This window comes from Haloferax prahovense, assembly GCF_000723845.1.
Classification (GTDB): domain Archaea; phylum Halobacteriota; class Halobacteria; order Halobacteriales; family Haloferacaceae; genus Haloferax; species Haloferax prahovense.
The window spans coordinates 1,105,927-1,215,223 of record NZ_LK053000.1 but is presented as its reverse complement, the minus strand read 5'-3'; the positions used below and the strand labels follow the sequence as shown (position 1 = coordinate 1,215,223).

Sequence of the window (109,297 nt, the reverse complement as noted above, 5' to 3'; positions counted from 1 at the left end):
ACCCGAGCCCCTCCAGTTCGAAGACGCGCGTGACGCTCTCGGCGGCGACTTCGCGGTTCGCACCGACGCGGTCGAGGTGTCTGGCGGCCTCGCCGGAGGTCGTCACGTCGAGTTCCTCGACCGACACGTCGCCGGGTTCGCGGATGCGGCGGCGCTTGAACTCGTGGCCGATGAGGGCGGCGTCGCGGGTCTCTCTGACGTCGTGAGTCCGGACGACGTGCGCGCCGCGTTCGACCGCCATCGACGTGGCCGCGAGGCTGACGGGCAGCGCCTCCTCGGTCGAGCGGCCGGCCACGTCGCGGAGGAAGTTCTTGCGGTTGATGGAGACCAAGATGGGGTGTCCGTAGCCGCGGAACTCCCGCAGTCGGTCGAACGTCTCGCGGTCGTGTTCGAGCGTCTTCGCCTCCGACCAGCCGCCGAAGGCGGGGTCCACGATGGTCTTGTCGGTGAAGCCGTTCAGTTCGAGGGCGTCGTAGATGTCGTCGACCTCCGCTATCGCGCCGGGGCGGGTGAGGTCCGGCGGGCTCGCCATCTTGGCGACGGCGGCGTCGTGCGCCTCGCAGACGCGGGGCATCTCCGGGTCGGCGAAGCCGCAGATGTCGTTGACCATGTCGAAGCCGCCGTCGAGCGCCGCCTCGGCGACCTCGTGGTAGCGCGTCTCGATGGAGAAGACGGCGTCGCCGGAGACGCTGTCGAGGACCGAAAGCGCCGTGTCGAGCCTGTCGAGTTCGTCTTCGGCCGACAGCACGTCGAGGCGCTTGTTCGCCGATTCGAGGCCGACGTCGACGATGTCGGCCCCCTCGTCGATGAGTTCGCGGTCGACGTACTCGGCGGCCTCGCTCGGGTCGTTGAACACGCTCGGCTTGTACGGGGACTCCTTGGAGACGTTCAGCACACCCATGATTCGCGGCGGGTGGTCGTCGCCGATTTCGAGTCCTGCCGCATCGACGGTTCGCATACCCGCCGGTTGGACCACACGAACATATGCCGACCGGTCGCGGAAGACGCGTCGAGTCGCCCCCGCGGTGGCGGCTCGCCGTCTCTGGCGGACGGCTGACCGGCATCACGCCATTTTTATCCGCCGCTCGGCTACCTCGGATCATGGCGAAGGTCAGCGTCGGACTCCGCGGATGGCGGTTCGAAGAGTCCGAGATATTCACCGACGAGGGCGAGTTCAAACCGCTCGACGAGATTCCCGAGGACCCGCGGGAGCGACTCATGCGCCTCGTCTCGCTCGTCGAGGAACCGTGCGACGCCTGCTATCTGGTCCACGGCGACGAGGGGATACAGCAGTGCCGACAGGCGTCTATCGTCTACGGCGAGCCCCGCGAGGAGGTGCTCCTCTGCGAGCGCCACGAGCCGGACTTCCTCTACTGGTTCCGCGAGGAGGACGGCCGCGACCTCGTCGGCGACGCGGTGTTCGCCGACGCCTTCCACGAGTGGTTCGCGGACGGCGGTCGCGCCCCCGACGGCTACGGCGGACTGGACTACGTCGACACCGACCCCGACGAACTCCCGTCGCCGCCGGACGCCAACGAAATTCAGCGCCGGCTGGAGGAGAACTTCGTCGAGGGCGAGCGCATCAACCTCCGCGACTACGGTCCCGGCGCGGACGACGACGAGGACGTGACGCCCCTGACCGAAGACGACCTCGACGCCGTCGACCTCGACACGGACTACCCGACCAAATGAGCGGCGACCGAGACGCCGGTGCGGGCGGGAACCGCGAGTTCGTCGTCGTCGTCGTCGAACCCGAGACGCCCGGAAACGTCGGCACCATCGCGCGGGCGATGAAGAACTTCGGCATCTACGACCTCCGTCTCGTCGACCCGCCGGAGCTGGACCCCGACGGCGAGGCGTACGGCTTCGCCGGCCACGCTCGCGAGGACGTGCTCCCGAACGCCACCGAGACGACCCTGAAGGAGGTCGTCGAGGAGTTCCACACCATCGGGACGACCGCGGTCTCCCACGAGGACTCCACCCGGCACATCCGCTACCCGTTCAAGACGCCGGTCGAAATCGCCGACTCGCTCGAGTCGGTGGAGACGAAGACCGCGCTCGTCTTCGGCCGCGAGGGGACCGGCCTCGACAACGAGGAGTTGGCGATGCTCGACGAGGTCTGTTGCATCCCCGCCGACGACCGCTACCCCGTGCTCAACCTCGGGCAGGCGGCGACGATTCTCATGTACGAGCTTCGCCGCTTCACCGTCGAGGAGACGCAGCTTCCCGACGTGGAGCGCGAGCGCGCCTCCGAGGCCGAAATCGAGGTCGTCTACCGCTTCTTCGACGAGTTGCTCGACGCCGTGGACTACCGCGAGCACAAGCGGACCAAGACCTCGCGGATGATGCGGCGACTGCTCGGCCGCGCCCACCCGACCGAGCGCGAGGCCGCGACGCTCACGGGCGTGTTCCGCCGCGCCGCCGAGGCCGTCCGCGACCCGGACCGCTTCCGCGACGACGAGAACTGACGCGCCCCGCGCTATTCGCCGCCGTCTCGCCGGGCGAACATCACGTAGCTCACGAACGAACAGACGTCCTCGACTTCTCCGGACTCGCGCTCGGCGCGGGTCGTCGTCCGAATCTCCACGAGCCCTCGGTCGTCGGTCTCGGCGGTCGTCTCCAGCACTTCGGTTTCCACGACGAGCGTGTCGCCCGGGTACACCGGTTTCCACCAGCGGAGTTCGTCGACGCCCTTCGCGCCGAGGGACGCCGAGTCGGCCAGGAAGCCGTCCACGAGCAGGCGCATCGTCATCGCCGTGGTGTGCCAGCCGCTGGCGATGACGCCGCCGTACATCGACTCTGATTCGGCGCGCTCGGGGTCGGTGTGGAACCACTGCGGGTCGTACCGCCCGGCGAACTCCAGAATCTCCGATTCGGTCACGTCGTACTCGCCGAACTCGTGGGTGTCGCCGACCGCGAAATCCTCGAAGAACTGCATGACTCCTCTTCGGCCGCCCCCGTGGAGAAACTAGCGGTGCCGGCGGTCCGGGCGGCGCGGTCGCTCGGCCGCGTTCGACGACTCCGCTCCGCCGGCGCGCCAGACAGCTTTTGCGACCCGACGCCCTAACGTCACGCGAGATGGCATCGCCCCCGCGCCGCTCTCGCCTCCCGATGGTCGTCGTCGGCGTCGTCGTCCTCGCGTTCTACCTCTCGCTCAGCGCGCTCAGCGCGTTCGCGGTGGTGACGCTGTGGCGGCTCCGTCCGGACCCCCTGACCGCCGCCGTGGTCGGCGTCGTCGTCGCCGTCGTCCTCGGCTACCTGAGCTTCCGCTTCGGCACGGTGCGACTGCTCAGCCAACTCGACGCACGCGACATGTCACCCGCAGAGTCGCCGTCGGTCCACCGCCTGCGCGACCGCCTCGCCGAGCGGATGGACCTCGACCCGCCGACGCTGAAGCTCGCGCGTTTCTCCGCGCCGAACGCGATGGCGCTCGACCCGATGGGGCGCGACGTGGTCGTCCTCGACGCCGCGCTGTTTCGCCTCCTCGACGCCGACGAGTTCGAGGCGCTGCTCGCGCACGAACTCGCGCACCTCGAACGGAAAGACGGGTTGGTCCAGTCGCTCGTGGCGAGCGTCCTCCAGACGGTCGTCGGCGTCGGCTACCTGTTCGTCTCGCCGGTGACGTTCCTGACGACGGGCGTCGCCCTCGGCTCGGCGTGGATTCGCGGCCAACCGGGGTCGTGGCACGAGACGCTCGCCGGGCGGCTTCGCCTCCGACTGGACGAGTTCGTCGGCCTGTTCGGCTTCGGACTCACCGTGTTCGTTCGGTCGCAGTCGAGAAAGCGGGAGTTCGCGGCCGACGCGCGGGCCGCCGAGGTGACGGGTAAGCCGATGGCGCTCGCGTCGGCCCTGCGAAAGTTAGAGCGGGCCGCCCGGCCGCAGTTCGGCCTGTCGCCGCTGTGGGTGTACGGCGAGGTCGAGGTCGAAGACCCGGTTTCGGACCTGCTTTCGACCCACCCCTCGACCGACGAGCGCGTCGAGCGACTGGCCACGATAGCCGAGGAGTCGATGACGCGAATCGAGGTGCGGTGAGATGCCCGGTTCGCCCGACCCGGTGCTCGGCGACTGGCTTCTCACCCACGTCGTCGCCGTCGCCGCCGCGCTCGGCACCGTCGGCGTCGTCTACGCGACTCGCGCCCGGAGCGCCCGTGGCTTCCTGATACCCGCGCTCCTCGGCGGCGGCTACGCCGTCGCCACGCTCGCCGTCTGGACCGCGGCGCGACTCGCCACCGACGCGTTCCCCTCGGGCTTCGTCGAGGACTCGCTGGCCGCGGCGGGCTTCTTCGGGTTCTCGTTCCTCCTGCTCGCCGGGTTCGTCGTCGTCGCGGCCCTGCTGTTCGCTCGCCGGGGACTGGTCGCGCCGCTCGTCGGCCTGTTCGGCGTGACGGAACTCGTCTGGTGGGCGTTCCTCCACGTCCGCGGCGAGACGGACGCACTCGGGATGTTCCTCATCGTCGGGCCGGCGCTGTTGGTCCTCCTCTTCGTCGCGGCCGGCGTCGAGTACGCGGGTCGATGGGTCTGGCGGCGGTTCGTCCGCGGTGGCGGGCGCTCGGCGTCGTGAGAACGGAGAGAAAATTGGATGCGGTCCGAAGCCTCGGCGTTCAGGCCCGCTTTTGAATCTCCTCGCGGAGCACGTCGCTGACGACGCCGCCGTCGGCCTTGCCGCGGAGCGCGCCCATCGCCTCGCCCATGAGCGCGGAGAACGCGCCCATGCCCTGTTCTTCGACCTGGTCGGCGTTGCGCTCGACGACCTCCGCGATGGCCTCGCGGACCTCGTCCTCGGAGACGCCGGAGAGGCCGGCCTCCTCGACGGCTTCCTCGGCCGTGAGGCTCGGGTCCTCGGCGATGGTGGCGAGCACGTCGTTGACGCCCTCTTTGGCGAGGTCGCCGTCCTCGACGAGGTGCATGACCGCGAGCAGGTGGTCGTCGGTGAGTTCCGAGACGGCCACGTCGTCGCGGCGGAGTTCGGTCAGCGTCGATTCGAGCAGGCCCGCCGCGAACGTCGCGTCGATGCCGGCGTCCACCGCTTCTTCGAACAGCGGCATCTTCCGGCCGTAGGCGACCTGTTCCGCGAGGCCGGCGTCGAGGCCGAACTCGTCTTGGTAGCGGTCGACCTTCTCGGTCAGGAGTTCGGGCGTCTCCACGTCGCTCGGGTCGAGGTCGACGGTGAGCACGTCCGTCTCGGGGTACATCCGGGCCGCGCCGGGGAGCGGGCGGAGGTAGCGCGTCGTCCCGTCGTCGTTAGCGCCGCGGGTCTCCTCGGGGACCTCCTCGATGGCGACGGCGGCGCGCTCGGCGACCGCGTCGATGGCGAGGTCGGCCGTCTCGGGGTCGTCGGCGACGATGGCGACCGCGTCTTCGGGACCGGCGTCGACCGCCTCGCGGAGCGCTTCGACCTCGGTCTCGGTGACGCCGTACGCCGGGAGTTCGTCGGTGTGGAAGATGCCGCCCGCGCCGTGGCGCTTGGCGTGGTCGGAGAGTTCGGTACCGAGGCGGCGGTCCGGCTGCAGCTCGCGGCCGACGAGGCCGTCGAAGCCGTACAGGGGGACGGCCGTGACCTTTCCGCCCGCGTCCAGCGCGCCGCGGATGACGCCCGAATCGCTGTCCTCGAACACGTCGGTCACGTCGGCCACGTCGCCGACCGAGGCGTCCCGCGACTGGAGTTCGTCGCGAATCTCGACCAGTTCGGCCTGTCGGCCGACCTCGAAGCGGACGATTTCGTCGATTTGGTCGAGCGCCTGCACGCCCTTGATTTCGACGCGCGCGCCGTCGGCGATGGAGACGTTCACGTCCTGCCGGATGGTGCCGAGGCCGCGTTTGACCGTGCCCGTCGAGCGCAGGAGCATGCCGATGGTCTGGGCCGCCTCGCGCGCCTGCTCGGGCGAGGAGATGTCCGGCCCGGTACCGATTTCGACGAGCGGGATGCCGAGGCGGTCGAGGCTGTAGAGGACGCCGTCGTCGCGCTCTTCGACCCGCTGGGCGGACTCCTCTTCGAGCATGAGGTCGACGACGGAGACGGGGCCCTCGCTGGTCTGAATTTCGCCTTCCTGCGCGATGAGCGACGAGCGCTGGAACCCCGAGGTGTTCGAGCCGTCGATGACGAGCTTGCGCATGACGTGCGCCTCGTCGACGACGTTCATGTCGAGCAGTTCGGCGATCTGCATGGCGACCGTGCGCGCCTCGTGGTCGAGTTCGTGCGGCGGCTCGTCGTCCTCTTCGACCAGACAGGTCGAGTCGTAGGCGAGGTACTCGAACTCGCGTTCGACGCGGCTCTCTTCGAGCGCGGCGTCGTCCAGTTCGCCCAGTTCGCTCTTGGTCGGGTGGAGGAAGCGCGTGAACGTGCGCGCCGCCTCGTCGGGCTCGCGGAGGTCGGTCGGACACCCGCAGAACAGCTTCGTCTCGGTGTCGAGTTGCTGGTGAATCTCCAGCCCAGCCACGAGGCCGAGGTCCTCGTAGTCGTAGTCGTAGTCGGTCATTGCTACTCCCTGCGTTCGGGGGGAGTAAAAAAGGATTCAGTCTGCCGTCAGAGGCGACGAAGCCCCTCGCCGATACCTTCGACCTGTTCACACTCGGGACAGACGTACGTCCACCCGTCGTTCGTCGCTCGTCCCTCCGGGAATACGGCCCCACAACCTCGACACTCCAACATGTCTCGCCCGCGGGCCCGCTGCTCTTGCAGTCCGGCCATACTGGTATAATCGTCAAAATCAGGCTTCAAAATACCGATTTTCGAGATTTCGTGACAGTTCTTCACTCGGGGGTGACTGTCACGGCGGTGCCGGTGTGCGATTGCTACCGCGAGCCGAGTAAATATAACGGTCTCTACGACTGAACCGACTGAAATCGTCGAGCGCGCGCCTCGAATCGGGGCGTCCACCCGCCCGCCCCGACGTATCAAAAAGTGGACTGCTTTTTCTCGGCCGGACTCAGTCGTCGCCGAGGATGCCGCGGTGGGTCATCTTCTCGGGGTCGAGCACCTCGTCGGCTTCCGCCTCGGTGAGGTAGCCTTCGTCGACGGCGACCTGCCGGACGCTCTTGCCGTCCGCGAGCGCCTTCTTGGCGACCTTCGAGGCCTTGTCGTAGCCGATTGCGGGGTTGAGCGCCGTCGCCAGCGCCATCGACTGTTCGACCCGCGTCTCGCAGTGTTCCTCGTTGGCTTCGAGCTTGGCGACGAACCGCTCGGCGAACACCTCGGAGGAGTTCGCCAGCAGCTTCGCCGATTCGAGGAAGTTGTGCGCGAGGACGGGCTTATAGAGGTTGAGGTCGATTTGGCCCTCGGCGGCACCGGCGGAGACGGCGGCGTCGTTGCCGACGACCTGCTTGTGGACCTGATTGACGGCCTCCGCGACGACCGGGTTGATTTTGCCGGGCATGATGGAGGAGCCGGGCTGGTTCTCCGGCTGTTCGAGTTCGCCGAGCCCGTTGCGCGGGCCGGACGCGAGCAGGCGGAGGTCGTTGGCGATTTTGTTGAGGGAGCCGGCGACCGTGCGGAGCGCGCCGTGGGCCTCGCTCATCGCGTCGTGGGCCGCCTGCGCCTCGAAGTGGTTGTCGGCCTCGCGGAACTCGACGCCGGTCTCCTCGGACATGTACTCTGCGGCCTTCGCCGGGAACTCGGGGTGCGTGTTCAGCCCCGTGCCGACCGCGGTGCCGCCGAGCGCGAGTTCGCCGAGGTGTTCACGGACGTTCTCGACGCGGCGGATGCCCTTTTCGACCTGCGTGCGGTAGCCGCCGAACTCCTGTCCGAGGCGGACGGGCGTGGCGTCCTGCAGGTGGGTGCGACCGGTCTTGACGACGCCGTCGAACTCGTCTTCCTTGTCGCCGAGCGCCTCGGCCAGCGTCTCCAGCGCGGGGAGGAGGTCCTTCTCGACGGCTTCGAGGGACGCGACGTGCATGGCCGTCGGAATCACGTCGTTCGAGGACTGTCCGAAGTTGACGTGGTCGTTCGGGTGGACGACGCGGTCGCCGATGCCCTCGCCCATAATCTCCGCGGCGCGGTTGGCGATGACCTCGTTGGCGTTCATGTTCGAGGAGGTCCCGGAGCCGGTCTGGAACACGTCCACGGGGAACTGGTCGTCGAGTTCGCCGGCGATGACCTCGTCGGCGGCCTCGACGATGGCGGCCGCGACGTCCTCGTCTATCATGCCGAGGTCGCGGTTAGCCTGCGCGGCGGCCTTCTTCACCACGCCGAGCGCGCGGACGAAGCGCCGCCCGAAGGTGATACCGGAGATAGGGAAGTTCTCGACCGCCCGCTGGGTCTGTGCGCCCCAGTAGGCGTCGACAGGAACTTCCATCTCGCCGAGACTGTCCCGCTCGATTCGATAATCATCGTCGCCCATGGTTCGGGGGTCGTTTTGGCAGGGGGTAAAATCCATTGGTCCGTGTGTCTGCCCCTCGTTCATGAAAATTTACTCATGTTTAAATACTTATTAATTGGTCTCGTGACTGGGTGCAGTCTTCCGATTCTAACCAGACAGTTCCTTGATGACAAAAAAATTTACTCGATTTCGAATTGTTGATTTGGAAAGTCTTAAGTAAATCGTGTAAAATTCATTGTCTGGACTTGTCACGGACCAACAATCATGACTGACACACCTGATTCGGACGACGTTTCCCGACGCACGTATCTCAAACTCGCCGGCGGTGCCGGAACCGCGACGTTCCTCGCGGGCTGTACCGGCGGCGGCGGAGAGTCGACGACGGAGTCCACGGAGAGTTCCGGCGACTCCGAGAGCACCGAGGAGACGAGCGGTGACGACTCCGACTCTTCGACGGAGTACAACGCGCTCGAAGTGCAGCACTGGTGGACCGGCGGCGACGGCGGCGCGGCGGTTCAGGCGCTGTTCGAGGGCTTCGAAGAGCAGCACCCCGACATCGAACTCACGGAGAACCCCGTCGCGGGCGGCGCGGGACAGAACCTCCGCGCGGTCATCAAAAAGCGCATCCTGAACAACGACCCGCCGAGCTCGTGGCAGGCGTGGCCCGGCGCGAACCTCCAGCCCTTCACGGACGCCGACAAACTGGAGGATATCGAGGAGTCCGTCTGGGGACACAACGACATGAAGAACGCCTACCTCGACGGCCCCCAGGAGGCGGCGCAACCGGCGGGCAACTACGTTTCGGTCCCGCTGAACATCCACCGCCTCAACAACCTCTTTTACAACGTCGAGGTCGTCGAGGACGCGGGCGTCGACCCCGCGAGCATCGACTCGCCGAGCGCCCTCGTGGACGCGATGGCGACCGTCGACGAGGCGGGCTACGTCGGGATGGCCCAGCAGACGAACTCCGCGTGGTCGACCGGCCAGCTCTGGGCGCAGGTGCTCCTCGGCGAGTACGGCGCGGACGTGTACGCCGACGTGACCGCGGGTAACGTCGAGGCCAACGCGGACGCCGTCCGCGACTCGCTCGACATCGTCAAGCAGTACTCCGAGTACTACCCGAACGACGCCGGCTCCATCTCGTGGCAGGACGCCAACTCGAAGATTATCGAGGGCGACGCGGCGTTCTTCCACCAGGGCGACTGGGCTGCGGGCATGTACCGCGGGCAGGACGGCTTCGAGTACGAGTCCAACTGGGACCACGTCCCGTTCCCGGGTACCGAGGGACTCTACTCGCTCAACATGGACTCGTTCCCGATGCCGACGAACAACCCGTCGCCCGAGGCGACGAAGGCGTTCCTCCGCTACGTCGGCTCGGTCGACGCCCAAGAGCGGTTCAACCCCAAGAAGGGCTCCATCCCGCCGCGCACCGACGTGCCGCAGGACGCCTTCGGACCGTTCCTCCAGAACCAGATGGACGACTTCTCCAACTCCGAGGCCCAGCCGCTTTCGATTCAGCACGGCCTCGCGGTCGCCCCCGACGCGCTCACCGCGTTCGAGGACGCGATGGCCTCGTTCATCTCCAACTACGACGTGGAGGCGGCCTACAGCGCCGTGCAGTCGGCGTTCCAGTAAGGGAGCACTCCCCCATTTCCGATTATGTCAACTCACATCCTCAAGCGACTCCTGGACCGTCTGCGAGACGGCGGTCCGCCGGTTCGAACCGACGGCGGGACGGCCGCCGCGGGGAGCGAAACGGCCGGGGGCGACTCCGACGTCGGGTCGGCGCTGTCGTCGCTCCGCGAGAGCGACGCGGTCCGCTCCGCGCCGTTTTGGCTCCCGCCGTTCCTGCTGATGGGCTTTTTCGTCTACGGCGCTATCAGCTGGAACATCGTCATCTCCCTCACCGACTTCGGCGGGCTCACACTGCCGACGTACGACCCCTCGACGTTCGACCTGGAGATGTACCGGCGGGCCTTCTCGGACGGCCAGTTCTGGATCGCCACCCGGAACACGTTCGTGCTCCTCATCTCGTTTACCGGCCTCTCGCTGGCCGGGGGGCTCGGCCTCGCCATCCTCGTCGACCGCGGCATCCGGTTCGAAAACTGGTTCCGCACCGTCTACCTCCTGCCGTTCAGCCTGTCGTTCGTCGTGACGGCGGTGTTCTGGCGGTGGATGTACAACTTCGACTCGGGGCTCATCAACGCGTTCCTGCGGGGAATCGGCCTCGACTTCGTCGCGTCGAAGTGGCTCACCGGCAGCATCGACACGGGCGCACTCGGGGCGATACCGCTCGTCCCCGACACGTTCTACTTCAAGCTGTTCGCCGTCATCTTCGCGCTGCTCTGGCAGTTCAGCGGCTACGCGATGGTCGTCTACCTCGCCGGTCTACGCGCGATTCCGAACGACCAGTACGAGGCCGCGCGGGTCGACGGGGCCTCCATCCTCCGGATGTACCGGCGGGTCATCCTGCCGCAACTCCGCGCCTCGACGGTGAGCGCCGCGGTCGTCCTCATGGTGTTCGCGCTCAAGGCGTTCGACTTCCTGTACGTCCTGTTCGGGAGCAACCCGGGCCCGACAGCGGACATCCTCTCGACGATGATGTACCGACAGGCCTTCTCGGCCAACGAGTGGGCCTACGGCTCCGCAATCGCCGTGGTGCTCTTCGTCGTCGCGCTGACCGTGGTCGCGCCGTACCTCTACGGCGAGTACCGGCGGGGTGAACTATGAGCGTCCGCGACGACCTCGCAGAGCGAGTCGGCGTCGACCTCGAAGCCATCGACCCGCTGCGCGTCGCCCTCTACGCGACGCTCGTCGGACTGGTGGTGTTCTACCTGTCGCCCCTCGAATCGGGGCTGATGACCGCGCTGAAGACCGAAGCCGAGTTCGCCACGTCGCCGCCGTTCGTGCCGCCGACGGTCGAGGGCTTCACGCTCGAACCGTTCGGCGTCGCCATCGACACGCTGTCGTCGGCTATCCTCAACAGCATCATGCTGGCCGTGCCGGCGACGGTGCTGTCGGCGCTGTTCGGCAGCTTCGCGGCGTACGGCCTCACGAACTTCGAGTGGCGCGGCCAACTCGGCGTCGTCGCGCTGTTCATCGCGGGTATCTTCATCCCGTACCAGGCGGTGCTCATCCCGCTGTCGCGGCTCTGGGCCATCGTGGACACACAGGAGTTGCTCGCGCCGCTTCTCGACATCACGGTGTTCTCGGCGCAGGTGCCCGTCCTCGGGACGGTCGAACTCGCCACCCACCCGCACTACGCGAGCATCATCAACCTCATCATCACCCACACGGCGTACGGGATTCCCATCACGACGCTGCTGTTCCGAGGCTACTACAAGAAGCTCTCGACGGAGATGCTGGAGGCCGCTCGCCTCGACGGCGCGGGCGCGTTCACCGTCTACCGCCGCATCGTGCTCCCGCTTTCGATGCCGATGTTCGCGGTGACGCTCATCTACCAGTTCACGCAGGTCTGGAACGACCTGCTGTTCGCGCTCATCATCATCCCCTCGGGGTCCGGCCCCGCGGCGGTGGCGACCATCGCGCTCAACGAACTGACCGGCGGCATCATCCAGACGTTCAACACGCAGATGGCCGGCGCGTTCGTCGCCGCCCTGCCGACGTTGCTCGTCTACGTCCTGTTCGGGGACAAGTTCGCGAAGGGGGTCGCGGGCGGCACATGAGCCGACTCGCACGCGGCGCGGTCGGCTTCCGCCGCTCCCGTCGCACCTCCCTCGTCGCATCGCAGACGACCACCACGACACGCACACAGACCCATGGCTGACCTCACGCTCGACCACGTATCGAAGTTCTTCGACGACGGCGGCTCCAAAGTCGTCGCCGTCGACGACGCCTCCGTGACCATCGAGGACGGCGAGTTCCTCGTCCTCGTCGGTCCCTCGGGGTGCGGGAAATCGACCACGCTCCGCATGATTGCGGGGCTGGAAACCGTCTCCGAGGGCGAGATTCGACTCGGCGACGACCGGATGGACAACCGCCCGCCGCGCGACCGGGACATCGCGATGGTGTTCCAGTCGTACGCGCTGTACCCGCACATGACCGTCCGCGGGAACATGCGCTTCGGGCTGGAGGAGTCGACTGACATGGGCGACGCCGACATCGACGAACTCGTCGAGGAGACGTCGTCCATGCTCGGCATCGCCGACCTGCTCGACCGCAAGCCCGGCGAACTCTCCGGCGGCCAGCAACAGCGGGTCGCCCTCGGGCGCGCCATCGTGCGCGACCCCGAGGTGTTCCTGATGGACGAGCCGCTGTCCAACCTGGACGCCAAACTTCGCTCGCAGATGCGGACGGAGCTCCAGCGCCTGCAGGAGGACCTCGGCGTCACCACCGTCTACGTCACTCACGACCAGACGGAGGCGATGACGATGGGCGACCGAATCGCCATCCTCAACGACGGCGAACTCCAGCAGGTCGCCACGCCGCTGGAGGCGTACCACCGTCCGGCGAACCGCTTCGTCGCGGGCTTCATCGGCGAGCCGTCGATGAACTTCTTCGAGATGGACGTCCAGGGCGACGAACTCGTCGGCGACGCCTTTTCGTACGAACTCTCGGCGAAGTCCGCGGAGGCGGTCGAGGGCTCGGAGCGCGTCACCCTCGGTATCCGCCCCGAGGACGTCGAAGTCATCGACGACGCGGCCGCGGACCACGCCTACGAGACGACCGTCGACGTGGTCGAACCGATGGGTAACGAGAACGCTGTCTACCTCGAACTCGGCGGCGAGCGCCGCTTCGTCGCCACCGTCGGCGGCATGCGCCGAGTCGAAGCCGGCGAGTCGGTCGTCGCCCGCATCCCCGAGGACGCGGTTCACCTGTTCGACGCGACCACCGGCGAGACGCTCCAGAACCGGTCGTTAGAATCGGCCGACCTCGACGCGCCGGAAGCGAACCTCTGAGCGGGCCGTTCGGGTTCAGTCGGGTTCAGGCGGGTCGGTCTCTTTTCGGTCCGTTCGCCGTTCTCAGTACGTCGGTCGCGGTGGTTCGTTCACTCCTCCAGCGCTGCGTACTCCTCGGGCGTGTACGTCTTCAGTTCCATCGCGTGGATGTCCGTCGTCATGTGGTCGCCGAGGGCGTCGTAGACGAGTTGGTGCTGCTTGACCAACGACTTCCCCTCGAAGGCGGGCGAGACGACGACGGCGGCGTAGTGGTCGTCCTCGTGGTTCTCGTCGACCGTTCGCGGCCGCGAGACTGTCGCGTCGGCGTCCTCGATGTTCGATTCGATGAGTTCCTCGATGGCGGCGAGTTCCATGTGCGTACTGGCGGCCCGCGCCGGCAAAAAGCGTCCGGGAAGTGACGGGCGTACTCGCGGAGGTTTTTATACGGCGACGACCCACCTCGGTTCGTGACTGACGCGACATCTCACGACGGACTCGCCGAGGAGGCCGCTCGCGTGCTCCGCGACGAACACGAGCGACTGTTGACCGTCGTCGGCCAGTGCGCCACCGCCGTCGCCGCCGAGTGGGACGGCGATTCGGTGGCGGACCGCGAGCGCGTCATGCCGCCGTTCAGGCGCGCGCTCGACGGCTCCGGCGCGCTCTCTCGACTGCCGCGAGCCCTCGCCGACGCGGTGACGGCCACCGGCAGACCGATGGCCGCGCCGCCCGTCGCGGCCCCGCCGTACGTGGTCGTCACCGGCGAGGGCGTCGTCCTCCGCGCCAACCTCGGCGAGGAGCGACTGGTGGTGCTCCTCCGGGCGTTCGAAGTCGTCCGCGACGGCGACGACGGCTCCCACCGCTACCGCCGCATCGACGGCGTCGAAATCGAGGCCGAAATCGTCTGAGTCGAGCCGTCCCGTCTCGACCGCGGTTACATCTGGTAGCGGCGCACGTCGTCCCGCGGCGGGGCCTGCGACTGTCCGGTCATCTCCTCGTAGGTCATCCCCGCGAGGTACTCGTCGTAGGTCACGTCGTAGCCCTGCCGGAGGTGGAAGTCGAGTTGGCCGCGGTCGAGTTCCGACTGGAACAGCGCGTGGACCGCCCGGCGGACGAGTTCGTCGGCGTCGTCGGGGTCGAACAGGGCGACGAGCATGGCGAGTTCGTGTCGCGTCTCGCGGTCGAGCGACACGTCGAGGCTGTCGCCGAGGTCTCCGTAGGCCGCGTCAACGTCGTCTGTGAGTTCGTCGAGCGTCATCGCCCGGCGATGGGGTCGTCACGGGGATACGCGTTTCGACCGCGGAGAGGAGAGTCGACTTCTCGTCCTCGCGGCGTGACGACGCTCCGGCATCGCCACGGCTAAACGCGGGCCGTCCCAAGCCGGGGCGATGAGCGACGCGCCGTCCGAACTCCCCGCCGACCTCGACCGCGAAGCAGTCCAGTCCGCGCTCACCGAGTGGTACGAGGCCGACCACCGGGACTTCCCGTGGCGGCGCACCGACGACCCCTACGAGATTCTCGTCTCCGAGGTGATGAGCCAGCAGACCCAACTCGGCCGCGTGGTCGAGGCGTGGGAGGCGTTCCTCGACGAGTGGCCGACGACGGCCGACCTCGCGGCGGCCGACCGCGCCGACGTGGTGGGCTTCTGGACGAACCACCGACTGGGGTACAACAACCGCGCGAAGTACCTCCACGAGGCCGCCCGGCAGGTCGAAGAAGACCGCGGCGGCGAGTTCCCACGGACGCCCGACGGCCTCTCGGAGCTGATGGGCGTCGGCCCCTACACCGCCAACGCGGTCGCCTCCTTCGCGTTCAACAACGGCGACGCGGTGGTCGACACCAACGTCAAGCGGGTGCTGCACCGCGCCTTCGCGGTCCCCGACGACGACGCGGCCTTCGAGGCCGCCGCCTCGGAACTCATGCCCGACGGCGAGTCCCGCGTCTGGAACAACGCCATCATGGAACTCGGCGGAGTCGCCTGCGGGAAGACGCCGACGTGCGACGAGTCCGGCTGTCCGTGGCGGCGGTTCTGTCACGCCTACGAGACGGGCGACTTCACCGCCCCCGACGTGCCGACCCAGCCGAGTTTCGAAGGGAGTCGGCGGCAGTTCCGCGGTCGGGTCGTCAGAGTTCTCGGCGAGTACGACGAACTCGGCCTCTCGGAGTTGGGGCCGCGGGTCCGCGTCGACTACGGCGGCGACACGGGTACGGAGTGGCTCCGCGGCCTCGTGGACGACCTCGAATCCGACGGGTTAGTCGATGTCGCGGAGAGCGACGACGGCGTCCGCGTCTCGCTGGCGAAGTAGTTCGCGCTCCGCCGGTGGTTCTCGCCGCGCTTGTTTCGCCGCTCGTAGTTATCCCACCGCACTAGTCCGGCACCAGTCGCACTCCTCGTCTCCGACTACGTACAGTCGATGGCAACACGCGACGCGTCGTCGTTCGACCCTCGCGAAGCCGCGGAGTCCGCCGAAGCAAAGACCCTCACGCTGGACGGCGGGCGGCGACTCGCCTACGCCGAGTACGGCGATTCCGACGGCATCCCGGTCGTGTTTCTCCACGGCGCGCCGGGGTCGCGCCTGCTCGGGGCACTGTTCGACGCGTCGGCCGAGGAACGCGGAATCAGAGTCCTCGCGCCCGATAGACCCGGCTACGGCCGTTCGTCGCCGCGCCCGACACCCGAGGAATCGGGCAGGCCGAGCCAGCGACCCTCGACACCTGCACCCGCGGAGTTCTTCGACGCGCTTCTCGACGACATCGGCGCGCAGTCGGCGGGGCTGGTCGCGTTCTCCGGCGGGAGCCGCGACGCGCTGGCTGTCGCGGCGGCGCGGCCGGACAGGGTTCGGCACGTAAGCGTCGTCGCGGGGGCGGTTCCACCGGCAGCGAGCGAGGAAACGCCCCGAACGCAACGGCTCCTGTCGTGGCTGGCGACGAACGCGCCGGCGCTCCTCAGCTATCTCTTCCGCGGGCAGGCGTGGCTCGCCGGGAGGCTCGACCCCTCGCTCGTCGTCGCGCAGTACACGGCCGACGACGCGACCGGAGCAGTTCCAGACGGGGTCGCCGCGGTGGTTCGAGACGACTTCGCGGCGTCGGTCAGTCGCTCGCGGCGGGGCGTACTCTGCGACTTCCGGGCCGCGGCCGCGCCGTGGGGGATTCCCTTCGACGACATCGAGGCCGGCGTGTCTCTGTGGCACGGCGACGCCGACACGAACGTCCCGATAGCCGGCGCGAGACGCCTCGAACCGGAGGTACCAGGCGCGCGGCTTCGAGAGGTGCGCGGCGCAGACCACCTCCGGACGCTCCTCCGGAGCGCCCCCGGCGTGCTGGACGAACAACGCCGCGCCGCGGGGTCGCTCGACCCGGACGCTTCGGACGGCTCGTCGGAGCCGACCGCCGCCGCCGAATCGCACCACTGCGTTTGATATACCGGACCGAAAAACGGTCGTTCGAAACGGAATGAAACACGCCCAGTTCTCGGTCGACTACCCGGACCGGCTGGTCCACCCGCTCCAGCGCGGGATGATGCGCGACTCGCCGGTCGACCGGGCGGAGCTGTTGATGTGGAGTCCGACGGCCGACGCGACGACGCTGTTCTGGTTCGACGGCGACCGAGACGCGGCCGACGCGCTCGTTTCGGACGTCGATTCGCTCGTTCGGGCGCACTTCGTCGAGGGAGCTGAGGGGACCTACGGCTTCCTCCACCAGCGCGACTACGAGTTCGCGGACCCGCTTCTCGGGGTCATCGCCGACGCTCGAGTGATATTCCTCCCGCCGGTGGTGTTCCACGCCACCGGCTCCGTCCGGTTCGAGGCTGTCGGCGAGGTGTCGGCGCTCAGCGCGTTTTACGACGACATCGCGGCGCTCGGCGACCTCACGGTCGAGCGCGTGAAGCCCTTCGACCGGCGGCGGGCCCCCTCGCAGCTCACCGACCGACAGCGGGCCGCGCTGGAGACCGCGGTGTCGGCCGGCTACTACGAAATCCCTCGCGAGGGGTCGGTCGCGGACGTGGCGAACGCGCTCGACTGCTCGACGAGCACGGCCGGCGAGCTACTCCGAAAGGCCGAGGCGACGGTGCTCCGGGAGTTCGTCGGTTCGGGGTGACGCGCGCCGACGCCTACGGTACCTTCAGGTAGGCGTCGCCCGCCGCCTGTCGCGCCACGAGCTCGCCGACGCCCGAGGGAACGACCTCGACGCCGTCGGCCAGTTGGTCGGCGTCAAACCCGCGGCCGTCGAGCGAGTTTCGACAGGCGCAACAGCGAACGCCGGCCTCGAACAGCGGGTCGAGGCGGTCGCGGACGGGCGAGTCGGCGAGGAACAACAGCGCCGCGTCGCCGTTTGCGAGAAGCGTGACCTCGTCTGTCTCGACCGTCTCGTCGTCGAGCAGGTTTCGGACGTTGCGGATGGCGTGCCGCCAGTCGCCGAGGTCGGCGCTGGAGACGTGGAAGACGACGTTCACGGTTGGTTTTCGCGGTCCGGGTTCCTGTGTGTTGTGCCCGTCCGACACGCTCGACTGCGGCCGACGAGATTTTCACGGCGCTCTCGGAGATACAGGGTATGACGCAGCCACACGTGGTCGCCATCTGCGGCAGTCTCCGCGACCACAGCTACACCCGATTGGCGCTCGAACATGCCCTCGCCGGCGCGTCGGCCGCCGGCGGTACGACGGAACTCGTGGACCTCCGCGAGTACGACCTCCCGCCGCTCGACGCCGATTACGACGAGCAGGGCGATTCGGCCGAACTCGTCCGCGTCGTCGACGGCGCGGACGCGGTCATCCTCGGCACGCCGGTCTACCACGGCTCGTACTCCGGCGTCCTCAAGAACGCCCTCGACTACTGCGGCTTCGACGAGTTCGGCGAGAAGACCGTGGGCCTCCTCGCCGTCGCCGGCGGGTCGTTTCCCGTGACCGCCCTCGAACACCTCCGGTCGGTCTGCCGGTCGCTGAACTCGTGGGTGCTCCCCCATCAGGTCGCCATCCCTCGCGTCTCCTCGTCGTTCGACGGCGACGACCTCGTGAGCGAGGACCTGCGCGAGCGGGTCGAGCGACTCGGCCGCGACGCGGTCGTCTACGCCAACATCGAGCCCGAGCCGCCGACGTTCGAAAGCGGCGAGAACGTCGGCGCGGACGACTGAGCAGTCGCCACGCGCTGTTTCGAACGCGGCGTGGGTTCGGTCGACCGACCCGTCTCGACTCCCGACCGTCGCGGCAGATGAACAATCGTTTTGACCCTCCTCGTCCCCCAGTCAGGATATGCACGCCATCACGCAGAGCGGATGGATAGAGGTCATCTCCGGCTCTATGTTCTCGGGGAAGACGGAGGAGCTCCTCCGACGCCTCCGCCGGGCCGAAATCGCGGGTCAGGAGATTTCGGTGTTCAAACCCCAGCTCGACGACCGCTACGGCGAGACGACGGTCGGCTCTCACGCCGGTCGTTCGTGGGAGGCGAGCGTCGTCCCCTCCGAGGGCGAGGGCGTCTGGCAAATCGCCGAGGAACTCAACGGCGAGGACGTGGTGGCCATCGACGAGGCCAACTTCTTCTCGGCCGAACTGGTCGACGTGTGCGAGGCGCTGGCCGCCGACGGCAAGCGCGTCGTCGTCTCCGGGACCGACCAGACGTTCCGCGCCGAACCGTTCGACCCGCTTCCCCAACTGATGGCGCTCGCCGAGTACGTCGACAAGCTGCAGGCCATCTGCACCGTCTGCGGCGAGCCGGCCACACGGAACCAGCGACTCATCGACGGCGAGCCCGCGCACGTAGACGACCCCACTATCCTCGTCGGCGCGGAGGAGTCCTACGAGGCGCGGTGCCGGAACTGTCATACCCTCCGGCGGGACTAGAGGCTAGCGTGACTACTTGGGTCGAAACCCCACGCGAGGGCCGCGACCGCGGGCTGACCGGCATCCTCCGCGCGTGGGTCGCTGTGGTCGTTCGCCCCCGCCAGTTCTTCCGCGACGGCGTCGCCCCCGGCGACCAAGCGCCCGGCCTCGTGTTCGCCATCGCGGTGGCACTCGCCTATCAGGGCCTCGGGTTCGCCTTCGAGCCGGCGACGATTCCGGCCATCGAGGGCGGCCCGCTCGTCTCGGCGCTCGTCGCCCTGCTCGTCGTCGCGCTGTTCGTCGCGCCGGCGCTCCTCCACCTGACGGCGGCCATCCAGACGGCCCTTCTCATCCCGCTTTTGTCCCGCCGCGCGGGGGTGAGCGAGACGGTGCAGGTCATCGCCTACGCCGCCGCGCCGTGCGCCTTCGCCAGCCTCCCGATTCCCGGCGTCCGCGCGCTGTGCGCCGTCTACGGCGCGGTGCTCCTCGTCGTCGGCATCAGCGAGGTCCATCAGACGACGGTTCCGAAGGCGGCGCTCGCCGCGGCCGTCCCCGCCGGCGTGGTCTTCGGCTACGCCTTCGGCGGCTTCCGCGCCCTCTCGGAACTCGCCGCGGCGCTCGCGCTCGTCTGAGCCGAACCTCGCCTCGAATCCCCGCGTTTCGACCGACGGAGCGGCGGTTTCCCGCCCGCACACGCGCCACTCTCCCCTGAGCGTTTTTCGACAATCGTTTTAGTTAGGGGTTGTTTGCTCAACGCAATGGATTGGATTACGCACGAGGAGGACGTCTGGTTCGAATTCCGGGGCAATAGCCCCCACCAGCTCGTCCCCGGCCGATTTTACAAAGGCACCGTCGACGGGTACGCCGACTTCGGTGTCTTCGTCGACCTCGCTTCGAACGTGACCGGATTACTGCACCGCAGCGAACTCGACCGCCGCCTCGAATCCCTCGAATGGGAGCCGGGCGACGAGGTGTTCGTTCAGGTGAAGAACGTCCGTGACAACGGCAACATCGACCTCGGCTGGTCGATTCGCCAGTCCGACTCGGAGTTCCGCGGCGCTCGCATCCACGACCCCGACGGCGACGCCGACGGCCAGCCCGTCGAGCAGGAAGCCGAAAGCGACGGCCCGACGGCCGTCAAGACGCGCCCGAAGACGGGCAAGACCGCGAAGCCAGCCGGCGCGAGCACGTCGTCCGAGACGGTCGAAACCGAATCGGAGCCAGAACAGGAAGCCGAACCCGAGCCCGAGCCCGAGCCCGAGCCCGAACAGGACGCCGCGTCCGAGTCCGAGTCCGACGCCGGAGACGAGGACCGCGCGCCGACCGCCGGGGACGTCGTCGACGACATCGCCGCCAACGGCGAGTCCGAGCAGGACGTCGAAGCGGAACCGGAGAGCGAACCCGAGTCCGAGTCGGAGCCCGAGCAGGACGACACCGACGCCGAGCAGGAAGCCGAGACCGAGGTTGACGCCGACGCCGACGAGGCGGAGCGCGTGACCCTCGGCAGCATCGACGACCGCGTCGGCGACGTGATTCGCGTCGAGGGCGAAATCGCCAGCGTCCGCCAGACCGGCGGCCCGACGGTGTTCGAACTCCGCGACGAGACGGCTATCGCCGACTGCGCGGCCTTCGTCGAGGCCGGCGTCCGCGCGTACCCCGAAGTCGAAGTGGGCGACTACGTCCGCATCGACGGCGAGGTCGAGCGCCGCCGCGGCGAACTGCAGATAGAGACCGAGGAGCTGACGATTCTCGACGGCGACGAGGCCGACACCGTCGCCCAGCGCCTCGCGGACGCCCTCTCGGACGAGGCCCGACCGGACGCCGTCGCGCCGCTCGCGGCCCACGAGCCGGTCGCCGCCGTCGGCAAGTCGCTGCTCGACGCCGCGGAGGCCATCCGCCGCGCCGTCCTCGAATCGCGCCCCATCGTCGTCCGCCACACGGCCACCGCCGACGGCTACGTCGCCGGCGCCGCCGTCGAGCGCGCCGTGCTCCCGCTCATCCGCGACGAGCACCCCCGTGACGACGCCGAGTACCACTACTTCACCCGTCGCCCGCTCGAGGAGGCCGTCTACGGCATGGACGCCGCCACGAACGACGTGACGCGGATGCTCGAAGACCGCGACCGCCACGACGAGAAGCTCCCGCTCGTGCTTCTCCTCGGTGCCGGCTCGACCGCCGAGTCCCTCGACGGCCTCGGCCTGCTCGGCGTCTACGGCTCCGAGCGCGTCGTCGTCGACGCCGCGCCCGCCGACGACGAGGTCGCCGAGGAAGTCGACGTGCTCGTCAACCCCGCCCGCGAGGGAGCCGACGCCCGCGACCTCTCGGTCGGCGCGCTCGCGTCGACGCTTTCTGTCGCCGTCAACGAGGACATCCGCGACGACGTGTCGCACCTCCCCGCCGTCAGCTACTGGGAGAACTGCCCGCAGCAGTACCTCGACCTCGCCGAGTCCCACGGCTTCGACGCCGACCGCGTCCGCGAACTCCGCGAGGCCGTCGCGCTGGAAGCCTACTACCAGTCCTATCAGGACAAACGCGAACTCATCGCCGACCTGCTGTTCGACGCCGACGAGGGCCTCGCCGGCCACGTCTCCGAGCAGTTCCGCATCAAGCTCGAAGACGAAATCGAGACGGCGCAGGCGAACCTCGAACGCCGCGACGTCGGCGCAATCTCCGTGGCCGTCCTCGATTCCGACGCCTACAGTCACCGCTTCGACTTCCCGCCGACGGGCCTGCTCGTGGACGAACTCCACCGCCGCACCCGCGAGGGTGACGCCTTCGTGACCGTCGCGCTCGGCATGGACGAACTCTACCTGCGCTCGACGGGCGACCTCGACCTCCGCGCGGTCGTCGAGTCGGCCGCCGAGAAAGCGCCCGCCGCCGGCCTCGCCGCCGCGGGCATCCGCGAAGGTCGCATCGAGTTCCTGACCGGCGCGCGCGACGAGGCGCTCGAAGCCGTCCTCGACGCCGCCGCCGAGCAGTTCTAAGCCGCAATCCAGACTCCTCCTCGCGCGGTTCGACGGAGGGCTGTATTCCAGCCTCCCGAGCGACACGCTTATCCACGAAACGACCCGATTCGCGCCCATGAACCGCCACCACGTCGCCGAACGGGAGGTGTGTCCGTGAGCGCCGAGACCGAGACGGAGTCCGAGGCGTTCGAGCGGACCTGCGAGGCGCTCGTCGACCGCATCCTCGCGGGCGACGTCGACCGCGACGACCTCGAATCGGCAAAGCTCGACGCCTGTTCGGAACACTCCTCGCCGAAAGTTCCGAAGAACGCCGAGATTCTGCAGTACGCGCCCGAGGACCGACGCGAGGAGGTCAAAGAGGTCGTCCAGCGCAAGCCCGTCCGCACCGCCTCCGGCGTCTCGCCGGTCGCCATCATGACCTCGCCGCACATGTGCCCCCACGGGAAGTGTCTCTACTGTCCCGGCGGGCCCGCCAGCGAGTTCTCCTCGTCGCAGTCGTACACGGGCCACGAGCCCGCGGCCGCCCGCGGCGTCCAGAACGACTACGACCCCTACGGGCAGGTCACGCTCCGCCTCGAACAGCTTCGACACATCGGCCACCCCGTGGACAAGGTCGAACTCATCTTGATGGGCGGGACGATGACCGCCCGGAGCCACGACTACCAGGAGTGGTTCGTCAAGCGGGCGCTCGAAGCCATGAACGACTACGACCTCGACAAGGAGCCCGAACCGGCGGAAGACCGGTCGTTCAAGCCCGACCCCGAGGATGTCGAGTTCGAGTACATCGAGGACGTCATCGCCGAGAACGAGACGAACGACATCCGTAACATCGGGACGACCTTCGAGACGAAGCCGGATTGGTGCGACCCCGAGCAGATAGACCGGATGCTCGATTTGGGCGCGACGAAGGTCGAAGTCGGCGTCCAGACGACCTACGAGCGAATCAACCGCGAGATGCACCGCGGTCACGGCGTGCAGGCCTCCATCGACGCCAACCGCCGCCTCCGCGACTCGGCGTTCAAGGTCGGCTTCCACATGATGCCCGGCCAGCCGGGCATGACCAAGGAGATGTGTCTGGAGGACTTCCGCCAGCTGTTCGAAAACAGCGACTGGCGGCCCGACTACCTCAAAATCTACCCGACGCTCATCGTCCGCGACACCATCACCTACGACATGTGGCGTCGCGACGAGTACGAGCCGCTGAACAACGAGGAGGCGGCCGACATCGTCGCGGAGGTCATGGGCATGATTCCGAAGTACACCCGCCTCCAGCGCGTCCAGCGGGACATCCCCGCGGACTTCATCGACGCCGGCGTCTGGAAGTCGAACCTCCGACAACTGGCCGCCCAGCGCGCCGAGGAACGAGGTATCGTCCAGCGGGACATCCGCGCCCGCGAGGTCGGCATGAACGAGGCCGACCCGGACCCAGAGCGCATCGAACTCGACGTGATGACCTACGAGGTCGCCGGCGGCACGGAGCACTTCATCTCGTTCGAGGACCCCGTCGAGGACCTGCTCGTCGGCTTCTGTCGCCTCCGGTTCCCCGGCAACCCGGTCCGCCGCGAACTGCAGGACGCGGCGCTCGTCCGCGAACTCCACGTCTACGGCTCCGAGGCGGGCATCGGTGCCGACGGCGACTGGCAGCACAAGGGCTACGGGAAGAAGCTCCTCGCGCACGCCGAGGAACTGTCCCGCGACGCCGGCTACGACAAGATTTCGGTCATTTCGGGCATCGGCGTCCGGCAGTACTACAAGGAGAAACTCGGCTACCACCAGGACGGTCCGTACGTGTCGAAGCGGCTGTAGGGAATAGTCGGATTTTTGGTCCACCGTGAGGCCGTGCCTCACGAGCCTTCGGTCGCAGTCGCTCCCGAAGACAGATTTTTGCGAGACGAGCGTAGCGAGTCCCGGAAAAAGTGGGCGCTACGTGTCGAAGCGGCTGTAGACTGAGCACCAGTTTTTTTTGGTCCAGATTTTTGCGAGACGAGCGCAGCGAGTCTCGGAAAAAGGTGGGCGCTACGTGTCGAAGCGGCTGTAGCCGACGAAAACACCAACCTCGGTCGATTCTCACCACTGATTGTCGCTCCGCCACGTTTTTACTTTTCGGCCGACCGCACTCGGTAGAATGGCACCACAGGGGGGTGCGGCGGTTCAGGGGCAGGCGACGACGTGGCTTCAGGACCTCCGCTCGGCGCTCGCACAGTTCGTTTCGACCGAAGAACGACTCGGTATCTCGGCGGCGCTCGTGGCGCTCGCGCTCGGAGTCGCGGTCTTCCTCGCGCCACGACTCGTCTCGCGGGCGACCGCCGAGTTCCGAACGCGAGTGTTGGCCCACCCGCGGGTTCCCGACGCCGTCACCGACGCGGCGTGGCTGTTCCCCGCGACGGTCGTCGTCCGGACGCTCCAACTCGCGGTCTTCGTCGGCGTGGCGCTGTCGCTGTTGCTTCTCTGGGGATACACCGGCCTCGCCGCGGATTTCGCCGAGGTACTCGCCGTCGCTATCCCGAACGCCGCCAAACTCGGGGCCACGGTCGCGCTGTTCGCCGGGGCGCTCGTCGGGACGAACGTCCTCGAAGAGAAACTGGACTCGTACGCGACCGCCTCGGACAACATCAACGCCCACCAGCAGGGCATCGTCTTCCGCGTCCTCCAACTGGTCGTCCTCCTCGCGGTCGGGATGGCGGCGCTCACGGTCTGGCAGGTCAGAATCGGCGGCCTGCTCGTCGGCGCTGGCTTCCTCGGCATCGTGGTCGGGATGGCCGCGCGACAGACCCTCGGGTCGCTCATCGCGGGCTTCGTGCTGATGTTCTCCCGGCCGTTCGAACTCGGCGACTGGGTGGAGATAGACGACGCCGAGGGCATCGTCACCGACATCACCATCATCAACACCCGGCTGAGCAACGCCGACGGCGAGACGGTCGTCTTCCCCAACGACCGCGTGACGAACGCGAAAATAACCAACCGGACGAAGCGCAACCGACTCCGACTTCGCCTCGATGTGGGCATCGACTACGAGGCCGATATCGAACACGCCGAGTCGGTGGCCGAGGAGGCGCTCACCGACCTCAAGTTCGTCGAGGACGTGCCGAAACCGCAGGTGATGCCGACGACGTTCGGCGACTCGTCAATCGGGCTCCAACTCCGCTTTTGGATTACGAACCCCTCGGCCCCGCGTCGGGCGCAGGCGAAAGCCGAGGTGCTTCGGAGCGTGAAACTCGCGTTCGACCGCGAGGGAATCAAGATACCCTACCCGCAGCGCGAACTGCTCGCCCGCGAGGAGGCCGACGGCTTCCAGCTCCGAGAGGCCCGTCGCAGTCGGCCGGTGGAGAAGTCGGTCTCGAAGGAGTAGGTGTCCCGGCTACAGCGATTTTCGCATCTCGACGTGCGGGATGCTGGCCTCGTCGAACTCGTCGCTCGTCGTCTCGTAGTCGAGGCCGTGGTAGAATCCCTCCGCGGTCGTCTGGCCGTGGAGCAGAAGCGAGTCGAACCCGCGCTCGCGCGCCTCGGCTTCGAGCGCGTCCATGAGTCGTCGCCCCCAGCCCTCGCCGCGAGCCGATTCGAGGACGGCGACGCGTTCGACCTTACCGACGCCGGGTTCGTACTCGCGCAGGCGGGCCGCGCCCACCGGGTCGCCGCCGCGGTAGGCGACGAAGTGGACCGCCTCGGCGACGGGGTCGTCGTGTTCGTCCCACTCCAGTTCCTCGTCGACGCCCTGTTCGTCCACGAAGACGGCCTTTCGGACGGCGAAGGCGTCGTCGCGCTCGCCTTCGCTGACCGCCACGCGGACCTCGGTTTCGCTCATGGAAGCAGTTCCGCGGGCGGCCACCTGACGGTTGCGGAGCGGGTTTTATCATGTCGTTCCACTGACTACCGTCCGTGAGTACGCTCGACAGGTTCTTCCTCGGACGCGAGGACGCGCCCGTCCGACAGCATCAACTGGGCGGCGTCGTCCTCTTCGCGCTCGTCTTCGCCACGCACCTCCCGCCGGACGCGGTCGGTCCGCTTTCGTACCCGTTCGGGCTCCGGCTGTGGCCCGTGGTCGCGCTCGGCCTCGGTGGCGGCGCGGTCGGTGCGCTCCGCGGCGACGGTGTCTTCGGGGCGCTCCCGCTCGGCGTCGGTCCGGTACTCGGGTTCTTCGCGGCGCTCGGCGCGGCCGAGTTGACGACGCCGAGCATGGGGCTCTGGCAGGGAGTCGCGACCGGCCTCGTCGCCGGTGGGGTCCTCGCGATCCTCGGGTTCGCGCTCGGTTTCGGCGGGCGCTACGCCGTCGCTCGCGTACTGTCGTCGGCGTGACCCCGCGCCGACTCGCCGCCGAGCGCCCAGCCGAGCCGGTAGACGAGCGACCCGGTCGCGAGCGTCACTAGCACCCAGACGACGAGCAGTATCCCGACGAACAGGACGCCGTAGCCGCCGAAGGGAACCAGCGGAAGTGCGAAGGTCACGGGTGCGGCGACGATGGCGAGCGACAGCGGGCGCGTGCTCCCGCCGCGCCGGGCCGCGTAGCCGAGGGGGAGAAACAGCACGACGGCGGCCTCTAACGCGAGCGCGCTGAGCGAGAACCACGGATTCGGTCCCGGCATCGCGACCGCGGTGGCGACCGCGAGCGCGACCTGCGGCCCGACGGTCGCGGCGACGAGACGACGGAATCCGAGCGCTTTGGGGCGAACCGCCGAGACGACGCCGAGCGCGACGAGTTGGAGTGCGAGGAGCCACGCCATCGCGGCGACGCTCCCGGAGAACGCCCGGACGACGAGGAGGCAGAGGCCCCACAGGACGCCGAGTCCCGCGACGACGGGGCCGAACCGCCGCGCCCCCCGGTCGCCGTCGAACCGGCGGTCGAAGTGCCGGATGAGGAGGACGCCGATGGTGAGCACGAGCGTCGGGACGAACGCGACCCACGCGACGTTCGTGAGGACGCCGGGGCCCGAGTCAGCGGCGAGGCTCGCGTAGGCCGCGGCCGTGGTCGCCAGCCCCGCGTCGGGGCCGAACGTGAGGTACGTCTGGCTTCCGACGCTGGACGGATCCCCGTCGTCGGCGCTCCAGACGGCGGCCGTCTCGTTGGTCCGCGTCCCGGGGGGCGCGGTGAGGAGCGCCGACTCCTCGGGGCCGGTGACGACGAATCGGTCAGCATCGACGTAGACGGTTCCGCTGACCTCGTCGTCGTGGAAGTAATCCACGACCAGCACGTCCCCGTAGCCGCGATACGCCATCCCGGGCACCTCGAAGGTCACGACCGCGGTGTCGCCGTCCATCCGGGTTTCGAGGCGTCTGCGGTCGTCGGTGAACACGCGGTGTTCTTCGAAGGTTCGGCGGACGACGCGGTCGAGTCGGTCGGGGCGCTCACGGAACGTCGCGGCCGACTCGTCGTCGAGTTCGACGCGGGCGGTCCACGCACCGACGCCGTCGTCGCCGACGCGGACCCGGAGCGCGCTCGATTCGACGGTGAGCGGGACGCCGACGTCGTCGCCCGCCTCCTCGAACGTCTCGCCGCAGACGCCGCAGACGGCTTCGGGCGGCGGTCGCGCCTCGGCGGGGACGCTCCCGACGGGGAGCGCGGCCAGCGCGACGAGGAGGGCGAGGGCGGCGAGAGCGAGGGTGCGGGGACGCATTCACCGAATACATTCTGGCTGGCTGATAAGTATCTTCTCCCCGATTCGGGCGGTCGCAGAACCCGCGGAAACGACACCCCTTTTCGTTCGCCGCCAAAAAGCGAGTCCATGGACCCGAAGCGGGAACTCACGAGCGTCGACCTCGCGGCCCTCGTCACCGAGTTGAACCGGTACGAGGGCGCGAAGGTCGACAAGGCGTACCTCTACGGCGACGACCTGCTTCGCCTCAAGATGCGGGACTTCGACCGCGGTCGGCTCGAACTCCTCCTCGAAGTGGGCGAGATAAAGCGCGCGCACCTCGCCGCACAGGAGCACGTGCCGGACGCTCCCGGTCGGCCGCCGAACTTCGCGATGATGCTCAGAAACCGGCTCAACGGGGCCGACTTCGCGGGCGTCGAGCAGTACGAGTTCGACCGCATCCTCACGTTCACGTTCGAGCGCGGCGACGAGAACACGAAAATCGTCGTCGAGCTGTTCGGACAGGGCAACATCGCGGTGCTCGACGAGACGGGCGAAGTCGTCCGCAGTCTGGAGACGGTGCGGCTCAAGTCGCGGACGGTCGCTCCGGGGTCGCAGTACGAGTACCCCGCCTCGCGGCTCGACCCCCTCACCGTCAGCCGCGACGCCCTCGGCCGGAATATGGAGCAGTCCGATACCGACGTGGTGCGGACGCTCGCCACCCAGTTGAACCTCGGCGGCCTCTACGCCGAAGAGCTGTGTACCCGCGCCGGCGTGGAGAAGACGCTCGATATCGCCGACGCGACCGCCGACGACTACGACGCCGTCTACGATGCCATCGTCGACCTCCGCCAGCAGGTGCGCTCCGGGGAGTTCGACCCGCGGCTCTATCTCGACGAGGACGGCGAGGTCGTGGACGTGACGCCCTTCCCCCTGCGCGAACACCAGAACGCCGGGCTCGACGAGGAGGCCTACGACACGTTCAACGACGCACTCGACGAGTACTTCTTCCGGCTCGATTTGACCGCCGACGAGCAGGAGGCGACCTCTGACCGCCCGGACTTCGAGGAGCAAATCGCCAAGCAACAGCGCATCATCGACCAGCAGGAGGGCGCAATCGAGGGCTTCGAACAGCAGGCCCAAGACGAGCGCGAGCGCGCCGAACTGCTGTACGCCAACTACGACCTCGTCGACGACGTGCTGTCGACCGTCCGCGGCGCGCGCGAGGAGGGCGTCCCGTGGGACGACATCGGCGAGACGCTTGCGGAGGGAGCCGAACAGGGTATCCCCGAGGCCGAGGCCGTCACGAACGTCGACGGCGCGAACGGCACGGTCACCGTCGACCTCGACGACGCGACCGTCACCCTCGAGGTGTCGATGGGCGTCGAGAAGAACGCCGACCGCCTCTACACCGAGGCCAAGCGTATCGAGGAGAAAAAGGAGGGCGCGCTGGCCGCCATCGAGGACACTCGCGAGGAGCTCGCGGCCGTGAAGAAGCGCCGCGACGAGTGGGAGGCCGACGACGACGAGGACGACGAGGACGACGAGGACGAAGAGCCGGAGGAGACAGACTGGCTCGCGCTCGATTCGGTCCCCGTCAAGTCCACGGAACACTGGTTCGAGCGGTTCCGTTGGTTCCACACCTCCAGCGGCTACCTCGTCGTCGGCGGCCGCAACGCCGACCAAAACGAGGAGTTGGTGAAGAAGTACATGAGCAAGCACGACCGCTTTTTCCACACGCAGGCCCACGGCGGGCCGGTGACGCTCCTGAAGGCGACGGGGCCCAGCGAGCCCGCGCAGGCGGTCGATTTCTCCGAGGAGACGCTCCGCGAGGCCGCGCAGTTCGCCGTCTCGTACTCCTCCATCTGGAAGGAGGGCCGCTTCGCCGACGACGCCTACATGGTCGAGCCCTCGCAGGTGTCGAAGACGCCCGAGTCGGGCGAGTACATCGAGAAGGGGAGCTTCGTCATCCGCGGCGACCGCGAGTACTTCGAGGACGTGGCCGCGAAAGTCGCGGTCGGCATCCAGTGCGAGGACGAGACGCGCGTCATCGGCGGTCCGCCGTCGGCAATCGAGGCGCGCGCGGAGACGACGCTGACGCTCACGCCGGGGCAGTACGCCCAGAACGACGCCGCGAAACTGTGTTATCGCCGGCTCCGCGAGCGCTTCGCCGACAAGTCGTTCGTCAGAAAAATCGCATCACCCGACCAGATTCAGGAGTTCCTCCCGCCGGGCGGCAGCGACATCGTCGACGAGTGAACGTCGACGCCGTCCCCCGGTAATCAGACGCTAGACGGCTTAATATTCAATTATTCGGTTGCGTCGGGTACAAGATTATATACTTTCTCGTCGTAATGTTGCTTCGAGCGCGCGTGTCAACCCGCGAATCTCACATTCGGCCGAACGGCCGGTGGGTGGGTGGGTGGTGGCGCTCGGTGAATCCCAATGCTTTCAGAATCACTCAATTACCTTCGAAACGGCGAGGACTGGGTAAAGACGGTCCTCATCGGCGGCGTCCTCGGCCTGTTGAGCTTCCTCATCGTCCCGACGTTCCTCGTCATCGGCTATCTCCTTCGGGTCGTTCGCGCGACCATGAAGGGCGACGAGGTTCCCCCGGTGTTCGACGACTGGGGCGACATGGCGATAGACGGCGTGAAAGGCTTCGCTATCGTGTTCGTCTACGCGCTCGTCCCGGCCATCATCGCGGGCGTGTTCGGCTTCGCCGGCATCGTCGGCGCGGCGGCCGGCGGCTCCGACGCCGCGGGCGCGCTGGGCGGCATCGTGGCGCTCGTGGGCCTCCTGCTCGCGTTCGTCCTCGGCCTGCTCGCCGCGTACCTCATCCCGGCGGCGCTGTCGAACTACGCCGAGACCGACCGCATGGGCGCGGCGTTCGACTTCGGCACGCTCCGGCCCATCCTGACCTCGGGCAAGTACGCCACCGCGTGGCTTACGGCCTTCGCGGTGCTGTTCGCGTCGTCCATCGTGGTCGGCGTCCTGAACGTCATCCCGCTTCTCGGCTTCGTCGTCGGGGCGTTCGTGACGTTCTACGCGGCCGTCGCAGCCTACTACATCATCGGCAAGACGTGGGGCGAACTCCACGACATCGAGATGATGGACGAGGGCGAGACGCCGGGCGAACAGCCCGCCGTCTGAACTGTCAGCGAAAAACCGAATTTTCGACGGAATATCTAAGCCGCTAGCGGCGCGACACCCCAACGGTATGCTCTCCGACGCGCTGTGGTTTCTCAAGCGAAGCGACGACTGGGTTGCGACGACGATTATCGGCGGGGTTCTCTCGCTGCTTTCTGTACTGATACTCCCGGGGATTATCCTGCAGGGCTACTTCGTCAGGGCGATGCAGGCGGCCGCGAACGGCGAGCGGGCCGCGCCCTCGTTCACCGACTGGGGCGGCCTGTTCGTCGACGGCCTGAAGCTGTTCGTGGTGACGTTCGTCTGGGCGTTAGTGGCCATCGTCCCGTCGATGCTGCTCTCGGTCATCATCGGCATCGGCACCTTCACCGTCTCCGAGGCGGCGACGGGGAGCGCGGCGGCGTCCTCCGCGGGCGGTGTCGGGCTCGGTATCGTCTCGGTCGTCCTCGGCCTCCTCGTGTTCGTGCTCAGCCTGCTCGCGGCCTACCTCGGGCCGGCCGCAGGGGCGAACTTCGCCATCGAGGGGAATCTCGCTGCCGGCTTCGACGTGCGTACTATCCTCTCGGGCGCGTTCACCGGCGAGTACGCCGTCGCGTGGTTGCTCGCGCTCGTCGTCGCGGTCGTGCTCGGCTTCATCGGGGGTCTCCTTTCGGTCATCGTCGTCGGGCTCTTCGTCCTGTTCTACGTGCAGGTGATTACGTACTACCTGTGGGCTCGCGGCTTCGCCGACGCCACCGGCAAGGGCCAGCAGCCGACGCAGTCGACTGGCTGGTGAGCGGCGCAGGGCGGCAGGCGGCGGCCGGGTTGGCGTCCGCGACGCCGACTCGCGACGGGTGACCGCGATAGCAGGACTCTTTTCCGTTCCCCGACGACCGGACGTGTATGCGCATTTCGAGCCGCGGTCGCGGCGAGGAGGGGCGCGAGCGAATCACGCTCGTCCCCGAGAACGTCGACGACCTCTGGCACCTCTCGTACGTCCTCGAACCGGGTGACCTCGTCTCCGGCGACACCACCCGCCGCATCCAGCGCGACGACGAGCAGATGCGGGACACCGGCGGCGAGCGCGAGCACCTCAACGTCACCATCGAGGTCGACGACGTGGAGTTCGCGCGCTTCGCCAACCGCCTCCGCGTCGGCGGCGTCATCGTCTCCTGTTCCCGCGAGGACCAACTCGGCCACCACCACACGCTCAACGTCGAGGAGCGCGCCGAGATAACCATCGAGAAGCACTTCAAGGCCGACCAGATAGACCGCATCGAGACGGCCGAACAGGCCGCCGAGAACCCCGACGTGGCCATCGCGACCGTCGAGGAGGGCGCGGCCTACATCCACACCGTCGCCCAGTACGGCACCGACGAGTACGCCTCGCTCACGAAGCCGACGGGGAAAGGCGAGTACGCCCGCCCGCGGTCCGAACTGTTCGACGAACTCGGGTCCGCGCTGTCACATCTCGACGTGGACGCCATCATCCTCGCCGGACCGGGCTTCACGAAGAACGACGCGATGGACTACTTCGAGAACAACTTCCCCGAGGTCGCAGAGACAATCGTCACGACCGTCGACACCGCCGGCGTCGGCGACCGCGGCGTCCACGAGGTGCTCAAGCGCGGCGCGGTCGACGACGTGCAGAAACAGACCCGCATCGCCGAGGAGGCTAACCTCATCGACGAACTGATGGAGAACATCTCGACGGGCGCGAAGGCGGCCTACGGCGTCGAACAGGTCGCGGAGGCCGCGGAGTTCGGCGCGGTCGAACACCTGCTTCTCCTCGACTCTCGACTCCGAGCCGAGCGACAGGGCGACGGCGACTGGGACGTGGACGTGAACGACATCATCGACTCGGTCGAACAGAAAGGTGGCGAGGTCACCGTGTTCTCGGCGGAGTTCCAGCCCGGCGAGCAGTTGAAGAATCTCGGCGGCATCGCCGCGGTCCTCCGGTACCGGCTCCAGTAGACCGCCTTCGCCGCCATCGCCGGAGAAACCGTTTAGCCGCCGGAAACCAACGTCTAGTCGTGATTCGGAGGGGGCTCTCGGAGGCGACGAGGCGGGTCGACCGCTGGCTCGACCAGGTGTTTTTCGCCGCGTGGGAGGTGTCGGTACTGGCGATTCCGACGCTCTGGCTCCTGCTTTTCGCGACCCCGAGAGCCGCGGTATCGCTGTCCGGTCTCACCGCCCTCGCAGCGAGCGCCGTCGCCGTCGGCACCTTCCGCGGCGGCTACGTCGGAACCGGGTCGTGGCCGCGGCCCGGCCACCTGCCGACGCTCCCGATTCGCTCGGCGTACTACAGCCTCGTCGTCGGTGGCACGGCCCTGCTCGGCGCGTTCGCGCAGACCGAACTGGGGGCGTTCTGGCCGGGCATCGTCGTCCCGGCGGTCGTCGGGGTCAGCGCGCTGGCGCTCGTTCCGGTCGTCCTCGTCGGGACCGAGCGGGTCGCGCGACTGACGATTTGACCGGCCGGCGGACGCTTACTGGCCGGTGAGTGACTCGCTCGCCGGCGAGAAGTCGATGGTCGTTCCGAGTCCCTCGTCGCGTGCCTTCTCGTAGAGCATGTGCGCCGCGGCGACCGTCTCGATGCCCGTGCCGCCGCTGTCGAAGACGGTTATCTCCTCGTCGTCCTCGCGCCCGGCGGCGACGCCCGCAACGACCTCGCCGAGTTCGGCGTGGATGTGGTCCTCGTCGACGACGCCGGCCTCGACGGCGGCGAGGAACGACCCGGCGTCCATCGTGGCGCGCTCGCGGAGGTCGGGGACGTACGTCGCGCGCTCGATGGTCGTCTCGTCGAGTTCGCGCTTTTCGGGGTGGTACTGACCCATCGCGGTGACGTGCGTGCCGGGTTCGAGCAGGTCGCCGTCGAACACCGGCTCCGCGGCGGTCGTGGCGGTGACGACGATGTCGGCACCCTCGACGGCCGCGGCGCTGGAGGCGACGGCGGCGACGCTGGCGTCGAGGGTGCGGTCCAGCTCGCCCGCGAACGACTCGCGGCTCTCCTTCGTCGGCGAGTAGACCCAGACGGTGTCGAGGTCGCGGACGGTCGCGGCGGCCCGGAGCTGTCCGCGGGCCTGCGCGCCGCTCCCGATGAGCGCGAGCGTCGAGGCGTCGTCGCGGGCGAGGGCGTCGATGGCGACTCCGCCCGCCGCCCCGGTCTTGAAGGGATTCATACTCGCGCCGTCGAGGAGCGCCAGCGGCTCGCCGCTCTCGGCGTCGAAAAGCGGCGTCATGAACCACGCGTCCTCCGCGCCGAAGCCGGCGGAGTACATGTAGCCGCCCATCGCGCCCGTCTCGGGGAGCACGGCCGCGTAGGAGGTGAGCATGCCCGGCGGCTCGCGGTTGAACAGTTTCGTCCGCGGCTCGGCCGGCGCGCCCTCGCCGCGCTGTCTGTAGCCCTCGCGGACGGCCTCGACGTACTCGGAAGGGGTCGCCAATCCGCTAACCTCGTCGCTCGTGAGGAACAAGGTCGCTGTCATGGTCGGAAAAACGAGACCTGCGGTCAAAACCCTGCGGGCCGGCGAACCGACCGGACGGGCGCGGGTTGGGGGTTAGTCTGCGTCGAGGACCGAAGGAGAGGGTGCGTCAGCGGCGTTGGGACCGGCGTGTTCGTCGAGGCGGGCGGGGGACGGCGACGAGGGCCCGTTCACGAAGAGCGCGTGGCCGGTGAGGAGCGCGGCCATGCCCGCTGCCATCGGCACTGCCGTGGTCAACTGCAACCCGGCGACGGTAAGCGTGCCAGTGATGCCGAGGAGTGTGAGCGGAATGAGCCCAAGAATGTAGTCGTAATATCCGGTCATAATATATAGCATACTACGGACGTAAGTGGTATAATTCTTTCCCATAGATGACCGATACTGTTTTTGTGACCTTCTGATACCTTTCTCATAACTTATGGCGAGATAATCGCAAGACGACGGAGGGTTTGTAGCCCCACGAGAACATCACAAATTCGATACTGTGGATTGTGCCTCTCGCCCGAACAGTCGGGCCGTGGCTCGCGTCGTCTGCCGGAACTCCACACGATTATGGGAGTCGGTGCCGTGGCCGGAGACGTGAACCGCAACGACCGCTCAATCGTCGCGTTGGTGATGCTCGCCCACGGGATGGTCCACACGTACGAACTGTCCATCCCCATCTTCGTGGCCATCTGGCTCGGGGAGTTCGCGAGTATCGACCTCGGCCTCGCGACGGTTCCCGTCACGACCGCCTCGCTGGGCGTGATGACCGGCCTCGGATTCGCGCTGTTCGGCCTCGGGGCGCTGCCCGGCGGCATCCTCGTCGACCGCGTTGGTTCCAAGCGTCTCATCGTCGCCTGTCTCCTCGGCATGGCCGGGTCGTTCGTCCTGCTCGCGCTGTCGCCGAACCTCGTCGTCGTCGCCCTCGCGCTCGTCGTCTGGGGTGCGGCGGCCAGCGTCTACCACCCCGCCGGACTCCGGCTCATCAGCACCGGCGTCGAGGAACGCGGAACCGGTTTCGCCTACCACGGCATCGCCGGGAACCTCGGCATCGGCTTCGGCCCCTTCCTCACCGCGCTCCTCTTATTGTTCTTCGACTGGCACCTCGTCGCCGGCGTGCTCGCGCTCCCGGCGCTCGTGGCCGCCGCGCTCGCTACCCGCGCCAACTTCGAAGAGCAGGCCGCGGTCGCCGCGACCGACGGCGGTGAGACGGGCGACACCGACGACGACAGCGACACCGGCGGCGACGGTAAAGCCGGCGCGGGCGTCTCCTCGTTCGCGGAACTGGTCTCGCAGTCGAAGCACCTCTTCGCCGGCGGGTTCGCGCTCGTCTTCGCGCTCGTGATGTTCTCGGGGCTCTACTACCGCGGCGTCACGACGTTCCTGCCGGACCTCCTCGGTTCGGTCATCGGCATCGAGCCGATACCCGTCTCCGAACTCCTCCCCGCCGCCCTCGCGTCCGGGTCGGCCGGTGGTGCGCCGACGCTCGACGTGGAACTGTTCGTCTACGCCGGTCTCCTGACGGTCGGCGTCTTCGGGCAGTACGTCGGTGGGAAGCTCACCGACCGCATCAGGACCGAACGCGGTATCGTCGCCGGCTTCGGCGCGCTCGCCGTCATCGCCGTCGCCTTTCTCCCCGTGGCGAGCCTCGGCGTCGGCCCGCTCCTCGCAATCTGTGCGCTCCTCGGCTTCTTCCTGTTCATGGTCCAGCCGTTCTATCAGGCGACCGTCGCGGAGTACACGCCCGCCGGGCTCCGCGGGCTCTCGTACGGGTTCACCTACCTCGGCGTGTTCGGCGTCGGCGCGCTCGGCGGTGCCATCGCCGGCTACATCCTCACCGTCGCCGACTCGACGGCGCTGTTCGTGGTCCTCGCCGGGTTCGCGACGGCCGCGACGCTCCTCGGCGTGACGTTGTTGCGACGACGGCCGACGCCCGCCTGAGGGCGGTCGATCGGCCGAAAAACAGTTTTTGACGGACGGATTCGGTCCGGTCTCCGCGCCTCAGACGAGTTTGAAGTACAGCGTCCGCCAGACGCCGAGCGCGACGGAGCCGAGCACCAGCATGACCGCGACGAACGTGAGTTCGACGCCGCCTTCGAAAAGCGGCGTCCAGCGAATCGCCATGCCGATGACGGTCGCCGCGAGCCAGGAGCGAATGCCGAGCGGGACGGCCGACTTCGCCGACTCGGCCGCGCCCGGCGAGTACGCGCCCAACAGCGGGGCGGTGACGAGCCATCCGATGAGGAACGGGACCGAGGTGAGTACCCAGCCGACCGGGTCGGCCGAGAGGTACGACACCCCGTTGTGCTGAACCACGCCGACGGTGACGAGGAGGAAGATGGCGAGCACGTCGCCCACCGCGATGGGTAACGCCCCGGCATCGAGTCGCTCCTCTAAGAACGAAGTCGAGGTTGCCATAGGCGAGGATTCGTCGCCCCCCTAATGGCTTTCCCGCTTTTTTCCGACCACCGTGTACTCGAAGCCCCGTTCGACCACGTCGGCCTCGAACCCGACGCGTTCGAGAAAGCGCACGAGCTCGTCGGGCGTGGCGAACGCCGAGCCGAAGCCGACGACCCGCTCGGCGGCGACGAGCCCCCGTCCGAGGAGCGTCTCGGGGTCGAACTCGTTGACGGCGAACACCCCACCGGGCGCGAGCACGCGGAAGACCTCCTCGGCGACGCCCCGCTGGTTCGGCATGTGGTGGAAGGCGTCCACGACGGTCACGGCGTCGAGTGAGTCGTCGGCGAAGGGAAGCCCTCGGGCGTCGCCGCGGACGCAGTCGAGGCCTCGTTCGCGCGCCCGACGGAGCATCCCGGCCGAGCGGTCGAGGACGACTCGCTCGGGAACGTCGAGCGCGAGAGTCGCCCGCCCGGAGCCGCCGCCGATGTCGACGACGCGCTCGACGGGGCGGTCGGCGCGGTCGAGCGCGGTCCCGAGCGCGCCGGGGTCGGCGGGCGGCATCACGAGGTCGTAAACGGGTGCGAAGCGGTCGAAGAACCGAACGTCGCCAGCGCCGTGCATGCCCGACTCCACGGCCCCGTCGGGGAAGGTTCTTGCGCGCGGCGGTCCCATCTCGGCCATGGAGTTCGACCTGCTCGGATGGCCCGAAGACGGGCCGCGACTCCGCCTCGACTACCGGCGGTTCGCCTACGCGGGGAAGTTCGTCACCGCGGGGACGGGCAAGACGGTGTTTCGCGACCCCGACGCGCCCCTGCCGGCGCTCGACGACGACCGACCCGCGCCGACCGGCGGCCCCGATTCCCTGCCGCCGCTGGCCGAGGGCGTGGTCGCCGCCGTCGCGTTCAACGAGGACCGAACGGACCCGACGACGCTCTGGCTCCGGTACGTCACGGTCCGGCGGGACCGCCGGGGCGACGGACTCGGTCCCGATCTCCTCCGGCGGACCTGCGAAGCCGCCGCGGACCGCGGCTACGAGACGGTCCGCATCGCCGCGAACAACCCCTTCGCCTACGAGGCGTGCCACAAGGCCGGGTTCGGATTCACGGGCCGCGAGACGGGCGTCGCCGAGTTGGTCTTGGAGCGCCCCGCCGACGTGCCCGTCGCGGTCTCACGCGAGACGTACCAGTCCGGCCTCGACCGTTACCGCGCCCGCGACCTCGGCGACCCGGAGCGGTCGTTTCTCGCGGCGCGCGAGGGGGCGGAGCCGCCCGGAGTCGGCGGACTTCACTCGGACGATTGAAACCCTCGGCCCCCGAAGGCCGAGCAAATGGGAAACGCAGACCTGCGGACGCTCGCCGCGCTCTCCGAGGTGTCGTTCGACGAGGTGGCCGGGAGCGTCGTCGCCGTCGACGCCCACAACTGGCTGTACCGGTATCTCACGACGACGGTCAAGTGGACGAGTTCGGAGAAGTACACGACCGACGCGGGAGAAGAAGTCGCCAACCTCGTCGGCATCGTCCAGGGGCTCCCCAAGTTCTTCGAACACGACCTGACGCCGGTGTTCGTCTTCGACGGCGGCGTCACGGAGATGAAAGACGACGAGGTTGCGAAGCGCCGCGAACAGCGCGAGAAGGCCGAAGCGCGGCTCGAAGAGGCCCGCGAGGCCGGCGACGCGGTCGAGGCAGCCCGGATGGAAGCGCGCACCCAGCGGCTCACCGAGACGATTCAGGACACCAGCCGCGAACTCCTCTCGCTGCTCGACGTGCCGGTGGTCGAAGCGCCCGCGGAAGGCGAGGCGCAGGCGTCCTACATGGCCCGCAAGGGCGACGCTGACTACGTGGGCAGCGAGGACTACGACACCCTCCTGTTCGGCGCGCCCTACACGCTCCGACAGCTCACGAGCAAGGGCGACCCCGAGCTGATGGACCTCGACGCGACGCTCGACAAACACGACATCACCTACGAGCAACTCGTCGATATCGCCATGCTCTGCGGGACCGACTTCAACGAGGGCATCACGGGAATCGGCCCGAAGACGGCCGTGAAAGTCGTCACGGAACACGGCGACCTCTGGTCGGTCCTCGAAGCCCGCGGCGCGAGCATCCCCAACGCCGACCGCGTGCGCGAGTTCTTCTTGGACCCGCCGGTCACCGACGACTACGACTACGACACCGACATCGACCCCGACGTGGCCGCCGCCCGCGAGTTCGTCACCGAGACGTGGGAGGTCGACCCCGAGGAAGTCTGCCGCGGCTTCGAGCGAATCGAGGAGTCGGTCACGCAGACCGGCCTCGACCGCTGGACGTAGGCCGCGCTCGCGCCGAGCCAACAGCCCGCCGACACGTTTACACGGGCCGGTTCGGAACTCCGGCGTGTGTCCCCCGACGACGCTCCTCCCGCGGACGACGGATTCGACTCCTCTTCCGACTCTCCCTCCGACGCGCCCCGCCCCGACGACCGCTCTTCGCTCTCGCGTCGTCAACTGCTCGGCCTCGTCGGCGGCGCGGGCGCGGTCGGCGGTATCGGTTGGTTCAGGCCGACGTGGCTTCCCGACCCGATTACGGACTGGCTGACGACGGTGTATCCGGACCCGCCGAGCAACTACGTCTGGCAGCCGCCGGTGAGCGACGAACACGCCGACGCGGCGGTGGCGAACCTCGAAGAGACCGTCGAGCAGGCGAAGCAACTCCGCTCGCAGGTCGACCTCGACTCGGTGGACGAGGATATGCGGTTTCATCTCCGCGGGTCGCCCGCCGGCGGCCACCTCGACGCCGCGAAAGAGGAACGAGATGCCCGTGAGCGTCTCTTCTCGGCAACCTACGGAATGCTGTTCGCCGGCGAAGCCGTCGGTTACGCGAAGGTTGCACTCGGAGAGGAGGACCCGGATGCCCGTCTCGAACGCGGCCGTGAACTGTGGGAGGCGAGTGACGCGGTTGCGGACTCCATCTCTGCGTACCGTGTCTCCGACCCCGGCCGTGACCTCGGGTATCTCTACGCCATCGAACGCCAACTGGCCTTTGTGCGAATCAGTTCGAACTGGAATGGGACGTCCGTCGGCGGCGACCCCGACTCGGTAGACGAGTACTCTCCCCACGGACTCGCGAACACCTGGGGGTCGCAGTTGCAGGCGGAACAACGACTCGAAAACGCACGACACTACCGAGAGCAGTATCGCTCGGGTCTCGGAGACGACCCACAGCCGCATCGCGAGCGACTGGACGACGCGCTTCTCGGCCTCCTCGCCGAAACCGACCGGTTCCCGAGACGTGACCAGATGCGGACGAAACTCGAAGACGAACTCGAACTCGACCGGTCGTCGCCCTACGGTGCTGCCCGCTGGGAGTTGTACACGCTCTGCTTCGACAACGGCTTCAGATTCTACGGCAACGACCTCCGCCGAGACCTGACGGTCCTTCGCGTCGTGAAGACCGGTCAGGCCCTCCTCGCGCGACAGGCCCACGAGTACGCCCTCGAGGAACTCGGCGTTACTCCTGCCGACACCGGCTACGACTCGGGTCGAGCGTTCCGGGCGAAACGCCGTTCGATGCGCGACTTTCGGGCGACGCGCGACGAATACGACTCGAACTTCGCGGGCGTCGTCGCGAACGAGGCGGCGAGCATTATCCGCGCCGGCGACGTGAGTCTCGAAATGGGCGACGGTCCCGCGTGGAAAGAGCGCGTCGAGTCGGCGGTGTACTACCTCGTCGGTGCTGGAATGATGCGGGAACTCGGGAACGTGGTCGAACCCGTCGTCAGCCTCGACACGAACTGACCGACCACGTTACGACACGTCTTCGATGGCGTCCAGCAGGATCGTCGCGCCGAGGTCGATTTCGCGGGCGGTCACGTCGAGCGGCGGGAGGATTCGAAGCACCTTGTAGCCGCACGAGAGAGTGAGGAGACCGCGCTTGAGAGCGGCTTCCTGCACGGCGTCGCGGCGTTCTTTGGTATCGAACTCGACGGCGAGCAGCAGGCCCTTGCCGCGCACGTCGACGACGGTGTCGGGCGCGTCGTCGCGCATCCGCTCGATGAACTGGCGGCCGCGGGCGACGGCGTTGTCGAGTAGGTCGTACTCCTCGATGGCTTCGAGGGTGAACACGCCCTGCATCGAGGAGACGATGTCGCCCGCGCCCCACGTCGAGGAGAGCCGCGAGGTCTCGTCGGGGAATATCTCGTCGTTCGAGATGGTCGCGCCGACGCGGAGGCCCTTCGCGCCGGTGATGATGTCGGGCTCGATGGGGTAGTGGTCGGAGCCCCACAGCTCGCCGGTTCGGCCGACACCGGTCTGAATCTCGTCGGCGATGAGCGTCAGGTCGTAGTCGTCGACGACGGCGGCGAGTTCTTCTGCGAAGGCGTCCGACGGGAAGCGGTAGCCGCCCTCGCCCTGTATCGGTTCGACGATGACGTAGGAGACCTCGTCGGCGTCGATGTGGCCCTTCTTCGGGTGGAGCTTCTGCCGGAGTTTGGAGACCGCGGAGTCGGCGTCGGGAAAGAAGCCGCAGGAACACGTCTCGGGCGAGCAGGTCCGGTCGTCGCAGAACGGCACGTCGAGGACGCCCGAAATCTCGGGAAACTTGCGCCGGTAGACGGACTTCGAGCGGTTGAGCGAGAGCGCGCCGAGGGTGCGGCCGTGGAACGCGCCCTCGAAGGTGACGCCGTACTTCGCGCCGTCGGCGTGGTCGTAGGCGATTTTGATGGCGTTCTCGACGGCCTCGGCTCCGGAGTTCGACAGGAACACCGTGTCCATCCCGTAGTGGCTCGTGAGTTCGGTCAGTTTGTCCATGAGCGCGGCGGGGCCGGGAAGCCGCTCCTCGCCGGGCGCGGAGCCGTCGCTGACGTAGAAGTCCTGCCCGGCGATTTTCGTCGGGTCGACGAGGTCGAACTCGGCCATGCGGTCCAGTATCTTCGGGTTGTTGTAGCCGAGCGGGGCGGCCGCGACGTGGCTCGTGAAATCGAGGAGGACGTTGCCGTCGACGTCGGTGCAGAAGGGCCCCTCGGACTCCGCCGTGATGTCCCAGACGAAATCGTAGACGTACGTGCTCGGCGCGGCGTGCTCGTGGTGGTACTCGACCCACTGGCGCGCTTTCTCGCCGGGCATCGAATCGACGCGTGGCACCGCCGTCTCTCGGTCCATGCGGCTCGGTACGAAGACACGTGTGTTAAGATATTCGTTATTAATGGTGCAATATCGGCCGGGGCGCGGTCCAGTCGGTCGGTTTCGCCGCGCGAGAGGACGCCTTCGACGGCGGAACGTGACGGTGTGACGTCGTGACCTGTCGCTCCCGCGATAGGCTTTTGACGCCTCCGCGTCCGTGTTGGGTATGGCTCTCCCCGACATCCAGCGTTCCCGCGCGATGTGGTGGTCGCTCGCGTTGGTCCTCGCGGGCGCGCTCACCTACGTCGTCTACTCTTTTATCGGAACGTTCGTCTTCGGTCTCTTCATCTACTACGCCACGCGACCCATCTACCGGCGGATTCGGAGGCGGGTGAAGCCCCCGAGCCTCGCGGCGGCCGTGGCGCTTTTCGCCCTCGCGCTCCCCGCGCTCGGACTCGTCGTCTACGCCGCGACCATCGCCCTCCGCGAGTTCCTGAAATACGCCGACCAACTCTCTTCCGACGAGGTGCCCATCGACCTCGAAGCCTACGGCATCGACCCCACGCTGTTGGAGGGAATCGCCAGCCCGCAGGCGCTGTTGGAGTACGACTTCCGGTCGGTGTTGACTCCCGAGGCGATCAGCTCGGTGTTCGACTCGCTGAGCGTCGCCGCCAACACCTTCGCGTTCCTCGGTATCGGCGCGATTCACCTGTTCGTCATGATCGCGTTCGCGTTCTATCTCCTCCGCGACGGGCACCGACTCCGCCGGTGGGGCCAGTCGATGTTCGCCGACGACCACGGCATCCTCGAAGCCTACATGCGCGGCGTGGACCGCGATTTCAACAATATCTTCTTCGGCAACATCCTGAACGCCATCCTCACGGGCACTATCGGAGTCATCGCGTACTCGCTTTTGAACGTCATCGCGCCCGTGGGCGTCAACATCCCCGCACCGGCGCTTATCGGCCTGCTCGCCGGCGTCGCGAGCCTCATCCCCGTCGTCGGGATGAAGCTCGTCTACGTCCCCGTCGCTGCCTACATGGCTCTCGAAGCGACGATTGCCAACCCGCCCGGGTTCTGGTTCGTCCTGCTTTTCGCCGCCGTCTCGTTCGTCATCGTGGACACGATTCCCGACCTCGTGCTCCGGCCGTACGTCTCCGGACGGAGCCTCCACGTCGGGGCCGTGATGCTCGCCTACACGTTCGGTCCGCTCCTGTTCGGTTGGTACGGCATCTTCCTCATGCCGATGATACTCGTGCTGTTCGTGAACTTCGTCCGGCTCGTTCTGCCGGAGCTCCTGGCGGGGAAGCCGATTCGGCCGTACATGGTCGACCCCGGACATCTGGTCGACGGCCCGCCGGTCGAGGAGTTGACGGCCGACGAGGCGGACGACGCACCGCGAGAACCAGCCGCGACCGACCGACCGGAAGAGAGCGAATCGGACGAGCTAGAGACGTTTACCGACCGAGATGAGAAATCGAGTCGTGACTCACGGTCGCCGTCCGACGCCGGTGTGGACGGGTAGTCCGAGTCGCCCGCTCACGCTTCGAAGTCTTCGGGGACGTACTCCGCTTCCCACTCGTCGCGGGCCTTTATCTCGCGGCGACCGCGGCGGGTGAGCGTGTAGTAGTTGGTCCGGCGGTCGCGCTGGCCCTTGTCGACTAGCCCCTTCTCGACGAGCGTGTCGAGGTTGGGGTAGAGCCGCCCGTGGTGAATCTCCTTTTCGTAGTAGGCTTCGAGTTCTTCTTTGATGGCGAGTCCGTGCGGCTCTTCGAGACCCGCGATGACGTACAGCAGGTCTCGCTGGAATCCTGTCAGGTCGTACATCGGTAAATTCGACTCGTATGTTACTGTCTAATTCAGATAAGCATATCGGCCTCGACCGACGATTCTCCCTCGAAAACCCGCTAGTCTCCGAGATACTCCATCAGCAATTATGTAGTCCAAATTACTAATTCCCCGAAATTGCCGTTTCGATGTCCGGATATGTCCACAAATGGACGGCTCGGGCGCATTAAGGGAGTAGATTGTTAAGTGTTATCAATGAACAACCACTCGACTATCCAAAACGGAAATCCGAGGCGAGGTGGCGGCGTCACCACTCTCTCGGAGCGACTGGCGGCGGGTCGAACACGTAGCCTGTGTGATAAGAACGAGCTGACGACTCGGATGACCACCGAGAACGGCCGGAGCCGGAGCTCGGGTGTACTCGAACGCGGCGCGAATGAAACAGTCGCTCTCGGGTCGTAGCTTCGCGCAGAAGGAAAGCAAGCCGTGCCGGAAATCTCCGGCACGGCATGCCGCCCTGAATTGGTCCCCGCTGACGCTTCGGCCCTCCAAAGCGAAGCGTCACTATCGGCTACTGTTCGGTTTCACTTAAAGATAACGACGCGTGCCAAACATTGACAATTCGGCCAACTGTCCGTCTGAGTGGCACGCACGCGCCGAATTCCGGAAACGATGCGGTTCCGCTCTGCTCGAAGATTTATGTTATGGAATTCACATGTGTTCCTCTTCCAGGACCCAGCCGAGTGCCCGCTTATAATGGGTCATGAGCTTTCTGACCCCCTCGTGTCGCATCTCGTCGGAGTCGAGTTCGTCCTTCAGGAACTCGTACTGCTCTCGGACCTCGGATTCGCTTCGCATGTGCCCACGGTAGGCCGCCGGACGTATGTAGCCCGGCGGTCGTCTCGGCTGGCGACCGCTCGCGGCCGCGTCGACTCGCCTCGCACTTGATGCCCCGGCGTCGGGTCGCCGTGCTTTTGCGCCGCCGGGTCGAACCCAGTCGCATGGAGATACGCGGCGAGCGCGAGTGCAAGGAGTGCGACCACCGGTGGTCGTACTACGAGACGGGAAGCGTATCGTGCCCGCAGTGCGGGAGCCTCCGGAGCGTCGGCGTCGGCGACAGGGAACGCCACACCGCCATGCAGATCGACCTCGACCTCTCGGCGCACCGATCGGCCGTCGGCGACGGGTCGATTCGCGACGCCGCCCCGGCGTTGAAGTCCGACCTCCGCGACTACATCCGGCAGACGGGCTACATCCGCGGGGGCGAACTGCTCCCCCTCGGCGACACCCCGCTGGCGGCTCACGAACTGCTCCACGCAGTCGATGTGGTCGCCCGGTCGAACCGGCCCACGGACGACGAACAGCTGTACGTCATCACCCTGCTCCGCCGCGCCGACGAGGGAGAGCGCCCCGACCCCGACGCCGTGCCCAAGTCGATGGCCGACTCCCGCGGTCTCGCCTACGCCGAGGCCATCGACGACTACTGCCGCGACCTCTCGACGTGGCTCGACGACAACCCGAACCCCGAGGTCAGGACGACGCTCGAAACCCTCTCGAACCATCGCAAGCGCGTCGAAGCGCTCGACGGGGCCGTCTCGTTTTCGGAGTCCGAGGCGCTCGTCGAGGCCGCCCGCGAGATACACACCGCGCTCGTCGACGACGACCTCGACGCGCTCGCGTCGGCCCGCGACACGCTCGCGGCGCTGTTCTGACGCTTCCGAACGTTTTTCCTCCACGACGACCCTTCGCCGACGATGACTGCCGGATTCGACATCCACGACGTGCGCCACCGGGTGAAACTGCTTCGCGACGACGGCGACACGATGCTCGTCGAGAACCGCGACGGCGTGGCCTGTCCGGCCTGCGGCGACGACTTCTCGCAACTGCTCATCTCCGACCGAGCGGCCCACAGCTTCGACGTGGACGCCGACACCCGGTTCTGTGTTCGGCGGGGCGACGACCAGTTGCTCGTGGCGACGCACGAGTGAGAACAAGTTGCGGTCGGACGCGCGTCAGCGCCCGAGCAGGAACCGAATCAGCCCGCGGTCCAGCGTGTCGTCGGGGAGCGTCTCGAACCACGCTACGTCGGCGATGGCCTCGTCTTGGAGGCCGGGGTCGTCGGTGAGGTCGCCCGCGACGGTCGCCTCGTAAATCGCGAATCGAAAGCTTGCGGCGTCCTCACCGTAGTGGAACGACTGCTCCGTGACGACTCGAAGCGCGCCCGCGTCGGCGTCGAGGCCGGTCTCCTCGGCGACCTCGCGGACCAGCGCCTCGCGTCTCGTCTCGCCGGCTTCGACCCCGCCGCCGGGGAGGACCCACTGGCCGTCCTGCCGGACGAGAAGCACCGCGCCGTCGCGCTCGCAGAGCGCGCCGACGCCCCACTCGAGGCCGTCTTCGATACGCTCGACGGCGCGGGCGAACGCCTCGGCGTCGAGGTCGTGGCGGTTCCGACGCCGGACGACGCCGTCCACGTCGTACGTCCACTCGCCGTCGATGTCGGCGCCTGACGGGGGGTTCACGTCCCGAACTCAGGGAAGGTCCACGTCGACGCCCTCGGCCTCGGCGGCGGCCTTCACGGTGTTCCAGAGGAGCATCGCGCGGGTCATCGGGCCGACGCCGCCGGGGACGGGCGTGATGGCGCTGGCCTTCTCCTTCGCGGACTCGAACTCCACGTCGCCGACGAGTTCGTAGCCTTTCTCATTGTCTGCATCGACGCGGTTGACGCCCACGTCGATGACGACGACGTCCTCGGAGAGCATGTCGCCGGTGACGAGTTCGGGGACGCCCGCGGCGGCGACGACGATGTCGGCCTCGCGGGTCTTCGCTGCGAGGTCGTCCGTGCGCGAGTGGCAGACCGTGACCGTGGCGTTGCCGCCCTCGGCCTTCTGGATGAGCAGGTTCGCCATGGGCTTGCCGACGATGTCCGAGCGGCCGACGACGACCACGTCAGCGCCCTCGGTCTCCACGTCGGCGGCGGCGAGGAGCTTCTGGACGCCGTGGGGCGTACAGGGCTTGAAGCGGGCGTCGCCGGCGACGAGGCGGCCCACGTTTTCGGGGTGGAAGCCGTCGACGTCCTTGGCGGGATCGATGCGACGGAGGACGGTCCGGTCGTCGACGTGGTCGGGGACGGGCATCTGGACGAGGATGCCGTGGACCTCGTCGTCGTCGTTGAGGTCGTCGACGAGCGAGTAGAGTTCGTCGGCGGGCGTCTCGGGGTCGAGTTCGTAGTCGAACGCCTCGATGCCGACCTCCTCGCAGTCGCGCTGTTTCATCGAGACGTACGTCTCGCTGGCGGGGTCGTCGCTCATCAGCACGGTCGCGAGCCCCGGCTTCACGCCGGCCTCGTCGAGCGCGTCGATAGCATCAGACAGCCCGTCGCGAATCTCCTCGGCGACGGCGTTGCCGTCGATGATGGTCGTCATTGTCTCAGACAGCGCGCCCCGCCCATTTCAAAGATTCGGATTCGTGCGTATTATCGGCCTCAATGAGTTCAAAATATACACGAATGTGGTCACAAACAGTCACCCGAACAGCAGGTTCACCGCGGCCACCGCGACGCCCGCGAGCGCCATCCGCAGGCCGGCGACGTACCACCGCTGGTCCGATATCGACCCCATGTACGCGCCGAACGAAAAGAGGATGCCCGTCCCGAGGCCGACCGAGGCGAGCGTCGCCCACGTCATCGACAACAGCGTGCCGACCGCGAGAAACGGGAGCAGCGGGACGACGATGCCGACGAGCGGTCCGAGTCCGCTAGCGGCCGCGTTGATTCCCCGCGCCGCGACCTTGTCGCGTTCGACCGCGGTCCCGCCGAGGTCGGTCAGCATGGCCTCTTCGATGCGGCCCAGTTCGGCCCGCTTCTCGGCGCGCTCTATCTCCCAGACGCTCCAGACGCCGGAGGTCGTCAGGCCCACCGCCGCGCCGACGCCGATTTTCACGACCGTCAGCCCCTCCGTGACGCCGGTGAGGTACGCGCCGATGACGAGACCGATGCAGGTCAGCGCGCCGTCGAAGCCGTTCGAGACGAAGTACCGGCGGGAGATGGCGCGGACGCGGTCGTCGCGCAGGAGCGAAGCGAGGCGAGCCGACATCACGACGACGACGGGTCCTGCGGCTGGTCCCGGTACGCAACCAGCGTCTCGCCCGCAACCACCTCGTCGACGGAGTGGACCGTCCCGCCGAGGTCGCGAATCCGCCGTTCCACCTCGTCGTCGTCGACGGCCTCTCCCTCCACGACGAGTCTGAGGTTCTGGACCTCGCGGTCGGTTTCGAGGAGCGTCGCGTTCACGCCGGCCACGCCGGCCGCGTCGGCGACCTCGCGGGCGAACTCGACCGTCGACGGCGAGTGCGGTTTCAACACGTCGAGAACGAGCCGACGAATCGGAGCCATATCGAGTGGTGATACGGCGGCCCGGGTAATAGTGTTACTCGGGTGAAGGGTTAGAAAAACCGGGCGGGTGCGACCGCGACGGTCGCCTGCGAGCGTCGCTTACTCGTACAGCGGATTCGCGTCGCAGAGTTCCTGCACGCGCTCGGAGACTTCCGCGAGCACGTCGTCGTCTTCGGGGGCGTTGACGACTTTCACGATGAGTTCGCCGACTTCGCGCATCTCATCCTCACCGAAGCCGCGGGTGGTGAGCGCGGGCGTGCCGGCACGGATGCCGCTGGGGTTGAACGCCGAGCGCGTCTCGCCGGGGACGGTGTTCGCGTTCAGCACGACACCCGTCGATTCGAGCGCCTCCTCGGCGGTGCCGCCGGTGAGGTCGGGGTGCGAGTCGCGGAGGTCGACGAGCACGAGATGCGTGTCGGTGCCGCCGGAGACGACGCTGAGGCCGTGGTCCTGGAACGTCTCAGCGAGGACCTTCGCGTTGTCGACGACCTGCTGAGCGTACTCCTCGAAGGCGGGTTCGAGCGCCTCTTTGAAGCCGACCGCCTTGCCGGCGATGTTGTGCATGAGGGGGCCGCCCTGACCGCCGGGGAAGACGGCGCTGTCGATGTCGGAGGCGTACTCCTCGTCGCACATGATGATGCCGCCGCGACCGGCACGGATGGTCTTGTGGGTCGAGCCGGTGACGAAGTCGGCGACGCCGACCGGCGAGGGGTGGACGCCGGCGGCGACGAGGCCCGTGATGTGGGCGATATCGGCGAGGTGGAGCGCGTCTACGTCGTCGGCGACCTCCTGAATCGTCTCCCACTCGACGGCGCGCGGGTACGCGGAGTAGCCGGAGACGATGATGTCCGGTTCGAACTCCGCGGCCTTCTCGGCGAGCTGGTCGTAGTCGATGTAGCCGCTTTCGGCGTCGACCTCGTACTGCTCGACGTCGTAGAGCTTCCCCGTGAAGTTCGCGGGGTGACCGTGGCTCAGGTGGCCGCCGTGAGTCAGGTCCAAGGAGAGAATCTTGTCGCCGGGTTCGAGCATGGCGAGGTAGACGCCCATGTTGGCCTGCGTGCCGGAGTGCGGCTGCACGTTGACGTGTTCCGCGCCCCAGAGTTCCTTGGCGCGCTCGATGGCGAGGTTCTCCACGTCGTCGGCGTACTCACAGCCAGCGTAGTAGCGCTTGCCGGGGTAGCCCTCGGCGTACTTGTTCGTCAGCGCGCTCCCCTGCGCTTCGAGGACCGCTTCGCTGACGTGGTTCTCCGAGGCGATCATCGCGAGCGTGTCGCGCTGGCGTTCGACCTCGCCGTCGAGGGCGTCTGCCACGGCGGGGTCGACGTCGCGGACGTGGCTGTAGTCCATACGTAGTATCCGGTCCAATTACGGCATAAATGTGTCCCATTTGGCTACGCCTGCCGGTGTTGTGTTGCACGCCCGTGTATATTCTGTGGTGTGCTACCGTGAACAGATACACGAACGCGCGATACCGACCGTCTCCGACGTGTCCCCGAGCCGAACTGACTGCCGAGGCCGACCGCCGCGGGCGACAACTCCCGGACGCACGGGGTTCTCGGTTCGCCATCGATTTTCCCGCTCGCCGATAGGAGTAAAATTTCTGAAACGAAATGCTCAATTCGCGCGATACAGCGTTGGTACAACTCGATTTCGAATACGTTCTGCCGGTCGTCTTGCGTTAATATTAAATATATTACTGGCGATATTCAAGCTATGGCTATTCGTTCTAATCTACTCGCTGAGGGGGTAGGAGACATCATCGAGTCCGTCCTTTCCTCGTCGGAAGACGAGGTGCTGGTCGCGAACCCGACCGCCGAGGTCATCGAGGGGCTCGTCGCCGTGGCGACCGACATCGATGGTGACCTGCCGAAAATCCGTCTCGTCGCCGACGAGGGCGTCCTGAAGGACGTGCTCGACGACTTCATCGTCGCCTCCAACGCCGCGAACCTCGTCGCCGACGGCACGCTCTCGATGCGGACCGCCGACGACGAAGTCGAGAACACGCTGTTCGTCACGCCGAACTCGGTCGTCGCGCTCGTCGCCGCCGGTGACAAAGTCGCCGGCCTCGTCACCGACGACGAGGCGTTCGTCGAGACGGCGTTCGAGGCCCATCAGGCCCACTGGGCGGACGCGCCCGAATTCAAGCTCCGGACTCCGCCGCTCTCGCGCGTCCGCGAGACCCTCGGCGAGGACATCGGCGAAGAGACGCTCGCCGACTTCGACGCCGTGCTCGCTTCGCTGTCGTCGGCTCGCGGCGACGGCGACGGCCTCGACGAGGTGACTATCTCCCTTCTCGTCGCCGCCCGCAACGAAGTTCTCCTCTACGACATCTCGAAGTGGGGCGAAGACGTGGGCATCGCCAGCAAGGCGACCTTCTCCCGGACGAAGACGAAGCTCGAAGAACTCGGCCTCATCGACACCGAGAAAGTACCCATCGACGTCGGTCGCCCGCGGCTCCGCCTGAAGCTCGGCGCGGACGCGCTCGTCGCGGCCGCCGCCGACGAACTGGCCGACGAGGCCCAGAAACTGCTCGACGCGTAGCCGACCGCGACCCCCTCGCTTTTTCCCGCCGCCGCTCGTCGTCGCGCGCATGAACATCGGACTCGTCGGGAGCGGCCCCGCCGCCGAGTCGATTCGCGCGGCGTGCGCCGACATCGACGCGACGGTCTCGGAGACGACCCCCGACTCGCTCGGTTCGTTCGACCTCGGCTTCGTCGTCGCCGCGGCCGGCAGCGACGCCTTCGACGCGGCCGACGAAGCCGCTTCGAGATGGTTCGCCGTCGAAATCGGCGGTGTCGGCGGCCACCCCGTGGACGACCTGGACGCGGCCGTCTCGGCGTTCGACCCCGCCAGCGCCGACTTCGCGGACCTCCGGGCGCGCGTCGCGTCCACCACGGAGTCGGAGGGCCGCCCCGGCGGTGACCGCGCGGCCGTTCGACTCGCCGGCGCGGTGGCCGGGCGGCGCGGTATCGCGCTCCTCTCGGGCGACGACGTGGCCGGGACCGTCGTCGAAGTCCCCGGTCCCGAGCGGTCGTTCCTCCCCGCGCCGTCGCCGATGGAGCGGGACCGAGCCCTCGACCGCGACTTCCGCGCCGTGGAGTTAGACGACGCGCTCGCGCGGGCCGAATCGGCCGTGGACGACCGCGTCGGCATCGTCACGCAGGTCGGCGAGCGCGAGTCGTTCCCGCTGCCGTACTACGTCGCGCAGACGGCGGACACGACGGTCTACGCCGACGCTCGGGCGGCCGAACTCGCCGGCGGCGCGGCCGCAGGCTGGGACGAGGCCTACATGAAGGCGCTCGGCGAGGCGCTCGAACGCTACTCGGCGGGCGTCTACCGCTCCAGCGAGTTCGCCGTCGCGCCCGCGGCGTCTCGGCCGGCCGCGGTGCCGCCCAGTCGGTTCGTCAGACCCGACTCCTTTCGCGACCCCGACCCCGAGGAGCCGATTCAGTGGGTCGAAGGCGAGGACCTCGCGACCGGTTCGACCGTCTCGCTCCCGGCGGAGTTCGTCCACTACCCGCCGCCGTCCGAGCGACACAAACCGTCGATTACGACCGGGCTCGGCCTCGGCAACTCCGGGACCGAGGCGATTCTCTCGGGGCTCTACGAGGTCGTCGAGCGCGACGCGACGATGCTCGCGTGGTACTCGACGTTCGACCCGCTCGGGCTGGACGTGACCGACGAGACGTTCGAGACGCTGGCGGCCCGCGCCCGCTCGGAGTCCCTAGAAGTGACCGCGCTCCTCGTGACGCAGGACGTGGACGTGCCGGTCGTGGCGGTGGCCGTCCACCGCGACGGCGAGTGGCCGAAGTTCGCGATGGGCTCCGGCGCGGACCTCGATGCGAACCGTGCCGCTCGCTCCGCGCTGGCCGAGGCGCTCCAGAACTGGACCGAACTGCGCGGCATGGGACCGGAGCAGGCCGCGACGCAGGGCGGCGCGATTGCGACCTACGCCGACTTCCCGAAGCCGGCTCGGACGTTCGTCTCGCCGGACGCGACCATCCCCGCGGACTCGGTCGGCCCCGACGAGGTTCCAGGGGGCGCAGCCGAACTCGACGCGGTCGTCTCGGCGGTCACGGACGCCGACCTCGACGCGTACGCGGCGCGGACCACCCCGCGCGACGTGGAGAGGCTCGGCTTCGAGGCGGTCCGCGTGGTCGTTCCGGCCGCGCAGCCGCTTTTCATCGGCGAGCCGTACTTCGCTGACCGCGCCGAGTCGGTGCCGCGAGACCTCGGCTTCGAACCGCGACCGGACCGCGAGTTCCACCCGTTCCCGTAGCTGGCGAGTCACGCGGTTCGTGGGCTTTGTGGCTGACAGCCGGCACGAGCGGCCGCGTGACAGGCGGGCCGTCGAATCCGCGCGCCGGTGTGCCGGACACCCGCAGGCCGCCGCACGGCGTGAGTCACAGAATAGCGGCGTTGGCCGCGGCTCGGTACTTGAACCTTCGCCGGGGGAGAAACGAGTGGTCGGAAAGCGGGAGACGGCGGGGCGGTTAGACGCCGAACGTCGCGCGGAGCATGTCGCGGCTCCCCGGCCCGAGGCCGACTGCGAGGACGGCGATGAGGAGCAAAATCGCGTAGCGCGGGCTGTCTTCGAATATCTGCTCGTCGAACACCCAGACGACGGCCGTCGCGGCCACGAGTTTGACGAGCAGGAACGGCCACGCGTCGCCCGTGACGGCCAGCACCGACTCGGGGAGCGTGGAGGCGGTAAAGTCGACGACCGCCTGGTTCACCGGGTGCTTCGGGACGAGGTTGTTCCCCGCCCCGAGCGCGACCATCCAGTCGAGGCCGATGACGTTGGCCACGCCGTCGATGGCGTGGCCCCAGATGACGACGAGACCGATGTATCCCGTTCCCTCGTTGACCTCGGGGGCGAAGCGCTCGACGAGCCACCACGTCGCCGCGGTGACGAGCGTCGCGCCGACGAGGATGACGGCGAGCACCTGTGGATAGAACGTCGCGCCCTGCGCGCCGGTGAGGCCGGCCCACAGGAGGTAGCCGACCGCCACCGCGAGCACCGCGAGGCCGGCCACGAACAGCGGTTTCACGTAGTCGTCGACGAGGCCCTGCCGTTCGGCGAAGACGCTCCCGACGACGGCGACGAGCGTGATTGCGAAGACGGTCACGTAGATAACCGGGCTGATGACGAGCGTGTTCAGCGGGTAGCTGATGAGCGCGTCGGCGACGCCGGGCGAGTCGTTAGCGTCCTCGACCACGCGGAACGCGCCGCCGAACAGCATGAACGGAAAGAGCGCGTAGAAGAACCGCGGGCGCTCGCCGATGTCGAGGCGGCGGAGGAGGAACACGACGCCCGAGAGCGCGATGACGAGCGTGACCATGTAGCCGACCTCGGAGACGAGGGTGTAGCCGGGGTACGCGACGGGTTCGGCCGCCGCGGCGCAGGCCGACGCCGTATCGAGATACTGCGTGACGCCGTTCGCCCGAACCGCACAGACGGCCGAGTTCGCGTCGGCTTGGACGGGGCCCCAGAAGTAGTGCCAGATGAAGCCGTCGTAGACGACACGAGGGAACGCGAGCGACCCGCCGACGAGGGCGACGAGGATGGCCGCGACGCCGAGCCCCCAGAGGCGCTCGGGGTCGAGACCTATTCGCTCTGCTACCGTTGCCATAGGCGATACCCCGACGGCGGGCCTGTTTAGGGTTCCGGTCTCTCGCATCCGCCGCGCACGCCTCGGCGCGGCGAGTCGGCGTCGCAGCGAGGTGGCGCTCCGCGGCGGGCGTGGTTCAGTCCTCGTCGTCGGGGTCGCGAATCGGCAGCACCGGGTCGTCGTACTCGGTCCCGAGGATGACCATCGTCTGGGACCGCGAGAACCCGTCGAGCTCGGCGATGTGGTCGAACATGAGCTCGCGCAGGGCGTCGGTGTCCTCGGCGTACACCCGGAGCATCACGTCCCACTCGCCGGTGGTGAGGTCGATTTCCTGGACGCCCTCGATGTCGCGAAGCTGTTGGAGCGCCTCCTTTTCGCGACCCTGCTTGACCCGGAAGCCGACCAGCGCGGAGGTGCCCAGCCCGACCTGCCGCGGGTCGACGTGGGCGTGGTAGCCCTCGATGACGCCGGCGTCTTCCATCCGACCGACCCGGTCGTGAACCGTCGCGCTCGACATGTCGATTCTGCGGGCGATTTCGCTGAACGGGGTCCGCGCGTCTTCCATCAGAATCCGGAGAATCGCCCGGTCCGTCGCGTCGAGGTCCATGCTATCCCTACTGATGGGGGGTGACTTCGCACTTGCGGATGGGAAGCACGCTCGCGCCCGCGGCGAGCGCCGTCCGGTTCCGGTTTTCGTCCGTCTACCGCCCGTCGATTTCGCGGGCCGCCTCCAGCACGACGTCGTGGACGCGCCCGTTCGACGCGACGAGTCCCTCCGAATCGTGTCGCCACTCGTTGCCGTCGAGGTCCGTGACCGTCCCCCCGGCCGTCCGAATGAGGTGTGCACCGGCGACCGAGTCCCACGGGTTCGCCCGCTTGTTCGTGATGACGCCGTCGAGCGAGCCGTCGGCGACGTACGAGAGCACGACCTGCATGCTCCCGTAGCGACGGAGGTCGCCGAAGCGCGTGACGATGGCGCGGGCCGCCGCGGCGTACTCGTCGCGGACGTCGTAATCCCACCAGAACGTCGGACAGACCGTACACGTCTCGGGGTCGTCGCGCTGGCTCACCGAAATCTCCTCGCCGTTGCGGTAGGCCGCCCCGTCGTCGGCCGCGTAGCAGTCGTCGAGGGCGGGCAGATAGTTGGCCGCCGCGATAGGGTCGCCGTCGCGGACGGCGGCGACCGAGGTCGCCCAGACCGGCACGTTGCGCACGAAGTTGTTCGTCCCGTCGATGGGGTCGACGACCCACGCCGGTCCCGACTCGGGAACCGACTTGAGTTCGTCGTCCTCCTCGCCGACGATGGGGTCGTCGGGGAACGCCCCGCGGATTCGCTCGACGACGCGGCGCTGGGCGTCCTTGTCGGCTTGGGTGACAACGTCCGTTTTGCCGTCTTTCGTCTCGACGGCGATGCCGGTTCTGAAGGCCCGTCGCGCGACTGCGCCGCCGTCGCGGGCCGCGCGCTGTGCCCGGTCCGCCCGGGCATCGAGTTCGTTCATGGGCGTGACAGGACCGGCAGGTGCCTATATCCACCGACCCGACGCCGACGCGGCCCGGTGGCTTATGTCGATGGACGGTTTACCTCGTGTCGTGTCAGACGCTATCGACCTCCCGGCGCGGGTCCGCGAATCGCTCGCGGAGTCCTTCGACGACGCCAGAGCGGCCGTCAGAGCCGGCGACGCCGAAGCCGCGCTGGAACACGTCGAGACGGCGTCCCGCGTGCTCGGCCACAAGGTTCCGCCGAGCCCGCTCAAGGAGAAACTCCGGCACGGCGTGGCGGCCGTCGAGCGCACCGCGGCCGACGAACCGCTCGTGGCCTCGGAGTACCTCCGGCTCATGAGTCAGTTGGTTCGGCCGTAGCGTCGCGGACTGCGCCGTCCCGCCAGACGGCCGGCTCGCTCGGGGGTCGGAAAACGGAAAAAGCCAGAATCCGCAATTAGAACCCGGACGGAAGACGTTTTCCACAGCCCTCACGACCGTTTTCGGCTTGCGCCGAGTTCCCGAACTCCGATTCCTCGTGGTCCGGTACTTGGTCTTCCCGCCGCTCGCTCGCAGAGCGGTTTACGGGGCTGTTTCGGTTCCTCTTCGGCACTTTGACCTCGTCTTCCTGTTACGAAAGACTCGGTGTTCGTGTCGATCCCATTCCTCCGCGTCTTGCGATGCGTACCATCGTCGACGCCTTTCACGTCGCCCGACGGATTCGGTTTGGTCATCCGGTGCGTCCTTGCGCTTCCGGCAACACTACAGTAGGTCGGAGAATATAATGAATGTTTCTGATAAACTCTGGACTGTCCGGAGATACTGATAGTTCGGCCGACGGAACGGTGGTGACGCTCGTCGCCGAACGTCGTCCTCGGTCGGCCCCCTTCCGGCGCTTTTCACCGGAAACCCGGTCTGTTCATGATGAATCGTTCGGGATACTGGCGGCGGCGCTGTGGTGGCGTCGTAACCGGATGACCGGCGGGGGACAGAAGAGAACGTGTCCGCCATCGAGCGACCGGGTTTATACCGGGGTTGCGGGCCGCCTCGGTGCCCGCTTCCCGCCGTGGGGTGCGCTGCACTCGCCGCTCGTCACGTCGTTTCTCGCGATAAGTGCGAGGGGAGGGATTTGAACCCACGGACCCCTACGGGAGCGGATCTTGAGTCCGCCGCTTTTTCCTGACTTAGCTACCCTCGCGCGTACTCAAGTACGACAGGGGGACCGCTAAAACGTTGCGAAACGTCAGACGAGGCCGCCGAACTGTTCGACGACGAGGAGGCCGCCGACGGCGATGCCGACGACGCCGGCCGCGGCGCGGAGGACGCGCGTCCCGCCGACCGCCATCGAGCGGCCCCAGAGGAACGAGACGGTCGCCATCGTGGCGATGGTCAGGAGGCTGAACGCCGCGAGGAACGCGACGGCCTGCCCCACCGCGGGTGCGGTCGAGACCATCGCGATGACGAGCGCGCCGCTGCCGGCGAAGCCGTGGAGGACGCCGACCCCGAACGACTCGTCGTGGACGTGCGTGTGTTTCGTCCCGAACGCGACGTTCCCGAGCGAGAGGTGTCGGTGGACGCCGCTGTCGTGGTCGTGGTCGCGGAGCGTCGGCACGGAGACGCCGGCGGCCCGGAGAAGCATCCGCGCCCCGAGGAGGACGAGAATCGCACCGACGACGACTTCGAAGAAGTGCGTCACCGACTCGGGCAGGCGGACGCCGAGCGCGACGAAGGTGAGACCGACGACGGCAATCGGAATCGAGTGCCCGACGCCCCACGAGGCGCCGACGATGCTCGGTCGGTCGCCGTCTTCGACCATCGTCGCGACGGCGGCGAGGTGGTCGGCTTCCAGCGCGTGCCGGACCCCGATAACCCCGCCGGCCACGAGTGCTGATGCGAGTGCCATACGCTCGAAAGGACGAATCGCGGTAAATAGGTCAGGGGTCCCGACGGGTACTCCGACCCGGTCGGAGCCTACTCCGGCCGCCACTCGCAGGACGCGCCGGTCGTCAGCCCCGCCGCGTCGATGTGCGACGAGAGGCACGCGTAGTTGCAGAACGCGCCCGCCGGCACGCGCTCGCCGGCTTCGAGCTCCGCCACGAAGACGGGGTCGTGACGCCGAACGTCGCTTCCGCAGTAGGTGCATTCGATTGTGTCCGTCACGTCCGACCGTTGTCGCGCTCGCACGAAAAAACTGCGCGGCCGGTGTCGCCACCGATGGAGTTACCGGCTTCCCGGTCGCCCTGACTCACATGGACGAACACACCCGCGACCCGAGCGTCGCCCCGCCGCTCGGCAACCCGACGGGGTGGAACGACGACCTGCGGCTGTGGGAGCACGCGACGCTCCGCCGGGCGGTCGAACACGGCGTCCGCCTGTTCAACTCCGGCGACTTCCACGAGAGCCACGACTGCTTCGAAGACGAGTGGTACAACTACGGCGCGGGGACCGCGGAAAGCGCCTTCCTCCACGGGATGGTGCAGGTCGCCGCCGGCGCGTACAAGCACTTCGACTTCGAGAACGACGCGGGGATGCGGTCGTTGTTCGAGACGGCACTCGAGTACATCCGCGGCGTTCCGAGCGACTTCTACGGCGTCGACGTGGACGACGTGCGCGACACCCTCCGGGCGGCGCTGGACGACCCGACGGCACTCCACGGCTGGCAAATCGAACTCGACGGCCACCGGGCGACCGCCTACCCCGCCGACTACGAGTACGTCGAGGGACTCGACCACTAACCGCGTCGGGCCGCGGTCTTCGCCCGCCACGAACCGTCTCCTCCGACTAACACGTCCGCGAAAGCGGCGCGAACCGGGAGAATCTAAAGGTCCATTAGCGTCCAGTTCTAGGAACCGGCAATGCGAATCTACGAACTCGGTGACGGCACGCCCGAAGTGTCTGTCGTCGGGTCGATCCACGGCGACGAACCGTGCGGCGCTCGCGCCATCGAGCGGTTCGTCGCGGAGGACCCCGACGTCGAGCGCCCGGTGAAGCTCATCGTCGCCAACGAGGAGGCGCTGGCGGCGGACGAGCGCTACCTCGACGAGGACCTCAACCGGGCGTTTCCGGGCGACCCCAACGCCGAGAGCCACGAGCGACGCCTCGCCCACGACCTCGGCCGCGAGGTCCGCGGCACCACCGCTTTCTCGCTTCACTCGACCCAGTCGTACGCCGAACCGTTCGCCATCGTGGACACGGTCGACGCCATCTCCCGGTCGATTCTCCCCCGGCTCCCGGTCGACGTGGCCGTCGAGACGAACCACTTCGCGGAGGGCCGACTCATCGAACACGCCCACACCATCGAGGTCGAAGCCGGCCTCCAGAAGTCCGACGAGGCGGCCGACAACGCCTACTGGCTCATCCGGGCGTTCCTCACCGCGACCAACGTTCTCCCCGCCCCCGCGGTTGCGAGCGACGGGAGCGGCGAGCTCGACGAGGAGTCCGAGTCGCAGACCGAAGACGACCGCCTGAAACTCGCGATTCCGGAGGAGAACAGCATCGACGTGTTCCGCCTGCTGGAACGGCTTCCCAAGCCGCCGGCGGACCAGTACGAGGTCCACGCGACCAACTTCGAACCCGTCGCCGCCGGCGAGACGTTCGCCCGCGCCGACGCCGAGCAGTTCGTCGCCGACCGGGACTTCTACCCCATTCTCCTCTCCGCGTACGGCTACGCGGACATCTTCGGCTACGCCGGCGACAAAGTCGGCACGCTCCCGTAGTCGGCAGACCGTCTCGTCTCTCCCGCGCTACGCGTCGTCCTCGCCGAGGATTCGAGCGGCCGCCTCGGCGACCGATTCGACCGCCGCCGGGTCGTCGCCGGGGCCGTCGTCGCCGACGTGGTACGCCTCCCACCCGGCGTCTCGCGCCCCGACAACGTCCTCGTCGTAGGTGTCGCCGACGTAGACGTAGTCGTCCGCCGGGAGGGCGGTCTCCGCGGCCTCGAAGACCCCCGAATCGGGCTTCCGCGAGGCGACCGCGGGGTCGTTCGAGACGACGACGGCGTCGACGACGCCCGCGAGGTCGTGGCGTTCGAGCTTCGCCCGCTGGACCGCCGGCGCGCCGTTCGTGAGAATCCCTGTCGGTCGACGGTCGGCGACGCGGACGAGCGCCTCGCGGGCCGACGCGGGGACCGTCGTGGCGGCGAGTTCGGCCTCCGCGTAGCGCGCCACGAGCGCCTCCGGGTCGCCGCCGATGTCGAACTCGTCGGTGATTGCCTCGAAGCCGACCGCGTAGGGGTCCACGGCGAGGTCCTCGAACGCGTCGAAGAAGACGGAGAGATACCGGTCGTAGGCACCGCCCGGAGCGTCCGGGACCGCGCGGTCGAAGATGGTCTCGAAGTCGGCGGTGTAGCGGAGGAGCGTCAGGTCGAGGTCGAAGAAGACGGCGGTCGTCATATCAGGGCCAGCGGCCGGGAACCACAAAAATCCCTACTCGTCGGCGGGTTCGAACTCGACGAGCGTCAGGTTTCGGTCGAGGTGGCAATGGTCGTGCGGCGGGTCGCCGAGCACGTCGCTGATGCGGTACTCCTGGTCGAACTCGGCACCCTCGGGGACGCAGTACTCGTGGCTGGGGCACTCGGTGTGCGGACACGGGCCCTGCAGGCTGGCCTTGCTTCCGGCGTACGCCCCCTTCGAGGGGACGTTCGCCGTGACCGGTGCCGGTTCGACCTCGACGGCGCGGACGCCCTCGTCGTGGACGGCGCAGTCGAGGACCTGCGTGTTCTCGCGCACGCCGAGGACCCGGTAGCGGACGCCCTCAGTGAGGTTGAGGCACTGCTGGCGGTACGGACACCCCTCGCAGGCGCTCGATTCACCGTGGTAGACGAACTCGGTGCCGGGGTCGGTCAGGCGGGCACCGACAAGCGTGACGGAGGTCATAGCGGTGGTTCTCCTGCGAGGTGGTTAAGGCTCCCGCCCGGTCAGCTCGTCGAGCTTCTCGAAGTAGTCCTCCCGGGGGATTTGGTAGGCGCTCCGGTAGTCTATCTCGCCGTCTGAAAAGCGCCCGGCGATGTCGGTCGCGCCCTCGACGGCCGCCTCGCGGGAGTCGAACTCCTCGACGACGACCTCGATTTCCGGTTCGAGATAGAGCACCGCGTGCCACGTCTCGGTGCGTATCTGCGTCGCGCCCGGGCGGTTCGCCCGCGACCCGTTCCACACGAAGACGGTCGGCATGCACTCGGCGGGAAAGGCGCTCTCGTTGAACACGTCGGGGCGGAACGCGAGGATGCGCCGACCCTCGTGTTCGTCGTTCCAGAGGGTCCACCCGTCGGGCAGGTTGGTCATGGGTGTGCTAGTCCGCCGCGCGTCCTAAGCCTTCCCGCTTCCGCGCCGAAGGCCGGTCGTCTCGACCCGGCTCGAAGCGCGTGGTTCGGGCCTCGAACGCGACCCATCGGAGACGACATGAATCCCAGCCGACCCGATTAACGACACCGACAGTCGACTGAACCGCCGATTAAATCGATACACTTCGGCAGGTTGGAGGGTCACGAGACGTGGTACGTATCTGGATTGGTTGGCGTTCGAGACAATATGTTGACTACTTTCAGAGAAAGCGTTATATGTTAACGTCCCTCATTGATTGGTAGTCTCGGTCCCCGGGCCGAGCGAGCCGTCGCGCATCGTCCGCAAATTGCCGATTCTGTCGCCAGTCGCCGACCCGTCGTAAGCGCGCAGCGGCGGCGACGCACTTCGACCTACTGCCCGCGGTCTGCGCCGCGGGTCCGTGGTTCGCGGTGTGTCGTCTGCGACCCGCGAATGCGGGCGCGTCGCCCTCGGTCGTCTAACCGGACGGCTGGTCCGACGAGGCTCCACGAACAATGACCGGCGAAATTGAAACACTCGCAGACCTGAGCAAGCACTACAAAGACTCCGTGCCCGCGGACCTCCGCGAGGCGAAGAGCTTCGAGTGGTACTTGGAAGAGGTCTACGCTCACCCAAAGATCGCTCGCAACGCCCACCAGCGCGTGGCGGACATGTTCGACTTCTACGGCACCCGTTACGACGAGGACGCGGGCGTCGTGGAGTACCTCATGGCCTCCGAAGACCCCCTTCACGACGGTGAAAACGTCTTCTACGGCCGCGAAGTCCACGAGTCGATTCACGAGTTCGTCAACAAGGTGAAATCGGGGGCCCGCGGCCTCGGCCCCGAAAAACGCATCAAACTCCTCTTGGGTCCCGTCGGCTCCGGGAAGTCCCACTTCGACTGGATTTCCCGGCGCTACTTCGAGGATTACACGATGTCCGACGAGGGGCGGATGTACACCTTCCGGTGGACGAACCTCGGCGACGTCATCCGCGACCAGGACCCCTCCGACGACGTGGTCCAGTCACCGATGAACCAGGACCCGCTCGTGTTGCTCCCGCAGGAACAGCGCGACGTGGTCATCGAGCAGTTGAACGAGAACCTCGACGCGCCGTACACCATCCGGAACGACCAGGCGCTGGACCCCGCCTCGGAGTTCTACATGGACCGGCTGCTCGCCCACTACGACGACGACCTAGAGGAGGTCGTGGCGAACCACATCGAGGTTATCCGACTCGTCGCCTCCGAGAACAAACGGCAGTGCATCGAGACGTTCGAGCCGAAGGACAAGAAGAACCAAGACGAGACCGAACTCACCGGCGACGTCAACTACTCGAAACTCGCGGTGTACGGCGAGTCCGACCCGCGGGCGTTCGACTACGCCGGCGCGTTCTGTAACGCGAATCGCGGCATCTTCTCCGGCGAGGAACTGCTGAAGCTCCAGCGCGAGTTCCTCTACGACTTCCTGCACGCCTCGCAGGAACAGACCATCAAGCCGAAGAACAACCCCCGAATCGACATCGACCAGGTCATCGTCGGGCGGACGAACATGCCGGAGTACAGAGAGAAGAAGGGCGACGAGAAGATGGAGGCGTTCAACGACCGGACGAAGCGCATCGACTTCCCGTACGTCCTCGAGTACGAACAGGAGGCCGAAATCTACCGGAAGATGCTTCGGAACGCCGACGTGCCCGACATCCACGTCGAGCCGCACACCTTAGAGATGTCCGGGCTGTTCGGCGTTCTGACCCGCATCGTCGAACCCGACTCCGACACCATCTCGCTCGTCCAGAAGGCGAAGGCCTACAACGGCGAGTTGGACGACGGCGACGACGTAGACGTGCGAAAACTCCGCGAGGAGGGCGAGAAGAAAGCCGACATCGCCGAGGGGATGGACGGCGTCTCCGCCCGCTTCATCGGTGACGAAATCGCCGAGGCAATCATGGACGCGACCCACCGCGGCCGCGGTTACCTCTCGCCGCTGTCCTCGTTTACCCACCTCGAAGAGAACCTCGAGAACCACGGCTCGATTCCCGAGGAGAACCTCGAACGCTACCACCGCTACCTCGAGATGGTCCGCGAGGAGTACAAAGAGCGCGCCATCGAGGACGTGCGCCACGCCCTCGCCTACGACATCGACGAGATTCGCCGGCAGGGCGAGAAGTACATGGACCACGTCATGGCCTACATCGACGACGCGACGGTCGAAGACGAACTGACGGGCCGCGACCAGGAGCCCGACGAGAAGTTCCTCCGCGCGGTCGAAGAGAAGCTCAACATCCCCGAGGACCGCAAGGACGACTTCCGACAGGAGGTCTCCAACTGGGTCTCCCGGCGCGCCCGCGAGGGGACGTCGTTCAACCCGCAGGACAACGACCGCCTCCGCCGCGCCCTCGAACGCAAGCTCTGGGAGGACAAGAAGCACAACATCAACTTCTCGGCGCTCGTGAGCGCGAACGAGCTGGACGACGACGAACGCAACGCGTGGATAGACGCGCTCGTCGACCAGGGTTACTCGCGCGACGGCGCACGGGAGGTGCTCGAGTTCGCCGGTGCGGAGGTGGCGAAGACCGAACTCGAAGGGTGACCATGCGAGACTACATCCGCGAGGCGGACGAAGCGCTCCGCGGCACCTACGAGGAGCCGATGAGCCTCGGCGAGTACGTCGACGCCGCGTTCGAGTCCCCGTCTATCGCCTCCCACGCGTCGAAGTACCTCTTGGAAGCCATCGAGTCGATGGGGACCAGACAGGTGGTCGAACAGGGCGCGGAAAAACAGCGCTACCGCTTTTTCGACGACCCCGCCAACGACGGCGAGCACGCGGTCCTCGGCAACACGGAGGTGCTCAACGCTTTCGTGGACGACCTGCGGACCATCGCCGCCGACCGCGGCAAAGCCGAGAAAATCGTCTGGTTCGACGGCCCGACGGCCACGGGGAAATCCGAGTTGAAACGCTGTCTCATCAACGGGCTTCGGGAGTACTCGAAGACCGACGCGGGGCGACGCTACACCGTCGAGTGGAACGTCGCCAACGCCGACGACACCCGCGGGCTGTCCTACGGCGGCGAAGTCGACGCCGCCGACGAGGACTGGTACGAAAGTCCGGTCCAGTCGCACCCGCTTTCGGTGTTCCCCGCGGAGGTTCGCAAGCGGCTGCTCGCCGACCTCAACAGCAGGAACGGCGACCACATCCCCGTCGACGTCGACGAGGACCTCGACCCGTTCTGCTTGGAGGCGTACACCTTCCTCGAAGAGGAGTTCCGGAGAGCGGGCAAGCAGGACCTCTTCAGCGCCGTCACCGACCCGAAACACCTTCGGGTGAAAAACTACGTCGTCGACGTCGGCCGCGGCGTCGGCGTCCTCCACTCGGAGGACGACGGGTCGCCCAAGGAGCGACTGGTCGGGTCGTGGATGCCGAGCATGCTCCGCGAACTGAACTCCCGCGGCCGGAAGAACCCGCAGGCGTTCAGCTACGACGGCGTGCTGTCGCAGGGCAACGGCCTCCTCACCATCGTCGAGGACGCCACCCAGCACGCCGACCTGCTCCAGAAGCTCCTGAACGTCCCCGACGAGGGCCACGTCAAGCTGGACAAGGGAATCGGGATGGACATCGACACGCAACTCGTCATCATCTCGAACCCGGACCTCGACGCCGAACTCGACAAGTACGCCGACAGGAACGGCCGCGACCCGCTGAAGGCGCTCAAGCGCCGGCTCAACAAACACGAGTTCCGCTACCTGACGAACCTCTCGCTGGAGGCCGAGCTCATCCGCCGCGAGCTGACCAACGAGACGAGCGTCTGGACCGACGACCCCGAGGCGATGGCCGACCGCGTCGCCGAGGCCGTCTTGCTGGACGTCCGCGAGGGGCCGGGCGAGGTCCGTACGCGCGAACTCGCGCCCCACGCCGTCGAGGCCGCGGCGCTCTACAGCGTCGTGACCCGGCTCGACGGCGACGACGTGCCGCGCGACCCGGACATCGAGTTCGACCTCGTCGACAAGGCGCTGTTGTTCGACCGCGGCTACCTGCAGGTCGGCGACCAGCGCCGCGAGGTGTCGGCGTTCGAGTTCGTTGGCGACTCGGAGGGGACTCACGGGATTCCCGTGACGTTCACCCGGGACGTCATCGCCGACCTCCTGCACGACCGCGTCGACCGCAGACACCCCGACCTCGACGTGTCGTCGGTGGTGATGCCGACCGACGTGCTCGACGAGATGGTCGCCGAGTTGTCGGACGCGCCCGTGTTCTCGCGGGCGGAGTCCTCGGAGTACGAGGGCCGCATCGCCATGGTCAAAGAGTACATCTTCGACCAGCAGGAGGCGGACGTACTCGACGCGCTTCTCGCCGACAAGGGCGTCGAGCGCGAGACGGTCGAGGAGTACGTCGAACACGTCTACGCGTGGGCGTCCGACGGGCAGATAGAGACCGAGCGCGGGCCGGTCGACCCCGACCCGCTTCTCATGAAGCTGTTCGAGACCGAGCACCTCGGGCGCTTCTCGCCGAACGACTACGAGGGCAACGACCCCTCCGAGACGGTCGAAGACTTCCGCAACGAGAAGGTCATCACCGCGCTCAACCGCTACGCGTGGGAGAACCGCGACGAGGGCTTTACGGTCTCCGACGTGGACCTGACCGAGATTCCGGTCATCCGGACGGTGCTCGAAACCCACGACTGGGAGGACGTGCGCCGGCTGTTCTCTGACCTCGACCCCCGCCAGTGGGACGACCCACCGGCGAACACCGAGACGGCGCGCGTGAAAGCACGCACCATCGACGAGTTGGTCGACCGCGGTTACACCGCCGCGTCGGCCGAACTGACCAGCCGTGCCGTGATGAAGGAGGTGAGCCACACATGGGACTGAGAGACGACCTCGAACGATTCCGCGAAGTGGGCGAAGAGCGCCGCGAAGACCTCAAGGAGTTCATCTCCTACGGCGACCTCGGCGCGTCCGGCTCGAAAGACATCAAGATACCCATCAAGGTCGTGGACCTGCCGGAGTTCAAGTACGACCGCCTCGACATGGGCGGCGTCGGGCAGGGGAAAGGCGGCACGCCCGACGTGGGCCAACCGCTCGGCCAGCCCGAACCCGGTGACGGCGAGGGCGAAGACGGCGAACCCGGCGAGGAGGGGGCCGAACACGAGTACTACGAGATGGACCCCGAGCAGTTCGCCGAGGCGCTGGACGAGGAACTCGGCCTCGAACTCGAACCGAAGGGCAAGGAGGTCATCGAGGAGGTCGAAGGCGACTTCACCGACATCACCCGCAGCGGCCCCCACAGCACCCTCGACTTCGAGCGCCTGTTCAAGGAGGGCCTGAAGCGCAAGCTCGCGATGGACTTCGACGAGGAGTTCGTCCGCGAGGCGATGAAAGTCGACGGCACCTCGGCCCGCGAGGTGTTCCGGTGGTGCCGCGAGCACAACATCCTCGTCTCGATGGCGTGGATCGAAGACGAGTGGAGCCGCATCCCGGACGACGAACGCGGGACGTGGGCGTCCTTCGAGGAGATGGAGGAGAACGTCGAGCGGACGACGGCCATCCAGCGCATCCGCCGCGAGGGGCTCCGCGAGATTCCGTTCCGCCGCGAGGACGAGCGCTACCGCCACCCCGAAGTCATCGAGAAGAAGCAGTCGAACGTCGTGGTCGTCAACATCCGCGACGTGTCGGGGTCGATGCGGGAGACGAAGCGCGAACTCGTCGAACGCACGTTCACCCCGCTGGACTGGTACCTCACGGGCAAGTACGACCACGCCGAGTTCGTCTACATCGCCCACGACGCGGAGGCGTGGGAGGTCGAACGCGACGAGTTCTTCGGCATCCGCTCGGGCGGCGGGACGCGCATCTCGTCGGCCTACGAACTGGCGAAGGAGGTGCTGGACGAGCGCTACCCGTGGCGCGAGTGGAACCGCTACGTCTTCGCCGCGGGCGACTCCGAGAACTCCTCGAACGACACCAAAGAGCGGGTCGTCCCGCTCATGCAGGAGATAGACGCGAACCTCCACGCCTACGTGGAGACCCAGCCCGGCGGGACCGCCATCAACGCCACGCACGCAGAAGAGGTCGAACGGAGCCTCGGCGAGCAGGGTAACGTCGTGGTCGCGTACGTCTCGGAGCCCGACGACGTCATCGACGCCATCTACACTATCCTCAGCACGGAGGCGACAGCAGAATGAGTTTCAGACGACACCGCAGAGACGCACAGCGCGAGGCCGCCAGACTCGACGAGCCCGTCCGGGAGGCCGGCGCGCTCGCGAAGAAGCTCGGACTCGACCCCTACCCGGTGAACTACTGGGTGGTCAACTACGACGAGATGAACCAGCTCATCGCCTACGGCGGCTTCCAAGAGCGGTATCCGCACTGGCGGTGGGGAATGACCTACGACCGCCAGCGGAAGACCGACCAGTTCGGCATGGGCAAGGCGTTCGAAATCGTCAACAACGACGACCCGGCGAACGCCTTCCTCCAGGAGTCGAACTCGCTGGCCGACCAGAAGGCCGTCATCACGCACGTCGAGGCGCACTCGGACTTCTTCAAGAACAACCAGTGGTTCGGGCTGTTCTCCGACGAGGGGCAGTTCGCCGCCGCGGCGATGCTCGAACGACACGCCCAGACCATCGAGCGGTACGTCCAGAACCCCGAAATCAGCCGGGACGACGTGGAGAAGTTCATCGACGCCGTCCTCTGTCTGGAAGACACCATCGACCAGCACCGGACCATCCGCGAGGCCGCCGCCGACGAGGACGGCCGCATCCCCGAGGACATCCGCGCGCAGTTGGACAGCCTCGACATCTCCGACGACGTGCGCCGCGAGGTGTTCGACGACGCGTGGCTCGAACAGGTCGAAGAGGCCGAACGCGAGGCCGCGAAGCTCACCGACCCCCGGAAGGACGTGCTCGCGTACGTCCGCGAACACGGGATGCGGTACGACGAGGAGACGGGCAAGGCCGAAGAGATGGAGCCGTGGCAGAAGGACGTCCTCGACATGCTCCGCGAGGAGGCGTACTACTTCGCCGCCCAGAAGATGACGAAGGTGATGAACGAAGGTTGGGCAGCCTACTGGGAGTCGCTCATGATGGGCGACGAGCGCTTCGCGGGCACGGACGAGTTCATCACCTACGCCGACCACCAGTCGCGCGTCCTCGGGTCCCCCGGGCTCAACCCCTACAAGCTCGGCAAGGAGCTGTGGGAGTACATCGAGAACTCGACGAACCGCGCGGAGGTCGCCGACAAACTCCTGCGCGTGAAGGGCGTCACGTGGCGCAACTTCCACGAGACGGTCGACTTCGACGAGGTGCAGACGCTCCTCCGGACGGACCCCGCTATCGACGGCGTCAGCGCCGACTCACTCGACGAACTGTCCGAACTCGGCCCCGACGACCCGAGAGTCGACCACGAGACCCTCGACAGGGCGCTGTCGGGCGACGAGTCGCTCGACCTCGAAGCGTACCCGTGGAAGCTCCTCACCTACGAGGGGCTCGCGGAGCGACACTACTCGCTCGTCAAAGCGCAGAACCGCGGGTTCCTCAGCCGGATTCGGCGCTCCGAACTCGAACAGCTCTCGCGGTACATGTTCGACGACGAGGTGTACGACAGCGTCGAGGAGGCCGTCGCCGACGTGGACAAGACCGCCGGCTGGGACCGGATGCGCGAGATTCGCGAGAGCCACAACGACGTGACGTTCCTCGACGCGTTCCTCTCCGAGGAGTTCGTCCGCGCGAACCACTACTTCGCCTACGAGTACTCCCAGTCGTCCCGGCAGTTCCGCGTCTCCTCGTCGGAGTACCGGGACGTGAAAAAGAAGCTCCTGTTCCAGTTCACCAACTTCGGAAAGCCGACTATCGCGGTGTACGACGGCAACTTCGACAACCGCGGGGAACTCCTGTTGGGACACCAGTACAACGGCGTCATCCTCGACATGAAGCAGGCGAAGGGCGTCTTGGAGCGCGTCTATCACCTCTGGGGCCGCCCGGTGAACCTGATGACCATCACGAAGGAGTTCGACGAGCACGAGGTCGAAGTCGCCCGTCGACGGGGGCGCGAGCCGACGCCCGAAGAGCGGGCCATCCGCATCCGCTACGACGGCGAATCGTTCGACGAACACGACCTCGACCCCGAACTGGAGGCGCGTATCGCCGCCAGCGAGGTCGACTACGACACGAAGCCCGATGATTGGCTCTGAACGGGGCGATGGCCGAGCCTGACTCGCCGACCGTCTCCGGCGAGCAGGCGGACGGCTCGCTCGACGAGGCCGACATCCACGACGTGCTCAGAAACGAGCGGCGGCGGCTCGCGCTCGAACGACTGCGCGACGGGGACGGTCCGGAGTCGGTCGGCGACCTCGCGGAGCACATCGCCGAGATAGAGTCCGGCGAGTCGCCACCTCCCAAGAACGTCCGCCAGAGCGTCTACATCTCGCTGCATCAGACCCATCTGCCCAAGCTCGATTCGCTCCGAATCGTCGCGTACGACTCGCGGGCGAAGACCGTCTCGCTCGGGTCGAGCGCGGCGGAGCTCGACCACTACTTGGTGGACGGGGAGCCGACGCAAGCTCCCTTCGCGCTCCTGTCGCTCGCGACGTGTCTCGCCGGGCTCGCGCTCCTCTTCGCCGGCTGGATGGGCGTCCCCGTCATCGACCGCGTGGACCCGCGGCTCGTCGCCGGCCTCGCGCTCACCGTCGCCGCCGTCGCCGCCGGCGCGGAACTCGGCCTGCAGACGCGAAGCCGGACGTAGACCCGGAGACACGGCCGGGGGTCGCCCCAGAACCGCCGTTCGACTCAAGTCAGCCCCATCCTAAGCGCCGCCGACGATGTCCGAGTCAACTTCGCTCGCGTGGTTCCGCCGCGACCTCCGTCTGCACGACAACGAGGCGCTCGCGGCCGCCTGCGACGCCGACGGCGTCCTCCCGGTCTACTGTCTCGACCCCCGCGAGTACGGCGACCGGCCCTTCGGCGGGTCCGACTCCTTCGACTTCGACAAGACCGGCGCGCACCGCGCCCGCTTCCGCCTCGAATCGCTGTCCGACCTCCGGGCGTCGCTCCGTGACCGCGGGAGCGACCTCGTCGTCCGCGAGGGAACACCCGAGTCCGTCCTTCCGGAGTTGGCGGCGACCGTCGACGCCGACTTCGTGACGGTCCACACGCGTCCGACCCCCGAGGAGTCGAGCGTCGAGTCGGCGGTCGAGCGAGGACTTCGAGACGACGGCGTCGACCTCCGTCGCTTCTGGGGCCACACGCTCACCCACCTCGACGACCTCCCGATGGCGCTCTCCGAACTTCCGGACACGTACACGACGTTCCGGAAGGCGGTCGAATCGGCCGCCGAAGGCGACGAGGGAGGCGACGCAGGCCAAAGTGGCGAGTCAGCGGGCGACGGCGACCCAGCCGGTCGTGACCCGCTCTCCGAACCGGACGTCCCGCCGCTCCCGGTCGACGCACCCGCCGCGGGCGACCTCCCCTCGCTTTCGGACCTCGTCGGGACTGCGGCCGCCGAGTCCCCCCGCACCCCCGACGACCGCGGCGTCCTCCCCTTCGACGGCGGTGAGACGGCCGCGTTCGATCGCGTGGAGTCGTACATCTGGACGGGCGACCTCCTCCGCGAGTACAAGGAGACGCGAAACGGACTGCTCGGGGCCGACTACTCCTCGAAGCTCTCACCGTGGCTGAACGAGGGCTGTCTCTCGCCGCGGTACGTCAAGGCCGAGGTGGACCGCTACGAGGACCGACGGGTCGAAAACGACTCGACGTACTGGCTCGTCTTCGAACTCCGCTGGCGCGACTTCTTCCAGTTCCAGTTCGCCAAACACGGGAGCGACTTCTTCCGCCGCGGGGGCATCCGCGAGCGGACCGACATCGACTGGCGGGCGGACGAGACGCAGTTCGAGCGCTGGGCGGCGGGCGAGACGGGTATCCCTTTCGTCGACGCGAACATGCGGGAGTTGAACGCGACGGGCTACATGTCGAACCGCGGGCGGCAGAACGCGGCGTCGTTCCTCGCCAACGACCTCCGACTGGACTGGCGACGCGGTGCGGCGTACTTCGAGACGCAGCTCGTCGACTACGACCCCGCGTCGAACTACGGCAACTGGGCCTACATCGCGGGCGTCGGCAACGACTCGCGGGACCGCTCGTTCGACGTGCGCTGGCAGGCGAAGCGCTACGACGAGGACGCCGAGTACGTGGAGACGTGGCTCCCCGAACTCGACGCGTTGCCCGCCGAGTACGCCCACGAACCGTGGGAGCTAAGCGACGAAGAACAGGCGACCTACGGGGTCGAGTTGGGCGTGGACTACCCCGAACCGATGGTCGACCTCGACGGGAGTTAGAGCGGCGACGGCGCTCGGAGTGCGGTCCCGACCGCGGTCACATCCCCCACGCGTCGTCGGCCGACCCGCCGAGGCGGGCGGCGGCGAGCGCGAGGACCGTCACGAGCGCGAACCCGATGAACGCGAGTCGCGGAATGGTCAGGGTGCCGCCGAGCATGGGATATTGGATGGACGTACACGGGCCGCCGACGGTACAGGTCGCGCCCGGTGCGACCTGCAGGTACGAGTGGTAGCCCGAGAGGGCGAGCCCTCCCAGCGAGAGGGGAAGCACCGTCTTCCAGACGCCGGGTCGGTCCTCGACCGCAGCGACTCCGAGCACCACGACGAGCGGGTACATCAGGATGCGCTGGTACCAACAGAGGTCGCAGGGCGTGAGTCCGAGACCGAGGCTGAAATAGAGGCTCCCGCTCGTCGCGGCGAGGGCGACGAGCGTTCCGGCGGCGAGCGCGGCGCGCGTCGTGTCCGACACGGTCAGACGCTCCCGAGATCGTTTCTCGCCCGGTTCGGCTTCGGGGCCGACTGTTGTCGCTTCGCGTGCGGTTCGCCACGGTCTCGTCGGGTCGGGTCGCGTATCATCGCTCGGTGGACGTAGAGCCACGATAGACGCCGGCGAACCTCAAGCCATCGGCTTCGCAGTCGAGCCGTCGGCGCGGACGGGGGTGGTCGGACGAATCGGGGTACTCAGACGAGCGCAGTCGCTCGGGAGGGTGGATACGCGGAGTGACCCTCGCCCGTCGGGGGACGACCGACGGGCGAATCTTCGTGGGTCGCTCGGTCACGGGATACGCGCCGAACCAGTGCGATTTGATTGCCGCGGCACGGTGCTATCAATGTTGTGTCGCTGACTGTTGTGTCGGTTCGGTAATTCCGCGTGCGCGTGTCTCCGTGCCGCCCGCCTTACGGGCGAAAGACGACGATAGCGACGCCGGCGACGCCCGCCGCCACGAGGAGCGCGCTCCGCCGGGCGACCGGCCCGAGGAGTTCGCGGTCGACGCTCGCCGCGAGAGCCACCTTGACCGCGATGCTCGCGGCGGTTCCGGCGAGGACGCCGACGACGGCGGTCGTCCGGTCGATGTTGCCGCCGCCGTAGAGCGTGACGGCGGTCGTGACGACCGACCCGCTCGACACCAGTCCGCCGAGGAAGCTCGTTACGACGAACCCGGTCGCGCCGAAGTACTCCTGTGCCGCCGCGGAGGCGAGCAACACGAGGAGGAAGAAGACGCCGAAGCGGAGGGCGCTTTCGAGGCTGAACGGCGACTCGAACGCGACGTCGAGGTCGACGCCCCACTCGCGGGAGTGAAGCGCGTAGCCCACCCCAACGAGCGCGACGAGTCCGAGGGGAATCCCCACTTGGACCGCGAGCTCCGGGACGAACACGACGACGAGCGAGAGGTTTCGAAGCGCCATCGCCGCGTCGGCCATGAGAATCGCGCCGGCCGCGAGCGGCCGAATCGACGGGTTTCGCCTCGTTCGTCCGGCGATCTCGCCGATGACGGCCGTCGAGTTCACCAGCCCCCCGAAAAACCCCGTGATGGCGATGCCGCGCTCGCCGTACCGCCGGATGATGACGTAGTTGACGAAGCCGATTGCGCTCACCGCGACGACGAGCAACCAGACGGTTCGGGGACTGACGGCGTCCCACGGCCCGATTCGCCCCTCGGGGAGCAACGGATAGACGACGAACGCGATGATGGCGAACTCGACGGCGCTTCGAGCCTCGTCGGTCGTCAGCCGCCGGGCGAACCCGTGGAGTTCACGCCGCAGGACCAACAGCAGCGACGACGTGAGCGCGACGACGACGCCCTCGATGACGAAGCCGCTCACGACAGCCGCGCCGACCGCGTAGGCGACCAGAAGCGACGTGGACGTGGTGAGCGAGAGGCTCACGCCGAGGTCGTCCAACCGTGCGGCTCTGGCGTCGTCGAGGCGGGCTTCCCCGGAGTCGGAATCTGAATCGACGTCGAAATCCGCGTCGGAGTCGGGTTGCGGGTCGTCGTGGCTGTCGGTGTCCCGGGCGTCCAACTGGTGCTCGACTAACCCACGGCTCCCGAGCAACACCGCCTGCACAACCACCAGTAACCCGCCGACCGCGAGGAGGATGTCGCTCCCGACCGCAACGGCGACACCACCGAGAAGGCTCGTCAGCGTGAACGTCCGCACGCCGGCGCTCTTTTTCGACCGCTCGCGCTCCAAGCCGAGGAACATCCCCAGCGCCGCCGCGACAAACAGGCGGACGACGACGGGGTCAACCTGCGAGACGAACTCTTCGAGCATCATCGAACTCCCGTCCCGGGACGCTCGTGCTCCATGCTATGTGTCTATTTAATTGCTATCGTTAAAAACGTGTAAGCTAACTACTGTGGGCGCGAGTCGAGTCGGTCGGTGACCAAGAGACGCGGAAGTCTCTCGGAGGGTTGTGTTCGACAGAAGTGCTCGGTCAGGGATTTGAACCCTGGTCCTCGGCTCGAAAGGCCAAGATGATTGGCCGGACTACACCAACCGAGCGTCTGCATTCACGAGTGGTCGTTGGACTATTTTAAGCGTTGCGTTCCATCGTGGGTGAGTGAGAGGAACCCTCCCACGGCTTCGACTTATTCGCCCGTGAACTCGGGGTCGCGGTCGCTCGTGAAGGCGGCGATGCCCTCCATCAGGTCCGAGGTGGTAAACAGCAGGCCGAACGCCTGCGCTTCGACTTCCAGCCCCGAATCGGTGTCTTCCCAGCCGTTGTGCATGGCGCGCTTGGTGTAGCGCTGGGCGACCGGCGGGCCCTGTGCGAACCGCTTCGCGTACTCGAAGGCCCGTTCTTCGAAGCCGTCGTTCTCGACGACCTCGTTGATGAAGCCGTAGTCGGCCATCGTCTCGGCGTCGTAGCGGTCGGCGCTGAAGATAATCTCCTTCGCGCGGCCGGTGCCGACGATGCGCTGGAGACGGACCGTGCCGCCCCAGCCGGGGAGGAGCCCGAGGTTGTGCTCCGGCTGGCCGAGTTCGGAGCGCTCCGTGGCGATGCGGAGGTCGGCGCACATGGCGAGTTCCATCCCGCCGCCGAGACAGAAGCCGTCGATGCCGGCGATGACCGGCTTGTCGAGTTCCTCGAGCTTTCCGAACGTCTGTTGGCCCTTCCGGGAGATTTCGACGCCCGAGACGGCGTCGCCGCCGCCCGCGGCGATGCTCGTCACGTCGGCCCCGGCGGAGAACGCGCGGTCGCCGGCCCCCGTGAGGAGCACGGCGCGGACCTCGTCGTCCTCGGCGAAGGCGTCGACTGCCTCGGAGAGTTCGTCCATCAGTTCGATGCTGATGGTGTTGAGTCGGTGCGGGCGGTCGAGGGTGATGTGACCGATGCCGTCGCGCACCTCGATGGAGATGTCGTCGAACGCGGGAGCCTCGTCGGATTCCTCCTCGCCGCCGTAGAAGCCCTCGCCGGACTGGGCGAGGTCGCGGAGGTACTGCACGGCCTCGTAGCGCTCCTCACCGGTTTCGTCGTGGAGGTTGTCGAGCGCGCCGACGAGGGTCGCGATGCCGGCGCTGTCGGCCATCTTCGCCGGGCCGTCGGGGAAGCGTCCGCCGAGTTTGACCGCGCGGTCGATGGCGGCCGGGTCGGCCACGTCGTTGCCGACGAGGCCGGCGACCTCGTTCGCCATGACGCCGAGGAGTCGGTTCTTGACCGCTTCGCTCCCTTTGTCGTGGGGAACTTCTGCGCCCTCGCCGTCCTCGTAGTCGTAGAATCCCGTGCCGGTCTTCTGGCCGAGGTCGCCCTCTTCGACCTTTTCGGAGAGGAGCGGGCACGGCTCGTAGGCGTCGCCGAGCACCTCGTGCATGTATTCGAGGACGTGATAGCCCACGTCGATGCCGACGTAGTCGGCGAGTTCGAAGCTCCCCATCGGGAGGCCCATGTCGTACTTCGTCGTGGAGTCCACTTCGGCCATCGTCGCGTCGCCGGCGTGGACGATCCACGCGGCCTCGTTCATCAGCGGGACGAGGATGCGGTTCACGATGAAGCCGGGGCTGTCCTTGCGGACGCGGACGGGCGTCTTGCCCATCTCTTCGGCGAGGTCCTCGACGAGTTCGAGCGTCTCGTCGGCGGTGTGCGCGCCGGAGATGACCTCGACGAGGTCCATGCGGACCGGCGGGTTGAAAAAGTGCATTCCGCAGAAGCGCTCGGGTCGCTCCGTCACTTCGGAGAGTTCGGTGATGGAGAGACTGGAGGTGTTGGTGGCGAACACCGTGTGGTCGGGAGCGTGTTCCTCCAACTCGGTGTACACCTCCTTTTTGATGGACATCTTCTCGGGGACAGCCTCGATGACCACGTCGGCGTCGACGACGGCCTCGCCGAGGTCCACCGCCGTCGAGACGCGGGCGAGCGCGGCGTCGGCGTCGTCCTGCGACAGTCGGTCCTTCTCGGCGAGTTTGTTCAGCGACCACTCGATCTGGTCGTAGCCCTTCTGGACGAACTCGTCTTTGATGTCGCGCAGTACGACGTCGTAGCCGGCGAGAGCCGCGACCTCCGCGATGCCGTGGCCCATGTTGCCCGCTCCGAGAACGGTGATACTGTTGACGTCATCTACGTTCATGGACGAACGTTATAGTGCGCGGCGGTTTCAACGTTTCCCTCGCGTGAAATATAAACGTAACAGTCGTTTATTCTCTCAATCGGAGAAGCCACCGCAGTCTGTCGATTATTCGACTCACTCTAGCTTTCCACCCGTTCGAAGTTAGTCCACACACCGCCAGAGATACCGGCTGGCGTAGCTTCGATAGGGGGCCCAGCGCTCGGCGCGCTCGCGCATCTCGCCGCGGGAGACGGCGTCGGGTTCGAACCCGAAGACGCGTTCCATGCCGCGTCGAATCCCGAGGTCCTCGACCGGGAACACGTCCTCGCGGGCGAGCACGAAGATGAGGAACATCTTCGCGGTCCAGTCGCCGACGCCGCGAATCTCGGTGAGCGCCGCGACGACCTCGTCGTCGTCCATCTCCCGGAGGGATTCGGCCGACAGGCCGTCTCGGAACGCGTCGGCGACGTTGCGGACGTAGCCGACCTTCTGAGTCGAGAGGCCGCAGTCGCGCAGGACGGCCTCGTCGGCGGCCAGTATCCCCTCGGGTGTGACCTCGACGCGGTCGAACAGGCGGTCCCGAATCGTCGCCGCCGCGGTCGTCGAGAGCTGTTGGTTGACAATCGAGACGACCAGTCGCTCGAAGGGGTCGTCGGCGGGGTCGAGCGAGAGCGGGCCGTGTTCCTCGACCACGTCGCCGAGGTGCGGGTCCGCCCGGAGTTCGCGGTATGCGTCGTCGCTCATCGACCCGTGGTTGGGCCGTCGGAGAGAAAAGTGCGCGTGTCTCGGGTGCTCGGATGCGGTCACCGGTCGGAGCGACGGCGGTCGTCGCGCCGATGGCGAGCGCGCCGATGGCCGTGGCGTGGCGGGCCGACTTACTCTTCGAGGAGTTCCTCTTCCTCGTCGTCGCTGTCGTTGCGGTCGGCGTTGGCGCGGCGGCGCACGTCCACGCGGTAGTGTTCGAGGATGTCGCGGCCGAGCAGCAGCGGGTAGTCCATGTGCGAGCGGTCCTCGACGCTGGCGGTCACGGTGTGCTGGGTGCCGCCGATACCGATGACGAGGTCGACCACGGGGCGGGCCTTCCCGCCCTTGAGGCTCCCGGACTTCACGCGCGTCATGCTCTTGATGGGTCCCGCGCCGATTTCGGCGGCGAGGCTCGTGTCGATGCTCGTCCGGGTCGCGCCGGTGTCGGACTTCGCGAGGGTCTGCTGGGAGCCGCTGGTCCCGTTGACGACGACCTCCTCGATATAGCCGATGATGGGCGCTTCGCCGTCGATGATGGGCGACTCGTTGGGGGCACACGAGGGGACGGAGTCGTCGAGCGTCGCGGACAGTTCCTCGACGCGTGCCTCGTCGACCTCGCCGCCCGCGCGCTCGATTGCGAGCTTCGCGATGTGCGGCGCGGGGCTCTTGCCCGTCGCCTGATAGAGGCCCTTGAAGCCGGCGGTCGGGTTGGCTTCGAGGACGAACCAGCCGTCTTCGCCCTCGACGAGGTCGACGCCGACGTAGTCCATCTCCATCACTTCGGCCGTGTAGAGCGCAGTTTCCCGCGCTTCCTCGGGCATCTCGTCGGTCGCGTTGAGCACGTCGCCGCCGAGGGCGACGTTGGTCCGCCAGTCGCCCTCCGGGGCGTAGCGGTACATCGCACCGATGATTTCGCCGTCGACGATGTAGACGCGCAGGTCGCGGTGGCGGTCGCCGTCACGGTCGATGAGCTTCTGCAGGAACGCCTGTCGGTTGCCGACCTTCGGGTTCACGGGCTCGGTCAGGTCGACCTTCCACGTCCCGCCGCCGTGGGTGCCGATGGCGGACTTGTAGACGCCGACGTCGCCGAAGCGCTCGCGGCCCTTGTTCAGCCGGTCGTTCGAGAGCGCGAGGAGCGCGTCCGGCACCTTGATATTCCAGTTAGCGAGCGTCGCGGCCGTGGCGAACTTGTGGATGGCCGCGAGGACCGCGTCGGGCTCGTTGAGCATCGGTCGGATGCGGTTGAACGTCGTCGCCAGCCCGAGCAGTTCCGCGGGTTCCTCGGTGTTCGAGAGGAGTAGCCGATTCGCGATGATGTCCACCTCAGGCTCGACCGTCACCTCGCCGTCTTCGATGCTGACCGCCGCGTTCTCCCGACGGAGCCACACCGGCTCGTGACCGAGGTCTTCGACCGCGTTGAGGATTGCCTTCGTCTCCTTGCTGTTGTGCAGAGAAAGCACGCCGACACGCACGGCGTCGTCTGTGGTGGACATACTCAGTTGATACCCTCCCGGTTTCAAAGACATGACGGTCGAGAGCCGGCCGCCCGCGGTTCGCAGCCGCGAGGTCGGCGTCGGGCGGTCCGTCGCGACCGTTTATAACCCCGGCCCTCCCATCGCATCACATGGCCGACAACGAGGCCTTCACCTACAACGGCGGGAAGGTCGAGCCGGGCGAGACACAGGACATCCGGTACGGCATCTCCGAGACGTATCTCGGCGACCCGGTTCGTATCCCCGTCACCATCATCAACGGGGAGCGGCCGGGGCCGACCGTGTTCCTCTCCGCCGCCGCCCACGGCGACGAACTGAACGGTATCGAGGTCGTCCGCGAGGTGGCCTACGAGTGGGACCTCTCGGACCTCGCGGGCACGCTCGTCTGTATGCCGGTGATGAACGTCCCCGCGTTCCTCGCCCAACAGCGGTACCTCCCCATCTACGACCGCGACCTGAACCGGTCGTTCCCGGGCTCCGAGACCTCCACGGGAGCAAAGCGGATGGCCCACCGCATCTACCAGAACTTCATCGCTCCCTGCGACCTCGGCATCGACTTCCACACCTCCACGCGGGGGCGAACTAACATGCTCCACGTCCGGGCGGACATGTCCGACCCCCCGGTTGCGCGCCTCGCCAACGCCTTCGGCTCGCACGTCATCATCGACAGTTCGGGGTCCAGCGGGATGCTCCGAACCGAGTCGTCGGCGAGCGGGACGCCGGCCATCACCGTCGAGATGGGCGAGGCCCACCGCTTCCAGCGCGAACTCATCGACGAGGCGCTCGCGGGCGTCGAGAGCGTCTTCGCCGAGTACGGCCTCCGAGAGACCTCGACGGTCAACTGGCCGGGCTGGCGGACCGTCATCTCGGACGAAAACGAGAAGACGTGGCTCCGCGCCGACGCGGGCGGCATCGTCGACATGCACCACGACCGCGGCGCGCTCGTCCACGAGGGCGACCGCATCTGCACGATTACGAACCCGTTCAAGGACGACAACGTCACCGTCGTCGCCCCCTTTACGGGCCTGCTCGTCGGCGTCCTCGAGAATCCGGTCGTCTACCCCGGGAACCCGCTTTGCCACCTCGTCGAACTGAAGGACAAGGTGCGGCGCGTCGTCGAGCGCGAGCAGTCCGGCACCCCCGAGCCGACGCGCTGAGACCGGCCGCCCCGCCCCGAGATATTCGGGGTCCGGCGACTTTTGCCAACCCTCACGAAACTCCATACACGTAAGTTCTATACCCTCCCCTTCCCGACACTCACAAGAGCATGAGTCAGTCTTACAATCGGGGCCTCATCGAGGACTTCAGCAGATGGCGGGAGTTCTCGGCCGGCATGTGGGCCTGGATATTCCACAAGTTCACCGGCTGGGTGCTTGTGGGTTATCTCTTTACCCACATCGCCGTGTTGTCGACGGCCCTCTCGGGCGCGGCGGCGTACACGAACACGATTCAGGCGCTGGAGAGTCTCTTGGTCGTGCGTATTCTGGAAGTCGGGCTGCTCGCGGTGGCGGTGTTTCACATCCTCAACGGACTGCGGCTGCTGTTCGTCGACCTGGGCGTCGGGCTGGAAGCGCAGGACAAGAGCTTCTACGCGTCGCTCATCCTGACGGGTGTCATCGTCGTTGCGAGCGTTCCCACGTTCCTCTCGGGGGTGAGCATCTAATGGCAGAACGATACACGTCCTTCGAGCCCGGCGGCCGGCGGTGGCTCTGGCAGCGGCTGACCGCCGCCTTCCTCGTCGTGGTGCTGGCGTTCCACTTCTTCCTGCTCCACTTCGTCAACCACGCCGACGAAGTGACGTTCGCCCTCTCGCAGGCGCGCATGGAGCAGTTGACGTACTTCTCGCTGATGATCCTGTTCCTCGTCACCGCGACGTTCCACGGGGTCAACGGCGTCTACAACGCCCTCGTCAACCAGGGCCTCTCTGGCACCCGGAAGACGGCGGTTAAGGCGATTCTCGGTCTCGCGAGCGTCCTGCTCATCGTGCAGGGCGTCCGCACGGCCCTCGCGTGGGCCGGAGGTGTTCCCATCTAATGAGCACGCAAGTTCCCGAATCAGTCGAAGAGGAATCGGCCACGGAGACGGCGTCTGCCGGCAAGCAGAAGCGCGACGCGAAAAAGCGCGAGCGCGCCGAGCGAGTCCAAGAGCAGCGCGAGGCCGAGGCGGCCGAGAAGGCGCGCTCCGCGGACGACACCTTCCACCTCAAGGTCTTCCGCTACGACCCCGAGGTGCCGGAGAAACAGGAGCCCCGCTTCGACGACTTCCACGTCCCGTACAAGCAAGGGATGACGGTCCTCGACGCGCTCATGTGGGCGCGGGACCACTACGACTCTTCTCTCACCTTCCGGCACTCCTGCCGGCAGGCCATCTGCGGATCCGACGCGCTGTTCGTCAACGGGTCGCAGCGACTCGGCTGTAAGACCCAGCTTTCGGACCTCTCGGAGCCGGTTCGGATCGAACCGCTCCCGCACGCCGACGTGGTCAAGGATCTCGTCGTCGACATGGAGCACTTCTACGACCAGATGGAGTCGGTCGAGCCGTACTTCCAGACGAACTCGCTTCCGGACGGCGAACTCGACGAGCAGCGCCAGACGCGCGAGAACCGCGAGAAGGTCAAGATGTCCACCCGCTGCATCTGGTGTAGCGCGTGTATGTCCTCGTGTAACATCGCCGCCGGCGACAACGAGTATCTCGGTCCCGCGGCCATCAACAAGGCCTACCGCTTCGCCATGGACGAACGCGAGGGCGAGGACATGAAGCAGCGCCGCCTCGAAATCCTCGAACAAGAACACGGCGTCTGGCGCTGTCAGACCCAGTTCTCCTGTACCGAGGTGTGCCCGAAGGACATCCCCCTCACGGAGCACATCCAGGAACTCAAGCGCGAGGCGATTAAGAACAACCTGAAGTTCTGGTGAACTTCCCGGTGAAACCCTGAAGTTCGACCAACCCTACGACACACCCAAACACACCATGTACGAACACGACGTTATCGTAGTCGGCGCGGGCGGGGCGGGCCTGCGCGCGGCGATTGCGGCACACGAGGAAGGGGCCGACGTGGCCATCGTGTCGAAGCTCCACCCGGTCCGAAGTCACACGGGCGCGGCGGAGGGCGGCATCAACGCCGCGCTCCGCGAAGGCGACTCGTGGGAGGACCACGCCTACGACACGATGAAGGGCTCGGACTATCTGGCCGACGCGCCGGCGGCCGAGACCCTCTGTAAGGACAGCCCGAAAGAGACCATCAAGCTCGAACACTGGGGGATGGCGTTCTCCCGTGACGACGACGGCCGCGTCAGCCAGCGGCCGTTCGGCGGGCTCTCGTTCCCGCGGACCACCTACGCGGGCGCGGAGACGGGCCACCAGCTGCTCCACACGATGTACGAGCAGCTCGTCAAGCGCGGCATCAAGGTCTACGACGAGTGGCACGTGACCCGACTGGCCGTCTCCGACGAGGAGAAGCCGGAGGACCGGAACTGCCACGGTATCGTCGCCTACGACGTTCAGACCGGACAGGTCGAGGGCTTCCGCGCCCGCAACGGCGTCATCCTCGCCACCGGCGGCCTCGGGCAGGTCTACGACCACACGACCAACGCGGTCGCCAACACCGGCGACGGCGTCGCGATGGCCTACCGCGCCGGCGCGCCGATGGAGGACATGGAGTTCATCCAGTTCCACCCGACGACGCTCCCCTCGACGGGCGTTCTCATCACCGAGGGCGTCCGCGGCGAGGGCGGCATCCTCTACAACGAGAACGGCGAGCGCTTCATGTTCGAGTACGGCTACGCGAACAACCTCGGCGAACTCGCCTCGCGCGACGTGGTCTCCCGAGCCGAACTCACGGAGGTCAACGAGGGCCGCGGCATCGAAGACGAGTACGTCCACCTCGACATGCGCCACCTCGGCGAAGAGCGCATCATCGACCGCCTCGAGAACATCATCCACCTCTCGGAGGACTTCGAGGGCGTCAACCCCCTCGACGCGCCGATGCCGGTCAAGCCCGGCCAGCACTACGCGATGGGCGGCATCGAGACCGACGAGAACGGCGAGACCTGTATCTCCGGTCTCTACGCGGCCGGCGAGTGCGCCTGCGCCTCCGTCCACGGCGGCAACCGCCTCGGCGGCAACGCGCTCCCCGAACTCATCGTCTTCGGCAAGCGCGCCGGCCACCACGCCGCGGGCAAGGACATGGAGGAGGCCAAAATCACGACCGGCAAAGAAGGCGAGTACGAACTCGGCGAGGTCGACTCGCCGGTCGAACTCGGCGAAGCGGGTATCGGTGAGGACGCCGTCGCCGACGGCGGGACGGCGGCGGACGCGGGTGCGACCGTCTCCGGAGCGGACCTCGTCCAGCGCGCCGTCGAAGACGAGCGCGAGACCATCGACACCCTCTTGGAGCGAGAAGACGGCATCCAGCAGGCCGAGATTCGCGAACGCGTCCAGAAGTCGATGACGCGCAACGTGAACGTCTTCCGCGAGGAGTCGGCCCTCAAGGACGCGCTCCGCGACATCCGCGAGGCGCGCGAACTCTACCAGGACGTGTTCGTGGCCGACAAGTCGCGGACGTTCAACACGGACCTGCTCCAGACGCTGGAGACGCGCAACATCCTCGACATCGCCGAGGCCATCACGCTCGGCGCGCTCGCGCGCAACGAGTTCCGCGGTGCCCACTGGCGCAAGGAGTACCAGGAGCGCCGCGACGAGGAGTGGCTCAAGCACACGCTGCTCTCGTGGAACGACGGCCGCCCGGAACTCTGGTACAAGCCGGTCATCCTCGAAGGCGAGGACAAGACGTACGAGCCGAAGGTCCGGAGCTACTGAGCCGACCGCGACTCAAGCGAGTCGCAGACGCCCTTTCTTTCGACGTCGACTCCCGAGCGGTGCCCCGACGCGCCACAGCGCGCCGAACCGCGCGACCGCGACCGGAGCCCACCAACGGCTATTTGCCCGCTCGACCCCTACGCCCGCCCGGAAGGGTGGCTCAGTGGTAGAGCACACCGGCGCAGGCCCTCGCGGTCGGTCCGGTGGTTTTCAATGGCTTCGCGTGGTTCGACTCCCGCCCCTTCCGTCTCGGAACCGCGCGCCGCCGGGCCTCGCCACCCGACGGCCCGCGACCCGTTCCCTTCGACGACAGTCGAAGTCGGCGGCGTCGAACACCGACAATTATCCGATGTACGTTCGTGACGAATACAACGATTCTCTCGAATTCGGGACGTTCGCGGCCTCACCCCCGACCTCGGTTCTTCGACGATTGTTGTAAGAGAGTTTTATTATCGTCGAAGCAAACAGGATGACAACGACCATGCAACAGACGGTTCCGACCATCGAAGTCCCCGGCGAACTCGAATCGCCCTCGGCCAAGCTCGTGTACCTCTATCTCACCACGCACGACGGCGCGTCCATCACCGACCTGCAAAACGGGCTGGAGATGAAGAAGATCGCCCTCTACAGCATCCTCAGTACGCTGTCGAAGCGCGGCTTCGTCCGACAGGACGCCGAACGCTACCACGTCGCTCAGTGACGGCTCGGCGAGTCAGTGATTTCTCGGTGACCGCGCCGCCCGTACCTGTGCGCCGTCGCGGACCATATCCTCGCAGTTCGGGCAGACACGCGGATTCTCCATGCCATCTGGAGTGAAGACTCGGGCGTATGCGGGCGTCACGAACGAACCACAGTTCTGACATTCCGGCATGGTATCTAGTATCCTCCATGAATATCACATAAGTTTTCTCCCTAGACGAGTGCGAGAAGGAGGCCGACGAGGAGGAGCGCGAAGATGAGAAGCGTCACGGCGAACATGAATTGATCGGTCCCGTTCATACCGAACACGACGTTCCGGATAAAGATAAAATCCCGTCTCGACGCCGCGTCCCCGCCGCGTTCGACGGGATTCTCTGATTTTCGACCGCGATAACGAGGGGGGTAGAACTAAATTCATCGCCCCCGTCGGTCCCGTAACGGTCCTCCAATGGAGTTCGTGTACGCGTTATCTGGGTTGTTCGCCGGGCTCTTTCTCGGAGCGGTGGCTGTCGTCACTGCGCTCACGTACACCCCCTACGGCGCGTCGCTGTTCGACACCGCGATAACGGCGCTGACCGGTGTCACGCTCCAACTGGGAAACCTCCTGTTCATCTCGGCGCTCACCGCCCTCGCGTTCGAGGGGCTCGCGATGAGCGGCATCCGGTATCCGGTCGTCGTCCCCGCGGCGTTCGCGTACGTGCTCACTCACGTCACGGTTTACTACTCGTGCATCCGCATCACCGACCTCCAGTCGGAGCCGCTCGACCCCGACGTTATCATCAAGCATAATCCGTTTCGGGCGCTCGTCCTCGGCGTGCCGGGGTCGCTTCTCCTCATTCGGGTCCGGCCGCCCGCGAGGCGGAACTGAAACCGTATCGACGAACCGCGGGCGCGGCTCCGGCTCGCTGCGACTGAACGCGGGGCCCGCGTGGGGCGCAAAAAACGGTCGAACCGGCGAAGGAAGCCAGGAGTGGGATTTGAACCCACGAAGTCTCGATTACAAGTCGAGTGCATGAACCGCCCATGCTCTCCTGGCGCGTCCGTCGATTACCGGTCCTCCTTTGAGTGTGTATCGTTTCGCATCGATTTCTCCAGTTCGACGCGGTGCGGTCGGTAGCCGTGCCGCCGATAAAACCGACGGGCGGCGTCGTTGTCCGCCAGCACGTCCAGCGCGACGGTATCAGCGCCGGCGTCTCCGAGCGCGGTCTCCGCCGCCGCCAGCAGTCGCGCGCCGACCCCGGCGTCTCGGTACGCCGGGCGGACGAACAGGTTCCGAATCATCCCGCGGGTCGCGTCCTGCTCGTACGCCTCCGCCTCGATGTCGAACATGACGAAGCCGACGATATCGCCCGTCTCCGCGCCCTCCGCTTCGTCTCCGTCGTTCCTCTCGGTCCCGTCGGTCCCCTCCTCGCGGGCGACGAGCACGCCGTCGGCGGCGACGTGTCGCGCCAGCGCCTCCCGTATCGGCGTCCGGTTAGCGTCGGCGCGGAGGTGCGACCCGAACGACCGCTGGTCCGCGGCGAGTTCGACCCACAGGTCGGCGAGGTCGTCAAGGTCGGAAAACGCCGCCGAACTGACGCGCATGGGCCCTGTCGGGGCTCTATCCGCTTTTAAGTGTCGGCGATTCGGGCCGAAATCGGGGAATCGCGGCCCTGCGGGGTGCCGAGCGGGGTCAGTAAAGACGACCGATGAAGAAAGATTTATCTATGTTTATCGTCCGCACATATCATGAGGATAGTTATCAATGGGTATTGCCGAAACCTACTCCCGTGGCAGGCAGTTCGCCATCGAGCGTCCGTTCGCGCTCGTCTTGGCGGTCATCGTAGTCGTACTATTCGGTGACTTGCTTCGCGGGTTAGCAACAGGGCAGACGCAGTTTGCCGACATTGGCACGCTGGTCTGGGATGGTCTGATGCGGGGGCTCGTAATCGGCCTCGCGGGCATCGGGTTGTCGATGACGTACAGCATTCTAAACTTCGCTAATTTCTCGCACGGCGACTACATCACAGCCGGGGCCTTCTCGGGGTGGGCAACGACGTACCTCATCGCCGGACTGGGACGCGCCGACATCGGCGCGCTCCTGCTCGTCGGGGCCGGGGGGTCGGTCTACGGCGGGACGCTCGGCATCGGAATGCTCTCGACGCCGCTCGCGGTCGTCGCCGGCATCCTCGTCTCCGGCGCGTTCGCTATCGCGCTGTCGCTCGCGGTCGACCGCACCATCTTCAAACCGATTCGGAACGAGGACGGCATCACCCTCCTCATCACGAGTATCGGCGTCGCGTTCGCGCTGCGCTACCTGATGCAGTTCGTCTTCGGCTCTGACGTGCGCGGCACGACCGCCCAGCCGCCGTCGGTGTCGCTGTACTTCATCGATGGCACGGTCTTCATCAACGCCCACGACATCACGCTTCTCGTGGTCGCCTCGGCCTTGATGCTCGGCGTCCACGTCCTCTTACAGCGGACGAAACTCGGGAAGGCGATGCGCGCGATGGCCGACAACAAGGACCTCGCGCTCATCACCGGTATCTCGACCGAGCGCGTCGTCCGCGCGACGTGGATTATCGGCGGCGGGCTGACCGGCGTCGCGGGGTACATGTTCATCCTCTGGAAAGGGACGCTCGGGTTCAACGACGGGTGGCTCCTCTTGCTTCTCATCTTCGCCGCGGTCATCCTCGGCGGCATCGGCTCCATCTACGGGGCCATCGCCGGCGGCCTCGTCATCGGACTGACGGCGTCGATGTCGGTCCTGTGGATTCCCTCGGCGTTCTCGCGGGCCGCGGCCTTCGTCGTCATGATCGTCATCCTCCTCGTGAAACCGTCCGGGCTGTTCAGCGGGAGGGCGACCGCATGAGCGTCCGCGACGACTTCACCGCCCGCATCCCGGGCGGCGACGCGGGCCTCATCGTACTGGTCCTCCTCGGGACGTACCTCGCGTACGTCCTCGCGGGGGTCGTTCTCGGATACACGCTCCGCGGTCAACTCAACTCCATCGCGACGCTGACGTTCTACATCGGCGTCTTCGCCATGCTGTCGCTCGCGCTCAACCTCCATTGGGGGTACACCGGGCTGTTCAACATCGGCATCGTCGGCTTCATGGCCGTCGGCGTCTACGTCACGGCAATCGTGACGAAGCCGACGTACGTCGCCGGCGGCGCGGCGCAGGTCGGCGGCCTCGGCCTGCCGCTTTGGGTGGGTATCCTCGCCGGCATGACCGCGGCCGCGCTGTTGGGACTCGTGGTCGCGCTTCCGGCGCTTCGGTTGCGGGCCGACTACCTCGCAATCGTCACCATCGCGATGTCGGAAATCGTCCGGTTCAGCTTCCTCTCCGGGGAACTCCAGCAGTTCCAGCTGTTCGGTAACCGCGTCGGATTCGGCGGCGGGTCGGGTCTCATCCTCGACTTCGCCCCGCCGCTGGAGGCGCTGCTTCGTGGCGTCGGCCTCTGGAACGGATACCTCGGCTTCGTCGATGCCTTCCAAGTCCTCGTGCCGAGGAACCCCAAGCCGGTCGTCGACGGTCTCGTCTACGGGCTGTTGCTCCTCGGGTTCGTCGCGGGCTTCTACTGGCTGCTCAAGCGCACCGGCGAATCGCCGTTCGGTCGCGTGCTGAAGGCCATCCGCGAGGACGAGGACGTCGCGAACGCCCTCGGCAAGAACACCGACCGGTTCAAAATCAAGTCGTTCATGCTCGGCTGTGCGCTCATGGGGCTCGCCGGCATCCTCTGGCTCGTTCCACAGGGTGCGGTGACGCCGAACTTCTTCCGGCCGCGCGTGACGTTCTTCATTTGGATCGCGCTCATCATCGGCGGGGCCGGTTCGAACACGGGGAGCGTCCTCGGTGGGGCCGTCTTCGCGGCGGTGCTCTACCAGGGACCGCGGTACTTCCAGAACCTCGTGTCGGCGGTGTTCCCCAACCTCGACTCGCCGTCCGGCTTCGGGCAGGCAATCTCGCCGCTCATCTCGCAGTTCGACCCCGTGCCGTTCCTCCTGTACACGGTCGACAGCATCCGGCAGCTCCAACTGGTCGTGATGGGGCTCGTGCTCATCTGGCTGATGCACAACCGGCCGGAGGGGATGCTCGGCTACCGCAAGGAGACCGCGTCCGTCATCCCGCTGTCGCGGCCGAAGTCGATGGCCGTCGACGGCGGCGACGACGACTCGGTCCGCACCGACGGCGGCGTCGACGCCGCGGCTCAGGGAGGTGAGACCGATGAGTGACGCCGCGGACCAACCGGTCGAAGACGTGGCGAACAAGGTCGACGAAGGGGCGCTCGGCGCGTTCGCCTCCGGCGTCGACACGTCGGTCGACTACCCGCTCCGAGTCGAGGGACTGGAGAAGTCCTTCGGCGGCATCACCGCCGTCGACGGGGCGACCTTCGAGGTCGAAGCCGGGTCGCTCACGGGTCTCATCGGCCCGAACGGGGCCGGCAAGTCCACGACGTTCAACCTCATCACGGGCATGCTCAAGCCCGACGCCGGCACGGTCACGTTCAACGGCGAGGATATCACCGGCGAGGAGCCGCACGAAATCGCCAACCGCGGGATGGTTCGGACGTTCCAAATCGCCCGCGAGCTGAGCGAGATGACCGTCCTCGAGAACATGATGCTCGCGCCGAAACACCAGCGCGGCGAGACGCTGTGGCGCTCCGTCATGCCGGGCGTCCGCGACGACGTCCGCGAACAGGAAGAGGAACTCCTCGAACGCGTCTGGGAGGTGCTCGACTTCTTCGACATCGCCCACATCGCAGAGGAGTACGCGGGCAATCTCTCCGGCGGGCAGCGCAAACTCCTCGAGATGGCGCGGGCCCTCCTGACCGACCCCGACATGCTGCTCTTGGACGAGCCGTTCGCCGGGGTCAACCCCACGCTCGAGAAGAAACTGCTCGAACACGTACACGAACTCCGCGAGCAGGGCTACACGTTCCTGCTCGTCGAACACGACATGGACCTCATCATGAACAACTGTGAACACGTCATCGTCCTCCACCAGGGCTCGGTGCTCACGGAGGGGACGCCGGACGAGATTCGGAGCAACGAAGAGGTCATCGAGGCCTACCTCGGTGGTAACGTATGAGCGTCGACGCCAACACCGACGCGACGAGCGGCGCGGGCGTCGAAGGACGCGAGGACGTGCTCCTGCGCGTCCGCGACCTCGACGCCGGCTACGGCGACCTCCAGATTCTCACCGACGTCGACATGGACGTGTTCGACGGCGAGTACGTCACCATCGTCGGCCCGAACGGGGCCGGCAAGTCCACGACGATGAAGTCCGTCTTCGGCCTGACCGCCCACATGGGTGGGACCGTCCGGTTCAAAGACGAGGACATCACCGGGCGTCGACCCGAGGACATCATCCACGTCGGCATCGGTTACGTCCCGCAGAACGACAACATCTTCCCGACGCTGACGGTCGAAGAGAACCTCGAGATGGGCGCGTACATCCTCGACGAGGTGCCGCAGGACGCCATGGAGGCGGTCTACGAGCGGTTCCCCATCCTCAGAGAGCGGAAAGACCAGAAGGCGGGCACGATGTCCGGCGGGCAACAGCAGATGCTCGCGATGGGTCGCGCGCTCATGCTCGACCCCGACTTGCTGCTTCTCGACGAACCCTCGGCGGGGCTCGCGCCCGACCTCGTCGAGGAGATGTTCGACAAAATCGACGAGATTAACGAGGCCGGCACGGCCGTCCTGATGGTCGAACAGAACGCGAAGGAAGCGCTCCGACGCTGCGACCGCGGTTACGTCTTAGCCAACGGACAGAACCGCTACATGGACACCGGCACGGCGCTCCTCGAAGACGAACAGGTCCGCCAAGACTTCCTCGGCGGGTAGTCCGTCTCGGCGGCCCACGCTCTTTTTCGGCAATCAACTGCAGACGTACTCGAATGACTCGACCGAGAGGTCGCCATCTCCACCGCCGCCTCCGTCGCCGTCGCCTCCGCCGCGACCATTGAGGGTCACCGTCACGTTCGTGTTCCAGCAGTAGCACGCCGCGTAGTCGACCGTTTCGGACCCCGCGGCCGTCTCGATAGTGAGTTCGTACACGTCACCGATGGGAACCTCGAAGCCGACGGTCGATTCGCCGGGCGGGGCAGTCCGGTTCGTCTCCGAGACGTCCGCGCCACCAGAGCCGGTCTCGCCGCCGGCGTCGTCACTAGCGGTGTCCGCGTCGGCGGGTCGAACGAGCGTCAGCGTCAGGTCGCGCTCCGCCTCGCCCTCGTTTTCGACGTGAACCGAGGCCGTCTTGGGCCAGCCAGACCCGACCCGAAGCGAGCCGTCTGCCGCGACGAGCACCGCGAGCGTCGGCCAGCCCCAGTTCTCCGGGATGTCCCACTCGTGGGTCGCGGTGCGGCCGTCTTCGGCCTCCACGACCACCTCGTAGGTCCCGTGGGACGCCACGAGCGCCGGCGTCGAAATCTCGCGGTCGGTCGCCGCGTCGAAGGCGCGTTCGAAAACGCGGCTCCCGTCGTGGTCGATGGCGACGGTGAGCCGAGCGTCGGCGTCGCTCCGATTCCGAATCGTCGCGCCCGGCGGTGCGAAGATGTCTTTCGCACCCGTGACGGTGTACGGGAGATCGGCAGCGTCGAGAGCCGGCCGCACGCGTTGTCGCGGTTCGAGGTCCGCGTCGGACGTGACGACGAGTTCGAGATGGCGCGCCTCGTCGGTGACCGTCCACTCGTAGTCGAGCGTCGCGCCCGCTTCGAGTTCCGCGACGACGCGGACAGTTCTCTCACCGACGAGGTCGTTCTCGACGCTCCGCCCGCGGCCGGGCCCCGCTCCGATGTCGAGCGACCCGACGAAACGCGTCTCGTCGCCGTCGGTCACACGGACCGACAGCGTGTGCGACTTGTCGTCCTCGTTGACGACCGAGAGGCCGATGCTGGAGTCCGGTTCCGACGTGTTCGTCTCGGTCGTCGTCTCGGTCGTCGTCTCGGTCGGCGGGTCGGTCGTCGCCATCGTCGTCTGTGGGTTCACGGGGGTCTCGACCGGTTCGTCCAAGTCGCTGAGACAGCCGGCGGCGAGCCCGAGGGCCGAACCGGCGACCGTCGAGAGGAGGGCGCGGCGCTTCATCGACTCACATCTGTCAGCGGTCGTATGAGTGTCTTGTGTCGGGGAGTCGTGTGCGGCAGTCGAGCGCAACCGCTCGCGTCGGCGGCGACGAAAGAAAAGTCGGGTCTGTCGAGTCGGTCTCAGTTGTCCGGGCCGGAGAGCGCCGTCTCGATGACGGAGGAGTACGACGACTCGCCGATGTTGAACGCGACCTGGTTGTACACTTCGCCGTCGAACGAGTCGCTGAACACGTTCGAGAAGCGCTCCGAGAGCTGCTGGCCGTAGTCGTTGTTGACGTACAGCGTCGAGACCGAACTGACTTCGAGGCGCTCGGCCATGACCTGCGCCATGACGCGGCCCTGCAGGAAGTCGGACGGGGCAGTTCGGAAGATGAAGTCGTTGTCTTCGAGGTTCGAGACGGACAGCGCCGTCGAGGACGGCGAGCACCCGACGATTTCGTTCGGGATGAACGCCTGCTGCGAGACGGGGACGTTCACGCCGGACGACGCGGACCCACAGACGGACGGAACACCCGCGGAGACGAGCGACTGCGCGGCGGAGACACCGGCGTCCGGGGACGTCTGGGTGTCTTCGATTTGGGCGTTGACGGAGAGCCCGGCCGGGTTGGCGTCGTTGACCTGCATGACAGGAATCTGTGCGGCCTGAATCATCGGCGCACCGACGGCAGCGAGGTCGCCGGTTTCGGGCAGCAGGATGCCGACCGACATCTCGCGGTCGGAACCGCCCGGACCGCTGTCCGCGGACGGGCCGTTCCCGTCGGGGTTCTCGCCGGCGAACGACTGCGTCTCGACGCTCGACGTGGCGTTGTTCTCGGCGTCGAACTCCCAGATGGCGTACGCGGCTTCCGCCGGGTCGCCGTTCTCGTCGAAGTTGACGGACGAGGACGCGCCCTGGTAGTCGATGTCTTCACCGTTCGCGGCGGCCTCGATGCCCTCGACGAGGTTGTCCGGTCCGACGGTCATTCCATCGGGGTTCGCCATCCGGCGCATCTGGTCTTTGATGGCCGGGCCGGAGTTCTCCCCGGCGGCGGCGTTCGAGAGCAGTTGAATCGCGACCGAGTCGTAGGTCTGCGACGTGAAGACGCCCGGGGCCGCGCCGTACTCGTCTTCGAACAGTTGGTTGAACGTGTCTTGGTTCGGACCGCCCGCGGCGGGTGCCGTCCCGGTCACGTTCGCCATGTCGTTGCCGACCTGTCCGGGCATCGACCCGGAGCGCATTCCGTCGGGCACGAGTATCTCCTCGCTCCCGTCGGACGCGCTGTAGTAGTCACGGAACAGTTGAATACCACTTTCGGGGTAGCCGATGACGACGAGCCCCTCGGGACCGCCGCCACCGCCGCCGCCACCGATGCATCCGGATAAGCCAGTCAAGCCTGCCGCGCCCGCGGCTCCCACTCCCTTGAGGAAGTCGCGGCGTACGATATCACGTACCATGTGAAAGGCAATGGCAACTCCCGCTTATAAAATTTACTCCCTGCGTTTGAAAAGCCACGATAATTGCGACCGACGGCGGTGCGAGAATCGGCTGTGTGAGAACGTCAGACATCGTGCTTTATATACTCACACGCCGAAGCCGGAGAACCGCTGCGTTCAAACCCGTTCGCGGGCGTCTTTGGGACAATGACTATCCCGTCGTTCGTCATCGGTATCGCGGGGGGGAGCGGTGCCGGCAAGACTACCGTGGCCCGACTCATCACGGAGAACGTCGGCGAGTCCGTGACGCGGATTCCGATTGACAACTACTACAAAGACCAGAGCCACCTCGAGATGACCGAACGCGAGCAGGTGAACTACGACCACCCCTCGGCGTTCGAGTGGGACCTCCTGTACGAACAGCTCTCGGAGCTGCTGGAGGGGAGAGCGGTCGAGATGCCGCAGTACGACTTCGAGATACACAACCGGAAGCCCGAGCGGAACACCGTCGAACCGACCGACGTCATCATCCTCGAGGGGATTCTCGCGCTCTACGACGAGGACGTAAACGAGATGCTCGACCTCCGGCTCTACGTCGAGACCGACGCCGACGTTCGCATCCTCCGGCGCATCCAGCGCGACGCCATCGACCGCGGACGCGACCTTCAGGGCGTCATCGACCAGTACCTCTCGACGGTCAAGCCGATGCACGAGCAGTTCATCGAGCCGACGAAGAAGCACGCGGACCTCATCATTCCCGAGGGGGCCAACAGCGTCGCCGTCACGCTGCTCGAAGAGAAAGTCCAAGCGGAAGTCGAAGGCGACGAGACGCGCACCTGGGAGCGCGACGCTATCGAACGGAAAGTCCAAGAGCGGACCTCGTCCCGCGGCCCCGACAACTAACGCGGCGTCGCGGGTCGAAAACCGGGGCCTCGAAGATTACGCTTTCTTGCCAGTGACGAACTGCGCTGCGCCCTCGTAGAACCAGAAGTCGTTTTCGCGCATCGCCTTGCCGACTGCCTTGTGCAGTTCGACGAAGTCGCCGAACTCCTCGCCTTCGACGTGCTCGAAGATGTCCGCGAGCGAGACGACGCGCTCGTAGTCGAGTCGGATGGGGTGGTCGCCGAACTCCTCGACGAACTCCGCTTTGTTCAGCGGGAAATCCTCGTCTTCGTCGATCTTCTTCGCGATGACTGCCTGGCCGTACTTGCGTCCGCCTTCGCTCCCCTCTTCGCCGTCCGGGTCGTGTGGCCAATCCATACCCGAGTGTTGGCAGGCCGATTCAAAGCCGTTACGCATTTGTGGGAATCTGTCATGCGGAACGCCGCGGTCGAGCTCTGCCCTTCGTGTCGTTTGCTACCGATGAACAAGAAATATACGCGTGGCACGCCATCGTTCTTGGAGTCATGCGAGCGACCGAGCGGCCGACGTTCGAATCCGAGGCCAGCAAGCTGATTTACGAGTACGTCGAGCGGCACGGCACCGCGAAACGGAACGTCCTCCTCGACGTCGCGCCCGTCTCGTCCGACGAGTTCAGAACCGAACTGGAGCGACTGAAATCCCGCGGCTATCTCCAAGAAGACGGCGGCACCCTTCAGTTGGCGCTCGACGTGGGCGCTATCGAGGAACACCAGACTGACGCGGGAATCGTCACCATCCGGCCCGCCCGTCAGCGCGACTTCGAGGGTCTGGTCGACGCCATTCGCGACGTGACGTCCGAAGAGACGTACGTCGTCGCCGAGGCAATCGCCGAACAGCTCCTCTACGACGAGACGGTCACGCGCCACAACCGGGTGGAGTCTCGGGTGTTCTTCGTCGCCACCATCGGCGAGGAGGTCGTCGGCTGGACGCACCTCGACCTCCCGCAGGTGTCGCGCATCCGCGAGACCGCCCAGCAGACCGTCGGCGTCAAGGGAGAGTACCGTGGTTCAGGCATCGGCAGCCTCCTGCTTCGCCGCGGGCTCGACTGGGCCGAAGCCAACGGCTTCCGGAAAGTGTACAACAGCGTTCCGATGACGAACGACCGCGCGCTGGAGTTCCTCGGCGACCACGACTGGGAGACCGAGGCGATTCGCAGGGACCACTACACTATCGGCGACGAGCACGTCGACGAAGTGATGATGGCGTACCGGTTCTGAGCGGGGCGGCGGCAGTGGGTCGGTTTTTGCGGGGTTGTCGGTCGATTCTCTGAGAACGCGGTGGGACTGGGATTTGAACAACGTCGAGACGGTCCCTCGCTCCGCTCGGGCTGCGACTCGTCTCGCTCAAATCCCAGTCCGTCTCCGAGTCACGCGTTCACCGGAGACGCGCAGCTAAACCTGCGCGTCTCGGTTCTCTGAGAATGCGGTGGGACTGGGATTTGAACCCCACTCGCTCCGCTCACACCGTTCGCGTCGCTCCCTGCTTCAAATCCCAGTTGACCGACTCGACGCTCACGCCGGCGAGCACACGCGACGCGGTGCTCGCCGAGTTGTTCGCGTCAGAATGCGGTGGGACTGGGATTTGAACCCAGGATTCCGTGAGGAAACCTGCTTTCAAGGCAGGCGCGTTAGGCCACTCCGCCATCCCACCTTCGCACGACAGTTTTGAGTCGGATACCTAAGTGTTGTCGCTTCGCTCAGTCGCGGACGAGCTCCAACACGCCGTCCGTCGATTCGACCCGAAGCCCCTTCTCGAAGACGAACGTCGTCGTGTGCTCGGGGACGACCCGCTCCGACTCGACCCGCGAGCGGAGCATCGGCACGACCGTGGCGAGGTCCGCGCCCGTTTCGAGGACGGGAAGCATCGGGACGTAGTCGAGGCCGTGGCCCGCGTCGTCGGCGCGCTCGGCGAGCGTTTCGACTTCCGGCTCCGCGTAGGCGTCGGTGAAATCGATGGGGTCGAGGAAGCCCGAGAAGTAGACGCGCCCTTCCGTCGAGGGGCCGAGGACGACGGGCGTGCTCCGGAGCTTCATCGCCGCGCTGTCGATGTGGGTGCGCCCGAGAAGCGGCGCGACCGGGCGGACGATAGCGGCCGAGTGGACCTCCTCCTCGTTGAGGAGATGCGAGACGGTGTTGCCCGCACGGGCGGAGAACGACGAGCCGACCTGCGGTTCGAACCGCACGCCATCGGTGCCGCCGAGGGCGTCGGCGACGACGCTCCGAATCTCGGCTTCCGAGTCGTGGTCCCCGGCGAACTCGTCCGGGAGGTCGTCCTCGGTACGGTAGTTGACGAGGAGGTCGCCGCCGGAGCGCTCGACGGCGATACAGGCGTCTTTGAGCATCGCGGCGTAGAGCTCCGCGGCTTCGGCTTCGGTGAGCGGACTCGTCTCCGCGAGTGCCGAAAGCACCAGTCCCGGCCGCGGCGGTTCGGCGAGTACGGCGATGACCGTCATACCCTCCCCTCGCGCCGGGGAACCCTTGAACCCGCCGCTTGTGGCCCGTCGAATCGGGGGGCCGCGGGGACGGAACGCTCCGCGCGCCGCCCCGTTTCAGCGACTCTGTCGTCCCTTCGTCTGTCGGTAGTCCCGGCCGAACACGGACTCGCGGACGTGTTCGACGAACGCCTCGGCGTCGGCGTCGGTCAATCGCTCCGGCTCCTTCATCGGGACGAGTTCGAAGCCGCGGCCGCGAATGGTCGTCGCGTGCTCCGCGTCGACGTCGAAGCTGTCGGCCGCGCGCGTGGTGTAGTCGAACGCGAGCGCCTCCAGCGCGGCCTGCCCGACGGGGACGATGATGTGCGGGTTTATCATCCGAATCTCCGCGTTCAGGTAGGGCTCGCAGGTCGCGACCTCGTCGTCGGTCGGCCCCCGTTCTGGGTGGCGACAGCGCGTGAGGTACGTGAAAAAGACGTTCTGCACGTCCGGCTCGTCGGCGTCCGGTTCGGACCGGACGAACCCGAGGTCGCCGAGGATGCGCTGGACGCGCGCTCCGGCCTCGTCGCCGGTGAAGGGGACGCCCGTCCGCTCCGCGGCCGCGGTCGGGGCCTCGCCGACGAACAGGAACTCCGCGCCCACGTCGCCGTAGCCGTGGACGACCTGCTCGCGCGTCTCGCAGAGCGCCGAGCAGTTCGTGCAGTCGGTGTCCATCGAGAAGGGGTTCCGGAACTGGCGTTGGTGTGCGTCCACACCCTCGAATTCGGCTCCGGGACCAAAACCCGCCCGGTCCGTGCAGATAGCCGGGCCGTCCCATCCCGCTCCGTCGCTGGCGGGGGTCAACCGAGTCGGCGAGTGCGTGGTGAAAGTGAACACGGGGCGAATGGGAGGAGACGCGGGCGAAGACGGCACAGTCGCTCGAATCGCGGCGTCGAGGAAAGCGGAAGTGAACCGAGCGGGGGCGAGCGCGAGTCGGACGGTCGGAGTGATTCGGCGGTCAGAGGTGGTTCAGCGGTCGATGCCGCCCTGCGCCTTGATGTCCATGATGTGGCGGACGTTCAGGTAAATCTCCTCGGGCGAGGTGTCGCCGTCGGGGTCGTAGAGGTCGCTGACGCGGTAGAGGATGGCCGACACCTGCCGGCTCTCGGAGGACTCGCCGTAGATGTCGTCGGCGATGTCGCGGAGGAACGCGACGCGCTCTGGGTCCGCGGGGAAGTCGGCGTCGGAGTCCGGGGCCATCTCCCAGTCGACCTCGTCGGGGTCCGCGTCTGAACTCGCATCCGCATCGGCGTCCCCGCCCGCGTCGGGCCGTCCGTCGTCGCTCATCGCTCGCTGACGGTCCGCCGCTGGACGACGCCGACCATGTCGGCGATGTTCTCGGTCATCACGCGGAACGCGTCGGCGGTCTCGTCGCCGTCTTCGAGGACGATGGGCTTGCCGCCGTCGCCGCCCTCGCGGACGGCCGGGTCGAGCGGGAGCGCCCCGAGGAACGGCAGGTCGTTCGAGGCCGCGAACTCACGGCCGCCGCCCGCGCCGAAGATGTCGTGGCGGTTCCCGCAGTCGGGACACCGGAACGTGCTCATGTTTTCGACGATGCCGAGGACGTTCGTGTCGTGCTTGCCGAACATCCGAAGGCCCTTGTTGGCGTCGTCGAGGGCGACGTTCTGCGGGGTCGTGACGATGACCGCACCCGTGAGGGGAAGCGTCTGGAGGATGGACAGCTGGGTGTCGCCCGTGCCCGGCGGCAGGTCGAGGACGAGGTAGTCGAGGCTGCCCCACTCCACGTCCTCGACGAGCTGCGTGAGAAGCTGGTGGACCATCGGGCCGCGCCAGATGACCGGGTCGTCGTCGCCGACGAGGAACGCCATCGACATGAGCTTCATCCCGTACTTCTCCGGCGGGACGATGGTCTGGTCTTGAGTCGCCTGCGGCGCTTCCTCGGCGGCGACCATCCGCGGGACGTTCGGCCCGTAGATGTCGGCGTCGAACAGGCCAACGCGCGCGCCGAGCTTCGAGAGGCCGGCCGCGAGGTTCACGGCGACCGTCGACTTCCCGACGCCGCCCTTCCCGGAGGCGACGGCGATGATGTTCTTCACGCCGGGGAGGACCTCCTCGTCGGGGTCGCGGTCGCTCGGAATCTTGGCGGTGAGGTCGGCCTCCAGCCCGTCCTCGGCGAGTACCTCGCGGATTCGACGGCCGATGTCCGTCTCCGCCGGAGAGTACGGGGCACCGAGCGCGAGCGAGATGCGGGCGGTGTCGCCGTCGACCTCGACGGCGTTCACCAGTCCGAGCGAGACGATGTCGTCTCCGAGTTCGGGGTCCTCGACCGCACGCAAGCGGTCGCGTACGTCGGCTTCGTCCATGTCCGTCACTCCGGCGGTGCGGCCGATAAGGGTTTTGTAAGGTCCCGTCGCGCAGTGACGGACGCAATTGACGACCCGTCCCACCGCGGGTCGCGCCGGATTCTGGCCGACTGCGGAGCGTCGTCGACCCGTGCGGCTGCGGGGCGTCACTGCCCTGACCGCCACCGGGTTCGGGATGCGGCGGCCGTAACCCAATCCAGTTACGCCGCCCCAGTCATCGACAGCGAATTTATCAACGTACGCTTCCAGGATTCGGTATATGGTGCTGGTGGACGACTTTGGCCGCGAGGTAACCGGCGTTCGAATCTCTCTGACTGACCGGTGTAACTTCGATTGCGTCTACTGCCACAACGAGGGCTTGGGCGACACGCGCGGGCCGATGGACCCCGCCGACGAGGAGATGAGCGCCGACGACGTGGTTCGCTTTCTCGAAGTCGTCGAGGGGTACGGCGTCGAGAAGGTGAAGTTCACCGGGGGCGAGCCGATGCTCCGCTCGGACCTCGAAGAGATTATCCGGCGGACGCCGGATTCGATGGAGACGTCGCTCACCACCAACGGGACGTTCCTCGGCGACCGCGCCGAGGACCTCGTCGCGGCCGGACTCGACCGCGTGAACGTCTCGCAGGACGCTCTCGACCCGGAGGCGTTCGCGCAAATCACCAAGTCCGGCGCGTACGACAAGGTGATGGAGGGTGTCAAGGCCGCGGTCGACGCCGGACTCACGCCCGTGAAGCTCAACATGGTCGTGTTCACGAAGACCGCGGGCCACGTCGAGGAGATGGTCGAGTACGTCGCCGAGAACGAGGGGCTACAGCTCCAACTCATCCAGTACATGCCCGAACTGACGGGCCGCCCGGAGTGGAACATCGACATCGAACGGGTCCACCGCTGGCTGGCCGACCTCGCCGACGAGGTCGAAGTCCGCGACATGCACCACCGCCGCCGCTACTACGTCGGCGAGGGGATGGTCGAAATCGTCGACCCCGTCGAGAACCCCGAGTTCTGCGCCAACTGCCATCGCGTGCGCGTAACACACCAAGGATATCTCAAGGGCTGTCTCAACCGCAACGACGACCTGCGCCCGATGGGCGAGATGACGCGGGAGGAAATCCGCGAGACGTTCGAGGCGGTCGTCGCCAACCGCGTGCCGTACTACGGCGAGTACCTCGTCCGCGACGGCGACGACGGCTGGACCATCAACGAAGAGTACATCGGGGCCTGAGCGGCGACCGTCCCGACGCGCGAGCTTTTCTCCTCCGACGACTTTTCGGAGCCCATGACTGTCACCGTCGAGCGGGTGGTCCTTGCGACGGACGGAAGCGAACCCGCGAGAACGGCCGCGACCCACGCGCTGTTTCTCGCCCGCGTCCTCGACGCGCCGCTCCACGTCGTCTCCGCGACCGGCACGTCGCCGGCCGCCGCCGCCGAGACCGCCGAACCGTCCGTAAGCGCTGCTTTCGAAGCGGAGGAGGCCGTCAGCGCGGTCGTCCGTCGTGCGCTCCTCGCGGACGTCCGAGCGACCTCGGAAGTCGCCGACGGTCCGGCCGCGGCCGTCGTGGAGCGCGCCGTCGGCGAGGGAGACCTGCTCGTCATCGGGCGGCGCGGACAGACCGGTTCCGGTCGGTTTCTCGTCGGGTCGGTCGCGGAGCGGCTTCTCGGCGCGCCGCCGGTCCCGACGCTCGCGGTTCCGGCGGCGGCCACCGACCCGGAGTACCGGACGGTTGCGCTTCTCGCGGACGGCGAGTCGTCGTCGGGGTCGGCTGCGCCGCTTGCCCGCCGCATCGCCGCGGCGACCCGCGCGACGCTCCAACCGCTCACCATCGTTGACGGCCGCGATGCCGCAGTCGGGTCGCGGGAGACTCTCCGAGCGCTCGAAGCCGAGGCGCGAGCCCGACTGAACGACGTCGTCGCCGCGGCCGCGAGAGACGCCGTCGAATCCGGTGGAACCGTCCGAATCGGCGAGCCCGCGGCCGAACTGCTGGCGCACGTCGAACGGGTGGGAGCCGACGTGGTCGTCGTCGGCGTTGAGAGGTCCGGCCGCGAAATCCGACGATTCCGGCGCACGGAACACCGCGCCGACGGGGTCGTCGCCAGTCGAGTCGTCCGCCACGCGGGAGTTCCGGTCCTCGTCGCCCCGAGCGTGAGAGACAGTGTAAAACGCTGAACTAGTTTTTAGAAGTTCCATTCAATTTATACGTTCCCACTACTCAGGGTAGCGTGTTGATTGTACGTTCAGTCAGCCGGCGTTCGGCGTGGACGTACGACCGCGTTCGTCTCTCCCCCACCCCCACCGGCGGACGCGATTCAACATCCGAACCCCACCACCCCTCTACACTCCATGAAACTCTCACGTGCACTCGTGGTCTTGCTGGTCGTCTTGGTCGCCGTACCGAGCCCAGCGATGGCCGGTATCGTCGGCGAACCGAATCTTCAGGCGTACGCGCCGAGCAACAAACTCGTTCCCGGGCAGGAGACCTCCCTGAACGTCGTCGTGACTAACTACGGCGGCGACAGCGAGTACCGGAAGTTCTCCTCGTCGGAGAGTTCGGGAACGCTGAGCGACCAACAGCGCTCGGCGCTCGAAGCCCAGGTCAAATCGACGCGGAACGTCAGACTCACACTCGAATCCGGTGACGCGCCGGTCGAGGTGAACACCGCGACGCTCCCGGTCGGCGACATCCCGCACGCGACCCAGCGGGACGCCTCGTTCTCCGTCTCAGTCAAGGAGAACGCCACGCCGGGGACCTACGAGATGACGCTCGTCGCGAAGTACGAACACGACTCGTCCGTCCGCGACGACGGTGACGTGAAGAACGAAGAGGAAAAGACCGAGGAGATTCCCGTGACCGTCGTCGTCGAGCAGGCCCCGCGCTTCGAGGTCGTCTCCGTGAACACGACCGCGCAGGTCGGCGGTAGTGGGACCACCACCGTCACGATGCGCAACATCGGGACGCTCCCCGCGTTCGACTCGTCCGTCACCGCGACCTCGCAGAACCCCTCGATAACGTTCGGTCAGTCTGCTTCCGCGACCCGGTACGCCGGCTCGTGGGGCATCAACGAGACGCGCCAGCTCGAATACGAGACGAGCGTCGCGTCCTCCGCCGCCGTCCAGCAGTACGCCCTCTCGCTCGGCGTGAGCTACGAAGACGAAGACGGCGTCGCCAAGCAGTCGAAGAACATCGCCACTGGCGTGAGGCCGGTGGCCGAACAGGAGTTCTCCATCGACGCCGAGCAGTCGACGCTCCGCGTCGGCCGCGAGACCACCGTCAGCGGGACGCTCACGAACGACGGCCCGCAGACGGCCCGTGACGCCGTGCTCACTATCTCCTCGAAGTCGCCGAACACGAACATCAAGGAGACCGAGTACGCGCTCGGTACCCTCGACGTCGGCGAGTCTTCGGACTTCTCGTTCTCGGTGGAAGTCACCGACTCCGCGGACGCCGGCCAGCGGCAATTGAGCTACACGGTCGAGTACCGCAACTCCGAGGGCGACACCCAGCAGTCGAAGGCCCTCTTGATGAACGCCGAGGTGAAACCCAAGCAGAATCTCTTCGGCGTGACCGCGAAGAACGGGAGCATCGAGGCGGGCGGCTCGCAGACCGTCACGCTCGTCGTGACCAACAACGGCGACGAGACCTACCGCAACATCGACGCGAAGGCCTTCGCCGACAGCCCGCTGACGCTTAACGACGACACCGCGTTCATCCAGGAGCTCGGTCCCGGCGAGTCGACCGAGATTCCCCTCGAACTGAGCGTCGGTTCCTCGGCCAACCCGAAGGCCTACTCCTTCGACATCGACTTCCAGTACGAAAACGAGGACGGCGAACGCAAGCTCTCCGACCAGTATCCGGTCGCCATCGACGTCACCGAAGCGAGTGGCGGCGGCGGCCTCTCGATGCCCCTCGTCGGCGGTCTCATCGTCGTCGGACTCGGCGTCGTCGGCTTCCTCTGGTACCGCCGCTAACCGCCCCACTTTCCCCCCACAATGATAGACTACGAAGTGTACGTCGACCGCCTCGGCGGGTTCATCGTCGAGAACCCCGGGAGAGTCGTGGCGCTGTTCTTCGTGCTGACGCTCGTCTTCGGAGCCGGACTCGGAAACATCTCGACCGACTCCGGCACCTCGCAGTTCACCGAGGACTCGCCCGCACAGGAAGCGCTCGACGACGTCAACCGGGAGTTCTCACCCGCGTTCGAGACGAGTTCGGGGAGCACCCAACTCATCCAACGGGACGACAACGTCCTCTCCAAACCGGCGATGCTCGACATGTTGCGGCTCCAAGAACGCGTCTTGAGCCGGCCCGACCTCCGGGCGACCTCCGCGTCGAGCGTCGCGTCCACGGTCGCCCAGACGCTCGACCCGTCGGCGACGACCATCGACGAACAGATAGGCGCGCTCGAATCGGCCTCGCCGAGCGAGGTCCGCGCCGCGGCCAAGCAGGCGACCGCGAGCCCGCAGGTCTCGTCGCTCCTGAGCGACGACTTCAACCGCCAGTCCGTCGAGGCCTCCGCGACCATCGGCGTCGTCAGCCACGAGGTCCCCGGCCTCTCGTCGAGCGCCGGTACCTCCGGAACCAGCCCGATGACGGGCATCCAAGAGGAAATTCAGACGATGACCGCCGTCTCGAACAGCGATATCCGCGTGTTCGGGAGCGGCATCATCTCCGGCGAGTTAGGCAACGTCATCGCCGACTCGCTCCTGCTCGTGGTTCCGGCGGCGGTGCTCCTCATCTTCGGGTTCCTCGTCGTCGCCTACCGCGACCCCATCGACCTGCTACTCGGCGTCGTCTCGCTCGTCATCGCCGTCGTGTGGACGTTCGGGTTCATGGGCCTCGCGAACATCGCGTTCAGCCAGATGCTCATCGCGGTGCCGCCGCTGTTGCTCGCGGTCGGTATCGACTTCGGGCTCCACGCGGTGAACCGCTACCGCGAAGAGCGCGTCAAAGACCTCGCGCCGGTCCCCTCGATGCGGACCACTATCAAACAGCTCTCGGTCGCGTTCTTCATCGTCACCGGCACGACGGTCCTCGGGTTCCTCGCGAACGCCACGAGCGACCTCGCGCCCATCCGCGACTTCGGTCTCGTCGCGGCGGTCGGTATCATCTTCACGTTCCTCGTCTTCGGGGTGTTCCTCCCGGCGGCGAAGCTCTACGCCGACGAACTCCGCGAGAAGTACAACGTGCCCGAGTTCGCCTCCGAACCCCTCGGGAGCGAGGGTGGCATGCTCGCTCGCGTCCTGTCGGGCGGCGTCGTCATCGGTCGGAAAGCCCCGCGAGCGTTCCTCGTGGTCATCCTGCTCACGACGGTCGTCGCGGGCGCGTACGGGACCGGCGTCGACACGACGTTCTCCCAGGAGGACTTCCTCCCGCCGGAGGACCAACCCGCCTACCTCCAACAGCTTCCCGAGCCGTTCAAGCCCGGCGTCTACACCGTCACGAAGGACCTGAACTACCTCGAAGACAACTTCGAGAGCACGCAGGGTGACAGCGTGACGATATACGTCGAGGGACAGTTACGACAGGACTCGTCCCTCGAGATGATTCACCGCAACGGCGAGGACCCGCCGGAGTCGTTCGTGACGGACGACCGCCGCGCGGAGGCGACGAGCATCGTCACGGTCATCCGGAACTACGCGGAACAGGACCCCGAGTTCGCCGCGCTCGTCGACCGGAACGACGCCAACGGTAACGGCGTCCCCGACGACAACCTCGAGACGATATACGACGAACTCCTCAGTTCGCCGGCCTCCGACCAGGCGTCGTCGTACATCACGGAAGACTACCGGCAGACGCGCATCGTCTACACCGTCGAGGGCGACGCCACCCAGGACGCCATCGTCGCAGACGGGAAACTCGTCGCCGAGCGCCTCCGCATGGACGCCACGGCGACCGGAAGCACCGTCGTGTTCAAAGGCGTCTCCGACACCATCTTGCTGTCGGCCATCGAGAGCCTCACCGTCGCGCTCGCCGCGACCGCGCTGTTCTTGGTGGTCATCTACCAGGTCCTCGAAGGTCAATGGACGCTCGGCGTGGTGAACCTCGTGCCCATCGTCGTCTCCATCGCGCTCCTCGCCGGGACGATGCGCTATCTCGGCATCCCGCTGAACGCGCTGACGGCGACGATTCTCTCCATCGCCATCGGGCTGGGCATCGACTACTCGGCCCACGTGGTCCACCGGTTCGCCGACGAGTACAACGCCGAAGGTCACGACCTCGACGAGGCGCTTCGGCTGACCGTCGGCGGGACCGGTGGCGCGCTCACCGGGAGTATGCTCACCACGACCACGGGCCTCGGCGTCCTCGCCATCGCCATCACGCCCGTCCTCGGACAGTTCGGGGTCGTGACCGCGCTGAGTATCTTCTACTCGTATCTCACCGCGCTCCTCGTCACGCCCTCGGCAATCGTCCTCTGGGAGCGGTTGACCCAGCAGGATACCGCCACCGCGGCACCGACATCCCCCTGACGCATCGCCTTCCCAAATTCAGTTTGCCCCTGCCCCGGCCCCCACGCCCGTATCGCTCGCAGACCAGCCCACACGGACGAACCGCACGCCAACCAGCCCGCGAGGAACCGCGCGTCGAACAGCCCGCGACGAATCGCACGCGACCCGCCCACGACTCCCACGACACACCACGAACGGAACCCTCATGAGCGAGAATCAATCGAGTCCACGTATGTCCGCACTCACGAAGCTCCGTCCCTGGCTCGCCGCGATACTCGGACTGATATTCACCGGGTTCGGCCACATCTACCTGCGTCGCTGGCGACGGGCCGCCATGTGGGTGCTCCTCGTTCTCGCGGTGGCCGCGCTGTTCGTTCCTTCGGGGACGCTCGAGGCGTTGGACGCCGCCGAGACGATGTCTCCCTCGGAGTTCACCTCGGTTCTCACGGAGCTGTTGCCCCTCCTCGCGGTGAGCTTTGCGAGCGTCCTCGACGCGTTCGTCATCGGCCTCCGGCAGGCCGCCGAGGCGCAGGCGGCGCGCTCCGCCGTCGACGACGCCGACGACTCGGTGGCTGCCGTTTCCGACCCCGATTCGGACGCCGTCACGTGCCCCGAATGCGGCCGCGAGGTCGACGCCGACCTCGACTTCTGTCACTGGTGTACCACCCGCCTCGACGAACCAACTGACGACTGAGAATCCCAACGAGACACATCATGGACGACGACCGAATCGACACCGGCCGAAGCGAGACCGAGCAGGCGATTATGGACGCCACGCTCCGGGCGCTCGCGAAACACGGCTACGCTGATCTCTCGATAAAGAACATCGGCACGGAGTTCGAAAAGAGCACCTCGCTTCTGTACTACCACTACGAGAACAAAGACGAGCTGCTCCTCGCGTTCCTCGACTACATCATCGACCTGTTCGTCGAGACCATCGACCCGGAGACCGACGACCCCGACGCCGAGCTTCGCAACTTCGTCGAGTACGTCCTCCCCCCGGAGGGCGACCTTTCGACCTGCGAGTCGGTCCCTCCCGGCGTTCCGGAGCCGGTCGCGGACAGCGGCAGCGTTGACCCGTTCCAGCGGGCCATCTTCGAACTCCGCACGCAGACCGTCCACGACGAGCAGTACCGAAAGAAGTTCCGGCGCATGGAGACCCACATGGTCGAGACGGTCGCGACGCTCATCGCTCGGGAGATGGAGTCGGGCCACTACCGCGAGATGAACGCCGAGATGATGGCCGAGAATCTGATGGCCTTCCTCTTTCGGAGCCTGGACGTGCGCGTCACCGGGACGCGGCTCGAATCGGCGTACGCGATGCGCGACTCGGTGTACTTCCTCCTCGACAACGTGATGCCGAAAGGGAGCCATCCGGGCGAGGCCGCCGCACGCGACGCCGACGGTAATGACGCGGATTACGACGGGTAACCCGCATCGCCACCGTGCCGAACGGACTCCTTATCGCTCGTCGTTCTCGACGAAGTCGACGACCGCCTGCGCGCCCTGAAACCCGTCGGCGAGGCGGTCGACGAGTTCGCCGTCCTCGAACAGGAGGAGCGTCGGGACGCTCCGAATCGTGTACCGTTCCGCGACCGACATGTCTGTCTGCGGATTTATCATCGCGACGACCACGTCGGTCGCCTTCGCGACGTTGCCCAGCACCGGCTCGATGCTCTGACACAGCGTGCAGCCCTTGGTGTAGATGTCGAGGAGGACGCGGTCGTGTTCGGCCACGAGGGCGTCGAGCTCTTCGGCGGTCTCGATTCGGACTGGCTTCGTCGCCTCGGGAGCGGACTCTGTCGAACTCATTGAGCGGAATACGTAATCGTAGTTATTATGATTTTGGTGAGATTGTGTAACACCCCACAGTTCGACGGCGAGCGACGGTGACTCGGGCTCTCACGCGAGGCCCCTTTCGTGATGTTTAAGTAATGCCCCCGTCTCGTAACGGATGCAATCGATGTAGGGGAATGTCGTCCCCGAGTCCGGAAGGGCGAAACTAACACGACCGAAGTGTTGCGGTAGCCAAGCCTGGCCCAAGGCGCTGGGTTGCTAACTCAGTGGCGTCAAGCCCCCGGGGTTCGAATCCCCGCCGCAACGCTCACAACACGACTTCCAAAGTCATGAGTGCAGAAGAACCACAGGACGGCTCTCCGGAGGAGGAAGAGGACCTCCGTTACTTCATCCGAATTGGTCAGACCGACCTTGACGGAACGAAGACGGTAGAGCGCAGTCTGTCGGACATGAAGGGTATCGGCAAGCGCACAGCGCGCATCATCGCCGACGCCGCGGAAGTGGACCGAACGGCGCTGTTCGGTAAGCTTCCCGAAGACGAGATCGACGCCGTTGTCGATGTCGTCGAGAACTTTGAGGACCACGCCCCCGAGTGGATGGCAAACCGACGGAAGGACTTCTTCTCCGGTGAGACCGACCACATTACGGGTTCGGACCTCGAAGAAAAGCGGCGGCATGATATCAACCGCATGAAGATGATCAGCTCCTACAAGGGCGTTCGACACCAGCGCGGCCAGAAGGTTCGCGGCCAGCGGACGAAGTCCACTGGACGTACCGAAGGCACCATCGGTGTCAACGTCGAGGAGATCAAGGAGGCGCAGGCTGAAGAATGACGACGGGTAACAACACCAAGTTCTACGAGACCCCGAACCACCCGTTCCAGGGCGAGCGTATCGCGCAGGAATCGGACCTCCTCTCTCGGTACGGTCTCAAGAACAAGGAAGAACTCTGGCGCGCGCAGTCCGAACTGCGCAACCTCCGCCGCGAGGCGCGACGCCTCCTCGGCGAGGCCCAGGGTGACGTCGAAGAGGCCGAGTCGCTCGGTGCCGAGTTCATGGCGCGCATGCGCCGCTACGGCATCCTCTCTGCGGAGGACGACATCTCCCAGACGCTGCGTCTCGACGTGACCGACATCCTCGAACGTCGGTTCCAGACGGTCGCCTACCGCAAGGGGCTCGCACAGACGCCCCAGCAGGCCCGTCAGTTCATCGTCCACGGTCACGTGACCGTCGGCGGTGCTCGGACGACCGTCCCCTCCCGAAAGGTCGAGGTCAACGAAGAGGACACCGTGGCGTTCGACGAGACGTCGAAGCTCGCGGACGAACTGCACCCTGAGCGCGCGGAGGCCCAAGAATGAGCGAATCCGAAACCGGTGACAAGTGGGGAATCGCCCACGTCCACGCATCGTTCAACAACACGCTCATCACGGTGACTGACATCACGGGCGCCGAGACGATCGTCAAGTCGTCCGGCGGTTCCGTCGTCAAGCAGAACCGTGACGAGGCATCTCCGTACGCGGCCATGCAGATGGCAGAGAGCGTCGCCGACCAGATCAAGGCGGCCGGTATCGCCGGTCTGCACGTCCGTGTCCGCGGTCCCGGTGGCAACCGTAACAAGAGCCCCGGACCCGGCGCACAGGCAACGATTCGCGCCCTCGCTCGCGCCGGTCTCGAGATCGGTCGCATCGAGGACGTGACGCCGATTCCGCACGACGGAACTCGCGCGCCGAAAAACAGCCGACTCTAACACACCATGGTAAACGACTTCCAGGTCGAGTTCATCGAACGCGAAGACCGACGCGCCCGTTTCGTCGCGCGCGGTCTGACCCCGGCGCTAGCCAACGGCATTCGCCGGGCGATGGTCGCCGACGTGCCGACGTTCTCCATCGACACCGTTCGGTTCGTGGAGAACACCTCGGTCATGTTCGACGAGATGATCGGGCTTCGTCTCGGTCTGGTTCCGTTGACCACGCCTCTCGGCGACTTCGAACCCGGTGACACCGTCACCGTCGCGCTCGAAGTCGACGGGCCGGCAACCGCCTACTCCGGGGACATCGAATCCGCGGACGACATGGTCGTCCCGGCGGACGAGAACATCCCCATCATCGAGCTGAAGGAGGGCCAGCGCCTCGAGTTCGAGGCCGACGCCGTCCTCGGCTACGGAAAGGACCACGCCAAGAATCAAGGCGGGGTCGCCGTCGGCTATCGACACCTCCAGCGCGTGGAGGTCGTCGGCGACGCCGGCGAGTTCGATGAACAGGAGCCGAACATCCTCCGCGGCGTCATCGAAGAGGCCGCGGCGGAGCACGCCGAGGGGGACGCCGAAGACGGCGACCTCGTCGCAACCGAAACGTTCGGCAACGACCTGACGGAGCGGTACCCCGGTAAAGAGGTCGAAGTACACGACGTGCCCGGAGCGTTCGTCTTCAGTGTGGAGACGGACGGTTCGTTCGACGTCGACGAGCTCGTGACTCGCGCTGTCGCCTCCTTGGGCGACCGCGCGGCCGAGCTCGAAGAGAAGGTCGCACTGTAAGATGAATACTGCCCCGTCTCAACACCGACGTTCGCCCGCCCCGCGAGGGGTCACGACCACCGATAGCGTGGCGTGTGACTCACTCACGGCGGCGGGTCGGACCGAAGGTGTTTTTACGGGGCATGAAGTACAGCGGAATGCTTGCAGGGATAGCCAAGTCTGGCCAACGGCGCAGCGTTCAGGGCGCTGTCTCATAGGAGTCCGCAGGTTCAAATCCTGCTCCCTGCACTCCGCTTTCTCTCTGGAGGTAGACAATGAGTAAGACGAACCCGAGACTCAACAGTCTCATCGCCGAGCTGAAGGCGGTCTCGCGTGAGTCCGGTGCCAACGTCTGGCAGGATGTCGCGGACCGTCTCGAAAAGCCACGGCGCACCCACGCGGAAGTCAACCTTGGTCGTATCGAACGATACGCTCAGGAAGACGAGACCGTCGTCGTGCCCGGCAAGGTGCTGGGTAGCGGTGTGCTGCAGAAGAACGTCACAGTCGCGGCCGTGGACTTCTCGTCCACCGCTCGAAAGAAGATCGAGCAGGTCGGCGACACCGTGACGCTAGAACAACTCGCTGAACAGAACCCCGACGGGTCCAACGTACGGGTGATCCGATGAGCCTCGCAGAATTCGACGCAGACGTCGTTGTCGACGCTCGAAACTGCATCGTCGGCCGCGTCGCCTCGGAGGTCGCACAGCGCGCCCTCGCAGGGGAGACGGTCGCCGTCGTCAACGCTGAAGACGCCGTCATCACGGGCTCGGAACAGGACGTGATGGCCAAGTACAGAAAGCGCGTCGAAGTCGGTTCGGACCAGGGTCCGTACTACCCGAAGCGTCCCGACCGCATCTTCAAGCGTGCCATCCGCGGCATGCTTCCGTACAAGAAGCCCCGCGGCCGCGAGGCGCTCTCGAACGTCCGCGTCTACGTCGGCAATCCGTACGACGAAGACGGCGAGATGCTCGAAGACACCTCGCTGGACCGACTTTCGAACATCAAGTTCATCTCGCTCGGAGAGGTCTCCGAGAAGCTGGGTGCTAACGTCACATGGTAACGAACACGTCCGGTAAGAAGAAGACCGCAATCGCCCGCGCCACCGTGCGCGAGGGCGAAGGTCGAGTCCGAATCAACTCCCAGCCGGTCGAGCTGGTCGAGCCGGAGATGGCCCGCCTCAAGATGCTGGAACCGTTCCGCATCGCAGGCGAGGACCTCCGCTCGCAGGTCGACATCGACGTGCGCGTCAACGGCGGCGGCGTGGCCGGTCAGGCCGACGCAGTCCGCACCGCGCTCGCTCGTGGCCTGGTGCAGTACCTGAACGACGCGGAGCTTCGCGACGCGTACATGGAGTTCGACCGCTCGCTTCTGGTCAACGACGTCCGCCAGTCCGAACCCAAGAAGTGGGGCGGACCGGGCGCGCGCGCTCGTTACCAGAAGTCCTACCGCTGAGGTGATCTAACCATGATGATTCCCGTCCGGTGTTTCACCTGCGGCACAGTGATCGGCGAACACTG

The 109,297-nt window shown here is 66.9% G+C and carries 114 protein-coding genes and 7 tRNA genes (2 of these 121 running past the window's edge); 72 read left to right on the top strand and 49 right to left on the bottom strand.

The window, feature by feature from the left end; translation table 11 throughout:
* Positions 1-958, bottom strand: the 5' portion of a protein-coding gene (locus tag BN984_RS05980; RefSeq protein WP_008094782.1) for a dihydropteroate synthase. 182 nt of this gene lie to the left of the window's left edge; 958 of the gene's 1,140 nt are visible here — the first part of the coding sequence; the start codon lies at positions 956-958; the stop codon falls past the left edge of the window.
* A 143-nt stretch (positions 959-1,101) separates the two neighbouring features.
* Here BN984_RS05980 and BN984_RS05975 point away from each other — a divergent pair, with 143 nt between their 5' ends.
* Positions 1,102-1,692, top strand: a complete 591-nt coding sequence (locus BN984_RS05975) for a hypothetical protein (protein WP_049967870.1) — start codon at positions 1,102-1,104, stop codon at positions 1,690-1,692.
* Positions 1,689-2,468 carry an RNA methyltransferase gene (locus tag BN984_RS05970; protein WP_008094784.1) on the top strand — a complete coding sequence of 260 codons (780 nt, stop codon included), beginning with the start codon at positions 1,689-1,691 and terminating at the stop codon, positions 2,466-2,468. The genes BN984_RS05975 and BN984_RS05970 overlap by 4 nt, the downstream gene beginning before the upstream one ends.
* An 11-nt stretch (positions 2,469-2,479) precedes the next feature.
* Here the strand turns inward: BN984_RS05970 and BN984_RS05965 are convergent, their stop codons facing one another.
* Positions 2,480-2,938, bottom strand: coding sequence for a MaoC family dehydratase (locus BN984_RS05965; RefSeq protein ID WP_008094785.1), 459 nt, complete (start codon positions 2,936-2,938; stop codon positions 2,480-2,482).
* 173 nt (positions 2,939-3,111) lie between these two features.
* Here BN984_RS05965 and BN984_RS05960 point away from each other — a divergent pair, with 173 nt between their 5' ends.
* The gene (locus BN984_RS05960) at positions 3,112-4,032 is read left to right on the top strand and encodes a M48 family metallopeptidase (protein WP_008094786.1); all 921 of its coding nucleotides are present in this window, start codon (positions 3,112-3,114) and stop codon (positions 4,030-4,032) included.
* A gap of 1 nt (position 4,033) precedes the next feature.
* Positions 4,034-4,561: a hypothetical protein gene (locus BN984_RS05955; protein ID WP_008094788.1), complete on the top strand. Its 528-nt coding sequence runs from the start codon at positions 4,034-4,036 to the stop codon at positions 4,559-4,561.
* A gap of 40 nt (positions 4,562-4,601) precedes the next feature.
* Here the strand turns inward: BN984_RS05955 and gatE are convergent, their stop codons facing one another.
* The 3 genes from gatE to BN984_RS05945 form a co-directional block, all read right to left on the bottom strand.
* Positions 4,602-6,476, bottom strand: coding sequence for a Glu-tRNA(Gln) amidotransferase subunit GatE (gene gatE, locus BN984_RS05950; protein WP_008094789.1), 1,875 nt, complete (start codon positions 6,474-6,476; stop codon positions 4,602-4,604).
* Between the two features lie 47 nt (positions 6,477-6,523).
* On the bottom strand, positions 6,524-6,688 hold the full coding sequence (locus BN984_RS20105) for an HVO_2901 family zinc finger protein (RefSeq protein ID WP_191965854.1): 165 nt from the start codon (positions 6,686-6,688) through the stop codon (positions 6,524-6,526).
* Positions 6,689-6,926: 238 nt separating this feature from the next.
* Complete coding sequence (locus tag BN984_RS05945; protein ID WP_049967869.1) at positions 6,927-8,336, bottom strand: class II fumarate hydratase; 1,410 nt, start codon at positions 8,334-8,336, stop codon at positions 6,927-6,929.
* Positions 8,337-8,579: 243 nt separating this feature from the next.
* Here BN984_RS05945 and BN984_RS05940 point away from each other — a divergent pair, with 243 nt between their 5' ends.
* From BN984_RS05940 to BN984_RS05925, 4 genes are all read left to right on the top strand, one after another.
* Entirely contained in the window at positions 8,580-9,950 is a 1,371-nt protein-coding gene (locus BN984_RS05940; protein WP_049967868.1) for an extracellular solute-binding protein, read from the top strand.
* 24 nt (positions 9,951-9,974) lie between these two features.
* Positions 9,975-11,045 carry a carbohydrate ABC transporter permease gene (locus BN984_RS05935; RefSeq protein ID WP_008094792.1) on the top strand — a complete coding sequence of 357 codons (1,071 nt, stop codon included), beginning with the start codon at positions 9,975-9,977 and terminating at the stop codon, positions 11,043-11,045.
* A complete protein-coding gene (locus BN984_RS05930) occupies positions 11,042-12,001 on the top strand; it encodes a carbohydrate ABC transporter permease (RefSeq protein ID WP_049913559.1) in 960 nt (319 codons plus the stop codon). Before BN984_RS05935 ends, BN984_RS05930 begins: the two co-directional genes overlap by 4 nt.
* 93 nt (positions 12,002-12,094) lie before the next feature.
* The gene (locus tag BN984_RS05925; protein WP_008094794.1) at positions 12,095-13,234 is read left to right on the top strand and encodes an ABC transporter ATP-binding protein; all 1,140 of its coding nucleotides are present in this window, start codon (positions 12,095-12,097) and stop codon (positions 13,232-13,234) included.
* Between the two features lie 89 nt (positions 13,235-13,323).
* Here the strand turns inward: BN984_RS05925 and BN984_RS05920 are convergent, their stop codons facing one another.
* Complete coding sequence (locus tag BN984_RS05920) at positions 13,324-13,587, bottom strand: BolA family protein (protein ID WP_008094795.1); 264 nt, start codon at positions 13,585-13,587, stop codon at positions 13,324-13,326.
* 93 nt (positions 13,588-13,680) lie between these two features.
* Between BN984_RS05920 and BN984_RS05915 the strand changes: the two genes are divergently transcribed.
* Positions 13,681-14,118: a hypothetical protein gene (locus tag BN984_RS05915; protein WP_049967867.1), complete on the top strand. Its 438-nt coding sequence runs from the start codon at positions 13,681-13,683 to the stop codon at positions 14,116-14,118.
* Between the two features lie 26 nt (positions 14,119-14,144).
* Here the strand turns inward: BN984_RS05915 and BN984_RS05910 are convergent, their stop codons facing one another.
* On the bottom strand, positions 14,145-14,468 hold the full coding sequence (locus tag BN984_RS05910) for a hypothetical protein (protein ID WP_004969267.1): 324 nt from the start codon (positions 14,466-14,468) through the stop codon (positions 14,145-14,147).
* Positions 14,469-14,598: 130 nt separating this feature from the next.
* Here BN984_RS05910 and BN984_RS05905 point away from each other — a divergent pair, with 130 nt between their 5' ends.
* From BN984_RS05905 to BN984_RS05895, 3 genes are all read left to right on the top strand, one after another.
* Positions 14,599-15,516, top strand: a complete 918-nt coding sequence (locus BN984_RS05905) for an HhH-GPD family protein (protein ID WP_049967866.1) — start codon at positions 14,599-14,601, stop codon at positions 15,514-15,516.
* 108 nt (positions 15,517-15,624) lie between these two features.
* Positions 15,625-16,629: an alpha/beta fold hydrolase gene (locus BN984_RS05900; protein WP_049967865.1), complete on the top strand. Its 1,005-nt coding sequence runs from the start codon at positions 15,625-15,627 to the stop codon at positions 16,627-16,629.
* A gap of 34 nt (positions 16,630-16,663) precedes the next feature.
* Positions 16,664-17,308: a helix-turn-helix domain-containing protein gene (locus tag BN984_RS05895; RefSeq protein WP_008094809.1), complete on the top strand. Its 645-nt coding sequence runs from the start codon at positions 16,664-16,666 to the stop codon at positions 17,306-17,308.
* 13 nt (positions 17,309-17,321) lie between these two features.
* On the opposite strand, the gene BN984_RS05890 is transcribed toward BN984_RS05895, so the two are convergent.
* On the bottom strand, positions 17,322-17,663 hold the full coding sequence (locus BN984_RS05890; protein ID WP_049913560.1) for a DsrE family protein: 342 nt from the start codon (positions 17,661-17,663) through the stop codon (positions 17,322-17,324).
* A 98-nt stretch (positions 17,664-17,761) separates the two neighbouring features.
* Between BN984_RS05890 and BN984_RS05885 the strand changes: the two genes are divergently transcribed.
* The 6 genes from BN984_RS05885 (at position 17,762) to BN984_RS05860 (ending at position 25,340) form a co-directional block, all read left to right on the top strand.
* Positions 17,762-18,340: an NADPH-dependent FMN reductase gene (locus tag BN984_RS05885; RefSeq protein WP_008094813.1), complete on the top strand. Its 579-nt coding sequence runs from the start codon at positions 17,762-17,764 to the stop codon at positions 18,338-18,340.
* Between the two features lie 118 nt (positions 18,341-18,458).
* A complete protein-coding gene (locus BN984_RS05880) occupies positions 18,459-19,046 on the top strand; it encodes a thymidine kinase (protein WP_004061202.1) in 588 nt (195 codons plus the stop codon).
* 83 nt (positions 19,047-19,129) lie between these two features.
* On the top strand, positions 19,130-19,657 hold the full coding sequence (locus BN984_RS05875) for a YIP1 family protein (protein ID WP_008094818.1): 528 nt from the start codon (positions 19,130-19,132) through the stop codon (positions 19,655-19,657).
* Between the two features lie 126 nt (positions 19,658-19,783).
* On the top strand, positions 19,784-22,009 hold the full coding sequence (locus BN984_RS05870) for a DHH family phosphoesterase (protein ID WP_049967864.1): 2,226 nt from the start codon (positions 19,784-19,786) through the stop codon (positions 22,007-22,009).
* A gap of 129 nt (positions 22,010-22,138) precedes the next feature.
* The gene (locus BN984_RS05865) at positions 22,139-23,797 is read left to right on the top strand and encodes a tRNA uridine(34) 5-carboxymethylaminomethyl modification radical SAM/GNAT enzyme Elp3 (RefSeq protein ID WP_008094820.1); all 1,659 of its coding nucleotides are present in this window, start codon (positions 22,139-22,141) and stop codon (positions 23,795-23,797) included.
* A 319-nt stretch (positions 23,798-24,116) separates the two neighbouring features.
* Positions 24,117-25,340, top strand: a complete 1,224-nt coding sequence (locus BN984_RS05860) for a mechanosensitive ion channel family protein (protein WP_049967863.1) — start codon at positions 24,117-24,119, stop codon at positions 25,338-25,340.
* 9 nt (positions 25,341-25,349) lie between these two features.
* Here BN984_RS05860 and BN984_RS05855 read toward each other — a convergent pair whose 3' ends face one another.
* On the bottom strand, positions 25,350-25,793 hold the full coding sequence (locus BN984_RS05855) for a GNAT family N-acetyltransferase (RefSeq protein WP_049967862.1): 444 nt from the start codon (positions 25,791-25,793) through the stop codon (positions 25,350-25,352).
* Positions 25,794-25,867: 74 nt separating this feature from the next.
* Here BN984_RS05855 and BN984_RS05850 point away from each other — a divergent pair, with 74 nt between their 5' ends.
* Positions 25,868-26,284, top strand: a complete 417-nt coding sequence (locus tag BN984_RS05850; RefSeq protein ID WP_049967861.1) for a hypothetical protein — start codon at positions 25,868-25,870, stop codon at positions 26,282-26,284.
* On the opposite strand, the gene BN984_RS05845 is transcribed toward BN984_RS05850, so the two are convergent.
* Positions 26,251-27,600, bottom strand: coding sequence for a hypothetical protein (locus tag BN984_RS05845; RefSeq protein ID WP_049967860.1), 1,350 nt, complete (start codon positions 27,598-27,600; stop codon positions 26,251-26,253). The two genes, BN984_RS05850 and BN984_RS05845, sit on opposite strands and share 34 nt — an antisense overlap.
* A gap of 108 nt (positions 27,601-27,708) precedes the next feature.
* On the opposite strand from BN984_RS05845, the gene rqcH reads away from it, so the two are divergent.
* The 5 genes from rqcH (at position 27,709) to BN984_RS05820 (ending at position 33,158) form a co-directional block, all read left to right on the top strand.
* On the top strand, positions 27,709-29,817 hold the full coding sequence (gene rqcH / locus BN984_RS05840) for a ribosome rescue protein RqcH (RefSeq protein ID WP_008094827.1): 2,109 nt from the start codon (positions 27,709-27,711) through the stop codon (positions 29,815-29,817).
* Between the two features lie 186 nt (positions 29,818-30,003).
* A complete protein-coding gene (locus tag BN984_RS05835; protein ID WP_008094828.1) occupies positions 30,004-30,711 on the top strand; it encodes a DUF4013 domain-containing protein in 708 nt (235 codons plus the stop codon).
* Positions 30,712-30,778: 67 nt separating this feature from the next.
* The gene (locus tag BN984_RS05830; protein ID WP_049967859.1) at positions 30,779-31,483 is read left to right on the top strand and encodes a DUF4013 domain-containing protein; all 705 of its coding nucleotides are present in this window, start codon (positions 30,779-30,781) and stop codon (positions 31,481-31,483) included.
* 107 nt (positions 31,484-31,590) lie between these two features.
* A complete protein-coding gene (locus tag BN984_RS05825; RefSeq protein ID WP_008094832.1) occupies positions 31,591-32,661 on the top strand; it encodes an mRNA surveillance protein pelota in 1,071 nt (356 codons plus the stop codon).
* Between the two features lie 62 nt (positions 32,662-32,723).
* Positions 32,724-33,158, top strand: a complete 435-nt coding sequence (locus BN984_RS05820; protein WP_049968588.1) for a hypothetical protein — start codon at positions 32,724-32,726, stop codon at positions 33,156-33,158.
* A gap of 15 nt (positions 33,159-33,173) precedes the next feature.
* Here BN984_RS05820 and BN984_RS05815 read toward each other — a convergent pair whose 3' ends face one another.
* Together BN984_RS05815 and BN984_RS05810 are read right to left on the bottom strand one after the other, a co-directional pair.
* Positions 33,174-34,172 carry an ornithine cyclodeaminase family protein gene (locus tag BN984_RS05815; protein WP_008094836.1) on the bottom strand — a complete coding sequence of 333 codons (999 nt, stop codon included), beginning with the start codon at positions 34,170-34,172 and terminating at the stop codon, positions 33,174-33,176.
* Positions 34,173-34,244: 72 nt separating this feature from the next.
* On the bottom strand, positions 34,245-34,493 hold the full coding sequence (locus BN984_RS05810) for a hypothetical protein (RefSeq protein WP_049905039.1): 249 nt from the start codon (positions 34,491-34,493) through the stop codon (positions 34,245-34,247).
* A 228-nt stretch (positions 34,494-34,721) separates the two neighbouring features.
* Between BN984_RS05810 and BN984_RS05805 the strand changes: the two genes are divergently transcribed.
* Complete coding sequence (locus BN984_RS05805; protein ID WP_008094839.1) at positions 34,722-36,092, top strand: MFS transporter; 1,371 nt, start codon at positions 34,722-34,724, stop codon at positions 36,090-36,092.
* Between the two features lie 60 nt (positions 36,093-36,152).
* On the opposite strand, the gene BN984_RS05800 is transcribed toward BN984_RS05805, so the two are convergent.
* Entirely contained in the window at positions 36,153-36,569 is a 417-nt protein-coding gene (locus BN984_RS05800) for a DUF3054 domain-containing protein (protein ID WP_008094841.1), read from the bottom strand.
* Between the two features lie 21 nt (positions 36,570-36,590).
* Positions 36,591-37,172 carry a class I SAM-dependent methyltransferase gene (locus BN984_RS05795; protein WP_049968587.1) on the bottom strand — a complete coding sequence of 194 codons (582 nt, stop codon included), beginning with the start codon at positions 37,170-37,172 and terminating at the stop codon, positions 36,591-36,593.
* Positions 37,173-37,230: 58 nt separating this feature from the next.
* Here BN984_RS05795 and BN984_RS05790 point away from each other — a divergent pair, with 58 nt between their 5' ends.
* The 3 genes from BN984_RS05790 (at position 37,231) to BN984_RS05780 (ending at position 40,323) form a co-directional block, all read left to right on the top strand.
* The gene (locus tag BN984_RS05790) at positions 37,231-37,851 is read left to right on the top strand and encodes a GNAT family N-acetyltransferase (protein WP_049967858.1); all 621 of its coding nucleotides are present in this window, start codon (positions 37,231-37,233) and stop codon (positions 37,849-37,851) included.
* A gap of 27 nt (positions 37,852-37,878) precedes the next feature.
* Positions 37,879-38,859, top strand: a complete 981-nt coding sequence (fen, locus tag BN984_RS05785) for a flap endonuclease-1 (protein ID WP_049967857.1) — start codon at positions 37,879-37,881, stop codon at positions 38,857-38,859.
* Between the two features lie 66 nt (positions 38,860-38,925).
* Positions 38,926-40,323 (top strand): hypothetical protein, encoded by a 1,398-nt coding sequence (locus BN984_RS05780; RefSeq protein WP_049967856.1) that lies wholly within the window; start codon positions 38,926-38,928, stop codon positions 40,321-40,323.
* Between the two features lie 9 nt (positions 40,324-40,332).
* On the opposite strand, the gene BN984_RS05775 is transcribed toward BN984_RS05780, so the two are convergent.
* Positions 40,333-41,685 carry a class-III pyridoxal-phosphate-dependent aminotransferase gene (locus BN984_RS05775; RefSeq protein WP_049967855.1) on the bottom strand — a complete coding sequence of 451 codons (1,353 nt, stop codon included), beginning with the start codon at positions 41,683-41,685 and terminating at the stop codon, positions 40,333-40,335.
* Positions 41,686-41,905: 220 nt separating this feature from the next.
* On the opposite strand from BN984_RS05775, the gene BN984_RS05770 reads away from it, so the two are divergent.
* On the top strand, positions 41,906-43,171 hold the full coding sequence (locus tag BN984_RS05770; protein WP_049968586.1) for an AI-2E family transporter: 1,266 nt from the start codon (positions 41,906-41,908) through the stop codon (positions 43,169-43,171).
* A gap of 14 nt (positions 43,172-43,185) precedes the next feature.
* Here BN984_RS05770 and BN984_RS05765 read toward each other — a convergent pair whose 3' ends face one another.
* Together BN984_RS05765 and BN984_RS19665 are read right to left on the bottom strand one after the other, a co-directional pair.
* On the bottom strand, positions 43,186-43,473 hold the full coding sequence (locus BN984_RS05765) for a PadR family transcriptional regulator (RefSeq protein ID WP_004044685.1): 288 nt from the start codon (positions 43,471-43,473) through the stop codon (positions 43,186-43,188).
* A 672-nt stretch (positions 43,474-44,145) separates the two neighbouring features.
* A complete protein-coding gene (locus BN984_RS19665) occupies positions 44,146-44,292 on the bottom strand; it encodes a hypothetical protein (protein ID WP_004974390.1) in 147 nt (48 codons plus the stop codon).
* Between the two features lie 143 nt (positions 44,293-44,435).
* Between BN984_RS19665 and BN984_RS05760 the strand changes: the two genes are divergently transcribed.
* Together BN984_RS05760 and BN984_RS05755 are read left to right on the top strand one after the other, a co-directional pair.
* Positions 44,436-45,146: a DUF7117 family protein gene (locus BN984_RS05760; RefSeq protein ID WP_008094859.1), complete on the top strand. Its 711-nt coding sequence runs from the start codon at positions 44,436-44,438 to the stop codon at positions 45,144-45,146.
* Between the two features lie 42 nt (positions 45,147-45,188).
* Complete coding sequence (locus tag BN984_RS05755; protein ID WP_008094860.1) at positions 45,189-45,422, top strand: DUF7385 family protein; 234 nt, start codon at positions 45,189-45,191, stop codon at positions 45,420-45,422.
* Between the two features lie 24 nt (positions 45,423-45,446).
* On the opposite strand, the gene BN984_RS05750 is transcribed toward BN984_RS05755, so the two are convergent.
* The 5 genes from BN984_RS05750 to glyA form a co-directional block, all read right to left on the bottom strand.
* Positions 45,447-45,953, bottom strand: coding sequence for an NUDIX domain-containing protein (locus BN984_RS05750; protein WP_049967854.1), 507 nt, complete (start codon positions 45,951-45,953; stop codon positions 45,447-45,449).
* Positions 45,954-45,962: 9 nt separating this feature from the next.
* The gene (gene folD / locus BN984_RS05745; RefSeq protein WP_008094863.1) at positions 45,963-46,856 is read right to left on the bottom strand and encodes a bifunctional methylenetetrahydrofolate dehydrogenase/methenyltetrahydrofolate cyclohydrolase FolD; all 894 of its coding nucleotides are present in this window, start codon (positions 46,854-46,856) and stop codon (positions 45,963-45,965) included.
* A 99-nt stretch (positions 46,857-46,955) separates the two neighbouring features.
* Positions 46,956-47,525, bottom strand: a complete 570-nt coding sequence (locus tag BN984_RS05740; RefSeq protein WP_008094864.1) for a VIT1/CCC1 transporter family protein — start codon at positions 47,523-47,525, stop codon at positions 46,956-46,958.
* A complete protein-coding gene (locus BN984_RS05735; protein ID WP_008094865.1) occupies positions 47,525-47,824 on the bottom strand; it encodes a DUF211 domain-containing protein in 300 nt (99 codons plus the stop codon). Before BN984_RS05735 ends, BN984_RS05740 begins: the two co-directional genes overlap by 1 nt.
* 99 nt (positions 47,825-47,923) lie before the next feature.
* Positions 47,924-49,171 carry a serine hydroxymethyltransferase gene (gene glyA, locus BN984_RS05730; RefSeq protein ID WP_049967853.1) on the bottom strand — a complete coding sequence of 416 codons (1,248 nt, stop codon included), beginning with the start codon at positions 49,169-49,171 and terminating at the stop codon, positions 47,924-47,926.
* A gap of 366 nt (positions 49,172-49,537) precedes the next feature.
* On the opposite strand from glyA, the gene tbsP reads away from it, so the two are divergent.
* On the top strand, positions 49,538-50,365 hold the full coding sequence (gene tbsP, locus BN984_RS05725; RefSeq protein ID WP_049913562.1) for a transcriptional regulator TbsP: 828 nt from the start codon (positions 49,538-49,540) through the stop codon (positions 50,363-50,365).
* Positions 50,366-50,414: 49 nt separating this feature from the next.
* Positions 50,415-52,103, top strand: a complete 1,689-nt coding sequence (locus BN984_RS05720; protein WP_049967852.1) for a YcaO-like family protein — start codon at positions 50,415-50,417, stop codon at positions 52,101-52,103.
* 214 nt (positions 52,104-52,317) lie between these two features.
* Here the strand turns inward: BN984_RS05720 and BN984_RS05715 are convergent, their stop codons facing one another.
* The 3 genes from BN984_RS05715 to BN984_RS05705 all read right to left on the bottom strand — a co-directional run bounded on the left by BN984_RS05715 (position 52,318) and on the right by BN984_RS05705 (position 54,935).
* Positions 52,318-53,457 (bottom strand): DUF63 family protein, encoded by a 1,140-nt coding sequence (locus BN984_RS05715; RefSeq protein ID WP_049967851.1) that lies wholly within the window; start codon positions 53,455-53,457, stop codon positions 52,318-52,320.
* A 115-nt stretch (positions 53,458-53,572) separates the two neighbouring features.
* Positions 53,573-54,043 (bottom strand): Lrp/AsnC family transcriptional regulator, encoded by a 471-nt coding sequence (locus tag BN984_RS05710; protein ID WP_004974414.1) that lies wholly within the window; start codon positions 54,041-54,043, stop codon positions 53,573-53,575.
* Between the two features lie 94 nt (positions 54,044-54,137).
* On the bottom strand, positions 54,138-54,935 hold the full coding sequence (locus BN984_RS05705) for an inositol monophosphatase family protein (RefSeq protein ID WP_008094871.1): 798 nt from the start codon (positions 54,933-54,935) through the stop codon (positions 54,138-54,140).
* Between the two features lie 91 nt (positions 54,936-55,026).
* On the opposite strand from BN984_RS05705, the gene BN984_RS05700 reads away from it, so the two are divergent.
* The gene (locus tag BN984_RS05700; protein WP_008094873.1) at positions 55,027-55,296 is read left to right on the top strand and encodes a hypothetical protein; all 270 of its coding nucleotides are present in this window, start codon (positions 55,027-55,029) and stop codon (positions 55,294-55,296) included.
* Positions 55,297-56,029: 733 nt separating this feature from the next.
* Here the strand turns inward: BN984_RS05700 and BN984_RS05695 are convergent.
* The 3 genes from BN984_RS05695 to BN984_RS05685 all read right to left on the bottom strand — a co-directional run bounded on the left by BN984_RS05695 (position 56,030) and on the right by BN984_RS05685 (position 57,075).
* A tRNA-Leu gene (locus BN984_RS05695) sits at positions 56,030-56,113 on the bottom strand.
* A gap of 45 nt (positions 56,114-56,158) precedes the next feature.
* A complete protein-coding gene (locus BN984_RS05690) occupies positions 56,159-56,818 on the bottom strand; it encodes a sulfite exporter TauE/SafE family protein (protein WP_008094875.1) in 660 nt (219 codons plus the stop codon).
* A gap of 68 nt (positions 56,819-56,886) precedes the next feature.
* Positions 56,887-57,075, bottom strand: a complete 189-nt coding sequence (locus BN984_RS05685) for a hypothetical protein (protein WP_008094876.1) — start codon at positions 57,073-57,075, stop codon at positions 56,887-56,889.
* 89 nt (positions 57,076-57,164) lie between these two features.
* Here BN984_RS05685 and BN984_RS05680 point away from each other — a divergent pair, with 89 nt between their 5' ends.
* Together BN984_RS05680 and BN984_RS05675 are read left to right on the top strand one after the other, a co-directional pair.
* The gene (locus tag BN984_RS05680) at positions 57,165-57,650 is read left to right on the top strand and encodes a DUF309 domain-containing protein (RefSeq protein ID WP_008094877.1); all 486 of its coding nucleotides are present in this window, start codon (positions 57,165-57,167) and stop codon (positions 57,648-57,650) included.
* A 120-nt stretch (positions 57,651-57,770) separates the two neighbouring features.
* Entirely contained in the window at positions 57,771-58,631 is an 861-nt protein-coding gene (locus tag BN984_RS05675) for a M14 family metallopeptidase (protein ID WP_004974426.1), read from the top strand.
* A 27-nt stretch (positions 58,632-58,658) separates the two neighbouring features.
* Here the strand turns inward: BN984_RS05675 and BN984_RS05670 are convergent, their stop codons facing one another.
* Genes BN984_RS05670 through BN984_RS05660 form a run of 3 tightly spaced genes read right to left on the bottom strand, consistent with a single transcriptional unit; the run spans position 58,659 to position 60,194 of the window.
* Positions 58,659-59,306: an HAD family hydrolase gene (locus BN984_RS05670; protein WP_008094879.1), complete on the bottom strand. Its 648-nt coding sequence runs from the start codon at positions 59,304-59,306 to the stop codon at positions 58,659-58,661.
* 33 nt (positions 59,307-59,339) lie between these two features.
* Positions 59,340-59,789: a UPF0179 family protein gene (locus tag BN984_RS05665; RefSeq protein WP_004974429.1), complete on the bottom strand. Its 450-nt coding sequence runs from the start codon at positions 59,787-59,789 to the stop codon at positions 59,340-59,342.
* A 24-nt stretch (positions 59,790-59,813) separates the two neighbouring features.
* Positions 59,814-60,194: a DUF5820 family protein gene (locus tag BN984_RS05660; protein ID WP_008094880.1), complete on the bottom strand. Its 381-nt coding sequence runs from the start codon at positions 60,192-60,194 to the stop codon at positions 59,814-59,816.
* A 533-nt stretch (positions 60,195-60,727) separates the two neighbouring features.
* Between BN984_RS05660 and BN984_RS05655 the strand changes: the two genes are divergently transcribed.
* From BN984_RS05655 to BN984_RS05630, 6 genes are all read left to right on the top strand, one after another.
* The gene (locus BN984_RS05655) at positions 60,728-62,800 is read left to right on the top strand and encodes a PrkA family serine protein kinase (protein WP_008094882.1); all 2,073 of its coding nucleotides are present in this window, start codon (positions 60,728-60,730) and stop codon (positions 62,798-62,800) included.
* Positions 62,797-65,076 carry a kinase anchor protein gene (locus BN984_RS05650; RefSeq protein ID WP_181950687.1) on the top strand — a complete coding sequence of 760 codons (2,280 nt, stop codon included), beginning with the start codon at positions 62,797-62,799 and terminating at the stop codon, positions 65,074-65,076. The genes BN984_RS05655 and BN984_RS05650 overlap by 4 nt, the downstream gene beginning before the upstream one ends.
* Positions 65,067-66,386: a YeaH/YhbH family protein gene (locus BN984_RS05645; RefSeq protein ID WP_008094885.1), complete on the top strand. Its 1,320-nt coding sequence runs from the start codon at positions 65,067-65,069 to the stop codon at positions 66,384-66,386. Before BN984_RS05650 ends, BN984_RS05645 begins: the two co-directional genes overlap by 10 nt.
* A complete protein-coding gene (locus BN984_RS05640; RefSeq protein WP_008094886.1) occupies positions 66,383-68,392 on the top strand; it encodes a SpoVR family protein in 2,010 nt (669 codons plus the stop codon). The genes BN984_RS05645 and BN984_RS05640 overlap by 4 nt, the downstream gene beginning before the upstream one ends.
* 8 nt (positions 68,393-68,400) lie before the next feature.
* Positions 68,401-68,943 carry a DUF7344 domain-containing protein gene (locus tag BN984_RS05635; RefSeq protein ID WP_049967850.1) on the top strand — a complete coding sequence of 181 codons (543 nt, stop codon included), beginning with the start codon at positions 68,401-68,403 and terminating at the stop codon, positions 68,941-68,943.
* A gap of 76 nt (positions 68,944-69,019) precedes the next feature.
* Positions 69,020-70,534, top strand: a complete 1,515-nt coding sequence (locus tag BN984_RS05630; RefSeq protein WP_049967849.1) for a DASH family cryptochrome — start codon at positions 69,020-69,022, stop codon at positions 70,532-70,534.
* A 37-nt stretch (positions 70,535-70,571) separates the two neighbouring features.
* Here BN984_RS05630 and BN984_RS05625 read toward each other — a convergent pair whose 3' ends face one another.
* From BN984_RS05625 to BN984_RS05600, 6 genes are all read right to left on the bottom strand, one after another.
* Positions 70,572-71,003 carry a disulfide bond formation protein B gene (locus BN984_RS05625; protein ID WP_049967848.1) on the bottom strand — a complete coding sequence of 144 codons (432 nt, stop codon included), beginning with the start codon at positions 71,001-71,003 and terminating at the stop codon, positions 70,572-70,574.
* Positions 71,004-71,431: 428 nt separating this feature from the next.
* Positions 71,432-72,808 (bottom strand): MgtC/SapB family protein, encoded by a 1,377-nt coding sequence (locus tag BN984_RS05620; RefSeq protein WP_049968585.1) that lies wholly within the window; start codon positions 72,806-72,808, stop codon positions 71,432-71,434.
* Positions 72,809-72,964: 156 nt separating this feature from the next.
* Positions 72,965-73,039: transfer RNA gene (locus tag BN984_RS05615), tRNA-Glu, on the bottom strand.
* An 86-nt stretch (positions 73,040-73,125) separates the two neighbouring features.
* A complete protein-coding gene (locus BN984_RS05610; protein WP_049967847.1) occupies positions 73,126-75,102 on the bottom strand; it encodes a 3-hydroxyacyl-CoA dehydrogenase/enoyl-CoA hydratase family protein in 1,977 nt (658 codons plus the stop codon).
* Between the two features lie 141 nt (positions 75,103-75,243).
* Positions 75,244-75,825 (bottom strand): DNA-3-methyladenine glycosylase family protein, encoded by a 582-nt coding sequence (locus tag BN984_RS05605; RefSeq protein ID WP_049967846.1) that lies wholly within the window; start codon positions 75,823-75,825, stop codon positions 75,244-75,246.
* Positions 75,826-75,956: 131 nt separating this feature from the next.
* Positions 75,957-77,318 carry a putative ATP-dependent zinc protease gene (locus tag BN984_RS05600; protein ID WP_008094901.1) on the bottom strand — a complete coding sequence of 454 codons (1,362 nt, stop codon included), beginning with the start codon at positions 77,316-77,318 and terminating at the stop codon, positions 75,957-75,959.
* A 131-nt stretch (positions 77,319-77,449) separates the two neighbouring features.
* Here BN984_RS05600 and BN984_RS05595 point away from each other — a divergent pair, with 131 nt between their 5' ends.
* The 7 genes from BN984_RS05595 (at position 77,450) to BN984_RS05570 (ending at position 82,836) form a co-directional block, all read left to right on the top strand.
* On the top strand, positions 77,450-78,475 hold the full coding sequence (locus BN984_RS05595; protein WP_049967845.1) for a succinylglutamate desuccinylase/aspartoacylase family protein: 1,026 nt from the start codon (positions 77,450-77,452) through the stop codon (positions 78,473-78,475).
* 110 nt (positions 78,476-78,585) lie between these two features.
* On the top strand, positions 78,586-78,981 hold the full coding sequence (sdhC, locus tag BN984_RS05590) for a succinate dehydrogenase, cytochrome b556 subunit (RefSeq protein ID WP_004974453.1): 396 nt from the start codon (positions 78,586-78,588) through the stop codon (positions 78,979-78,981).
* The gene (locus BN984_RS05585) at positions 78,981-79,352 is read left to right on the top strand and encodes a succinate dehydrogenase hydrophobic membrane anchor subunit (protein WP_008094908.1); all 372 of its coding nucleotides are present in this window, start codon (positions 78,981-78,983) and stop codon (positions 79,350-79,352) included. The genes sdhC and BN984_RS05585 overlap by 1 nt, the downstream gene beginning before the upstream one ends.
* Positions 79,352-80,233 (top strand): succinate dehydrogenase/fumarate reductase iron-sulfur subunit, encoded by an 882-nt coding sequence (locus BN984_RS05580; RefSeq protein WP_008094909.1) that lies wholly within the window; start codon positions 79,352-79,354, stop codon positions 80,231-80,233. The genes BN984_RS05585 and BN984_RS05580 overlap by 1 nt, the downstream gene beginning before the upstream one ends.
* Positions 80,234-80,288: 55 nt before the next feature.
* On the top strand, positions 80,289-82,136 hold the full coding sequence (locus BN984_RS05575) for an FAD-binding protein (RefSeq protein ID WP_008094911.1): 1,848 nt from the start codon (positions 80,289-80,291) through the stop codon (positions 82,134-82,136).
* A 149-nt stretch (positions 82,137-82,285) separates the two neighbouring features.
* Positions 82,286-82,383, top strand: a tRNA-OTHER gene (locus tag BN984_RS19410).
* 234 nt (positions 82,384-82,617) lie between these two features.
* A complete protein-coding gene (locus BN984_RS05570; RefSeq protein WP_008094913.1) occupies positions 82,618-82,836 on the top strand; it encodes a helix-turn-helix domain-containing protein in 219 nt (72 codons plus the stop codon).
* Between the two features lie 12 nt (positions 82,837-82,848).
* Here BN984_RS05570 and BN984_RS20200 read toward each other — a convergent pair whose 3' ends face one another.
* Entirely contained in the window at positions 82,849-83,007 is a 159-nt protein-coding gene (locus BN984_RS20200) for a DUF7563 family protein (RefSeq protein WP_013035319.1), read from the bottom strand.
* Between the two features lie 276 nt (positions 83,008-83,283).
* On the opposite strand from BN984_RS20200, the gene BN984_RS05565 reads away from it, so the two are divergent.
* Complete coding sequence (locus BN984_RS05565) at positions 83,284-83,703, top strand: hypothetical protein (RefSeq protein WP_004974462.1); 420 nt, start codon at positions 83,284-83,286, stop codon at positions 83,701-83,703.
* A gap of 94 nt (positions 83,704-83,797) precedes the next feature.
* On the opposite strand, the gene BN984_RS05560 is transcribed toward BN984_RS05565, so the two are convergent.
* Positions 83,798-83,871 (bottom strand) — tRNA-Thr (locus tag BN984_RS05560).
* Between the two features lie 11 nt (positions 83,872-83,882).
* Positions 83,883-84,419, bottom strand: a complete 537-nt coding sequence (locus BN984_RS05555) for a GNAT family N-acetyltransferase (RefSeq protein WP_008094916.1) — start codon at positions 84,417-84,419, stop codon at positions 83,883-83,885.
* Between the two features lie 328 nt (positions 84,420-84,747).
* Here BN984_RS05555 and BN984_RS05550 point away from each other — a divergent pair, with 328 nt between their 5' ends.
* From BN984_RS05550 to BN984_RS05535, 4 genes are read left to right on the top strand one after another with little or no spacing between them, the layout of a single operon-like run.
* Positions 84,748-85,686: a branched-chain amino acid ABC transporter permease gene (locus tag BN984_RS05550; protein WP_008094919.1), complete on the top strand. Its 939-nt coding sequence runs from the start codon at positions 84,748-84,750 to the stop codon at positions 85,684-85,686.
* Complete coding sequence (locus BN984_RS05545) at positions 85,683-87,050, top strand: branched-chain amino acid ABC transporter permease (RefSeq protein WP_049967844.1); 1,368 nt, start codon at positions 85,683-85,685, stop codon at positions 87,048-87,050. Before BN984_RS05550 ends, BN984_RS05545 begins: the two co-directional genes overlap by 4 nt.
* Positions 87,043-87,906: an ABC transporter ATP-binding protein gene (locus tag BN984_RS05540; protein WP_049967843.1), complete on the top strand. Its 864-nt coding sequence runs from the start codon at positions 87,043-87,045 to the stop codon at positions 87,904-87,906. Before BN984_RS05545 ends, BN984_RS05540 begins: the two co-directional genes overlap by 8 nt.
* The gene (locus BN984_RS05535; RefSeq protein WP_004974477.1) at positions 87,903-88,664 is read left to right on the top strand and encodes an ABC transporter ATP-binding protein; all 762 of its coding nucleotides are present in this window, start codon (positions 87,903-87,905) and stop codon (positions 88,662-88,664) included. Before BN984_RS05540 ends, BN984_RS05535 begins: the two co-directional genes overlap by 4 nt.
* A gap of 33 nt (positions 88,665-88,697) precedes the next feature.
* On the opposite strand, the gene BN984_RS05530 is transcribed toward BN984_RS05535, so the two are convergent.
* Both BN984_RS05530 and BN984_RS05525 read right to left on the bottom strand, forming a co-directional pair.
* The gene (locus BN984_RS05530; protein WP_049967842.1) at positions 88,698-89,903 is read right to left on the bottom strand and encodes a hypothetical protein; all 1,206 of its coding nucleotides are present in this window, start codon (positions 89,901-89,903) and stop codon (positions 88,698-88,700) included.
* A gap of 119 nt (positions 89,904-90,022) precedes the next feature.
* Positions 90,023-91,336, bottom strand: a complete 1,314-nt coding sequence (locus tag BN984_RS05525) for an ABC transporter substrate-binding protein (RefSeq protein WP_049913567.1) — start codon at positions 91,334-91,336, stop codon at positions 90,023-90,025.
* Between the two features lie 186 nt (positions 91,337-91,522).
* Between BN984_RS05525 and udk the strand changes: the two genes are divergently transcribed.
* Positions 91,523-92,218: a uridine kinase gene (gene udk / locus BN984_RS05520; RefSeq protein ID WP_008094926.1), complete on the top strand. Its 696-nt coding sequence runs from the start codon at positions 91,523-91,525 to the stop codon at positions 92,216-92,218.
* A 36-nt stretch (positions 92,219-92,254) separates the two neighbouring features.
* Here the strand turns inward: udk and BN984_RS05515 are convergent, their stop codons facing one another.
* Complete coding sequence (locus BN984_RS05515) at positions 92,255-92,575, bottom strand: DUF5785 family protein (RefSeq protein WP_008094928.1); 321 nt, start codon at positions 92,573-92,575, stop codon at positions 92,255-92,257.
* 146 nt (positions 92,576-92,721) lie between these two features.
* On the opposite strand from BN984_RS05515, the gene BN984_RS05510 reads away from it, so the two are divergent.
* Positions 92,722-93,453: a GNAT family N-acetyltransferase gene (locus BN984_RS05510; RefSeq protein ID WP_008094930.1), complete on the top strand. Its 732-nt coding sequence runs from the start codon at positions 92,722-92,724 to the stop codon at positions 93,451-93,453.
* 349 nt (positions 93,454-93,802) lie between these two features.
* Here BN984_RS05510 and BN984_RS05505 read toward each other — a convergent pair.
* From BN984_RS05505 to BN984_RS05485, 5 genes are all read right to left on the bottom strand, one after another.
* A tRNA-Ser gene (locus BN984_RS05505) sits at positions 93,803-93,886 on the bottom strand.
* A 46-nt stretch (positions 93,887-93,932) separates the two neighbouring features.
* A complete protein-coding gene (locus tag BN984_RS05500; protein WP_008094931.1) occupies positions 93,933-94,688 on the bottom strand; it encodes a hypothetical protein in 756 nt (251 codons plus the stop codon).
* A 96-nt stretch (positions 94,689-94,784) separates the two neighbouring features.
* On the bottom strand, positions 94,785-95,420 hold the full coding sequence (locus BN984_RS05495; protein ID WP_008094933.1) for a uracil-DNA glycosylase: 636 nt from the start codon (positions 95,418-95,420) through the stop codon (positions 94,785-94,787).
* 255 nt (positions 95,421-95,675) lie between these two features.
* A complete protein-coding gene (locus tag BN984_RS05490; RefSeq protein ID WP_008094935.1) occupies positions 95,676-95,993 on the bottom strand; it encodes a hypothetical protein in 318 nt (105 codons plus the stop codon).
* Positions 95,990-97,030 (bottom strand): Mrp/NBP35 family ATP-binding protein, encoded by a 1,041-nt coding sequence (locus BN984_RS05485; protein ID WP_004974495.1) that lies wholly within the window; start codon positions 97,028-97,030, stop codon positions 95,990-95,992. The genes BN984_RS05490 and BN984_RS05485 overlap by 4 nt, the downstream gene beginning before the upstream one ends.
* 259 nt (positions 97,031-97,289) lie before the next feature.
* On the opposite strand from BN984_RS05485, the gene moaA reads away from it, so the two are divergent.
* The 6 genes from moaA (at position 97,290) to BN984_RS05455 (ending at position 104,903) form a co-directional block, all read left to right on the top strand.
* Positions 97,290-98,252: a GTP 3',8-cyclase MoaA gene (gene moaA, locus BN984_RS05480; RefSeq protein ID WP_008094938.1), complete on the top strand. Its 963-nt coding sequence runs from the start codon at positions 97,290-97,292 to the stop codon at positions 98,250-98,252.
* A 54-nt stretch (positions 98,253-98,306) separates the two neighbouring features.
* Positions 98,307-99,194, top strand: a complete 888-nt coding sequence (locus BN984_RS05475) for a universal stress protein (protein WP_049967841.1) — start codon at positions 98,307-98,309, stop codon at positions 99,192-99,194.
* Between the two features lie 174 nt (positions 99,195-99,368).
* Entirely contained in the window at positions 99,369-100,994 is a 1,626-nt protein-coding gene (locus tag BN984_RS05470; protein WP_049967840.1) for a COG1361 S-layer family protein, read from the top strand.
* A 21-nt stretch (positions 100,995-101,015) separates the two neighbouring features.
* Complete coding sequence (locus BN984_RS05465) at positions 101,016-103,493, top strand: efflux RND transporter permease subunit (protein WP_008094944.1); 2,478 nt, start codon at positions 101,016-101,018, stop codon at positions 103,491-103,493.
* Positions 103,494-103,704: 211 nt separating this feature from the next.
* Positions 103,705-104,166, top strand: a complete 462-nt coding sequence (locus tag BN984_RS05460; protein ID WP_008094945.1) for a zinc ribbon domain-containing protein — start codon at positions 103,705-103,707, stop codon at positions 104,164-104,166.
* 20 nt (positions 104,167-104,186) lie between these two features.
* Complete coding sequence (locus BN984_RS05455; RefSeq protein WP_049967839.1) at positions 104,187-104,903, top strand: TetR/AcrR family transcriptional regulator; 717 nt, start codon at positions 104,187-104,189, stop codon at positions 104,901-104,903.
* Positions 104,904-104,933: 30 nt separating this feature from the next.
* Here the strand turns inward: BN984_RS05455 and BN984_RS05450 are convergent, their stop codons facing one another.
* Positions 104,934-105,284, bottom strand: coding sequence for a thioredoxin family protein (locus BN984_RS05450; protein ID WP_049967838.1), 351 nt, complete (start codon positions 105,282-105,284; stop codon positions 104,934-104,936).
* A 206-nt stretch (positions 105,285-105,490) separates the two neighbouring features.
* On the opposite strand from BN984_RS05450, the gene BN984_RS05445 reads away from it, so the two are divergent.
* From BN984_RS05445 to BN984_RS05400, 10 genes are all read left to right on the top strand, one after another.
* Positions 105,491-105,575: transfer RNA gene (locus BN984_RS05445), tRNA-Ser, on the top strand.
* A gap of 23 nt (positions 105,576-105,598) precedes the next feature.
* Positions 105,599-106,102 carry a 30S ribosomal protein S13 gene (locus BN984_RS05440; protein ID WP_008094948.1) on the top strand — a complete coding sequence of 168 codons (504 nt, stop codon included), beginning with the start codon at positions 105,599-105,601 and terminating at the stop codon, positions 106,100-106,102.
* Entirely contained in the window at positions 106,099-106,626 is a 528-nt protein-coding gene (locus BN984_RS05435; RefSeq protein ID WP_049967837.1) for a 30S ribosomal protein S4, read from the top strand. The genes BN984_RS05440 and BN984_RS05435 overlap by 4 nt, the downstream gene beginning before the upstream one ends.
* Entirely contained in the window at positions 106,623-107,015 is a 393-nt protein-coding gene (locus tag BN984_RS05430) for a 30S ribosomal protein S11 (RefSeq protein WP_008094950.1), read from the top strand. The genes BN984_RS05435 and BN984_RS05430 overlap by 4 nt, the downstream gene beginning before the upstream one ends.
* Before the next feature lie 6 nt (positions 107,016-107,021).
* Entirely contained in the window at positions 107,022-107,801 is a 780-nt protein-coding gene (locus BN984_RS05425; protein ID WP_008094951.1) for a DNA-directed RNA polymerase subunit D, read from the top strand.
* 143 nt (positions 107,802-107,944) lie between these two features.
* A tRNA-Leu gene (locus BN984_RS05420) sits at positions 107,945-108,029 on the top strand.
* Positions 108,030-108,055: 26 nt separating this feature from the next.
* A complete protein-coding gene (locus tag BN984_RS05415; RefSeq protein WP_004043025.1) occupies positions 108,056-108,406 on the top strand; it encodes a 50S ribosomal protein L18e in 351 nt (116 codons plus the stop codon).
* Positions 108,403-108,840: a 50S ribosomal protein L13 gene (locus tag BN984_RS05410; RefSeq protein WP_004974520.1), complete on the top strand. Its 438-nt coding sequence runs from the start codon at positions 108,403-108,405 to the stop codon at positions 108,838-108,840. The genes BN984_RS05415 and BN984_RS05410 overlap by 4 nt, the downstream gene beginning before the upstream one ends.
* The gene (locus BN984_RS05405; RefSeq protein WP_004043023.1) at positions 108,834-109,232 is read left to right on the top strand and encodes a 30S ribosomal protein S9; all 399 of its coding nucleotides are present in this window, start codon (positions 108,834-108,836) and stop codon (positions 109,230-109,232) included. Before BN984_RS05410 ends, BN984_RS05405 begins: the two co-directional genes overlap by 7 nt.
* 12 nt (positions 109,233-109,244) lie before the next feature.
* On the top strand, positions 109,245-109,297 hold the 5' portion of the coding sequence (locus tag BN984_RS05400) for a DNA-directed RNA polymerase subunit N (protein WP_004061330.1). 142 nt of this gene lie beyond the right edge of the window; 53 of the gene's 195 nt are visible here — the first part of the coding sequence; the start codon lies at positions 109,245-109,247; its stop codon lies off the right edge, out of view.

Excerpts from the sequence above, each read along its gene's own strand:
- BN984_RS05565 (WP_004974462.1), top strand. The coding sequence starts at position 83,284 with ATGGAGTTCGTGTACGCGTTATCTGGGTTGTTCGCCGGGCTCTTTCTC.
- BN984_RS05460 (WP_008094945.1), top strand. The coding sequence starts at position 103,705 with ATGTCCGCACTCACGAAGCTCCGTCCCTGGCTCGCCGCGATACTCGGA.
- BN984_RS05905 (WP_049967866.1), top strand. The coding sequence starts at position 14,599 with ATGAGCGACGCGCCGTCCGAACTCCCCGCCGACCTCGACCGCGAAGCA.
- BN984_RS05795 (WP_049968587.1), bottom strand. The coding sequence starts at position 37,172 with ATGCACGGCGCTGGCGACGTTCGGTTCTTCGACCGCTTCGCACCCGTT.
- BN984_RS05610 (WP_049967847.1), bottom strand. The coding sequence starts at position 75,102 with ATGAACGTAGATGACGTCAACAGTATCACCGTTCTCGGAGCGGGCAAC.
- BN984_RS05975 (WP_049967870.1), top strand. The coding sequence starts at position 1,102 with ATGGCGAAGGTCAGCGTCGGACTCCGCGGATGGCGGTTCGAAGAGTCC.
- BN984_RS05410 (WP_004974520.1), top strand. The coding sequence starts at position 108,403 with ATGAGCCTCGCAGAATTCGACGCAGACGTCGTTGTCGACGCTCGAAAC.
- BN984_RS05405 (WP_004043023.1), top strand. The coding sequence starts at position 108,834 with ATGGTAACGAACACGTCCGGTAAGAAGAAGACCGCAATCGCCCGCGCC.
- BN984_RS05655 (WP_008094882.1), top strand. The coding sequence starts at position 60,728 with ATGACCGGCGAAATTGAAACACTCGCAGACCTGAGCAAGCACTACAAA.
- BN984_RS05800 (WP_008094841.1), bottom strand. The coding sequence starts at position 36,569 with ATGGCAACCTCGACTTCGTTCTTAGAGGAGCGACTCGATGCCGGGGCG.
- BN984_RS05620 (WP_049968585.1), bottom strand. The coding sequence starts at position 72,808 with ATGCTCGAAGAGTTCGTCTCGCAGGTTGACCCCGTCGTCGTCCGCCTG.
- BN984_RS05490 (WP_008094935.1), bottom strand. The coding sequence starts at position 95,993 with ATGAGCGACGACGGACGGCCCGACGCGGGCGGGGACGCCGATGCGGAT.
- BN984_RS05970 (WP_008094784.1), top strand. The coding sequence starts at position 1,689 with ATGAGCGGCGACCGAGACGCCGGTGCGGGCGGGAACCGCGAGTTCGTC.
- BN984_RS05690 (WP_008094875.1), bottom strand. The coding sequence starts at position 56,818 with ATGGCACTCGCATCAGCACTCGTGGCCGGCGGGGTTATCGGGGTCCGG.
- BN984_RS05960 (WP_008094786.1), top strand. The coding sequence starts at position 3,112 with ATGGTCGTCGTCGGCGTCGTCGTCCTCGCGTTCTACCTCTCGCTCAGC.
- BN984_RS05860 (WP_049967863.1), top strand. The coding sequence starts at position 24,117 with ATGGCACCACAGGGGGGTGCGGCGGTTCAGGGGCAGGCGACGACGTGG.
- BN984_RS05705 (WP_008094871.1), bottom strand. The coding sequence starts at position 54,935 with ATGAACGAACTCGATGCCCGGGCGGACCGGGCACAGCGCGCGGCCCGC.
- BN984_RS05425 (WP_008094951.1), top strand. The coding sequence starts at position 107,022 with ATGGTAAACGACTTCCAGGTCGAGTTCATCGAACGCGAAGACCGACGC.
- BN984_RS05935 (WP_008094792.1), top strand. The coding sequence starts at position 9,975 with ATGTCAACTCACATCCTCAAGCGACTCCTGGACCGTCTGCGAGACGGC.
- BN984_RS05775 (WP_049967855.1), bottom strand. The coding sequence starts at position 41,685 with ATGGACCGAGAGACGGCGGTGCCACGCGTCGATTCGATGCCCGGCGAG.
- BN984_RS05765 (WP_004044685.1), bottom strand. The coding sequence starts at position 43,473 with ATGTACGACCTGACAGGATTCCAGCGAGACCTGCTGTACGTCATCGCG.
- BN984_RS05910 (WP_004969267.1), bottom strand. The coding sequence starts at position 14,468 with ATGACGCTCGACGAACTCACAGACGACGTTGACGCGGCCTACGGAGAC.
- BN984_RS05670 (WP_008094879.1), bottom strand. The coding sequence starts at position 59,306 with ATGACGACCGCCGTCTTCTTCGACCTCGACCTGACGCTCCTCCGCTAC.
- BN984_RS05955 (WP_008094788.1), top strand. The coding sequence starts at position 4,034 with ATGCCCGGTTCGCCCGACCCGGTGCTCGGCGACTGGCTTCTCACCCAC.
- BN984_RS05720 (WP_049967852.1), top strand. The coding sequence starts at position 50,415 with ATGAACATCGGACTCGTCGGGAGCGGCCCCGCCGCCGAGTCGATTCGC.
- BN984_RS05585 (WP_008094908.1), top strand. The coding sequence starts at position 78,981 with ATGGCAGAACGATACACGTCCTTCGAGCCCGGCGGCCGGCGGTGGCTC.
- BN984_RS05470 (WP_049967840.1), top strand. The coding sequence starts at position 99,369 with ATGAAACTCTCACGTGCACTCGTGGTCTTGCTGGTCGTCTTGGTCGCC.
- BN984_RS05660 (WP_008094880.1), bottom strand. The coding sequence starts at position 60,194 with ATGACCAACCTGCCCGACGGGTGGACCCTCTGGAACGACGAACACGAG.
- BN984_RS05630 (WP_049967849.1), top strand. The coding sequence starts at position 69,020 with ATGTCCGAGTCAACTTCGCTCGCGTGGTTCCGCCGCGACCTCCGTCTG.
- BN984_RS20105 (WP_191965854.1), bottom strand. The coding sequence starts at position 6,688 with ATGGCCGGACTGCAAGAGCAGCGGGCCCGCGGGCGAGACATGTTGGAG.
- BN984_RS05605 (WP_049967846.1), bottom strand. The coding sequence starts at position 75,825 with ATGAGCGACGACGCATACCGCGAACTCCGGGCGGACCCGCACCTCGGC.
- BN984_RS05715 (WP_049967851.1), bottom strand. The coding sequence starts at position 53,457 with ATGGCAACGGTAGCAGAGCGAATAGGTCTCGACCCCGAGCGCCTCTGG.
- BN984_RS05900 (WP_049967865.1), top strand. The coding sequence starts at position 15,625 with ATGGCAACACGCGACGCGTCGTCGTTCGACCCTCGCGAAGCCGCGGAG.
- BN984_RS05440 (WP_008094948.1), top strand. The coding sequence starts at position 105,599 with ATGAGTGCAGAAGAACCACAGGACGGCTCTCCGGAGGAGGAAGAGGAC.
- BN984_RS05885 (WP_008094813.1), top strand. The coding sequence starts at position 17,762 with ATGACGCAGCCACACGTGGTCGCCATCTGCGGCAGTCTCCGCGACCAC.
- BN984_RS05550 (WP_008094919.1), top strand. The coding sequence starts at position 84,748 with ATGCGGGGGCTCGTAATCGGCCTCGCGGGCATCGGGTTGTCGATGACG.
- BN984_RS05455 (WP_049967839.1), top strand. The coding sequence starts at position 104,187 with ATGGACGACGACCGAATCGACACCGGCCGAAGCGAGACCGAGCAGGCG.
- BN984_RS05570 (WP_008094913.1), top strand. The coding sequence starts at position 82,618 with ATGCAACAGACGGTTCCGACCATCGAAGTCCCCGGCGAACTCGAATCG.
- BN984_RS05415 (WP_004043025.1), top strand. The coding sequence starts at position 108,056 with ATGAGTAAGACGAACCCGAGACTCAACAGTCTCATCGCCGAGCTGAAG.
- BN984_RS05710 (WP_004974414.1), bottom strand. The coding sequence starts at position 54,043 with ATGGACCTCGACGCGACGGACCGGGCGATTCTCCGGATTCTGATGGAA.
- BN984_RS05870 (WP_049967864.1), top strand. The coding sequence starts at position 19,784 with ATGGATTGGATTACGCACGAGGAGGACGTCTGGTTCGAATTCCGGGGC.
- BN984_RS05665 (WP_004974429.1), bottom strand. The coding sequence starts at position 59,789 with ATGACCTCCGTCACGCTTGTCGGTGCCCGCCTGACCGACCCCGGCACC.
- BN984_RS05790 (WP_049967858.1), top strand. The coding sequence starts at position 37,231 with ATGGAGTTCGACCTGCTCGGATGGCCCGAAGACGGGCCGCGACTCCGC.
- BN984_RS19665 (WP_004974390.1), bottom strand. The coding sequence starts at position 44,292 with ATGCGAAGCGAATCCGAGGTCCGAGAGCAGTACGAGTTCCTGAAGGAC.
- BN984_RS05680 (WP_008094877.1), top strand. The coding sequence starts at position 57,165 with ATGGACGAACACACCCGCGACCCGAGCGTCGCCCCGCCGCTCGGCAAC.
- BN984_RS20200 (WP_013035319.1), bottom strand. The coding sequence starts at position 83,007 with ATGCCGGAATGTCAGAACTGTGGTTCGTTCGTGACGCCCGCATACGCC.
- BN984_RS05645 (WP_008094885.1), top strand. The coding sequence starts at position 65,067 with ATGGGACTGAGAGACGACCTCGAACGATTCCGCGAAGTGGGCGAAGAG.
- BN984_RS05760 (WP_008094859.1), top strand. The coding sequence starts at position 44,436 with ATGGAGATACGCGGCGAGCGCGAGTGCAAGGAGTGCGACCACCGGTGG.
- BN984_RS05640 (WP_008094886.1), top strand. The coding sequence starts at position 66,383 with ATGAGTTTCAGACGACACCGCAGAGACGCACAGCGCGAGGCCGCCAGA.
- BN984_RS05845 (WP_049967860.1), bottom strand. The coding sequence starts at position 27,600 with ATGCGTCCCCGCACCCTCGCTCTCGCCGCCCTCGCCCTCCTCGTCGCG.
- BN984_RS05830 (WP_049967859.1), top strand. The coding sequence starts at position 30,779 with ATGCTCTCCGACGCGCTGTGGTTTCTCAAGCGAAGCGACGACTGGGTT.
- BN984_RS05815 (WP_008094836.1), bottom strand. The coding sequence starts at position 34,172 with ATGACAGCGACCTTGTTCCTCACGAGCGACGAGGTTAGCGGATTGGCG.
- BN984_RS05965 (WP_008094785.1), bottom strand. The coding sequence starts at position 2,938 with ATGCAGTTCTTCGAGGATTTCGCGGTCGGCGACACCCACGAGTTCGGC.
- BN984_RS05945 (WP_049967869.1), bottom strand. The coding sequence starts at position 8,336 with ATGGGCGACGATGATTATCGAATCGAGCGGGACAGTCTCGGCGAGATG.
- BN984_RS05435 (WP_049967837.1), top strand. The coding sequence starts at position 106,099 with ATGACGACGGGTAACAACACCAAGTTCTACGAGACCCCGAACCACCCG.
- BN984_RS05810 (WP_049905039.1), bottom strand. The coding sequence starts at position 34,493 with ATGACCGGATATTACGACTACATTCTTGGGCTCATTCCGCTCACACTC.
- BN984_RS05540 (WP_049967843.1), top strand. The coding sequence starts at position 87,043 with ATGAGTGACGCCGCGGACCAACCGGTCGAAGACGTGGCGAACAAGGTC.
- BN984_RS05465 (WP_008094944.1), top strand. The coding sequence starts at position 101,016 with ATGATAGACTACGAAGTGTACGTCGACCGCCTCGGCGGGTTCATCGTC.
- glyA (WP_049967853.1), bottom strand. The coding sequence starts at position 49,171 with ATGGACTACAGCCACGTCCGCGACGTCGACCCCGCCGTGGCAGACGCC.
- BN984_RS05825 (WP_008094832.1), top strand. The coding sequence starts at position 31,591 with ATGCGCATTTCGAGCCGCGGTCGCGGCGAGGAGGGGCGCGAGCGAATC.
- BN984_RS05500 (WP_008094931.1), bottom strand. The coding sequence starts at position 94,688 with ATGACGGTCATCGCCGTACTCGCCGAACCGCCGCGGCCGGGACTGGTG.
- BN984_RS05580 (WP_008094909.1), top strand. The coding sequence starts at position 79,352 with ATGAGCACGCAAGTTCCCGAATCAGTCGAAGAGGAATCGGCCACGGAG.
- BN984_RS05555 (WP_008094916.1), bottom strand. The coding sequence starts at position 84,419 with ATGCGCGTCAGTTCGGCGGCGTTTTCCGACCTTGACGACCTCGCCGAC.
- BN984_RS05925 (WP_008094794.1), top strand. The coding sequence starts at position 12,095 with ATGGCTGACCTCACGCTCGACCACGTATCGAAGTTCTTCGACGACGGC.
- rqcH (WP_008094827.1), top strand. The coding sequence starts at position 27,709 with ATGGACCCGAAGCGGGAACTCACGAGCGTCGACCTCGCGGCCCTCGTC.
- BN984_RS05485 (WP_004974495.1), bottom strand. The coding sequence starts at position 97,030 with ATGGACGAAGCCGACGTACGCGACCGCTTGCGTGCGGTCGAGGACCCC.
- fen (WP_049967857.1), top strand. The coding sequence starts at position 37,879 with ATGGGAAACGCAGACCTGCGGACGCTCGCCGCGCTCTCCGAGGTGTCG.
- BN984_RS05735 (WP_008094865.1), bottom strand. The coding sequence starts at position 47,824 with ATGGCTCCGATTCGTCGGCTCGTTCTCGACGTGTTGAAACCGCACTCG.
- BN984_RS05600 (WP_008094901.1), bottom strand. The coding sequence starts at position 77,318 with ATGTCCACCACAGACGACGCCGTGCGTGTCGGCGTGCTTTCTCTGCAC.
- udk (WP_008094926.1), top strand. The coding sequence starts at position 91,523 with ATGACTATCCCGTCGTTCGTCATCGGTATCGCGGGGGGGAGCGGTGCC.
- BN984_RS05895 (WP_008094809.1), top strand. The coding sequence starts at position 16,664 with ATGAAACACGCCCAGTTCTCGGTCGACTACCCGGACCGGCTGGTCCAC.
- BN984_RS05595 (WP_049967845.1), top strand. The coding sequence starts at position 77,450 with ATGGCCGACAACGAGGCCTTCACCTACAACGGCGGGAAGGTCGAGCCG.
- gatE (WP_008094789.1), bottom strand. The coding sequence starts at position 6,476 with ATGACCGACTACGACTACGACTACGAGGACCTCGGCCTCGTGGCTGGG.
- tbsP (WP_049913562.1), top strand. The coding sequence starts at position 49,538 with ATGGCTATTCGTTCTAATCTACTCGCTGAGGGGGTAGGAGACATCATC.
- BN984_RS05525 (WP_049913567.1), bottom strand. The coding sequence starts at position 91,336 with ATGGTACGTGATATCGTACGCCGCGACTTCCTCAAGGGAGTGGGAGCC.
- BN984_RS05530 (WP_049967842.1), bottom strand. The coding sequence starts at position 89,903 with ATGAAGCGCCGCGCCCTCCTCTCGACGGTCGCCGGTTCGGCCCTCGGG.
- BN984_RS05575 (WP_008094911.1), top strand. The coding sequence starts at position 80,289 with ATGTACGAACACGACGTTATCGTAGTCGGCGCGGGCGGGGCGGGCCTG.
- BN984_RS05510 (WP_008094930.1), top strand. The coding sequence starts at position 92,722 with ATGCGAGCGACCGAGCGGCCGACGTTCGAATCCGAGGCCAGCAAGCTG.
- BN984_RS05740 (WP_008094864.1), bottom strand. The coding sequence starts at position 47,525 with ATGTCGGCTCGCCTCGCTTCGCTCCTGCGCGACGACCGCGTCCGCGCC.
- BN984_RS05805 (WP_008094839.1), top strand. The coding sequence starts at position 34,722 with ATGGGAGTCGGTGCCGTGGCCGGAGACGTGAACCGCAACGACCGCTCA.
- BN984_RS05920 (WP_008094795.1), bottom strand. The coding sequence starts at position 13,587 with ATGGAACTCGCCGCCATCGAGGAACTCATCGAATCGAACATCGAGGAC.
- BN984_RS05855 (WP_049967862.1), bottom strand. The coding sequence starts at position 25,793 with ATGAGCGAAACCGAGGTCCGCGTGGCGGTCAGCGAAGGCGAGCGCGAC.
- BN984_RS05545 (WP_049967844.1), top strand. The coding sequence starts at position 85,683 with ATGAGCGTCCGCGACGACTTCACCGCCCGCATCCCGGGCGGCGACGCG.
- folD (WP_008094863.1), bottom strand. The coding sequence starts at position 46,856 with ATGACGACCATCATCGACGGCAACGCCGTCGCCGAGGAGATTCGCGAC.
- sdhC (WP_004974453.1), top strand. The coding sequence starts at position 78,586 with ATGAGTCAGTCTTACAATCGGGGCCTCATCGAGGACTTCAGCAGATGG.
- BN984_RS05430 (WP_008094950.1), top strand. The coding sequence starts at position 106,623 with ATGAGCGAATCCGAAACCGGTGACAAGTGGGGAATCGCCCACGTCCAC.
- BN984_RS05450 (WP_049967838.1), bottom strand. The coding sequence starts at position 105,284 with ATGAGTTCGACAGAGTCCGCTCCCGAGGCGACGAAGCCAGTCCGAATC.
- BN984_RS05835 (WP_008094828.1), top strand. The coding sequence starts at position 30,004 with ATGCTTTCAGAATCACTCAATTACCTTCGAAACGGCGAGGACTGGGTA.
- BN984_RS05535 (WP_004974477.1), top strand. The coding sequence starts at position 87,903 with ATGAGCGTCGACGCCAACACCGACGCGACGAGCGGCGCGGGCGTCGAA.
- BN984_RS05930 (WP_049913559.1), top strand. The coding sequence starts at position 11,042 with ATGAGCGTCCGCGACGACCTCGCAGAGCGAGTCGGCGTCGACCTCGAA.
- BN984_RS05515 (WP_008094928.1), bottom strand. The coding sequence starts at position 92,575 with ATGGATTGGCCACACGACCCGGACGGCGAAGAGGGGAGCGAAGGCGGA.
- moaA (WP_008094938.1), top strand. The coding sequence starts at position 97,290 with ATGGTGCTGGTGGACGACTTTGGCCGCGAGGTAACCGGCGTTCGAATC.
- BN984_RS05475 (WP_049967841.1), top strand. The coding sequence starts at position 98,307 with ATGACTGTCACCGTCGAGCGGGTGGTCCTTGCGACGGACGGAAGCGAA.
- BN984_RS05675 (WP_004974426.1), top strand. The coding sequence starts at position 57,771 with ATGCGAATCTACGAACTCGGTGACGGCACGCCCGAAGTGTCTGTCGTC.
- BN984_RS05770 (WP_049968586.1), top strand. The coding sequence starts at position 41,906 with ATGTGGTGGTCGCTCGCGTTGGTCCTCGCGGGCGCGCTCACCTACGTC.
- BN984_RS05635 (WP_049967850.1), top strand. The coding sequence starts at position 68,401 with ATGGCCGAGCCTGACTCGCCGACCGTCTCCGGCGAGCAGGCGGACGGC.
- BN984_RS05755 (WP_008094860.1), top strand. The coding sequence starts at position 45,189 with ATGACTGCCGGATTCGACATCCACGACGTGCGCCACCGGGTGAAACTG.
- BN984_RS05940 (WP_049967868.1), top strand. The coding sequence starts at position 8,580 with ATGACTGACACACCTGATTCGGACGACGTTTCCCGACGCACGTATCTC.
- BN984_RS05880 (WP_004061202.1), top strand. The coding sequence starts at position 18,459 with ATGCACGCCATCACGCAGAGCGGATGGATAGAGGTCATCTCCGGCTCT.